General features: G+C 59.8%; 104 protein-coding genes and 5 pseudogenes (1 of these 109 only partly in view). 68 read left to right on the plus strand and 41 right to left on the minus strand.

Annotated features, from left to right (window positions below; genetic code table 11):
• On the plus strand, positions 1-285 hold the 3' portion of the coding sequence (locus QZH45_RS15220) for a LysR family transcriptional regulator (protein ID WP_024777306.1). It extends 570 nt beyond the left edge of the window; only the last 285 of its 855 coding nucleotides appear in the window; its start codon lies beyond the left edge, outside the window; the stop codon is at positions 283-285.
• An 18-nt stretch (positions 286-303) separates the two neighbouring features.
• Here QZH45_RS15220 and QZH45_RS15225 read toward each other — a convergent pair whose 3' ends face one another.
• Positions 304-1,059, minus strand: a complete 756-nt coding sequence (locus tag QZH45_RS15225; RefSeq protein ID WP_392397182.1) for a methyl-accepting chemotaxis protein — start codon at positions 1,057-1,059, stop codon at positions 304-306.
• 102 nt (positions 1,060-1,161) lie between these two features.
• Positions 1,162-2,355: pseudogene (locus QZH45_RS15230) on the minus strand (PDC sensor domain-containing protein); the annotation flags it as partial.
• Between the two features lie 361 nt (positions 2,356-2,716).
• Here QZH45_RS15230 and QZH45_RS15235 point away from each other — a divergent pair.
• The 4 genes from QZH45_RS15235 to QZH45_RS15250 all read left to right on the plus strand — a co-directional run bounded on the left by QZH45_RS15235 (position 2,717) and on the right by QZH45_RS15250 (position 8,447).
• Entirely contained in the window at positions 2,717-4,165 is a 1,449-nt protein-coding gene (locus tag QZH45_RS15235) for an APC family permease (RefSeq protein WP_024777304.1), read from the plus strand.
• Between the two features lie 88 nt (positions 4,166-4,253).
• Positions 4,254-5,675 (plus strand): aldehyde dehydrogenase family protein, encoded by a 1,422-nt coding sequence (locus QZH45_RS15240; RefSeq protein ID WP_024777303.1) that lies wholly within the window; start codon positions 4,254-4,256, stop codon positions 5,673-5,675.
• Between the two features lie 11 nt (positions 5,676-5,686).
• Complete coding sequence (locus QZH45_RS15245; RefSeq protein ID WP_024777302.1) at positions 5,687-7,036, plus strand: aminotransferase class III-fold pyridoxal phosphate-dependent enzyme; 1,350 nt, start codon at positions 5,687-5,689, stop codon at positions 7,034-7,036.
• Positions 7,037-7,121: 85 nt separating this feature from the next.
• On the plus strand, positions 7,122-8,447 hold the full coding sequence (locus QZH45_RS15250; protein ID WP_069018211.1) for a hypothetical protein: 1,326 nt from the start codon (positions 7,122-7,124) through the stop codon (positions 8,445-8,447).
• A 40-nt stretch (positions 8,448-8,487) separates the two neighbouring features.
• Here QZH45_RS15250 and QZH45_RS15255 read toward each other — a convergent pair whose 3' ends face one another.
• A complete protein-coding gene (locus QZH45_RS15255; RefSeq protein ID WP_024777300.1) occupies positions 8,488-9,246 on the minus strand; it encodes an IclR family transcriptional regulator in 759 nt (252 codons plus the stop codon).
• Between the two features lie 126 nt (positions 9,247-9,372).
• Here QZH45_RS15255 and QZH45_RS15260 point away from each other — a divergent pair, with 126 nt between their 5' ends.
• From QZH45_RS15260 to QZH45_RS15345, 18 genes are all read left to right on the plus strand, one after another.
• Positions 9,373-9,522, plus strand: coding sequence for a hypothetical protein (locus QZH45_RS15260; protein ID WP_155514795.1), 150 nt, complete (start codon positions 9,373-9,375; stop codon positions 9,520-9,522).
• Positions 9,519-11,060, plus strand: coding sequence for an acetolactate synthase large subunit (locus QZH45_RS15265; RefSeq protein ID WP_024777299.1), 1,542 nt, complete (start codon positions 9,519-9,521; stop codon positions 11,058-11,060). Before QZH45_RS15260 ends, QZH45_RS15265 begins: the two co-directional genes overlap by 4 nt.
• Positions 11,061-11,070: 10 nt before the next feature.
• Positions 11,071-12,561, plus strand: coding sequence for an aldehyde dehydrogenase family protein (locus tag QZH45_RS15270; protein ID WP_055135763.1), 1,491 nt, complete (start codon positions 11,071-11,073; stop codon positions 12,559-12,561).
• Between the two features lie 26 nt (positions 12,562-12,587).
• Entirely contained in the window at positions 12,588-13,382 is a 795-nt protein-coding gene (locus QZH45_RS15275; RefSeq protein WP_024777297.1) for an SDR family NAD(P)-dependent oxidoreductase, read from the plus strand.
• A gap of 12 nt (positions 13,383-13,394) precedes the next feature.
• Complete coding sequence (locus tag QZH45_RS15280; protein WP_024777296.1) at positions 13,395-14,435, plus strand: YCF48-related protein; 1,041 nt, start codon at positions 13,395-13,397, stop codon at positions 14,433-14,435.
• An 11-nt stretch (positions 14,436-14,446) separates the two neighbouring features.
• Positions 14,447-14,896, plus strand: a complete 450-nt coding sequence (locus QZH45_RS15285) for a VOC family protein (protein ID WP_024777295.1) — start codon at positions 14,447-14,449, stop codon at positions 14,894-14,896.
• A gap of 14 nt (positions 14,897-14,910) precedes the next feature.
• Entirely contained in the window at positions 14,911-15,513 is a 603-nt protein-coding gene (locus tag QZH45_RS15290; RefSeq protein WP_024777294.1) for an amino acid synthesis family protein, read from the plus strand.
• 27 nt (positions 15,514-15,540) lie between these two features.
• Positions 15,541-16,407 carry an alpha/beta fold hydrolase gene (locus QZH45_RS15295; protein WP_069018214.1) on the plus strand — a complete coding sequence of 289 codons (867 nt, stop codon included), beginning with the start codon at positions 15,541-15,543 and terminating at the stop codon, positions 16,405-16,407.
• Positions 16,407-18,014: a bifunctional 3-(3-hydroxy-phenyl)propionate/3-hydroxycinnamic acid hydroxylase gene (locus QZH45_RS15300; RefSeq protein ID WP_024777292.1), complete on the plus strand. Its 1,608-nt coding sequence runs from the start codon at positions 16,407-16,409 to the stop codon at positions 18,012-18,014. The genes QZH45_RS15295 and QZH45_RS15300 overlap by 1 nt, the downstream gene beginning before the upstream one ends.
• A complete protein-coding gene (locus QZH45_RS15305) occupies positions 18,011-18,790 on the plus strand; it encodes a 2-keto-4-pentenoate hydratase (RefSeq protein ID WP_053193901.1) in 780 nt (259 codons plus the stop codon). Before QZH45_RS15300 ends, QZH45_RS15305 begins: the two co-directional genes overlap by 4 nt.
• Before the next feature lie 79 nt (positions 18,791-18,869).
• Positions 18,870-19,805, plus strand: coding sequence for a helix-turn-helix domain-containing protein (locus QZH45_RS15310; protein WP_024777290.1), 936 nt, complete (start codon positions 18,870-18,872; stop codon positions 19,803-19,805).
• 284 nt (positions 19,806-20,089) lie between these two features.
• On the plus strand, positions 20,090-20,758 hold the full coding sequence (locus QZH45_RS15315; RefSeq protein ID WP_047703033.1) for a GntR family transcriptional regulator: 669 nt from the start codon (positions 20,090-20,092) through the stop codon (positions 20,756-20,758).
• A 75-nt stretch (positions 20,759-20,833) separates the two neighbouring features.
• Entirely contained in the window at positions 20,834-21,640 is an 807-nt protein-coding gene (locus QZH45_RS15320; RefSeq protein ID WP_055136129.1) for an ABC transporter substrate-binding protein, read from the plus strand.
• A gap of 11 nt (positions 21,641-21,651) precedes the next feature.
• Complete coding sequence (locus QZH45_RS15325; RefSeq protein WP_024777287.1) at positions 21,652-22,428, plus strand: amino acid ABC transporter permease; 777 nt, start codon at positions 21,652-21,654, stop codon at positions 22,426-22,428.
• Positions 22,429-22,430: 2 nt separating this feature from the next.
• Positions 22,431-23,210 (plus strand): amino acid ABC transporter ATP-binding protein, encoded by a 780-nt coding sequence (locus QZH45_RS15330; protein WP_053193906.1) that lies wholly within the window; start codon positions 22,431-22,433, stop codon positions 23,208-23,210.
• Between the two features lie 28 nt (positions 23,211-23,238).
• Positions 23,239-24,849 carry a gamma-glutamyltransferase family protein gene (locus tag QZH45_RS15335; protein ID WP_055136130.1) on the plus strand — a complete coding sequence of 537 codons (1,611 nt, stop codon included), beginning with the start codon at positions 23,239-23,241 and terminating at the stop codon, positions 24,847-24,849.
• Between the two features lie 136 nt (positions 24,850-24,985).
• Entirely contained in the window at positions 24,986-25,681 is a 696-nt protein-coding gene (locus tag QZH45_RS15340; protein ID WP_024777284.1) for a hypothetical protein, read from the plus strand.
• Entirely contained in the window at positions 25,678-26,586 is a 909-nt protein-coding gene (locus QZH45_RS15345; RefSeq protein WP_055136131.1) for a hypothetical protein, read from the plus strand. Before QZH45_RS15340 ends, QZH45_RS15345 begins: the two co-directional genes overlap by 4 nt.
• Positions 26,587-26,694: 108 nt before the next feature.
• Here QZH45_RS15345 and QZH45_RS15350 read toward each other — a convergent pair whose 3' ends face one another.
• The 3 genes from QZH45_RS15350 to QZH45_RS15360 all read right to left on the minus strand — a co-directional run bounded on the left by QZH45_RS15350 (position 26,695) and on the right by QZH45_RS15360 (position 30,239).
• Positions 26,695-27,258 (minus strand): cytochrome b, encoded by a 564-nt coding sequence (locus QZH45_RS15350; protein WP_055136132.1) that lies wholly within the window; start codon positions 27,256-27,258, stop codon positions 26,695-26,697.
• A gap of 106 nt (positions 27,259-27,364) precedes the next feature.
• Positions 27,365-28,819 (minus strand): aldehyde dehydrogenase family protein, encoded by a 1,455-nt coding sequence (locus tag QZH45_RS15355; protein ID WP_055136133.1) that lies wholly within the window; start codon positions 28,817-28,819, stop codon positions 27,365-27,367.
• Between the two features lie 43 nt (positions 28,820-28,862).
• The gene (locus QZH45_RS15360; RefSeq protein ID WP_053193917.1) at positions 28,863-30,239 is read right to left on the minus strand and encodes an aspartate aminotransferase family protein; all 1,377 of its coding nucleotides are present in this window, start codon (positions 30,237-30,239) and stop codon (positions 28,863-28,865) included.
• 206 nt (positions 30,240-30,445) lie between these two features.
• Between QZH45_RS15360 and QZH45_RS15365 the strand changes: the two genes are divergently transcribed.
• Together QZH45_RS15365 and QZH45_RS15370 are read left to right on the plus strand one after the other, a co-directional pair.
• Positions 30,446-31,408, plus strand: coding sequence for a helix-turn-helix domain-containing protein (locus QZH45_RS15365; RefSeq protein WP_024777279.1), 963 nt, complete (start codon positions 30,446-30,448; stop codon positions 31,406-31,408).
• Between the two features lie 327 nt (positions 31,409-31,735).
• The gene (locus tag QZH45_RS15370; protein ID WP_024777278.1) at positions 31,736-33,184 is read left to right on the plus strand and encodes an APC family permease; all 1,449 of its coding nucleotides are present in this window, start codon (positions 31,736-31,738) and stop codon (positions 33,182-33,184) included.
• Positions 33,185-33,188: 4 nt separating this feature from the next.
• On the opposite strand, the gene QZH45_RS15375 is transcribed toward QZH45_RS15370, so the two are convergent.
• Complete coding sequence (locus QZH45_RS15375) at positions 33,189-34,058, minus strand: LysR substrate-binding domain-containing protein (RefSeq protein ID WP_055134952.1); 870 nt, start codon at positions 34,056-34,058, stop codon at positions 33,189-33,191.
• A 112-nt stretch (positions 34,059-34,170) separates the two neighbouring features.
• Here QZH45_RS15375 and QZH45_RS15380 point away from each other — a divergent pair, with 112 nt between their 5' ends.
• Positions 34,171-34,785, plus strand: a complete 615-nt coding sequence (locus QZH45_RS15380; protein ID WP_055134953.1) for a DUF1989 domain-containing protein — start codon at positions 34,171-34,173, stop codon at positions 34,783-34,785.
• Positions 34,786-34,871: 86 nt separating this feature from the next.
• Positions 34,872-35,813, plus strand: a complete 942-nt coding sequence (locus tag QZH45_RS15385) for a LysR substrate-binding domain-containing protein (RefSeq protein WP_055134954.1) — start codon at positions 34,872-34,874, stop codon at positions 35,811-35,813.
• Here the strand turns inward: QZH45_RS15385 and QZH45_RS15390 are convergent.
• Together QZH45_RS15390 and QZH45_RS15395 are read right to left on the minus strand one after the other, a co-directional pair.
• Positions 35,803-37,158, minus strand: a complete 1,356-nt coding sequence (locus QZH45_RS15390) for an amidase family protein (RefSeq protein WP_081325341.1) — start codon at positions 37,156-37,158, stop codon at positions 35,803-35,805. The two genes, QZH45_RS15385 and QZH45_RS15390, sit on opposite strands and share 11 nt — an antisense overlap.
• Positions 37,159-37,196: 38 nt before the next feature.
• Complete coding sequence (locus tag QZH45_RS15395) at positions 37,197-37,865, minus strand: FMN-dependent NADH-azoreductase (protein WP_053193929.1); 669 nt, start codon at positions 37,863-37,865, stop codon at positions 37,197-37,199.
• 404 nt (positions 37,866-38,269) lie between these two features.
• On the opposite strand from QZH45_RS15395, the gene QZH45_RS15400 reads away from it, so the two are divergent.
• The 3 genes from QZH45_RS15400 to QZH45_RS15410 all read left to right on the plus strand — a co-directional run bounded on the left by QZH45_RS15400 (position 38,270) and on the right by QZH45_RS15410 (position 41,109).
• The gene (locus QZH45_RS15400; protein WP_231995031.1) at positions 38,270-39,628 is read left to right on the plus strand and encodes a purine-cytosine permease family protein; all 1,359 of its coding nucleotides are present in this window, start codon (positions 38,270-38,272) and stop codon (positions 39,626-39,628) included.
• Positions 39,629-39,667: 39 nt separating this feature from the next.
• A complete protein-coding gene (locus QZH45_RS15405; protein WP_053193933.1) occupies positions 39,668-40,219 on the plus strand; it encodes a VOC family protein in 552 nt (183 codons plus the stop codon).
• A gap of 95 nt (positions 40,220-40,314) precedes the next feature.
• Positions 40,315-41,109, plus strand: coding sequence for a creatininase (locus QZH45_RS15410; protein WP_055134955.1), 795 nt, complete (start codon positions 40,315-40,317; stop codon positions 41,107-41,109).
• On the opposite strand, the gene QZH45_RS15415 is transcribed toward QZH45_RS15410, so the two are convergent.
• Positions 41,098-42,042 (minus strand): LysR family transcriptional regulator, encoded by a 945-nt coding sequence (locus QZH45_RS15415; protein WP_055134956.1) that lies wholly within the window; start codon positions 42,040-42,042, stop codon positions 41,098-41,100. The two genes, QZH45_RS15410 and QZH45_RS15415, sit on opposite strands and share 12 nt — an antisense overlap.
• Positions 42,043-42,172: 130 nt before the next feature.
• Here QZH45_RS15415 and QZH45_RS15420 point away from each other — a divergent pair, with 130 nt between their 5' ends.
• From QZH45_RS15420 to QZH45_RS15445, 6 genes are all read left to right on the plus strand, one after another.
• Positions 42,173-43,498 (plus strand): MFS transporter, encoded by a 1,326-nt coding sequence (locus tag QZH45_RS15420; RefSeq protein WP_053193937.1) that lies wholly within the window; start codon positions 42,173-42,175, stop codon positions 43,496-43,498.
• A 51-nt stretch (positions 43,499-43,549) separates the two neighbouring features.
• Entirely contained in the window at positions 43,550-44,299 is a 750-nt protein-coding gene (locus QZH45_RS15425; protein ID WP_024777268.1) for a creatininase family protein, read from the plus strand.
• 87 nt (positions 44,300-44,386) lie between these two features.
• Entirely contained in the window at positions 44,387-45,829 is a 1,443-nt protein-coding gene (locus QZH45_RS15430; protein WP_055134957.1) for an aldehyde dehydrogenase family protein, read from the plus strand.
• Positions 45,830-46,042: 213 nt separating this feature from the next.
• Complete coding sequence (locus QZH45_RS15435) at positions 46,043-46,528, plus strand: LysR substrate-binding domain-containing protein (protein ID WP_081036468.1); 486 nt, start codon at positions 46,043-46,045, stop codon at positions 46,526-46,528.
• 215 nt (positions 46,529-46,743) lie between these two features.
• Entirely contained in the window at positions 46,744-47,304 is a 561-nt protein-coding gene (locus tag QZH45_RS15440) for a TetR/AcrR family transcriptional regulator (protein ID WP_024777266.1), read from the plus strand.
• A gap of 147 nt (positions 47,305-47,451) precedes the next feature.
• Complete coding sequence (locus tag QZH45_RS15445) at positions 47,452-47,928, plus strand: DUF1348 family protein (protein WP_024777265.1); 477 nt, start codon at positions 47,452-47,454, stop codon at positions 47,926-47,928.
• Between the two features lie 1,035 nt (positions 47,929-48,963).
• Here QZH45_RS15445 and QZH45_RS15450 read toward each other — a convergent pair.
• The 3 genes from QZH45_RS15450 to QZH45_RS15460 form a co-directional block, all read right to left on the minus strand.
• Complete coding sequence (locus QZH45_RS15450; RefSeq protein WP_024777264.1) at positions 48,964-49,218, minus strand: DUF2790 domain-containing protein; 255 nt, start codon at positions 49,216-49,218, stop codon at positions 48,964-48,966.
• A gap of 112 nt (positions 49,219-49,330) precedes the next feature.
• Entirely contained in the window at positions 49,331-49,801 is a 471-nt protein-coding gene (gene cynS / locus QZH45_RS15455) for a cyanase (RefSeq protein WP_024777263.1), read from the minus strand.
• A 40-nt stretch (positions 49,802-49,841) separates the two neighbouring features.
• The gene (locus QZH45_RS15460; protein WP_024777262.1) at positions 49,842-50,501 is read right to left on the minus strand and encodes a carbonic anhydrase; all 660 of its coding nucleotides are present in this window, start codon (positions 50,499-50,501) and stop codon (positions 49,842-49,844) included.
• Between the two features lie 108 nt (positions 50,502-50,609).
• On the opposite strand from QZH45_RS15460, the gene cynR reads away from it, so the two are divergent.
• A complete protein-coding gene (cynR, locus tag QZH45_RS15465) occupies positions 50,610-51,497 on the plus strand; it encodes a transcriptional regulator CynR (RefSeq protein WP_053193944.1) in 888 nt (295 codons plus the stop codon).
• Between the two features lie 226 nt (positions 51,498-51,723).
• Here the strand turns inward: cynR and QZH45_RS15470 are convergent, their stop codons facing one another.
• From QZH45_RS15470 to QZH45_RS15515, 10 genes and pseudogenes are all read right to left on the minus strand, one after another.
• Positions 51,724-51,894, minus strand: a complete 171-nt coding sequence (locus tag QZH45_RS15470) for a DUF1289 domain-containing protein (RefSeq protein WP_024777260.1) — start codon at positions 51,892-51,894, stop codon at positions 51,724-51,726.
• A 2-nt stretch (positions 51,895-51,896) separates the two neighbouring features.
• A complete protein-coding gene (locus QZH45_RS15475; protein WP_053193947.1) occupies positions 51,897-52,253 on the minus strand; it encodes a hypothetical protein in 357 nt (118 codons plus the stop codon).
• A 39-nt stretch (positions 52,254-52,292) separates the two neighbouring features.
• Positions 52,293-53,209, minus strand: a pseudogene (dmeF, locus tag QZH45_RS15480) (CDF family Co(II)/Ni(II) efflux transporter DmeF).
• A 20-nt stretch (positions 53,210-53,229) separates the two neighbouring features.
• Complete coding sequence (locus tag QZH45_RS15485; RefSeq protein ID WP_024777257.1) at positions 53,230-53,505, minus strand: metal/formaldehyde-sensitive transcriptional repressor; 276 nt, start codon at positions 53,503-53,505, stop codon at positions 53,230-53,232.
• Positions 53,506-53,816: 311 nt separating this feature from the next.
• Positions 53,817-54,031, minus strand: a pseudogene (locus QZH45_RS15490) (two-component sensor histidine kinase); the annotation flags it as partial.
• A gap of 47 nt (positions 54,032-54,078) precedes the next feature.
• The gene (locus QZH45_RS15495) at positions 54,079-54,723 is read right to left on the minus strand and encodes a tetratricopeptide repeat protein (RefSeq protein WP_024777256.1); all 645 of its coding nucleotides are present in this window, start codon (positions 54,721-54,723) and stop codon (positions 54,079-54,081) included.
• Complete coding sequence (locus QZH45_RS15500) at positions 54,720-55,529, minus strand: SDR family oxidoreductase (protein ID WP_055134958.1); 810 nt, start codon at positions 55,527-55,529, stop codon at positions 54,720-54,722. Before QZH45_RS15500 ends, QZH45_RS15495 begins: the two co-directional genes overlap by 4 nt.
• Positions 55,516-56,190 carry a TenA family transcriptional regulator gene (locus tag QZH45_RS15505; protein WP_055134959.1) on the minus strand — a complete coding sequence of 225 codons (675 nt, stop codon included), beginning with the start codon at positions 56,188-56,190 and terminating at the stop codon, positions 55,516-55,518. The genes QZH45_RS15500 and QZH45_RS15505 overlap by 14 nt, the downstream gene beginning before the upstream one ends.
• Positions 56,187-57,668 carry an AMP-binding protein gene (locus QZH45_RS15510; RefSeq protein ID WP_055136629.1) on the minus strand — a complete coding sequence of 494 codons (1,482 nt, stop codon included), beginning with the start codon at positions 57,666-57,668 and terminating at the stop codon, positions 56,187-56,189. Before QZH45_RS15510 ends, QZH45_RS15505 begins: the two co-directional genes overlap by 4 nt.
• Complete coding sequence (locus tag QZH45_RS15515) at positions 57,658-58,335, minus strand: thermostable hemolysin (RefSeq protein ID WP_053193954.1); 678 nt, start codon at positions 58,333-58,335, stop codon at positions 57,658-57,660. The genes QZH45_RS15510 and QZH45_RS15515 overlap by 11 nt, the downstream gene beginning before the upstream one ends.
• A gap of 207 nt (positions 58,336-58,542) precedes the next feature.
• Between QZH45_RS15515 and QZH45_RS15520 the strand changes: the two genes are divergently transcribed.
• The gene (locus QZH45_RS15520; protein ID WP_024777251.1) at positions 58,543-59,094 is read left to right on the plus strand and encodes a cytochrome b; all 552 of its coding nucleotides are present in this window, start codon (positions 58,543-58,545) and stop codon (positions 59,092-59,094) included.
• A gap of 135 nt (positions 59,095-59,229) precedes the next feature.
• Here QZH45_RS15520 and QZH45_RS15525 read toward each other — a convergent pair whose 3' ends face one another.
• A complete protein-coding gene (locus QZH45_RS15525; protein WP_024777250.1) occupies positions 59,230-60,120 on the minus strand; it encodes a LysR family transcriptional regulator in 891 nt (296 codons plus the stop codon).
• Positions 60,121-60,287: 167 nt separating this feature from the next.
• Here QZH45_RS15525 and QZH45_RS15530 point away from each other — a divergent pair, with 167 nt between their 5' ends.
• The 6 genes from QZH45_RS15530 (at position 60,288) to QZH45_RS15555 (ending at position 66,825) form a co-directional block, all read left to right on the plus strand.
• A complete protein-coding gene (locus QZH45_RS15530; RefSeq protein ID WP_055134961.1) occupies positions 60,288-61,370 on the plus strand; it encodes a 4-oxalomesaconate tautomerase in 1,083 nt (360 codons plus the stop codon).
• A gap of 40 nt (positions 61,371-61,410) precedes the next feature.
• On the plus strand, positions 61,411-62,736 hold the full coding sequence (locus QZH45_RS15535; RefSeq protein ID WP_024777248.1) for a dicarboxylate/amino acid:cation symporter: 1,326 nt from the start codon (positions 61,411-61,413) through the stop codon (positions 62,734-62,736).
• 141 nt (positions 62,737-62,877) lie between these two features.
• Complete coding sequence (locus QZH45_RS15540) at positions 62,878-64,182, plus strand: CitMHS family transporter (protein WP_055134962.1); 1,305 nt, start codon at positions 62,878-62,880, stop codon at positions 64,180-64,182.
• Between the two features lie 94 nt (positions 64,183-64,276).
• Positions 64,277-65,530 (plus strand): OprD family porin, encoded by a 1,254-nt coding sequence (locus QZH45_RS15545; protein WP_055134963.1) that lies wholly within the window; start codon positions 64,277-64,279, stop codon positions 65,528-65,530.
• Between the two features lie 100 nt (positions 65,531-65,630).
• A complete protein-coding gene (locus tag QZH45_RS15550; RefSeq protein WP_053193962.1) occupies positions 65,631-66,323 on the plus strand; it encodes a type 1 glutamine amidotransferase domain-containing protein in 693 nt (230 codons plus the stop codon).
• Positions 66,324-66,399: 76 nt separating this feature from the next.
• Positions 66,400-66,825 (plus strand): DUF1810 domain-containing protein, encoded by a 426-nt coding sequence (locus QZH45_RS15555; RefSeq protein WP_024777244.1) that lies wholly within the window; start codon positions 66,400-66,402, stop codon positions 66,823-66,825.
• A 3-nt stretch (positions 66,826-66,828) separates the two neighbouring features.
• Here the strand turns inward: QZH45_RS15555 and QZH45_RS15560 are convergent, their stop codons facing one another.
• The 3 genes from QZH45_RS15560 to QZH45_RS15570 all read right to left on the minus strand — a co-directional run bounded on the left by QZH45_RS15560 (position 66,829) and on the right by QZH45_RS15570 (position 70,843).
• A complete protein-coding gene (locus tag QZH45_RS15560; RefSeq protein ID WP_053193964.1) occupies positions 66,829-68,091 on the minus strand; it encodes a TIGR02270 family protein in 1,263 nt (420 codons plus the stop codon).
• 75 nt (positions 68,092-68,166) lie between these two features.
• Complete coding sequence (locus QZH45_RS15565) at positions 68,167-68,625, minus strand: DUF6484 domain-containing protein (RefSeq protein ID WP_053193966.1); 459 nt, start codon at positions 68,623-68,625, stop codon at positions 68,167-68,169.
• A 16-nt stretch (positions 68,626-68,641) separates the two neighbouring features.
• Positions 68,642-70,843 carry a type VI secretion system Vgr family protein gene (locus QZH45_RS15570; protein WP_055134965.1) on the minus strand — a complete coding sequence of 734 codons (2,202 nt, stop codon included), beginning with the start codon at positions 70,841-70,843 and terminating at the stop codon, positions 68,642-68,644.
• 363 nt (positions 70,844-71,206) lie between these two features.
• Here QZH45_RS15570 and QZH45_RS15575 point away from each other — a divergent pair, with 363 nt between their 5' ends.
• From QZH45_RS15575 to QZH45_RS15590, 4 genes are read left to right on the plus strand one after another with little or no spacing between them, the layout of a single operon-like run.
• Positions 71,207-72,301 (plus strand): DUF2169 family type VI secretion system accessory protein, encoded by a 1,095-nt coding sequence (locus tag QZH45_RS15575; protein WP_050593792.1) that lies wholly within the window; start codon positions 71,207-71,209, stop codon positions 72,299-72,301.
• Entirely contained in the window at positions 72,298-73,329 is a 1,032-nt protein-coding gene (locus QZH45_RS15580) for a hypothetical protein (protein ID WP_050593790.1), read from the plus strand. Before QZH45_RS15575 ends, QZH45_RS15580 begins: the two co-directional genes overlap by 4 nt.
• 1 nt (position 73,330) lies before the next feature.
• Positions 73,331-74,320 carry a PAAR-like domain-containing protein gene (locus tag QZH45_RS15585; RefSeq protein ID WP_024777238.1) on the plus strand — a complete coding sequence of 330 codons (990 nt, stop codon included), beginning with the start codon at positions 73,331-73,333 and terminating at the stop codon, positions 74,318-74,320.
• Positions 74,321-74,352: 32 nt separating this feature from the next.
• Positions 74,353-75,186, plus strand: a complete 834-nt coding sequence (locus QZH45_RS15590; protein ID WP_055134966.1) for a hypothetical protein — start codon at positions 74,353-74,355, stop codon at positions 75,184-75,186.
• Between the two features lie 52 nt (positions 75,187-75,238).
• Here QZH45_RS15590 and QZH45_RS15595 read toward each other — a convergent pair whose 3' ends face one another.
• From QZH45_RS15595 to QZH45_RS15615, 5 genes are all read right to left on the minus strand, one after another.
• Positions 75,239-76,177, minus strand: a complete 939-nt coding sequence (locus QZH45_RS15595; protein ID WP_152979001.1) for a hypothetical protein — start codon at positions 76,175-76,177, stop codon at positions 75,239-75,241.
• Positions 76,178-76,269: 92 nt separating this feature from the next.
• Complete coding sequence (locus tag QZH45_RS15600) at positions 76,270-77,514, minus strand: hypothetical protein (protein WP_024777235.1); 1,245 nt, start codon at positions 77,512-77,514, stop codon at positions 76,270-76,272.
• Between the two features lie 102 nt (positions 77,515-77,616).
• Entirely contained in the window at positions 77,617-78,057 is a 441-nt protein-coding gene (locus tag QZH45_RS15605; protein ID WP_080686198.1) for a cytochrome c, read from the minus strand.
• The gene (locus QZH45_RS15610; protein ID WP_024777234.1) at positions 78,002-78,292 is read right to left on the minus strand and encodes a hypothetical protein; all 291 of its coding nucleotides are present in this window, start codon (positions 78,290-78,292) and stop codon (positions 78,002-78,004) included. The genes QZH45_RS15605 and QZH45_RS15610 overlap by 56 nt, the downstream gene beginning before the upstream one ends.
• A 95-nt stretch (positions 78,293-78,387) precedes the next feature.
• Positions 78,388-79,491 carry a polyamine ABC transporter substrate-binding protein gene (locus QZH45_RS15615; protein ID WP_024777233.1) on the minus strand — a complete coding sequence of 368 codons (1,104 nt, stop codon included), beginning with the start codon at positions 79,489-79,491 and terminating at the stop codon, positions 78,388-78,390.
• A gap of 136 nt (positions 79,492-79,627) precedes the next feature.
• Between QZH45_RS15615 and QZH45_RS15620 the strand changes: the two genes are divergently transcribed.
• Positions 79,628-80,419 carry a helix-turn-helix transcriptional regulator gene (locus QZH45_RS15620; protein WP_024777232.1) on the plus strand — a complete coding sequence of 264 codons (792 nt, stop codon included), beginning with the start codon at positions 79,628-79,630 and terminating at the stop codon, positions 80,417-80,419.
• 37 nt (positions 80,420-80,456) lie between these two features.
• On the opposite strand, the gene QZH45_RS15625 is transcribed toward QZH45_RS15620, so the two are convergent.
• The 3 genes from QZH45_RS15625 to QZH45_RS15635 all read right to left on the minus strand — a co-directional run bounded on the left by QZH45_RS15625 (position 80,457) and on the right by QZH45_RS15635 (position 83,476).
• Positions 80,457-80,882 carry a potassium channel family protein gene (locus QZH45_RS15625; RefSeq protein WP_024777231.1) on the minus strand — a complete coding sequence of 142 codons (426 nt, stop codon included), beginning with the start codon at positions 80,880-80,882 and terminating at the stop codon, positions 80,457-80,459.
• Positions 80,883-80,903: 21 nt separating this feature from the next.
• The gene (gene ftsH, locus QZH45_RS15630; protein WP_069018220.1) at positions 80,904-82,739 is read right to left on the minus strand and encodes an ATP-dependent zinc metalloprotease FtsH; all 1,836 of its coding nucleotides are present in this window, start codon (positions 82,737-82,739) and stop codon (positions 80,904-80,906) included.
• Between the two features lie 89 nt (positions 82,740-82,828).
• The gene (locus QZH45_RS15635; protein ID WP_055134968.1) at positions 82,829-83,476 is read right to left on the minus strand and encodes a BON domain-containing protein; all 648 of its coding nucleotides are present in this window, start codon (positions 83,474-83,476) and stop codon (positions 82,829-82,831) included.
• Positions 83,477-83,737: 261 nt separating this feature from the next.
• Between QZH45_RS15635 and QZH45_RS15640 the strand changes: the two genes are divergently transcribed.
• The 3 genes from QZH45_RS15640 (at position 83,738) to QZH45_RS15650 (ending at position 87,152) form a co-directional block, all read left to right on the plus strand.
• Positions 83,738-84,655: a universal stress protein gene (locus tag QZH45_RS15640; RefSeq protein ID WP_053193981.1), complete on the plus strand. Its 918-nt coding sequence runs from the start codon at positions 83,738-83,740 to the stop codon at positions 84,653-84,655.
• Between the two features lie 235 nt (positions 84,656-84,890).
• Positions 84,891-85,427: a dienelactone hydrolase family protein gene (locus QZH45_RS15645; protein ID WP_050593787.1), complete on the plus strand. Its 537-nt coding sequence runs from the start codon at positions 84,891-84,893 to the stop codon at positions 85,425-85,427.
• 36 nt (positions 85,428-85,463) lie between these two features.
• Positions 85,464-87,152 (plus strand): HAD-IIB family hydrolase, encoded by a 1,689-nt coding sequence (locus QZH45_RS15650; RefSeq protein WP_053193983.1) that lies wholly within the window; start codon positions 85,464-85,466, stop codon positions 87,150-87,152.
• A gap of 21 nt (positions 87,153-87,173) precedes the next feature.
• Here the strand turns inward: QZH45_RS15650 and QZH45_RS15655 are convergent, their stop codons facing one another.
• Positions 87,174-87,743 (minus strand): GNAT family N-acetyltransferase, encoded by a 570-nt coding sequence (locus tag QZH45_RS15655; RefSeq protein WP_053193985.1) that lies wholly within the window; start codon positions 87,741-87,743, stop codon positions 87,174-87,176.
• Between the two features lie 247 nt (positions 87,744-87,990).
• Between QZH45_RS15655 and mgtA the strand changes: the two are divergent.
• Positions 87,991-91,571 (plus strand): annotated as a pseudogene (mgtA, locus tag QZH45_RS15660) (magnesium-translocating P-type ATPase).
• 9 nt (positions 91,572-91,580) lie between these two features.
• On the opposite strand, the gene QZH45_RS15665 reads toward mgtA, so the two are convergent.
• Positions 91,581-92,078: a BCAM0308 family protein gene (locus QZH45_RS15665; protein ID WP_024777223.1), complete on the minus strand. Its 498-nt coding sequence runs from the start codon at positions 92,076-92,078 to the stop codon at positions 91,581-91,583.
• Between the two features lie 251 nt (positions 92,079-92,329).
• On the opposite strand from QZH45_RS15665, the gene groL reads away from it, so the two are divergent.
• From groL to QZH45_RS15700, 7 genes and pseudogenes are all read left to right on the plus strand, one after another.
• Positions 92,330-93,949: a chaperonin GroEL gene (groL, locus tag QZH45_RS15670; protein WP_053193987.1), complete on the plus strand. Its 1,620-nt coding sequence runs from the start codon at positions 92,330-92,332 to the stop codon at positions 93,947-93,949.
• An 86-nt stretch (positions 93,950-94,035) separates the two neighbouring features.
• A complete protein-coding gene (locus tag QZH45_RS15675) occupies positions 94,036-94,596 on the plus strand; it encodes a nitroreductase family protein (protein ID WP_024777221.1) in 561 nt (186 codons plus the stop codon).
• A 162-nt stretch (positions 94,597-94,758) separates the two neighbouring features.
• Positions 94,759-95,451, plus strand: a complete 693-nt coding sequence (locus QZH45_RS15680) for a phosphoribosyltransferase (protein WP_053193989.1) — start codon at positions 94,759-94,761, stop codon at positions 95,449-95,451.
• A gap of 153 nt (positions 95,452-95,604) precedes the next feature.
• A complete protein-coding gene (locus tag QZH45_RS15685) occupies positions 95,605-96,282 on the plus strand; it encodes a c-type cytochrome (protein ID WP_231995030.1) in 678 nt (225 codons plus the stop codon).
• On the plus strand, positions 96,279-96,425 hold the full coding sequence (locus QZH45_RS15690; RefSeq protein ID WP_155514796.1) for a hypothetical protein: 147 nt from the start codon (positions 96,279-96,281) through the stop codon (positions 96,423-96,425). Before QZH45_RS15685 ends, QZH45_RS15690 begins: the two co-directional genes overlap by 4 nt.
• Positions 96,415-96,814 (plus strand): annotated as a pseudogene (locus QZH45_RS15695) (AMP-binding enzyme); the annotation flags it as partial. The gene QZH45_RS15690 and the pseudogene QZH45_RS15695, both read left to right, overlap by 11 nt.
• 15 nt (positions 96,815-96,829) lie before the next feature.
• Positions 96,830-98,020 carry an MFS transporter gene (locus QZH45_RS15700; protein ID WP_024777217.1) on the plus strand — a complete coding sequence of 397 codons (1,191 nt, stop codon included), beginning with the start codon at positions 96,830-96,832 and terminating at the stop codon, positions 98,018-98,020.
• Positions 98,021-98,090: 70 nt separating this feature from the next.
• Here the strand turns inward: QZH45_RS15700 and QZH45_RS15705 are convergent, their stop codons facing one another.
• Positions 98,091-99,071: a tyrosine-type recombinase/integrase gene (locus QZH45_RS15705; protein WP_024777216.1), complete on the minus strand. Its 981-nt coding sequence runs from the start codon at positions 99,069-99,071 to the stop codon at positions 98,091-98,093.
• Positions 99,072-99,268: 197 nt separating this feature from the next.
• Here QZH45_RS15705 and QZH45_RS15710 point away from each other — a divergent pair, with 197 nt between their 5' ends.
• Complete coding sequence (locus tag QZH45_RS15710) at positions 99,269-100,330, plus strand: DNA-binding protein (RefSeq protein ID WP_055134970.1); 1,062 nt, start codon at positions 99,269-99,271, stop codon at positions 100,328-100,330.
• A gap of 155 nt (positions 100,331-100,485) precedes the next feature.
• On the opposite strand, the gene QZH45_RS15715 is transcribed toward QZH45_RS15710, so the two are convergent.
• Positions 100,486-102,453, minus strand: a complete 1,968-nt coding sequence (locus QZH45_RS15715) for a BCCT family transporter (RefSeq protein WP_053193993.1) — start codon at positions 102,451-102,453, stop codon at positions 100,486-100,488.
• 397 nt (positions 102,454-102,850) lie between these two features.
• On the opposite strand from QZH45_RS15715, the gene QZH45_RS15720 reads away from it, so the two are divergent.
• Positions 102,851-103,177 carry a four-helix bundle copper-binding protein gene (locus QZH45_RS15720; RefSeq protein ID WP_080686197.1) on the plus strand — a complete coding sequence of 109 codons (327 nt, stop codon included), beginning with the start codon at positions 102,851-102,853 and terminating at the stop codon, positions 103,175-103,177.
• An 81-nt stretch (positions 103,178-103,258) separates the two neighbouring features.
• Here QZH45_RS15720 and QZH45_RS15725 read toward each other — a convergent pair whose 3' ends face one another.
• Positions 103,259-104,542, minus strand: a complete 1,284-nt coding sequence (locus QZH45_RS15725) for an OprD family porin (RefSeq protein WP_055134971.1) — start codon at positions 104,540-104,542, stop codon at positions 103,259-103,261.
• A 277-nt stretch (positions 104,543-104,819) separates the two neighbouring features.
• Between QZH45_RS15725 and QZH45_RS15730 the strand changes: the two genes are divergently transcribed.
• From QZH45_RS15730 to QZH45_RS15755, 6 genes are all read left to right on the plus strand, one after another.
• Positions 104,820-104,978 carry a hypothetical protein gene (locus QZH45_RS15730; RefSeq protein WP_167355714.1) on the plus strand — a complete coding sequence of 53 codons (159 nt, stop codon included), beginning with the start codon at positions 104,820-104,822 and terminating at the stop codon, positions 104,976-104,978.
• Between the two features lie 17 nt (positions 104,979-104,995).
• On the plus strand, positions 104,996-105,220 hold the full coding sequence (locus QZH45_RS15735; RefSeq protein WP_024777212.1) for a DUF2188 domain-containing protein: 225 nt from the start codon (positions 104,996-104,998) through the stop codon (positions 105,218-105,220).
• Positions 105,217-105,645 carry a DNA methylase gene (locus QZH45_RS15740; RefSeq protein ID WP_024777211.1) on the plus strand — a complete coding sequence of 143 codons (429 nt, stop codon included), beginning with the start codon at positions 105,217-105,219 and terminating at the stop codon, positions 105,643-105,645. The genes QZH45_RS15735 and QZH45_RS15740 overlap by 4 nt, the downstream gene beginning before the upstream one ends.
• A gap of 242 nt (positions 105,646-105,887) precedes the next feature.
• Entirely contained in the window at positions 105,888-106,790 is a 903-nt protein-coding gene (locus QZH45_RS15745) for a substrate-binding periplasmic protein (protein ID WP_199275575.1), read from the plus strand.
• 15 nt (positions 106,791-106,805) lie between these two features.
• The gene (locus QZH45_RS15750; RefSeq protein WP_055135060.1) at positions 106,806-109,856 is read left to right on the plus strand and encodes a hybrid sensor histidine kinase/response regulator; all 3,051 of its coding nucleotides are present in this window, start codon (positions 106,806-106,808) and stop codon (positions 109,854-109,856) included.
• Positions 109,853-112,444 carry an EAL domain-containing protein gene (locus tag QZH45_RS15755; protein ID WP_053193996.1) on the plus strand — a complete coding sequence of 864 codons (2,592 nt, stop codon included), beginning with the start codon at positions 109,853-109,855 and terminating at the stop codon, positions 112,442-112,444. Before QZH45_RS15750 ends, QZH45_RS15755 begins: the two co-directional genes overlap by 4 nt.
• 138 nt (positions 112,445-112,582) lie before the next feature.
• Here the strand turns inward: QZH45_RS15755 and dapA are convergent, their stop codons facing one another.
• On the minus strand, positions 112,583-113,458 hold the full coding sequence (gene dapA / locus QZH45_RS15760) for a 4-hydroxy-tetrahydrodipicolinate synthase (protein ID WP_053193998.1): 876 nt from the start codon (positions 113,456-113,458) through the stop codon (positions 112,583-112,585).
• Between the last annotated feature and the right edge of the window lie 266 nt (positions 113,459-113,724).

The following is a 113,724-nucleotide window of genomic DNA, read 5'->3' on the forward strand; positions in this document are numbered from 1 at the left end:
CAATGCCCTTACCGACAAGCCATGCTCGAATCGCTCAGGCACAGTGGACGCAAGGTGCGCATCGTGCTGGAGAGTCCCTCCAACCAGGCCGTCAAGGCGTGCGTCGAGGCCGGATTGGCAATCAGCCTGATCGATCGCGCCCGTGTGACGGAGAAGATGCAGATACTCGCCGGCCTGCCGGTCATCCCGGAGCATGAGGTGGTGTTCATGCGCTCGCGCATCGGCGAGACCGATGCAGCGGTGGATCTGCTGGGCCAGGCCATGGGGCAGCTGTTTCGGCTCTAGGGACTGTCGGTACGTCCCTCAGGTGCGGAAATGCCCGACCCGTTGCTGCTGATGGTTCGCCATCTCATAGAGCTGGAGGCTGGCTTGCGACGCGTCCTGCATCCGGCTGGTCAATGTTTCGCTGATCGTGCGGATGTCGCTGACGCGATGACTGATGTCTTCGACCACTGAGCTTTGTTCCAGGGCAGCGCTGGCGATCTGCTGGTTCATTTGTTCGATCACTTCCACGGCGTCGCTGATGTTCTGCAGCGCCACCTGGGTCTGTTCGACCTGAACCACGCTGCCCCTGGCCAGTTCACGGCTGAGTTGGGTGTTGTGCACCACCTCCTGGCTGAGCTGTTGCAGCGCTTCGATCACCCTGCGGATATGTTCGACCGAGTTCTGGGTGTTGCTGGCCAGGTGCCGGACTTCGTCGGCCACCACTGCGAAGCCGCGCCCCTGTTCACCGGCCCTGGCCGCTTCAATCGCAGCATTGAGGGCTAACAGGTTGGTCTGCTGGGCGATGGCGCAGATCACATCCAACACTTGGTTGATCTGCTGGCTGTTGTCGGCGAGGGTCTGCACCTGACCGAGGGTGGTTTCGAGGCTTTGATCAAGGGTGCCGATACTGCTGACAGCGTTGGCGAACAGGGCTCGTCCGGATCGGCTGGCACTTTCGGCGCGAGTGGCCGCATCGGCCGCTTGATGGGAATGACGGGCTACTTCTTGGGCGCTGGCGCTCATTTCATGCAGGGCGGTGGCGGCCAGTTCGACATCCCGGTACTGCCTGGACATGCCGGTGCTCACCTCCTGGGCCACTTGCGAGGAGGTGTCGGCAGTGTTGCGGGTGTCTCGAGAGGCTTGCTGGATATCGCGGATGATGGGTTGCAGTTTGGCGAGGAAGCGGTTGAACCCATTGGCCAGTTGGCCCAGCTCGTCGCTGCGGTGGTCGGGCAGGCGCCGGGTAAGGTCGCCATCGCCTTCGACAATGGCATTGAGCATGTCGGCGACGCTGAGCAGCGGTCGAGTCACGCCGTAGGCGGTCAGCCATATGAGTGACAATCCCAGCCCGCCGGCCAGCAGTCCCAGTCCGAGATTGACCCAGTTGGCGTATTGCTGCCTTTCATCCAACTGAGCCTGCATCTGCAAGGCCGGCGCCTGAACCAACGTCTCGGGAACGCGTATCTGCAACTGCCAGGGGGCGCTGTTGGCGACCGTCTGCACAGCCTGATGCACGTCGACCGAGGTCTCCGACACGCTGCCGCTGTGGCCGGCAGGCTGGCCCGACGGGGACAGAATGCTGATCTCGCTATGGCCTGGATACAGGTCATCGGCCAGGGTCGCGGCGAGCTTCTGCAGGGTATCGAGGCTGATGTCCATACCCACGACGCCAATGGCCTGGCCGTTGTCCATCAACGGGATCGAGATGCTGCTCATGAGAGTTTTCCGGCCCTCGACTTCAACCTCGTAGGGTTCCGTCATGCAGGTACGCCGCTCGGTCTGTGGGCAGAAGTACCAGGCGTTCCCCGGCTCGCTGCCTGGCGGCGCAGTGTTGGCAATGATCTGGGCTTCGCTGAGCACTTCCTGAACCAGTTGCCCAGGCTGGCTTTGCGACCAATACAAGGCAAAGCGTCCCCTTTCGTTCCCGGCCAGGTTCCGCTGGCCGGAGAAACCGGCATCGGCTCCGGCGAGCGCGTCAGGCAACAACACAACGTACAGCCCGAGGATCTTCTCGCGTTTGAGCAGAGCCCGGCGGGCGGCGCCGATCAGCGCCTGGCGCAGTTGGGTGGCGGTCAATCGCCCATCCAGGGTTTGGGCGCGTAGCTGCAGAACCTCTTGGGCGAATCCTTCCCCATACAGCGCTGTTTCGTTGAAAAAACGCTCCACCCGCTGGCCATGGGCGAGGGCTTGGGCCTGCAAGCGCTCCAGGGCTGACCGGCCCAGCAGAAGACTGCTCTGATGCTTCAACAACTTTGCGCTCTGTTGGTTCTGGTACAGGGACGCGCCGGTCAGCGCGCCGACGACGGCCAGGAGGGACAATCCACTCAAGAGTGTGATCCGCCACTGAATACTGAGACGCGCGAAGAACATGCCGGGACTTCCTGCTGGAGGCTTCAGATCGCACGCAGACAAAGCCTGGGGTGGCGTTGGAAGGCGCGTCCCACCTGATTGTTATTGTTGGGTACCCGGCACTTGGTTCAAGGCCGGCGAGGCCATCTTGCTGGACGCAATGTCCGCGCCGTTAGCCCGAATCGGCAGCAACTGCCGGGTACCGGACTTCAAGGCTGCCCCACTTTGGGGCGAGGCTCCCGATGCTGCCGATTTGGGATAGCGAACGGTTTTGGCGAGGGCATAGGATCGACCCCGGCAACACACAACAAGCCTGTGCGGAACGGTAAGTCTGGCGTGCACCGATCCTGCAACAGCGGCCTCATACAATAAGGTTAAAAAAATGAGCGTATCTTTTCCGATCAGCAGCTCCACGGAGTTGAAGCGAGGCGCCTTGGGTGTCGGCTTCATCATCTTCTTTGTGGTATCGGCGGCGAGCCCACTGAGTGTCATCGCGGGGGGCTTCCCCATCGGCATCATGCTGGGTAACGGTGCCGGTACGCCGGCGTTGTTGATCCTGGCCCTGCTGGTGTTACTGGCGTTCTCGGCGGGATACACCGCCATGTCCCGGCACATGACCAACGCCGGCGGTTTCTACGCCTTTACATCCCGCGGCCTGGGCGGTCTGGCCGGCGGCGCGGCGGGGGTATTGGCAATGTTCGCCTACAACATCCTTCAGGTCGGCCTGTACGGCATGTTCGGCGGAGTCGTCAGCGGCACGATGGCCAGCGTGTTCGGCCTGGAGCTGCCCTGGTGGGCTTATTCGCTGATGGCCATGGCGAGCGTGGCGATTCTTGGCTATCGCAAGATCGACCTCTCTGCGCGGGTGCTCTCGGTGGTGGTCATCGCCGAGTACCTGGCCATCCTGATCCTGGACTTCGCCATCCTCAAGACCGGCGGTGACAGTGGCATCAATTTCGATTCGTTCGACCGCAGCCACGTGTTCAGCGGCACGCCGTCCATTGGCCTGCTGTTCTGTTTCGCCGCCTTTATCGGCTTTGAGGCCACCACCATTTATGGCGAAGAAGCCCGGGATCCGCACCGCACCATTCCGATTGCCACCTATAGCTCGGTGCTGTTGATCGGCGGCTTCTATGCCTTGTCGGTTTGGGCCATGGTGGTGGGCGTGGGGGCGGACAAGATTGTCCCGACGTTGCAGGCATTGCAGGACCCGACCACGTTCATCTATGGCATGTCCGATCACTTTGTCGGCCCGTACCTGACCCAGGTCATCCGTATCCTGTTCATGGTCAGCATCTATGCCGGACTGCTGGCGTTCCACAATGCCGCGGCCCGTTATTTCTACGCCATTGGGCGTGACGGGCTGCTGCATCGCCAATTGGGCACGACCCACCGCGTCCACCAGAGCCCGCACATGGGCTCGGCGCTGCAAAGCCTGATTGCCGCCGTGGTGGTGCTGATTTTCGCCGCGCTGGATGCCGACCCGATCCTGCAACTGTTCGCCTGGTTCTCCAACCTGGCGACCCTGTGCGTGATCCTGCTGATGGCGCTGACCTCGGCCGCAGTGGTGGTGTATTTCCAACGTCACCCGGAACTGAAGCTCGGGGTCTGGCGCGGACGGATCCTGCCGGTTTTTTCCTGCCTGGCATTGCTGGTGGTCCTGGCGCTGGCGGTGATTCATTTCGACGTGCTGACCGGGGCCAGCGCGCTGCTGTCCTACGCCCTCTGCGCCATCATCCCCGTCGCGCTGATTGTCGGTGTAGGCCTGGCGATCCGGCTGCGCAGGATTTCCCCCGAGCGGTTCATGGCGTTGGGTAGCCACAAACTTTAGGGCCTCACGCGGCACTGTTCAATTCTCACGAAAAATACCGGTCCGCGCGGTACGGGACGGCCCGTCCGCGCGCGAAAGGGAGGTACTGATGCACGATTATCAAATGCTCATCAACGGGGTTGCGGTCAGCGGCGAACAGGGTAGCTTCGATGTCATCAACCCGGCCACCGGCAGCGCCTTTGCCCGCTGCCCCGCCGGCTCCCTGGCCCAGTTGGACCTGGCGGTCGATGCAGCCCAGGCGGCTTTCAGCGAGTGGCGCCACAGCACGCACGAAGACCGGCGGGAGCGCTTGCTGGGCATCGCCGCGGACATCGAAGCGCAAGCCGAGGCGTTGGCACGATTGATTGTCCAGGAGCAGGGCAAGCCGCTGGCTCTCGCGCTTTTCGAAGTCATGGGGGCGGTGGCCTGGACGCGCTACACCGCCGAACAGCAGATTCCGGTGGAGCGGGTGGAAGAAACCCCGACCCAGCGTATCGAGCTGCACCGCAAGCCGTTGGGGGTGGTGGCCTCGATCACGCCTTGGAACTGGCCGTTCATGATCGCCATCTGGCACATCATGCCGGCGCTGCGGGCCGGCAATTGCGTGATCAGCAAACCGTCCAGCCTCACCCCCTTGAGCACCCTGAGCCTGGTGCACCTTATCGCCCGGCATGTGCCCAAGGGCGTGATCAACGTCGTGACCGGAGAACAGGGTTTCGGCAGCGCGATCACCTCTCATGCCGGCATCCACAAGATCGTATTCACCGGCTCGACGGCCACCGGCCAGAGCGTGATGCGCGGCGCCGCGAGCAATCTCAAGCGCCTGACGCTGGAGCTGGGGGGTAATGACGCCGCCATCGTGTTGCCCGGCACCCCGGTGGAGGCCGTGGCCGAAGACATTTTCCAGGCCGCCTTCCTGAACATGGGCCAGACCTGTGCCGCCCTCAAGCGCCTGTACATCCACCAATCCCAATACGAGGCCTTTGCCGACGCGCTGGTGCGGATCGCTGCGCGCCAGGTGGTGGGTGACGGCCTGGAGCCCGGCGTCACTTTCGGGCCGGTGCAGAACCTTGAACAGCTGGAACTGGTCGAGGCGCTGGTCGCCGATGCCCGTGCCCATGGCGGCCGGGTGTTGTGCGGCGGTGCTCGGTTGGACCGGCCGGGGTTTTTCTATCCACCGACCCTGGTGGCCGATGTGACAGACGGGCATCGCCTGGTCGATGAAGAACAGTTCGGTCCGGTCCTGCCGCTGATTGCCTATCAGGATGTCGAGGATGTGCTGCGCCGCGCCAATGCCAGCGACATGGGCTTGGGAGGCTCGGTATGGGGTGGCAACGTCGAGCAGGCACAGGCCTTGGCCAGCCGCCTGGAAAGCGGCGTGGCCTGGGTCAACTGTCACGCGCAGATCCAACCGAATACGCCTTTTGGCGGCAGCAAGATGTCCGGGTTCGGTGTCGAGTTCGGTCTTGAAGGGTTGCTGGAGTTCACCGGCCAACAACTGCTGTTTGTACGCACCCGTGAAACTGAGTGAGGACTTGAATCATGTACGAGAAATACAAGACAGCGCAGAAGAAGTTCTGGCATCCGATGAGCTCCGCGGCACCGGCCCAGCGTTCGAAAACCCTGATCATCGCCAAGGGGGACGGCAACTACATCACCGATATCGACGGCCAGCGCATGCTCGACGGCGTCGGCGGCTTGTGGAACGTCAACGTGGGCCACAATCGAGCTTCGGTAAAGGCCGCCATTGCCGCGCAACTGGACGAACTGGCGTATTACCAGACGTTCGATGGCATCGCCCATCCGCGGGTGTTCGACCTGGCTGAGCGGCTGATCTCGATGTTTGCCCAGGAGAGCATGGCCAGGGTGCTGTTCAGTGCCGGTGGTTCGGACGCGGTGGAGACCGCATTGAAAATGGCCCGCCAGTACTGGATCGCCAGCGGCGAGCCGGGGCGTACCCGTTTCCTGTCATTGCGCAACGGTTACCACGGCGTGCACATGGGCGGCACTTCGGTGGGCGGTAACGGTGTGTATCACTACAACCACGGGCCATTGCTCGCGGGCTGCCATTTGCTCGACACGCCGTGGCTGTATCGCAACCCCTGGGATTGCCGCGATCCGGAAGAACTGACTGCCCACTGCATTCGTCAGTTGGAAGACCAGATCGCGCTGTTGGGCGGGCAAACCATCGCTGCGCTGATCGCCGAACCGGTGCAGGGGGCGGGCGGCGTCATCGTGCCGCCGGCGAACTACTGGAAGAGGCTGCGGGAAGTCTGCGATCGCCACGGCATTCTGTTGATCGCCGATGAAGTGGTGACGGGGTTCGGCCGCACGGGTTGCATGCTCGGCAGTCGGGGTTGGGGCGTCGCGCCGGACGTGTTGTGCCTGGCCAAGGGCATCACCGCCGGTTACATCCCGATGGGCGCCACGGTGTTCAACCAGCGGATCGCCGATGCCATTGAGAGCGGGCCGGGGTTCAGCAGTGTGATCATGCATGGCTACACCTATAGCGGGCACCCAACCGCGTGTGCCGCAGCCCTGGCAGTGCTGGATATTGTCGAGGCTGAGGATCTGCCGGGCAACGCCGGGAAAATCGGCGCTCAGTTGCTGGAGCACTTGCAACCGTTGGCGGAACGCTACGCGGTGGTCGGCGAGGTGCGCGGCAAGGGCCTGATGATCGCCCTGGACCTGGTAACGGACAAGGCCACCCGCGAGCCCCTCGATCCGGCGACCGGCCTTGCTACGCGGATTGCCGATGAAGCGCGCCGTGGCGGTGTGCTGGTGCGTCCGATCGGCAACAAGATCGTCTTGTCGCCGCCGCTGACCCTGACATCAGAAGAAGCCGGTTTGATCGTTCGGGCCCTCGATCACGGCCTGGCCACCTGCCGCTGACCTGCAAAGCCGGTGCAGTCATCTGCACCGGCTTCACGAATCGCCAAGACAGCCTTTGAAAGGCGCACCACAAGGAGCTTCAGCCATGCGGTATCCATCGCGTATTGAATTTTTCAGCAGCGGTCTCGCCTGCACGTTGGCGTTCTGCGCCATGGGCCAGGCCCAGGCCTATGAGCTGTACGCCGACGAAGACAGCCACCTCAACGCCGACCTGCTGGCGGTGTTCGGTCATTTCAACAGCCGCAAGAACTACGACGGCACACCGGGCGGGTCTACCTGGCGGGAAGGTTTCATCAAGTATGGCGTGAGTGGCGATCAGGCCCTGGCCGGCCGTGGCACCGCCTACGGCGCATTCAGCCTGGTCAGTTCCGCGACCTGGGGAGACGGTGACGCGGCGGGGAACAGCCTGGGCACCGAGCGGACCACGAAAATCGAAGACGCTTATCTGGGCTGGCGTTCCGCCGATCTGTTCCCGCTGTTGGGCCAGGACGGCGTCGACATCTCCGGCGGACGCCAGGTGGTCAAGTTGGGCAGGGGATTCTTGATCAACGACGACGGGCCGAACATGGGCAAGGGACCCGCCGATGGCCGCCTGAACCGCGGTGGCGCCTATTACCTGGCGGCTCGACACGCTTTCGACCAAACCGCCGTGGTGCGCCTGGGTGGGCAGGGCGGTGTGCATGGCAGTGTGGCGTGGCTCAAGTCCGACAACCGCGCCCAGGCCGAAACCGAACTGGCCGCCAGTACCCTGGACTACACCGCCAAGGCCGGAACGCTGGGGCTGACCTGGGTCCATGGCATTGACGTGAGTGACCGCTGGGCCAGTGATTTCCAGAAACAACGCATAGGTATGAACGTCTACAGCATTCGCGGTGAGGGTGACGCAGGCATCGAGAACGCCAGCCTGGCGTTTGAATATGCCTGGCAAGACAAGGACGCCGGTCCCGAGAAAGCCTGGTACGCCGAGGCCGGATATACCTTTGCCGACGTGACCTGGTCACCGAAACTGACATACCGCTATTCCCGCTACTCGCAGAAATGGGACTCGCTGTTTACCGGCCAGAGTACCGGCTACGGGACCTGGTTCCAGGGCGAAGTGGCCGGCAACTACGCCGGGCCATTCAACAGCAATACCGCCATCCACCACGTCGGCCTGAAGGCCGCCCCACTGGAGAACCTGACCCTCGGCGTGCTGTTCTTCGATTTCAACACGGTGCGCAAAAGCAATGCGCTGGACCTGGATGCGCGGGAGCTGGACCTCTATGCCGAGTGGGCCGTCAATCCGCACCTGATCGTCACCCCGCTCATAGGGCTCTACAAACCGGACCGGGACTCGACCACAGGCGGCAATCAAGCCACCGGCAACGGCACCAACGTGTACAGCCAGGTGAGTGTGGCCGTTCCGTTCTGAGGCACGGGCTGCGGCTGTCATGACGCCGCGGCGTCGCGGTCTAGCGCTGAAGGGGAGCGGGTGGATTCTGCATTTTTTCGGCAATGCGCCGGGTGGTCTCCATCACCATTTCAACCACGGTTTCCTGGCGCAGCAGCTTGAAGCTCTGGGTGCTGCCGACCGCGGAAAGGCTGCCCACCACCTCGTCGATCTCGGAATTGATGATCGGCGCGGCGATACCGGTCAGTCCCTGGTTGAGTTCGTCATGGGTCAGGCAGTAGCCATCCTTGCGGATCTTTTTCGCCGCCTTGGAAAAGCTGGCCCAGTCGTAGGGATTGTCCGGGTCGTTGGCCAAGTGCTCGTCGTACAGGCGTTGCAGGCGCCGGCTCTTCTGGAAGGCGATCAGGACCTTGGACTGCGCACCGCGAAAAAACGGCAGCGGCTGGCCGCGACCGAAGGCAAAGCGGTACGTGTCAGTGGGTTCGGCGATGTAGGTGTTGATGATGTGACCGTCGTAGAAAACGCTGGCGAACACTGCCAGGCCGGTTTCTTCGGACAGCTCGTGCATCAGCTCGCGGCCGGCCACAAGGATCGGATCGTACTGCCGCATCATCCAGTCCAGCTCGATGATCCGTGGACCCAGGCCATAGCTGCCGGCATCCACCCGACTCAGCAGGCCGGCGTCGCACAGGTCCTTGACGTAGCGGTACACGGTCGCCCGTGAGAGGCCCATGTGCTCGGCGATGGTGTCGGGGTCGATCTTCAACCGTTGCGGGCCGAACAGGTCCAGGACACTCAACATTTTACTCAGACTGCTCATTTGGCTCCTAAAGGGGAAGGGCGCGTGGCTGGCCGTTTGGTGAGCACTATAGGTAGACGCGCCTGGGATGGAAAGCCTGCTCACCGGCTGATGCAAGCGCTGCCACGTTACTCCAGAGCTTGAGAAATGCAAGCGGATTTGCAGGTTGTGATGCGCTATAAACTCACGCTAATCTCAAAATACGAGCTTTATGCAAATAAAATACTTGTTTTGTTGGTTTTGATGTGTGATAAATCTCAGCCATTGCAAACGCTCGAACAAGAGGGCTGGAAATGAATGGCGCGCAATTGATAGTGAAGGCGGCGGTGGCAAGCGGTATCGAGTACTGCTTCGCCAACCCCGGAACGACCGAAATCCCCCTGGTGGCCGCCATGGCCAGCGCCCCGGCCCTCAAGCCGGTCCTGTCCTTGTTCGAAGGTGTGTGCACCGGCGCCGCGGACGGTTACGGCCGGATTGCCGGCAAGCCGGCGATGACCCTGACGCACCTGGGGCCTGGTTTCGCCAACGGCATTGCCAACCTGCACAACGCCCGTCGCGCCAACACGCCGATTGTCAACGTCATCGGCGATCACGCCTCCTGGCACGTCAACTACGATCCGCCGCTGGCCAGCGATATCCAGGCATTGGCCGGGAGCGTCTCCGGCTGGGTGCGTACCTCGCGCACGGCATCGGGTATCGGCGAGGATCTCCAGGAGGCCGTGCGGTCCGCCTGGCAAGCCAAGGGCCAGATCGCCAGCCTGATCCTGCCGATGGACCTGCAAGCCAACGAAGTGGCGCGGGAAACGGCCTTCAGCACCTTGCACGCGCCGGTTCGGCGGTTTGCCGGTGACCGGATCGAAGCCATCGCCCAGGCACTGCGCAATGGTCAGCGGCTGGTGTTTATCGTGGGTGACCAGGGCCTGTCGGTTGCCGGCCTTGAAGCCGCGGGACGCCTGGCGCGATTGCCCGGCGTGCACCTGTTCGCCGAAACCTTCCCGCGCTTGAGCTATCGCGGCGGTGGTCTGCCGGACCTGGATCGCTTGCCCTATTTCCCCGAAGTGGCCATCGGCGTCCTGGACCAATACGACGCGGTGGTGTGTGCCGGCATTCCAGAGCCGATCAGTTACTTCGGCTACGAAGGTATTCCTTCTCGCCTGGCGGAACGTGATCGCCTGCTTTACCTGGCCGACGTCGGGGACGACGTGGCCGGTGCACTCACCGCACTGGCCGATGCACTGGAAGCACCGGCCTTCGTGCCGACGCCGATGGGTGTCGAGTTGCCGCCCGCCACCGACGAGTTGACCCCGCAGTCGATAGGGCAGGTGTTGGCCGCTTCGTTGCCGGATGACTGCATTGTCTCGGTGGAGGGTGGCACTTGCGGCTACCCGTTCTTCACCGCGTCGGCCCGTGCCGCACGGCATCGGGTGCTGACCAATACCGGGGGCGCCATCGGCCAGGGCATTCCGGTGGGGTTCGGTGCTGCGCTGGCCGAGCGAGGCAATCGGGTGTTCTGCCTGCAATCGGACGGCAGTGCCCAGTACACCATCCAGACCCTGTGGAGCATCGCCCGGGAACAGCTGCCGGTGGTGATTCTGATCGCCGCCAACCATCGCTACGCAATTTTGCAGAACGAGTTGCGCCGGTTTGGCATGACCGATTTCGGTCCCGAAGCCCTGAGCCTGACCGTGCTGGACCGTCCACGCATCGATTGGAAGGCCCTGGCCAAGGGCTACGGCCTGGCGGCGAGCACGGTGCACACCAATGCCGAATTGCAACGCGCCTTGGCCAATGCGGCCGTCGATGGCGGTCCTTGCCTGATTGAAATGGCGCTGTGAAGGAGGGGATATGAGCCAGATCCAATTGTTACCTGCCGTCGAGAAATTCCTTGCGCAACCCGGCCGCTTGTTCATTGGCGGCACCTGGCAGGACGCCGCCAGCGGTCGCCGGTTTGCCGTGGAAAACCCGGCCAGCGAAAGCAGCGTGGCTGAAGTGGCGGAAGGCGGTGAACGCGATGTCGACGCGGCCGTCGCAGCGGCCCGCGCAGCTTTCACCGGGCCGTGGGCGCAGCATTCGCCGGCCCAGCGTGGCCTGTTGTTGTTCCGCCTGGCGGAATTGCTGGATCAGCACCGCGAAGAACTGGCCCAGTTGATCACGCTGGAGAACGGCAAGCCGATTGCCAATGCCCGCGGTGAAGCGGCCAGCGCCGCCAACATCATTCGTTATTTTGCCGGCTGGCCGACCAAGATCGAGGGCAGCACGCACCCGGTGTCTCCCGCCAGCGGCGCGCCGATGCTCAATTACACCGTGCGTGAGCCCGTGGGCGTCTGCGCGCTGATCGTGCCGTGGAATTTCCCGCTGACCATGTGCGTGTGGAAGCTCGGCCCGGTGCTGGCGACCGGTTGCGTCGCGGTGCTCAAGCCGGCCGAACAGACGCCCCTGGTTGCGATTCGCCTGGTGCAGTTGATCGAGGCCGCCGGCTTCCCGGCCGGGGTGGTCAACCTGATCACCGGCCTGGGCGCCCATACCGGCGCGCCGCTGGCCGGGCACCCGGACGTGGACAAGATCGCCTTTACCGGTTCGACCCAGGTCGGTCGGCTGATCGCTCAAGCGGCCACCGGCAACATGAAAAAGGTGTCCCTGGAACTCGGCGGAAAGTCGCCCAACATCATCTTGCCCGACGCCGATATCGTGCGCGCCGCCAAGGGCGCCGCCGATGGCATCTTCTACAACCAGGGCCAGGTCTGCACCGCCGGCTCGCGTCTGTATGTGCACGCCAGCGTCCTCGACCAGGTACTGGAAGAGCTCCAGCGCCACGCAGCCGCCCATGTGTTGGGCCCTGGGCTGGATCCGGCCAGCAGCATGGGGCCGCTGGTGTCGGCCCGCCAACTGGGCTCGGTCCGTGGCTATCTGCAGCGGGGCCAGGAAGAAGGCGCCGAGCTGATCTGCGGCGGCGACCGGCCGGCCCACCTGGAGCGCGGCCATTTCATTCAGCCCAGCGTGTTCCTTGACCGCGCCGAGCGGGCCTGCGTCGCCCGCGAGGAAATCTTCGGCCCGGTGCTGACTGTCATGAGCTGGACCGAGGTCGATGAGCTGGTCCTGCGGGCCAACGACTCGCCCTACGGCCTGGCGGCCGGTCTCTGGACCCGGGACTTGCGCTCCGCGCACCGCATAGCCGCGCAGCTGAAGGCCGGTTCGGTGTGGATCAACTGCTGGAACGTCGTCGACCCGGCCTCGCCATTCGGTGGCTACAAACAGTCCGGATGGGGACGGGAAATGAGCAAGAACGTGATCGACGCCTACACCGAAACCAAAAGTGTTTTCGTCGATCTCGCCTGAGCCGAACAATCACAAGAGGAACTGCTATGGATCTGGAATTACAAGGCCGCGTGGCCATCGTCACCGGCGGTGGCATGGGCATCGGCAAGGAAGTCGCACGCTTTCTGTCCCAGGAAGGTTGCAAGGTGGTGATCTGCGCGCGGCGCATGGAGTATCTCGAACAGGCCGCTGAAGAAATCACCGCAGAGACCGGCAACGAAGTGCTGCCGCTGTTCTGTGACACCAACCAGATGTCGGCCGTGTCCGACATGGTGCACGCCGCCCACAAGCACTTCGGCCGCATCGACATCCTGGTCAACGGTGCCGCGGCGCCGTCCGGCGTGGTGCGCAATGACATCGAGCACGCGGGCGACGATGAACTGCTCTCGGACCTCAACACCAAGGTCATCGGCTATTTCCGGTGTGCCAAGGCCGTGACCCCGCACATGAAGGCGGGCGGCTTCGGTCGCATCATCAACATCGGCGGCCTGACCGGTCGCGGCAGCAAGGTCCTCTCGGGGATGCGCAACCTGGCCATTGCCCACATGACCAAGACGCTCTCCGACCAGCTCGGCCCAGCCGGCATCACCGTCAACCTTATCCACCCCGGCGTGGTGGACACCCCGCACATCCAGGAGCTGTACGAACGCGAAGGGATCAAGCAGGGCAAGACACCGGGGCAGGTCGAGCAGGGCTACATCGACGCGACGCCGATCCGACGCACCCTCGCGCCCATCGAAATGGGATGGCTGATCGGCTTCCTGGCATCGCCCAAGGCCGGCGCGGTGACGGGCGAATCCATCGGCATCGATGGCGGCCTGACACGTGGCATCTTCATTTGAGGAGCAGCAGCAATGAGTAACGGAACCCTTTTGGTCGCCACCGTCGGGCAGGCGGTGATCCGCAGTGCCGACGACGGCCGCACCTGGCACCGCCTGGGCCTGGGGCAGGACCTTGAGTTCGATGCAATCACCCGATCCCTGAGTGTCCACCCTGGCACGCCTGAAGTGATCTATGCCGGCACCGACGTCGGCCTGTGCGTCAGCCACGACACCGGAGGTCACTGGCAGCAGGTGGACTCGCCGTTCAACGGCCAGACCGTGTGGAAGGTGGCCGTGGATCCGGCGGATGCCCAGCGCATCTTCGTCGGTACGGGCGCTCCTTCCCGAGCCGTGCTCTGGCGCACCCTCGACGGTGGCCGGAGCTGGGACCGTGCCCCGGTGGAAATTCCGGAGTTCTGCGAGGGTGTCAGTCGACCACGCTTGCTGGCTTTCGCCTATGACCCCACGGATCGCAACCAGCTCTGGTTCGGCCTGGAAGAGGGTGGCCTGTTCCACAGCCACGATGGCGGAGACAGTTGGACCCGCGTCGACGACCGACTGCTGTGGGACTTCAACTCGGATGTCCACAACATCCTGGTGCTGCCCAACCATGGCCAGAAAGTCATCGTGGTGGTGTGCGTCAACGCGGTCTACCGCAGCCTCGATGAAGGACAGACCTGGACCGGGATCATTGCCCGCGAAACTTTCGGCTTGTACTACGTGCGGGCCATGAACGCACCGTTGGGCAGCGAGAACACGCTCTACCTGAGCATTTCCGACGGCACGCCCGGCACCACCAGCAAAGTGCTCGTCTCCCGCGATGCGGCGGTCAGTTGGGAGGTGTTGCCACTGCCGCAGCAACCCAATTCGTGCGTCTGGGCGATTGCCTGCAACCCGGCTGATCCGCGCCAGATCGTCGCCGGCACCAAGTACGGGCACCTGTTCACTTCCGAGAACGGCGGTGACGGCTGGCAGAAGCAGTGGCGTGAGTTCAGTGAGATCGCTGATGTGCTCTGGACGCCGGCGGTGGCGCAGATCAAGTCCGGGCACCAATCCATCATCAAGAAGAACTGAGGTATCGCGCGATGAAAGTCGAGGTCGTTCGTACTCACCTGTCGCTGTTCGTTCGCGACCCGGAAACGTCGGCACGCTGGTACGCCGATGTGCTGGGCATGCACGAAAGTGCCCGGGGGGAGAGCTGGATCATGATGGCGTTCGGTGCCAAGCACCACGACATCGCGTTACTCCGCGCCGAGCCGGGGGCCCATCAGGGTGGCCTGGGATTGCAGCACTACGGGCTGGAAATCGCAGGTGACTTGACTACGCTGCGCCAGCTGTACGGCATGTTGCTCAGCAAGGGGATCGAAGTGGTGAAAATCACCGATCACGAAATCGGCAATGGCGTGTACTTCAACGACCCCGACGGCAACCGCATGGAATTCTTCCTCGAGACTGAACATGACGATGAGCGCGGCAAGGCCCGTTTCAGGGCCGCCGGAGCACCCAGTCGCAAGTTTGATCTCGATCCACTTTGAAAGAGCACCGAGCCATGAAAACCGCGAATTTTGCTACTTACCACATCCGTAAATGGTACAGCTTCGTCGAAGAAACCCTGGCCAACGAAAGTGGCCAACTGGCCGATGGCGAGCCCTTGTTCAAATATGCCATTGGCGCCGTGATCGCCAATCCCTATGCCGGGCGCTTCAGCGAAAGCCTGGCCGAGTTGATCGAGCCGTCGCCCTTGCTGGGCCAGGAGTTCGGTCGGCGCATCCAGGCACTGGCGGGCGAGCACGAGATCGTCAGCTATGGCAAGGCGTGCCTGGTCGGCAGCCAGGGCGAGTATGAGCATGGCAATGCGCTGTTGACCAATCCGGCGGCGGATCCGATTCGTGTCGCCCTGGGCGGCGGCAAGTCCTGGGTACCGTCCACCGGCAAGCGTGGCGGCCCTGGCGTGACCATCGACGTGCCGCTGGCTCACAAGGATGCGCTGTACGTGCGTTCGCACTACGACAGCATTTCGCTTTCATTTGGCGACGGCCCCTCTGCTGACGAACTGGTCATCATCTGGGCGTTCGCCACCCGTGGGCGTTTGCACGCGCGTCTGGGCGGCCTGCAAGCCGCGGACGTCAAGGGCAACGACGGCTTGTATTAAGGGGCGTTGATCGTGGGAACCGAACGAATGTCCGCAAACAGCCATTTCTTCAGCAATCGGACGGGGATGCGCCTGCACTATCTGTCCTGGGGCAGCCCGTCAGGCATCCCGGTGGTGCTGCTCCATGGGCTGCGATCCTACGCCCAGACCTGGCAATCCCTGGCCGATGCCTTGGGTGCGCCCTATTGTTGCTATGCCCTGGACCAGCGTGGCCGAGGGCACAGCGACTGGGCGCCCGCCGACACCTACCGGACCGAGGCCTATGTCAGCGATCTGGAAGACCTGGTTGCGCACCTGGGGTTGCAGCGATTCGTCCTGCTGGGCCACTCCCTCGGGGGTACCAATGCGCTGGAGTATGCACGGCTCAATCCCGGGCGGCTCCAGGCGCTGGTGATCGAGGATATCGGGCCCGGTTCCTCCATCAGCGGCGATGGCGCCGAGCGCATTCGCCGGGAAATGAGCGAAACGCCCCTGTGTTTTCCTGACTGGGAAAGTGCCGCTCAATTCTGGCTGCAGGCGCGTCCGGGGTTGTCCCAGCAGGCGCTGGCGTCCAGGTTGACGTATTCCATGAAGGAAACCCTCAAAGGCATCGAATGGCGTCACGACCAGCAAGGCATTGCCCTGGCACGCCTGAGTATCACGCCGACCGACCTGTGGCCGGCGGTGCGGGCGCTGGATTGCCCGACGCTGTTCATCCGTGGCGGGCGTTCCGACTTTCTTCCGGCGGCAACCCTGGAAGCCATGAAGACCGCCAATCCGCTGGTGCACACCACGGAAGTCGCCGATGCCAGTCACTACGTCCATGATGACCAGGGGAAAACCTTCAACCGTGTCGTCAGGGATTACTTGCACGGCCAGCACCTACAACCACAACAACGAAGCGGTGAAGCGTGATGAAGCAGGACAAAACCCAGGTGGTCATCGTGGGCGGTGGCCCGAACGGGATCACCGCCGCGCATTACATGGGCCTGTACGGTATCGATTGCGTCGTCCTCGAACTGGCGGACGGGATCCTGCCGTACCCCCGCGCGGTGGGCATGGATGATGAAGCGTTGCGGGTGTTGCAGGGCATCGACATCGCTGAGCTGGCCAGCCGGGACATGATCTGCAACGTGCCCCTGCGTTACTACAACGCCCGCGGCGTGTGCTTTGCCGAAGTCAAACCGAGCACCGCCCACTATGGCTGGCCGATGCGCAATATTTTCATGCAGCAGTTGCTGGAAGGGACGTTACGCGAACAACTGGGCCGGCATCCTGGTGTCGAGCTGCGCCAGGGGCATGAGATGCTCGACCTGGAGCAGGACGGGCAAGGGGTGACGTTGCAGGTGCGCGACGCCCAGGGCGAGTTGTACCAGTTGCAGGCGCAATACGTGATTGGCGCCGATGGCGGCCGTTCCAGCGTGCGCAAGAAGCTCGGCATCGAGCTGCTGGGCCTGACCCATCCGCGCAAATGGGTGGTGGTCGACACGGCCAACGATACCCTGGATGCACCCTATACGGCCTTGCACGCCGATCCTCAACGGCCCTTCGTCTGCATCTACCTGCCGTACCAGCAGCGCCGCTGGGAGTTCATGCTGCTGGAGGGCGAAGATGAAAACACGATGTGCGAGGAAGCGACCATCCGTGGCTTGATCCGCGGGCACATCGGCAATGCCGCGGATGAACTGGAGATCATCCGCATACGCGCCTACACCCATAACTCCCGGGTCGCGGCGCGGTTTGTCGAAGGGCGCGTGGCCTTGGTGGGCGATGCGGCGCACATTTCCCCGCCGTGGGCCGGGCAGGGGCTCAATTCGGGTCTGCGGGACGTGGTGAACATCGCCTGGAAAATCGCCGCCATCATCCAGGGGCGTGCGTCGGCATCGATACTTGCCAGTTACGACCAGGAGCGACGTGGGCACGCCACCGACCTCATTGCCTTGGCCGATAACATGGGCGCCGTATTGGGGCTGACCAATCCGCTGATGGCGGGTGTGCGGGACTGGCTGTTCCAGGCCGTCAACAGTGTCGACAATCTGCGCTCGCACCTGCTGGAGTTCAAGTTCAAACCCAAGGCGACCATTACCAAAGGCCTGGTGCATCACGAACGGGCGGAGCTGCACGAGGATGACCTGGTGGGGCAGTTGTTCATCCAGCCGACCGTCGAAGATGAGCAAGGCCAGCGTCGGCGCTTGGACGAGGTGCTGGGAACTTCATATGCCGTGCTGGGTTATCGGGTCAATCCGAACGAGCCGCTCAGCGAAGAGACCCGTGCCTACTGGGCGCGCTGGAACACCCGCTTCATTCAGGTCAACCGTTCCCGAAGCGGCAAGGGGCGTAACCAGCCGTTGTCCGCGAGCCAGGCGATCTGCGTCGAAGACGTCGATAACCGCTTGGGAGAGTGGTTTGCCAAGGTGCGGGACTGCGTCGTGGTGGTGCGGCCAGACCGTTTCGTTGCCGCGATTACCACGCCCGAGAGGCTGGAAGGCGTACTGCGCAAACTCGCGGAGCAGCTGTCATGAAGCCATGGGATGAACTGCCGGGCCAGCTTCATCAGGCGACGTTGACGGCGCGGGCGCTACCGCCATTGGCCCCCCAGGCCTTTGACTTGTCGACCGGCTACGTCCTGCAGCGCGAGGCGTTGCGCCAGCGTCAGGCCCGAGGCGAGCAGTTGAGCGGATGGAAGGTGGCCTTCGCCGGGGGCGCGGCGCAGAAGCGGATGGGTATCGAAGAACCGGTGCTGGGTGCGCTGACCGACGCCATGGCCGTCGAGCCCGGCGGTTCGGTAGACCTGGCGAGCCTGATCCAGCCCAAGCTGGAGATCGAAATGGCATGCTTCCTGGGACGGACCCTGGCGCCGGGTGAGCACAGTGACGAGGCGATCCTGGCGTGCGTGTCCGCAGTCGCCCCGGCCTTCGAGATCGCCGATTGTCGATGGCAGGGCTGGAGCTTCGGCGTCGGGGCGTTCCTGGCCGACAACGCGGCGGCGGGGCGGTATTGCGTGGGCCCGCGTATTGAACTCGAGCCGGGCCAGTTACCCCACGTGAGCTATTGCCTGGAACGGGATGGGGTGGACTGCGGTAACGGTGACACCCAAGCGCGGGAGGATACGCCACAGGTCAATCTCTGTTGGCTGATCCGGCGATTGCTGGCGGATGGGCAGCGCCTCGAGGCGGGGCAGGTCGTATTGTCGGGGGCGTTGCTGCCGCCCATGGACATCCAGCCCGCGCAATACCGTTTGCACATGCTTGGCACGGAACTGGCTATGGCTTTCCGGGCGGGCGCTGGCGCTCCGTAAACCCTGCCGCTGTCATGGACGATCGAGCACCTTACGCACGGTCGGTCAATCAAAGACCGACCCTCGAGGAACACTGATCATGCTCGCCGAAGTCCGTACCTTCAATGATCCTCAACAGCATGCCGGCTCGATCCTGGGCTGGCAGCAGGTCTATGACCAGCTCGGGCGCGGATGCCTGTCCAGCGAGCTGCAGCAGATTTGCGCCGAGCGTTTCCAGATCTTCCAGGAAGTGCTGGATAAGCGTGTGGTGCAGCGCGGCTGCGCGCCAAAGGGACGCCTGTGCATTGCCATGTCCCTGGGCAGCGCGCCGGTGGTCCAGGGGCATCAGGTCGATGCTCACAACGTCGTGCTGCTGCGCGACGGAGAAGACTTTGTCCTGCACGCCCCGGAAGGGACGCGGTTCTTCGCGATCAACGTCGACATGGTGCGTTTCGCCAAGCTGGCGGCCTATGAGCTGCCGGACGAGCAGCTCAAGCGCTTGAAAAACGTGTCCCAGGTCAGCGTGGATGAGACGGTTCTGCTGCGTGTGCAGCAGAGGATTCATCCGCTGTTTCGCCGACTCCTGGAGCAGCCGGACGCGATCACTCCGGCCTCGGAAAAAGTTCTGGAGGACGTCCTCCTCGATGCCTTCCTCGATCTGTTCAGCCATGCCTCGGACGAAGTCCGGGGACGGCGCGGTAATTTTGCCGTCAGCGCCTATCTGGTCAAGCGCTGCCAGGAGCTGGTAGGGGACAGCGATACATCCCTGAGCATCCTCGATCTTTGCGAGCAACTACGGGTCAGTCGCAGGACCCTGCAGAACAGTTTTCAGGCCGTGACCGGTATGCGTCCGGTCGAGTACCTGCGCAACCTGCGGCTCAATGCCGTGCGGCGTCGCTTGATCACTACCCAGGCAACCGCGCAGAACGTTGGCGAGATCGCCGTGGCCATGGGCTTCTTTCACCTGAGCCACTTCGCGACGCATTACCGGGAGTTGTTCGGCGAGTCACCCTCGGAAACCCCCAGGGTCAGATAATGCTGTTCACTTAAGAAAAGCGATGAACCGCATTACAGGAGCCAGAGGTGGATAACCTGGCAATGTTACCGGGCTACCTCTTTGCACATTAATGGGCGTCCCTGAGCCAATAAGTAGCACACCAGCACGGCCTCGCCGTGATTGCTGAGTACCTAACCAGCCTGTCTGGCTATTCCCAATCCCTTTAAATCAATCACTTGTGCGTGAGCCGGATGTCTTGGCACGCATCCTGCTATTTTTTGAATCCATGGATAATTGGATACAAAAATACAAGGGGTGCGGCCATGCAATTTGCTCCGTCTTACACTGAACGTCCCCCGGTGACCGCCGAGGAAGAGGCTTACAACTTTTTGCTGGAGGCCATCTGCGGTGGCCGGTTCCATAAGGGGGATCGGCTGATCGCCGAGGACATCGCCAGTGAAATCGGCATGAGCCGGATGCCGGTGCGCGAGGCGTTCCGGCGCCTGGATGCCCAGGGCCTGGTCACGCTCCGACCCAATCGCGGAGCCGTCGTCAGCGGCCTGGACATCGACGAACTGCAAGAAGTGTTCGAGATGCGCAGCGCCCTCGAAGGGCTGGCGATCCGGGTCGCAGTGGGGCGCATTGGCGACCGCCAGTTGGCTGCCCTGGAACGTCTGCTGGACGAGATGGACGACTACCGCGACGAAAGCGCCGAATGGGTCAGCCGTCATCGGGCCTTTCATGAATACCTGTGCAGCCTCAGCGGTCGCCCCCGGCTGCTGAAGCAGATCAGTGCCCTTTATTCCCTGGTGGAGGCGCCCATGCGCCTGTGGTTGCAGCACGTGGAGAAACCCATGAGCGCGCGCCAGGAGCACGTGGTGATCCTCGACGCGATCCGCGCCGGTGATGCCGACAAGGCCGAGGCGGTGGTGCGCGCGCACATCGAAGGCACCATTCCTGAATTGATCGAGTTCCTGCAAGCGAAAAAATAAACAGAGCAGGCATGAGCCTGCCCGTGTTTTGACTTTGAGTACTGCCCGTTACCCACTGAACTGGAGTGTCTGGTCATGCATAAGCCTCGCGTGTTGATAGCCGCAATATCCTTGGGATTCTGTGCACAGTGGGCGTCCGCCGCCCCCGTGGTGCCGGAGCGCTTGATCAAGGCCGACAAACTCGTCTATTGCTCGGGCATGGACTCGCCGCCGCTGGTGTCTTTTGATGAGGCACAGAAACCCAAGGGACTGACCGTCGACCTGGGCCTGGAAATCGCCAGGCGACTGGACAACAAGAAGGTGGAATGGCGGGTCGTGCCGTTTTCCGGGTTGCTCCCCGCGTTGCTGGCCAAACAGTGCGACATGATCGTCGACCAGCTGTTCGACAAGCCCGAACGCCGCGAGGTGATCGATATCGTCAACTACATGTACTCCAGCCAAGCGGTGGTGGTGCCCAAGGGCAATCCCAAAGCCATCAAGACGCTCCCGGACCTTTCCGCGCGCAAGGTGGCGGTGCTCAACGGCTCCACCATCAAGACCCTGCTCGATGCCGAGAATGAGAAGCTGACCAAGGCCGGAAAACCGGCGATGAAGCTGGTGGTCTATAACACCGACACCGATGCGTTCCAGGCGCTGCGCATCAGTCAGGTCGATGCCTATGGCACCACCGTGGAAACCGCCGGTTATTACGCCGCCATGGCCCCCGACTTGTTCGAGGAAGGGGTGCCGGCCTTCAGTCGGATTCTCACCGGCATCGGCATCCGCAAGGACGATCCGCAACTGAGCGTCGCGGTGCAGCAGGTGATCAGCGACATGCGCGGCGACGGCAGCTACAGCCAGTTGCTCAACAAATGGCATGTCGCCGGTGACTCTCTCGATTGAGGTAAGCGTTGATGAATTTCAATTGGGATGTGTTCTGGCAGTATTTGCTGCAGCCCAGTGGGGTCTATCTCACCGGGCTCTGGCTGACTTGCCTGATCAGCGTGCTGGCGATGTTGCTGGGCTGCGCCCTGGGTCTGGCGGCGGCGCTCTTGCGGCTGTCGAAGAACCCGTTGCTGCACCTGCCGGTGCGCTTTTACGTGTGGCTGATGCGCGGCACGCCGCTGCTGGTGCAAATTGTCTTTCTCTACACCGCACTGGCCGCCGGCGGGATCTTCCGCTTCGAGGACATCGATCTGTTCGGCTTGGTGATACCCGGCAATATCCAGGCGGCGATCATCGCCCTGGGCCTGAACGAAGGCGCCTACATGGCCGAGATCATTCGCGCCGGCATCGGCGCGGTCGACAAGGGCCAGTACGAGGCCGGGCGGTCCCTGGGCATGACCTTCGCCAGGCTGATGCGCCGCATCATTCTGCCCCAGGCGTTCCGGGTCATCGTGCCGCCGCTGGGCAACGAGTTCAACGTGATGCTCAAGAACACCACCCTGGTCAGCGTGATCGGCGTTCAGGAATTGCTGCTCAGCACCCAAATGGTGACGTCGGCGACGTTCCGAGTGTTCGAGCTGTACCTGGTGGTGGCGATCTACTTCCTGCTGCTGACCACCCTCTGGGGCTTCTTCCAGCGCTGGCTGGAGGCCCGCTTCGGTCAGTCGGACCGTCCGTCTTCGCCGCCGCCAGCCGCTACGCGGATGTTCGGCCGCAGCACCTTGAAACTGCTGAGGGAACGTTAACCATGGCGCACAAAAGTGAAGAGCTGATCATCGAGGCGCTGGATGTCCACAAATCCTTCGGTGATCTGCAGATCCTCAAGGGTATTTCCCTGCAGGTACGCCGTGGCGAAGTGGTGGTGCTGATCGGCGCCTCCGGATCCGGCAAGACCACCTTCATCCGCTGCATCAATCTGCTGGAGGACATTCAGGGCGGGCGCATCCGCGTCAATGGCCAGGCCATGGGCTACCGGGAACGGGCCGACGGCAGCCTGGTGCGCGATTCGGAGCGCAACATCGCTCGCCAGCGCCGGGACATCGGCATGGTGTTCCAACGCTTCAACCTGTTCCCCCACATGACCGCCCTGGAGAACATCATCGAGGCGCCGATCCAGGTCCTCGGGATACCGCGCGCCACCGCGTTGGAACAGGCCCGCAGCCTGCTGGCGCGGGTCGGCCTGGCGGACAAGGCCAGCCATTACCCCTCCATGCTCTCTGGCGGACAGCAACAGCGCGTGGCGATAGCCCGGGCGTTGGCGATGAAGCCCCAGGCCATGCTATTCGACGAGCCCACCAGTGCCCTCGACCCGGAAACCGTGGGCGAGGTGCTGCAGGTGATGAAGGAACTGGCGGAAGAGGGCATGACCATGGTGGTGGTGACCCACGAAATGGGCTTTGCCCGGGAGGTGGCCGACCGTGTGGTGGTCCTGGACCAGGGCGAGCTCATCGAGCAAGGTCCGCCGGAGCAGATTTTCAGCCACCCCAGCCATCCGCGTACCCAGGCCTTTCTCAGTCGCGTGCTCTGACTCATTTTGTCTGTGAAGAGATTCTGCCATGTTGAAATTTTCTGCTCACGAGTACCCGTATCCGTCGCAACGCCAGAGCGTCTTTGCCCGTCGCGGCATGGTCGCCGCCTCTCAACCCCTGGCCGCACAGGCAGGTATCGAAATCATGCAAAAGGGCGGCAACGCCATTGACGCCGCCATTGCCACGGCGGCGGCGCTGACAGTGGTGGAGCCCACCGGCTGCGGCATCGGCGGTGATGCCTTTGCCTTGGTCTGGTGCAAGGGCCAGTTGCACGGCCTTAACGGCAACGGGCATGCGCCGGCGTCTCTGAGCGTCGAAGCGGTGCAGGCGGCGGGCCATGAATGCATGCCGCTCTATGGCTGGACGCCGGTGACGGTGCCCGGTTGCCCATCGGCCTGGGCCGAATTGTCGCAACGCTTCGGCAAGCTGCCCTTTGCCGATCTGTTGCAACCGGCGATCAGCCTGGCGCGGGGTGGCTTTGCGGTGTCGCCGGTGGTTGCCCATCAATGGCAGATCGCCGTGAAGGAGTTCACCCCCCATCGCGACCCGGTGCTGGAGGCGTGGTTCGATACCTTCCTGATCGAAGGGCGCGCGCCGCGGGCAGGAGAGATCTTCCGCAACCCCGCCCAGGCCCGCACCCTCGAAGAACTCGCCGCCACCCGTTGCGAAAGTCTCTATCGCGGTGCCCTGGCCGAGCGCCTGGATAGCCATTCCCGCGCCACCGGCGGCTACCTGCGCAGTACCGACCTCAAGGATTATCGCGCCCAATGGGTGGAGCCGATCCACGTCAGTTACCGAGGCATCGATGTCTGGGAAATCCCGCCGAGCGGGCAGGGCCTGGTGGCCTTGATGGCGCTGAACATACTCGAAGGCTTCAGCTTCGATCACCGCGACAGCCAGCAGACCTGGCACCGCCAACTGGAAGCGATGAAGCTGGCCTACAGTGACGGCCTGCACTACATTACCGATCCACGGCACATGCGCGTGGCGGTGGCCGACCTGCTGAGTGACGCATACAGTGCCCGGCGCCGTGAACAGATCGGCGAGCAGGCATTGCCGCCCGCGCCCGGCGATCCCCACGCCAGTGGCACGGTGTACCTGGCGACCGCCGACGAAGAAGGCAACATGGTTTCGTTCATCCAGAGCAACTACCACGGCTTTGGCTCCGGTGTGGTATTGCCCCACAGTGGGATTGCCCTGCAGAACCGCGGGCAGGAATTCAGCCTTGACCCGACACACGCCAACTGCCTTGCGCCGGGCAAGAAGACCTTCCACACCATCATCCCCGGCTTCCTCACCCAGAACGGTCAGGCCCTTGGTCCTTTCGGCGTCATGGGCGGCTACATGCAGCCCCAGGGACACGTGCAGATGGTCATGAACCTGGTGGACTTCGACCTGAATCCCCAGGCGGCCCTGGACGCGCCGCGCTGGCAATGGCTGGGCGGGATGAAGGTCGGCATCGAGCACGGCGCCTCACCGGACCTGGTCAATGCTCTGGCGCGTCGCGGTCATGAGGTGCAGGTCAGCAGCGACCTGACCGACTACGGGCGCGGGCAGATCATCCTCCGCGATCCGGTCAGTGGTGTGCTGTGCGGAGGGACCGAGCCCCGGGCAGATTCGCATATTGCGGTTTGGTAATGCGGTAGGCTTCTGCCGCGGGAAAGCCTTTCGCATCGGTCGTGTGGTTGAAAAAAAATGTATCACTGTGCCACTATTGTTCTGGCCATTGCTGCCGACACAGGCAGCATCGTTTTTAATCATAGGGACTTGATGCATGTCTTTTCGTACACTCCGCACTCTTGCGGCACTGTCGCTGTTCGCCTGCTTGACACTGACCGGCTGCGCCCACGTTCAACCCCCGGTACCGCTGGATAATCAATTCTGGGATGCCAAAGAGCCAACGATCGGTGTGGCAATTACCGTGGTGCCGGAACCGGTGTTGGCGCTGACCGGCAATCAAGGCATTCTGGATTTTGCAATCAACAAAGGTGTCAACAGCAAGCTCAGCGATAATGTCGAAAAATGGCAAGTGCGCGACCTCAACACCTTGCCCGATGCCATTGTTGCCAAGTTGCAGGCCAAGGGTTTCAAAGCCAAGCGAATCAATGAGCCAGTGGACCTGAAGATATATAAGGAAGTCAGTTTCCGCGAAGGTTACATGGCCCGCGACCTGACCCCAATCAAGGCGGCCTATGGTGTTGATCGTCTGTTGTTGGTGAACATCCTCGGCACGGGCGCCACTCGTAGCTACTACAGTGTCGTGCCGACCAGCGTGCCCATGGCCCAAGTGGGCGGGCAAGGGATGGTGGTCGATCTGGCCGACAACAAATTGCTCTGGTTCAAACCCTTCGCTGTCGTGCAAGCCGCTCAGGGCGAGTGGGACGAGCCGACCTACACCAATCTGACCAATGCCTTCTACCAGGCCATGGACACCAGCCGTCAGCAAATGATCACCCCATTCGAACAATGAGGTGCTCGCTGATAGCGTTCAGTGCGCTGACATTGCTGACGCTGGCCGGCTGTGCACAGAAACCGGCACCGGAAACCGGTTTCAAGTCGCAAGAGGCAGTAGCCTACGTCCAGACCCATGGGGTCAAAGTAGATGTGCAACTGCCTCAAGCATTTGTAGGGGCCAGTACCGTAGTGGATGCCGCGGCCGCGCAGAATGCCGCGACGGCGAGTTATACCCTGGTTGCGAGTTCTGGTAACTCTGCCGGGGTCGCCGGTTTGCTGGTCGCCAGCCTGATCAATACTCAGATGGGCAGCGGCAGCTTGCAACGTGACGCGGAAAATACCGCCGCCAAGGAGTCACGACCGCTCGCCGACTTGTTGGCCGGGGTGCCATTGCAGGAGCGTTTGCAACAACGCTTTCAGCAAGCGTCGGCGGCGGCCGGTATCAAGCAGGGAGCAGGGCAGGTCAGCGCACGTCTGTTGATCGAGCCTAAACTGATACTCACACCGGATCGCGGCAGTTTCGTACTGGTCAATCAGGTGCAAGTCCAGGATATTGCCGGTTCGGCGCTGTATCGCATGCGCATTGAAGTTACCAGCCAGCCGATTCGACGCTGCGGCAAACAATGCGTGGATGACGGCACCCTGGAGCTTTCTCAAGTCACGACTGTACTCGACGAATGCATCGATGAGTCGATGCGCGTGCTTGCCACTGACATGATGCTGCCGACACCGCCACAGGCTGCCCAGGAAACCTTGCGCTATGTTCTGGATGGACAACGGGTAGTCGAGCGTGGCTATCAGTTGGCGAGTCATGGACACTATCGGCGTTATCGCAACCTTTACGGTGCGGTGAAATCCATTCCGGTGCCCTTCGAGGATGCGTTGACGCAGGAACAGTTGCGGGCGGCTTATGAACGCTAGCTAAACCCCTCCCTGTCGAACTGTCGGCGGGTCATGCCATCAGGGGGTTGCTTCAGAGGGGGCAGCATGAAGCGGGCGTAGACGTCTTGCGCCCACGCCCTCGTGCAGTCAAAGCATGCGACGCAGAACGTCTTTTTGCGGATCCCGGTCGAGGAAACGATGCTTGAGAGCGCCGGCGATGTGCAGCAGTATCAGGACGAGCAGGGAATAGGCGAGTACTTTGTGCAGCCACTGGAACACGACGAACCAATCATCATTTTTCGGGAGCAGCTCCGGGAGGTTGACCCCGAAGAAGAACACCCCGTCACTCATCGTGTAGGTGCTCGACATGGAGTAACCCATCAACGGCACGATCACCAGCAGCCCATACATGACCCGTTGCACCAGGTTTGACATCACCTGTTCAGGCCCGGTCAGCGTGTGCAGCGGCTTCGGCAACCTGGGCGTCATGTAGCGCAGGGCGATCTGGACCAGCACCACCATGAATGTCAACACCCCGAAGGATTTGTGCCAGGGGTAATAGAGCTCGTACTTGCTTGCCACTTCATCATTCATCCCGGTCATGTGCCAGCCTGCCCAGAGGAGGCCGGCTACGAGCACGGCGCGTACCCAGTGCAGAAGCAGCAGGGACGTCGGATACCGATCAATTATCTCTTGATTTGTGGTGTTCATCGCAGTCGCCTCATCAATCGTCAAAGACATCGGGAATGCACTTTGAACCACCACCCTCGGCACCTTGCAGGGTTTGGAGGGTGGTTCGCTCAGTGCAATATTGTTCTCAGGCCGGTAGCAGTACGGTAATGACCTTCTCCTCGGTGTAGGCCAGTGCGCCGCTGAACCCTCCTTCACGGCCAATGCCGCTGTCCTTGACGCCGCCCCAGGGCAGGTTGGCGTCCAGCGGGCTCCAGCAGTTGATGCCTACGGCACCGGCCTTCACCGCAGCGGCCACGCGATGCGCTCGCACCAGGTCGCTCGTCCACACCGTGGCGGCGAGACCATAGCTGGAATCGTTGGCCAGCGCGACAGCCTCATCTTCGGTGTCGAAGACGATCACCGTGCCGACCGGGCCGAAGATCTCGTCCCGGGCGATCGCCATGTCATTGCGGGCATTGGCGAAAATCGTCGGCCGCACGAACCAACCTTGCTCAGGGTTCGATACACCACCGGCCAGCAGCGTAGCGCCTTGATCGATGCCCAGTTGGATGTAGCGGTTGACCCGATCGAACTGCGCTTTCTTGGCCACCGGTCCCATCTGCACGTCGGGCTGCCGGGGGTCACCCACCTTGACGGCACACGCGGCATTGGCAAGCGCGGCGGCGAAACGCTCTGCGAGGCTGCGCTGGACCAGGATGCGCGAACCGGCGGCACAGACCTGGCCCTGGTTGGCGAACAGGCCGAGGGTACAACCAAACAGCGCATCGTCGAAGGAGGCGTCATCGAAGACAATCTGCGGGCTCTTGCCGCCCAGCTCCAGTGCCACGCGCTTGAACAGTACACCGGCAGTGCGCTGGATCTCGCGTCCGGCCTCGGGGCTGCCGGTGAAGCTGATCTTGGCGACATCCGGGTGCTCGCACAGGGCACGGCCGACTTCATTGCCGTAACCGGTGACCACGTTGATCACACCGTCGGGAAAGCCCGCTTCCTGGGCCAGGGCCGCCAGGTGCAGGGCTGACTGCGGCGTTTCTTCCGACGGTTTGATCACCACGGTGCAACCTGCCGCCAACAACGCGGCGAGTTTCCAGACCGTGATCATCAGCGGTGAATTCCAAGGCACGATGGCCCCGACCACGCCCACCGGTTCGCGTACCGTGTACGAGAGGGTCTTGGTGCCAAAGTAGCCACCGGAAGGGATGGTGCGACCTTCGAACTGGTTGGCCCAGCCGGCGGCGGCACGCAAGTTGGCGAGCACGTTGGGAATGTCCAGGCGACGCGGCTCGATCGGCGAGCGCCCGATGGCGTCGGCGTCCATGTCGGCGAGCAAGCCGGTGTCGCGTTCCACCAGGTCCGCCAGCTTCAGCAGCAGCCGGCTGCGCTGGGCTCCGTCGAGCTGGCTCCAGGCGCCACCTTCAAGCTGCTTGCGCGCCGCTGCCACGGCGCGGTTCACGTCCTCGGCCGTACCGCGCGCGGCGCTGCCGTAGACCTGTTCCGTCACGGGGTTGATGAGGTTCGTTCGACGGCCGTCGGAGGCCTCGAAGGAGCCGCCTTCGATGAAGTGATTCAGATGCTGTGTCATGTTTGGATCCATGAATGTTGTGCAGTGGTCAGGTAGACCCGTTTCATGCCTTGAGCGAGGCCAGGGCGTCGCCGAAGATGTCCAGCGCCTTGAAGAACAGCGAGCGCGAGATCGTCAGCGAAGGCATGACACGCATCACGTTGCTGTAGCGACCGCAGGGGATCATCAGCACGCCGTGGTTCAGCAGGTAGCCCATGAGTTGGCCGATCCTGGCGCCTTCCAGCGGTGCCTTGGTGGCCGGGTCTTCAACCAGTTCGATGCCGATCATCAGGCCGCGGCCGCGCACCTCACCCACGAACGGGCTGTTGAAGCCACGGATACGTTCCTGCGCTTCCAGCCCCAGGGTGTGCGCACGGTTGAGCAGATCGAGCTCTGGATCCTGCAGGATGCTGATGTTGGTCAACGCCACGGCGGCGGACAACGAGTTGGCAGCGAAGGTGTTGGGCACCGAGCCGTCAGGAATCGCAGCGGCCAGGTCCGAGCGCATGATCAGGCCCGCCATGGGCAGGTCGCTGCCGATGCCTTTGCCGAACGTGAGCATGTCGGGTTTGACGCCCGAGTGTTCAACTGCCCACATCTTGCCTGTCCGCCCGGCGCCGGATTGCACTTCATCGACGATCAGCAGCGCGCCGCTGCGGTCGCAGGCCTTGCGCAAGAGCTGCAGGAACTCAGGCGAGGGAGGCACGTAGCCGCCTTCGCCCTGTACGGGCTCGACGATCACGGCGGCGACGTCATCGGCGGCGGTGTAGGGAGTGTTCAGCAAGTAGTCCACGTAATCGCCGGCGATCTGCTCGGCGCTTTTGTGGGTGGTATCGAACGGGAAACGGTAGGCATAAGGGTAGGGCGCGTGAATGACACCGCCCATCATGGCGCCGTAGCCCTTGCGGTAGGCCGTACCTGTCGTCAGCGCGCCTGATGCGTTCCACACGCCATGGTAGCCTCCATGGAAGGCGATGATCTGGTGCCGGCCGGTGATGCGCTTGGCGAACTTGACCGCGGCCTCCAATGCATCGCTGCCGCTTTGGGTAAAGAATGTGGTGCAATCGCCGCGCAAGCCATCGGGCGCGATCTCGGATATCTTGGCTGCCAGCTCGGTGCGTCGGGTGCTGTTGACTTCCAGGGCGTGCATCAACACTTCGGACTGTTCGCGGATGGCCTGTACCACTTTCGGGTGGCAGCGGCCCACGCTGCTGACGCCCACGCCGGCGGACAGGTCGATGTAGGTGTTGCCGTCCGGATCCTTGAAGGTCGCGCCGAACGCCCGGTCCATGGCCACCGGCATGCGTCCGCCGCCGCGGGCCATGGACTCGGTACGCGCCGACAACGCCAGGGCTTCGCGGGTCATGGGACCGGGGAGGGTGCTGGAAATAATCCGCGGGGCATCCGCGAAGTGGAGGGATTCAAGTTTGGCTTCACTCATGACGGTCTCTCTGGATGTCGATTGGAGTGTGCCGATCATCTCCAGCGCGCCTCCCCAAGCGGTAGCCCGAATCGGCACATGGGTGAATTGCGCCGAAGGTGGCGAGTGATATTCTGCTATGGAATTTTTAGAAATCCCTTTAATGTGCGAATATCGGTCAAGAAGGCAGGATAAGAACAATAATATTTGAGAGGCTTTCGCGTATTATGAGAAATGTTCACATAAACCACTTTCGCGACGTCCACCTCCATGCCGCTACCGTCCAGGAGTGGAGTCAGGACTACAACCAGCTCACCGCCGGTTCGGCCGAAAGTACGCTCATGCAGCTGACCACTGCCCATTGCCACGTCTTTCGCGAGCAGATCAACCAGCGTGTCGTGCAGCACGGCGTGGCTCCTCGAGGCAAAATGTGTTTCGCGGTGCCGATCAACGTCCCGGGCGCGATTCGGATGCAAGGGCGCGACGTGGACGACAGCAGCCTGTTCTTTCTTCACGGCGGTGAGGAGTTCATGTTCCATATGCCGATGGGCATGGAGCTGCTTTCAATCACCTTCGAGCGAGAGTTGTTCGAGCAGGCGCTGGCGCAAACGGCCTCGGCGAAGGACATCAGCCAGCTGCTGCGTCAACCGGTGATCAGGGTTTCCACGCCGCACTTCGCGCAGGCGCGTCGGCGGTTGCTGGCGATATTCTCCCAGGCTCTGGTGAACGAAGAGCTCGACAATGTGTGGGAACAGGAGCTGGAACAGGCGATGCTCGGCGAGATGCTGCAGCTCATGACCGATCCGGCCTGCGACAAATACCAACGCACCACGAGCTCCACCCGTAGCTTCATTGTCGAGAAATGCCACCGTCTGACCACTGCCGAAATGAACAACGTGCCCAGCGTGGATGAGTTGTGCCAGCGCCTGCAGGTGAGTCGGCGTACCGTGCAGAACAGCTTCCGTGCGGTGGCCGAGACGACGCCGCTGAACTATCTGCGCTCGGTCCGGCTGAACGGTGTGCGCCGCACCTTGATGTCCACCCAGGCGTCGCATCTGTCGATTGGCGATGCCGCTGCCCAGTGGGGCTTTTATCACCTGAGCCACTTCGCGGCGGAGTACCAGGAACTGTTCGCGGAGCTGCCGTCCCATACCCAGCGCGCAGCCATTCCCGAGTGCGCCCTGGCCTGAGTGCGCACTCAAGTCGCGAAGCAACCCCTGTGGCGAGGGGATTTATCCCCGCTGGGCTGCGAAGCAGCCCCAAAACCTGCTTTGTGGAGCATCAGCCAACTATAACCAGCCTTAAGGGGGCTGCTACGCAGCCCAGCGGGGATAAATCCCCTCGCCACGGTTTTTGTGGGAAGGGCTGTCTGATGACCGATTTGGGTTACTGGGACGTTGATGGGCAGGCATAGGATCGAACCCGGCGTGCAACAAGAACAATAAGCCATTCGGTGCCGGTGAACGGATGACTGCATCGATCCCACAGCGACTGCCTCATACAATAAGGTCAAGCACATGAGTGTATCTCTCCCGGTCAACAGCTCCACGGAGCTCAAGCGTGGTGCCTTGGGTGTCGGCTTCATCATTTTCTTCGTGGTGTCGGCGGCGAGCCCGCTGAGTGTCATCGCCGGTGGCTTCCCCATTGGCATCATGCTGGGTAACGGCGCCGGTACACCGGCGTTGCTGATCCTGGCCTTGCTGGTGTTGTTGATGTTCTCGGTGGGCTACACCACCATGTCCCGGCACGTCACCAATGCCGGTGGTTTCTACGCGTTCACCTCCCGTGGCCTGGGTGGCCTGGCGGGTGGTGCGGCAGGGGTGTTGGCGATGTTTGCCTACAACATCCTTCAGGTGGGGTTGTACGGCATGTTCGGCGGCGTGGTCAGCGGCACCATGGCCAGCGTGTTTGGCCTGGAACTGCCCTGGTGGGCTTATTCGTTGATGGCAATGGCCAGCGTCGCGATCCTGGGGTATCGCAAGATCGATCTCTCGGCCCGGGTGCTGTCGGTCATCGTGATTGCCGAGTACCTGGCGATCCTGAGCCTGGACTTCGCCATCCTCAGCACGGGCGGCGACAGTGGCGTCAATCTCGACGCGTTCGATCGCAGCCACGTGTTCAGCGGCACGCCGTCGATCGGCCTGCTGTTCTGCTTCGCCGCGTTCATCGGTTTCGAGGCCACGACCATCTATGGCGAAGAAGCCAGGAACCCGCAACGGACGATTCCGATTGCCACCTACTGCTCGGTACTGCTGATCGGCGGGTTTTATGCGCTGTCGGTCTGGTCGATGGTGGTGGGGGTGGGCGCGGACAAGATCGTGCCGATGCTGCAGGCCCTGCAGGATCCCACGACCTTTATCTACGGCATGTCCGATCACTTTGTCGGCCCGCACCTGACCCAGATTATCCGGGTGCTGTTCATGGTCAGTATCTATGCCGGGTTGCTTGCCTTTCATAACGCCGCCGCCCGTTACTTCTACGCCATCGGACGCGACGGGCTGTTGCCGCGCCAACTGGGAACGACTCATCGGGTCCACCAGAGTCCCCATATGGGCTCTGTCTTGCAGAGCTTGATTTCTGCGGTGGTGGTGCTGATTTTCGCCGCCATGGATGCCGATCCGATCCTGCAGTTGTTTGCCTGGCTGTCCAACCTGGCCACGCTGTGCGTGATCTTGCTGATGGCGCTCACGTCCGCCGCGGTATTTGCCTTTTCCCGCAGCCACCCCGAGCTGAGGCTCGGACTCTGGCGTGGGGGGATCTTTCCCGCGCTATCCTGCCTGGTCCTGTTGGCGGTCCTGATCATCGCGGTGCTGCATTTCGATGTGCTGACAGGCGCCAGCCAGACCTTGTCCTATGGCCTCTGCGCGATTATTCCCGCAGCTTTGCTGGCTGGAGTGTTCCTGGCGGCTCGACTGCGCAAGAGCGCCCCGGAGCGGTATCTGGCATTGGGGAGCCACAAGCTCTAGGAGGTCACAGGTGCTGCTTCAGGAAGCGTATAAACTCAAGGGCCAGTTGCGAAGGTTCTTCCTGGGTAGGCAGCAGCAAGGCAATCTCGTACTTGATGGCGGGCTTGAAGGGTTTCAGGACCAGGTCGCGGGCGAAGGGACGGCTGACCACCGGATCGACCATACCGACGCCCATTCCGGAGCGGACCAGTTCGCATGCTGTCGCAAAGAACTCTGTCTCGGCCACCACGTTCCAGGATGACCCGTACGCCGAAAACGCCATTGCCAGTTGCTGGTAGAGGGGGTCGCCCTTGAACAGCGAAACGAACGGCACGCCATCCAGCTCCGCCGGGGTAATCATGTCCAATGCTGCCAGCGGGTGATCGGCAGGCATCATGCACTGGCATTCATAGGCAATCACCTCCATGCGGGACGTCGGATAGTCGAGCGGCAGCTCGGCAATGGCCAGGTCGAATTGCTGCGTCGTGATCAACTCACGAACGGACTGGGAGTTGCGGGTGATGACCTTGAGCTCCAGGCCCGGGCGCTCCCTGGCGAATTCGGCCATCAGGCGTGGCAGCAAACTGATCGAGATGCTGGCGTAGGCGGCGATCGCCAGATGACCGCGCTTGCCCGTGCGGATTTCCTTGGCGATGCGTTGGGTTTTCTCCACGGCCTCCAGCGCCCGTTCCGCCTCGATGAAGAACAGCCGGGCTTCAGGGGTAGGTTGCAGGCGACCGCCCTTGCGCACGAACAGTTTGAGGCCAGTTTCATGTTCCAGGTTGGCGATGGTGCTGCTGATCGCCGGCTGGGAAATATTCAAGAGCTCCGCAGCGCGGGTCATCGTGCCGTGAATCATCAAGGTTCTGAAGCACTCGAGCTGACGGATTCGCATGGGTTGACCTATAGATCCAACTTATACTGAAGCCACTTTATATTATTGGTTTGAGGTTTTCTTCCGTGTTTTCCTTGATAGCAGGCCCATCAGCGCAGAGGAAAACCGCGACATGAACACGATGACTTCGATGCCCCCCGGTGAGCGGCTTCTCCTGCCAGCGCGGCAGGGTGTAGCGCTACGGTTGAAGCAGGGGCAGACCCTCCAGGTGGTCAACACCCATGGTAAACAGGTGGTGGACACCTGGGCCTTCAACCCGGGCGACCTGCAGGAAGCCATGTCGATGGAGCACAGTCGTCCCTTCTGGTTGAAACTCAACCCACGGGAAGGCGACAGCTTGCTGACCAACAAGCGTCGCAGGATCCTGACGCTGGTCGAGGACACGACGCCGGGCATCCACGACACCCTGGTCGCCGCCTGTGACCCGACCCGCTATGTTCAACTGGGCGTCGTCGGCCATCACGCCAGCTGCAACGAAAACCTCTTCCTGGCCCTGGAGGCCATCGGTCTGTTGGCGCCTGATACGCCGAGCCCCTTGAACCTCTTCATGAACGTCCCGGTGCACGAAGATGGACGCATCGAGTTTGCCGAGCCTGTCAGCAAGCCAGGACAATATGTCTGCCTCAAAGCGGAAATGGACGCTATTGTGGTGCTGTCCGCCTGCCCTCAGGACGTGACGGCGGTAAACGGCATGCGGCCCCAGGACGTCCATTACCGCATCCTCTGACGGATCGCCAACCTGCTGGCACCTGTTGCTCGCCAGCAGGATACTGAATACGTCGCAAGCACCCCGTCGGGTGCCCGGAGAAAACCATGCGCAAAATCCCCCCTCTGAATTCCGTGCGCGCGTTTGAGGCGGTCGCACGGCACCAGAGTTTTTCTGCCGCGGCGAACGAGCTCTCGGTGACGGTCGCCGCGGTCAGCCATCAAGTGCGCCAATTGGAAGAAGGCTTGGGGCAAAAGCTCCTGGAAAGAGGCCGAATGGTGACCCTCACGCCTGCCGGGAAGGCGATCTATCCGTTGCTGCGCGAGGGCTTCGACCAGATTGCCCAGGCGTTTGCCTTGTTGGGCGGGGCAAAGGAGGGCGATGCCATCCACGTGTCCACCACACGGGCCTTCGCCGAACGTTGGCTCATGCCGCGTCTGGCGAAGTTCAACGAGATTTATCCGAACATCGTGGTGTCCATCCACGCCTCGGAAAAAGTCGTGGATTTGCGTGCTGAGACCGTCGACCTGGCGATCCGATATGGACCGGTCGATGCCGAAGTGCGCGGGCCGGTGTTGTTCGAAGACCGGTTCATCGCGGTCGCGGACAAGCGCATTTGCCCACTGGAACACAACGCAACGATCAACGATTTCCCTAATCGACCGCTGCTGGCGTTCAAATGGAAGAACCAGGCACTCGAAGCCCCCTCGTGGTCGGCCTGGCTGGCCGGGGTCAAACGCGATACCTCGGGTGATTTGCGAATCTCCTGGTACAGCGAGGAAACCCTGGCGCTGCATGCGCTGGAGCGGGGCCTGGGGCCCTTGCTGTGCAGCGATGTGCTGATTGATGATGAGTTGCGTTCGGGGCGGATCCGGCGGCTAGAAGGACCGACCTTGGCGGGCTTCACCTATCACCTGATTGAAAACAGCCATGGCCACCCACGACGTAGCCTGGCGCTGTTCAGGGAATGGCTCCTGGACGAGGCCAGGTCATTCAGGGGCAATGCCCTCAATGACCTGGCGGGACATCAACGGTTACTCACCACCTGAGGCCATCCGCGAGCATGGCCGACTCTATGGCCAGGCATGCGCTGAGCAGTGGGTCATCGCGACCCCGGGTCGTCGAGAACAGCACTGAAGTGGCAAGCCCGAGGCTGTCCTGGCCGGATGGGAGGGCGACCCCCGGCATGTCCAGCAGGCTGCCGATCATAGTGAGTGACAAGGTCTCCAGATTGACCGCCGCGAACAGCGCGTCGTCCTGCTCCAGGGGCGCCATGGGCGGGGCGACATGCTTGACCGTCGGCATCACCAGCAAGGCGCCGTCGAGCTCATCCTCGATGGCCGCCATCAGTGCTTCACGTGACTGTCGGATCCTGGCCTCGGTGGCCGAGTCGATGTCCTTGGCCGCACGCAGGCGCGCGCACACGCGTCTGTCCATCCGGACGCCTTGCGGGCTTTCCACGATCGGGCCCAGTAGACGCCAGGCTTCTATCGCGCCCAACCAGACCGAACGGGCAATCAGTTCACGGGTTTGGGCAACGGCGGCAACCGTTCGATACTCAACCTGGGTCCCGGCGGCGCGCAGCCGTTCCATCGTGGCGACAAGGTTCTGCCGTACCGCTGGTTGCAGCGCCGGGTCGGACAACACACCTTCGTCGACTACAAGGCGCAGGTCCGAAAGCCTCGCAGCCGGGCAGCCCCCGTCGTTGATCCCGCGCATCGCCCTGTCCAGCGCGGCGCAGTCAGCCACGCTGTGGGCGAAGGCGCCCAGGCTGTCGAGCGTGACAGCGAGGGGGTGAACGCCTTGCTGGCTGTATCGGCCTGTCGAGGCCTTGTAGCCGACCACACCATTGAACGCCGCCGGGACGCGAATCGAGCCGGCGGTGTCCGTGCCAATGGCGCTGGTGACGATGCCCCGTTGAACCGCGATGGCCGAACCGGAGGAGGAGCCGCCGGGCACGCGGGTTTCATCGACCACGACAGCTGAGGCCGGTGTCCCGAAATGCGGGTTCAGGCCCAGGCCGGAATAAGCGAACTCCGCGAGGTTGGTTTTCCCCAGCGGGATCATGCCCTGCGCGGTGAGGGCGGCGATGACTGCCGCATCCTCGACGGCGATCTCAGCGTCGACCCGCGTGATGGAGCCGGCCGTCGTCCGGCTGCCGGCAACGTCCAGCAGGTCTTTGACCGCGTAGGGAATGCCGTCGAAAGCGCTCAACGGGGTGCCTTGTTGCCAGCGCCGGGTCGACGCGCGGGCGGCGTCGAGGGCGCGTTGCTCCAGCAGGGAGATGAACACCGGCTGCGCTTCTTTCGCCGCGGCCAATGCGCAGGCGACCAACTCATCGGGTGTCGTCAGGCCTTGCCTCAATCGCTCGGCGGTTTGCAACATGGTGATCATGTGTTCTCCCTTGTCGAATAGGCGACGGTGCTGGACGCTCAAGCCAGCGACACCTGGTGTTGTCTTTGCTCGATCATCTGCCGGACCAGCACCGGAACGGCGTCGAAGGCATTGGCGATGGAGGCTTCATGGCGAGCGTCGGCAAACTCCTGGTAGTCGATGGAAATCACATGGGTTTCATTCACGCCCAGGTAGTGCGCGCACGTCTGGATGTGCGTGTCCAGGTGGTTCATGTTCTCGCGAACGCCACCCGGGCCAAACCCGAATTCGCCTCGGGACGACAGGATGACCAGTTTCTTGCCGCTCATGATCGGTTCCAGTGGGTAGTCGCCACGCTCCAGGTCGAAGGTGAAGGTTTTGCCGATTCGGATCACCTTGTCAAACCAGGACTTGAGCGCGGCGGGCATCCCGTAGTTGTACATCGGGGTGCCGATGACGATGACGTCGGCGCGGTCGAGCTCATCGATCAGTTCGTCCGAGAGGCGGATTTGCTCACGTTTTTGCGGCGTCATCTGCTCTTCGGGGGTGAAGACCGCGGCAATCCAGGCTTCGGTCACGAAAGGAGGTGGGTTGCGGCCGATGTCACGGGTGATGACCTGGGTGTTGGCATCGCGCTCACGCCACGCCTCGACAAAGGCCTGGGACAGTTTACGGCTCAGTGAGCGGTCGGATCGTGCGCTGGCGTCAATGTGAAGAAGGGTGGTCATGTCATGTTTCCTGTTAATACCGAGGTGGAAATACCTCAGTGACGGAGACAAGTTGGCCATGGGGTTCAGTTGTTCGACTATTGATATTTATTTGAACGACATCAAATAAAACTCAACAAGTGAATATTCTTGCTCGGACTGTTTTGAAAAGACGTTATTTTCAGCCCTGAAAGGCTAGTTTCATGCCTGGAAGTCTTGCGCGCTTAAGGAAAACTCAAGACGGCAAGTTTTCTAAAGGACGCTTTAGTTATCGTCAATTACTTAAATTTGCGGACCTCGCTTTAATGAATCCGGGCGATACAGGTGGTCGCCGGTCAGCGAGGAAAATAATAATGTCAACGCGTCGCGAATCTGAAAACAGCTTAATCAACGAGGCTAACTATGATGCACTCGGTGTCGAGCCCGTGCCCGATAGTCATCGCACTTCTACACCCCTGGACCAGTTCTGGATCTGGGCAGGGGCGAACGTGGCTCCGATCAACTGGGTATTGGGTGCCATCGGTATCCAGCTGGGCCTGAGCCTGATCGAAACCCTGCTGGTCATCGTGGTCGGCAACCTGTTGGGCGCCGCCTTGTTCGGCGGCATCTGCATCATGGGACACCGCACGGGAGTGCCGCAGATGGTGCTGTCCCGGCTGGCGTTTGGCCGACGCGGTGCCTACCTCCCGACCCTCATGCAAGTGCTGATGCCGATGGGCTGGGTGGCGACCAACACATGGATCGTGCTGGACCTTGCGGTGGCCGCCCTGGAACGAATCGGCATCAGTGGTGGCATGGAGCTCAAGTACGGCATTGCCCTGGTCGTCATGATCGTGCAGGTCGGGATCGCCGCCTGGGGTTTCAACGCAATCAAGTGCTTCGAGCGCTACACGATGCCGGTGATCCTGCTGATCATGGTGGTAATGACCGGTCTGGCCTTCACACACGTGGATATCCAGTGGCAGCGTTCGACCGTCGAGGGCATCGGCAAGCTCTCGGCCATGAGCAGTCTCATGACGGCGATCGGGATCGGTTGGGGCATTTCGTGGCTGGTATACGCTTCGGACTACACCCGCTTCACCCAGCGCAAACTGTCCGATGGGCAGGTGTTCCGCTCGACGTTCCTCGGCATGTTCCTGCCCACCGTATGGCTGGCTTTCCTCGGCGCGGCGATTGCCTCCGCGGGTGCCGGCTCGGACCCGGCACAATTGATCATTGCGGTCTTCGGCACCATGGCGTTGCCGGTCCTCCTGGTGCTGCTTCATGGTCCGGTGGCCACCAACATCGTGGTCATCTACTCGGCAGCGCTGGCCACCTTGTCCCTGGACCTGCGCGTCCCACGCTGGGTGGTTTCAACGGTCTCGGGCCTGGTGGCGCTGTTCATCCTCTATCTGTTCCTGCAATCCGGCGAGTTTGTCCACGCCTTTGAAAACCTGATGGTGTTTTTCGTGGTGTGGATCAGTCCGTGGGCGGGTATCACCCTGGTCGATTTTTTCCTGATTCGCCGGGGCCAGGTCGATTTGAAGTCGCTCTACTGCCATCACTCGGAAAGCAACTGCACCGATGTGAACTGGAGAGGGGTATTTGCACTGGCGGTCGGGGTGTTGGCGGCCTGGTTATTCCAGGTAGGCACCATTCAATCGCTGCAAGGTCCTCTTGCGATGGCATTGGGTGGAATTGATTTGTCCTGGTTGGCCGGGTTTGGCGTGGGCGGCGGTATTTATTACGTATTGCACCGTTCGCGCCCCACCGAAGTTATTCGCTCGTCAGTGATGGCCAAGTAAGCGCTGTGCAACGATTCATCATTAAAGAGGTTATTGCAAATGTCTCATCTTGAACAAACCAATGTGCTGGCTGCGCTGAGCGGCGGCGCCGAGATCGATGCGTTCCTGGGCAACGTCGTGGAGATCGCGATCGTGACCCGGGACCACAAACGCACCATGGACGGCTTGCTCAAGCTGGGGATTGGTCCATGGCGGGTGTACACCTTCAGCCCGGAGAACACCCAGAACCAGACGTACCACGGTGAACCGGCCGATTTTGTGCTGAAAGTCTGCTTCGCCCAATCCGGAAACATGGTCTGGGAGCTGATGGAGCCGGTGTCCGGGCCGACGATTTTCGCCGACTTCCTGGAAAAACACGGCGAAGGGATCCAGCACGTTGCCTATGACTGCAACAACATTCCGTTCGAGGAACGTATCGCTGAATTGCAGCGGCGCGGTTTCAAATGCGTGCAGTCCGGCTCCTGGATGGGTGTGAATCATTTCGCGTTCTTCGGCACCGAGGCCGACACCACCACGGTCTTCGAAACCTACGCCTTTCCTGACGATTGGGATTATCCGGAGCCGGAGTCCTGGTATCCGCCACGGGCATAAGCCCGCACGGCATCACCAGGTTTCGCCTGGGCGCCACTAGGTACAGAGCCTAGCGTCCAGGCTTGGCCGCTTTGCAACGACACAGGAGTAGAACCATGAACCCTGTCCGGATGGATAACATCAGTTGGGTGGACTATGAGCGCCGAGTGCGATCAGGCGCAGTGGTCTTGCTGCCTATCGGCGCCACAGAGCAGCACGGGCCCCATCTGCCCTTGGGTACTGACGCCTTGCTCGCCAGTGCAATCAGTGAAGACGTGGCACGGGAGATCGACGGTGTGGTCGCCCCGGCCTTGTCCTACGGCTATAAATCCCAGCCCAAGTGTGGAGGCGGGCAGCACTTCTGCGGCACCACCAGCGTGGATGGCGCGACGCTGATCGCCATGGTCCGCGATGCCGTGCGTGAGTTTCATCGCCATGGCGTGAAGCGCCTGGTCCTGGTGATCGGTCACTATGAAAACCAATGGTTCGTGACCGAAGGTATCGAGCTGGCGATGCGCGATATCGGCCCGGAGGCCGGACTGGAGGTCATGCGCCTGGAGCACTGGGAGTTCGTGAAGTCACAGACCCTCGACAAGGTCTTTCCGAACGGCTTTCCTGGCATCGCATTAGAGCACGCAGCAGTCATCGAGACGTCGATGATGCTGCATTACCACCCGGAGCTGGTGTGCCTGGACCAAATCCCCGATCACGGCCCGGCCGAGTTCCCGGTCTACGACATGTACCCGACCCGAACCGAATGGGTGCCGGCCAGCGGCGTGCTGTCATCCGCGCTGGGGTCGAGCGCAGAGAAGGGGCAGTTGCTGGTGGCGGATGTCATCAGCGGTATCGTCCAGGCGGTGCGGTCGGAGTTCAGGCTCGCCGGGGCCGAGTCGCAGGTTTCAAACGACTGAACCGGGTTCTTGTGCAGGGTTGCCGGACGCAAACATCGGCAACCGCTGCAACATCCAGTTCAGCAATTCTTGGGCAGGGGCCGCCAGCGCCCGTCCGGACTTCACCAGCAGTTTCGCCTCCACCCCTTGGAACAGTGGATGATCGACGGCCACCACCGCGAGGCTGCCTTGCGCAATCTCCCGATAGGCCGCCACTTCGCCCAATAGCGAGGCAAACTCGCCGCTGGCGACAAGGCGCTTGAGGGCGGCCAAGGAGTTGCTGACCAGCGCCGGACGGATCTCGATTTTCTCGGCGTACTCGAGCATCTTCAGCGCGTGGCCTATACCGAAGGTCGGCGGCGTCAGCACCAGTGGGCAGTCGAGCAAGTCAGCGACGGTTGCCATTGTCCCTTTCAAGGCCAGCGGATGGTCCGGGCGAACCAGCAGCATGACGGGCTGCCGGGACGTCGCGCGGTAATCGATGTGAACGTGGGGAGGCGGGTTGTAGGCCAGGCCGATGTGTGCGCGATTTTCCGCGATTTCGTTCAGGACATCGTCCACGGGCAGTATGTCCAGCCTGACGTCGAGCTTGGGATACTGTTTACAGAACGGTGCGAGCACGTGGTCCACCAGGGTATCGACGTAACCTTCGCTGATGACCACCCGCACGTGTCCCTGTTGCAGCCCCTTGATGGCCTGGAGCTGATCTTCGAGCTTCTCTTGATGTGATCGATAGCCGCGCCAGAACTCCAGCAGGTGCGCGGCTGCCTCGGTGGGCTGGACCCCACGGGCCTGGCGCTCGAACAGCCTGGCGCCCAATTCCTCTTCCAGCAACTTGATCTGACGGGTGATCACCGAGGGGGAGGTGTTGATGCTGTCCGCTGCGCCACGGATCGATCCGTGGGTCAGCACTTCATGAAAATACCGCAAGCGTTGCTGGTTGATCTCGCGCATGGCTGGTGTCCTTTCGAATCTGCGTTGCCCATAGAGCAACGTTACACGAACATAGTTGCTCTTGCTGCTATTGAGGCCGTCGGCGCAACATCTTCGACACATCAGAGCAACAAGAAAATTGGAGACGCCCATGTCGACCATCGTGAATCCGGTACCTAGCGCAGCCCTTTCAACCTTGTACCGCAAGCTCAATTGGCGCCTGTTGCCACTCCTGTTCGTTTGCTACGTTTTCGCCTACCTGGACCGCATCAATGTCGGCTTCGCCAAGTTGCAGATGCAAAACGACCTCGGGCTGTCCGACGCCGCTTATGGTGTCGGGGCAGGGGTGTTCTTCCTGGGCTATGTGCTGTTCGAACTGCCCAGCAACCTGATGCTGCCCCGGGTGGGGGCGCGAAAGACCTTCAGTCGCATCCTGGTGTTATGGGGCATCACCTCGGCCTGCATGCTGTTCGTGCGCAACGTGCCGATGTTCTACGCCATGCGCTTTCTGCTAGGAGTCTTCGAAGCCGGTTTCGCCCCGGGGATGATCTATTACCTGTCCTGCTGGTACGGCCCCAAGCGCATGGCCCGGGCCATCGCGATCGTATTCATCGCCGGCCCCGCTGGCGGCATTATCGGGGGGCCGCTTTCGGCCTGGTTGATTACCACGTTCGAAGGCGTGGGAGGGCTTGCCGGGTGGCAATGGATGTTCCTGATCGAAGGCTTGCCCTGCGTCCTGCTCGGTGTGTTTGCCTATTTCTACCTGTGCAACCACCCGGCCGAGGCTCGTTGGCTGAGCAGCGAGGAAAAGCAACTGCTGCAGCGTGAGCTGGGAACTGCCCCAGGCGGTGCGCATTCGTTCCGGGCGGTGTTGCGCGATCGCCGGATCTACCTCCTGGCGAGCGCTTACTTCTGCATCATCTTCTCGATCTACGCCATGAGCTTCTGGCTGCCGGCAATCCTCAAGGCCCAAGGCGTCCACGACATGATGCAGCTGGGCTGGTTCGCCGCCATCCCCTACGTGGCAGCGGGCGCTGGCATGTACTGGATCGGACGTCGCTCCGACCGCTTCGGCGAGCGTCGCTACCACTGTGCGGTCCCGGCGGCCGTCGGGGCGGTACTGATACTTCTGTATCCTTCTGCCGATGGGAACCTGATGCTATCAATGGTTCTGCTGACGCTGGCGATCGCCATGATGTTCATGGCCTACACGGTCTTGTGGGCGATGCCCTCCGAGTTGATCAAAGGCGAAGCGGCGGCGGGTGGCATCGCCCTGATCAACACCATCGGCCTGTGCGGCGGTTTCTGGGGGCCAGCGGTGATCGGTTGGGCGAAGACATCAACGGCGAGCATGAACCCTGGCATCGTCGCGGTCGGTTGCGTGTTTCTCTGCGCCGCGCTGGTGATCATCGCGAGCAAGCCGCTGGCGCGTCGCGACCGGGTCTTGAATCCCGTGCAGATTGAACAGGCGCTTTGAACTTCACATCCATCGTGTTCCGCAAGGAACCTTTCCAAAGAGAGAACGCAGATGCTTTTACATCTATCCACCTGGGCCGAAATCGAAACATTCCTCCAACGCAGCCGTACCGTGGTCATCCCGATCGGCTCCAACGAGCAGCACGGGCCTACCGGCTTGCTGGGGACGGACTGGATGTGCCCCGAAATCATCGCCCATCAGGCGCAGCAGGCCGCAGACATTCTGATTGCCCCGACCTTCAACATCGGCATGGCGCAGCATCACCTCGGGTTCCCGGGAACGATCTCGCTCAGGCCTTCGACGTTCATCGCCGCCATCGGTGACTGGGTACGTTCGCTGGCTGCCCACGGGTTTGAAAAGATACTGTTCCTCAACGGCCACGGCGGCAATATCGCCTCCATTGAAGCGGCGTTCTCGGAGCTCTACGCCGAGGCGAGTTTTGCCCGGCGTCCGGCGGGTTTCGCCTTGAAGCTCTGCAATTGGTGGGACCTGGAAGGGGTCAATGAGCTGGCGCGGGAGCAGTTCCCCACCGGTCACGGTGTCCATGCGACGCCGTCGGAAATCGCCGTGACCCAGTGGGCCTATCCCCACGCCATCAAATCGGCGGATTACTCGCCACAGATCGCCAACTGGGGCCCGATCCGGGAGGCGGCCGATTTCCGCGCCCGTCATCCAGATGGCCGCATGGGGTCAGACCCGGCGCAAGCTTCTGCGGAGAAAGGCCGGCAACTGGTGATGCTGGCTGCACAGGGTCTGGTGCAAGAGGTGCAAGCCTTCAGCCGCGAGTCCATGCCGGGTTGAACCGCAGCGCTGCCATTGCGCACGCCTGGGCATCCCGGGCGTTGGCGCTTCATCTCGTAAAAACCGCAATCAATCAGGTACGCCGCGATGTGGAAAATCGATCACAGTTACATCGATGGAGCCTTCGTTCCTGTCCATGGAAATGAAACGGTGGTATGCATCAACCCGGCGACCGAGGCGGTCATCGGAACGGTCACCTTGGCTGATCGCGATGACGCCCGCCGCGCCATCGCTGCGGCGGCCCGTGCGCAAGCCGCGATGAATCGTACCTCCAAGGCTGAGCGTATCGAGATGCTCGAACGCTTGCAGGCCGCCGTGCTGGCGAGCACGAACGAGATCCGCGATACCGCCATCGAGGAGTACGGCGCGCCGCTCGCCCGTGCCCAATGGGTCAGTGGTTATGCTTCGCAGTCATTCGCCAACGCGGCGCAGGTATTGAAGGACTACGAACTGGTTCGCTCGATTGGCGACGCCACCGTGGTGATGGAACCAGTCGGCGTATCGGCACTGATCGCCCCCTGGAACAGCACCGCCGGAACGATCTGCAGCAAACTGGCATCGGCCATCGCCGCCGGTTGTGCGTCGGTCATCAAGCCGAGCGAGTTGAGTCCCTTGCAGACCGACGTGCTTGCCCGCGCATTGCATGGCGCCGGTTTGCCGAAAGGCATTTTCAACATTTTGCTGGGACGCGGCAGTGACGTCGGTGATGAAATCAGCACCAACCCACAGGTCGCCAAGATTTCATTCACCGGGTCCACCGCCACCGGAAAGCTGATCGCTCGTGCCGGTATCGAGACCATGAAACGCGTAAACCTGTCGCTCACCGGGAAGTCGGCCTCTATCGTCCTGGATGACGCCGACCTCGACACGGCCATTCCCCTTGCCTTGAACGCGGCGTTCATGAACAACGGCCAGGCCTGCGTCGCTGGCACGCGCCTGCTCGTACCGCGCACGCAGGCCAAAGAAGTCATTGAACGGGTGAAAAGCCTGGTCGAGGCGATGGTCGTCGGCCATCCGCAGGACCCGTCCACCGTCATTGGACCGCTGGTCAACCAGGCCCAGTTCGACCGCGTGCAGGGCTACATCCGCCGCGGACAGGCGCAAGGTGCAACGCTGGTCATTGGCGGTGAGGGCAGGCCGGCTGGTTTTGACCAAGGCTATTTCGTCAGGCCCACCGTATTTGCCGACGTCAGCAATGACATGGATATTGCACAAGAGGAGATTTTCGGCCCGGTGCTGTCGATCATCGCTTATGACTCGCAAGAGCAGGCGATCGACATCGCCAATGCCAGCCTCTACGGCCTGCAGGCCTACGTGTTTTCCCGAAAATCGGACCGCGCCCGAAGCCTGGCGAGCCGGCTGCAGGCGGGCTCGGTGCTGATCAACAGAATCACACCGGAGCTGCTGGCCCCGTTTGGCGGGGTCAAGCAGTCTGGGGTTGGGCGGGAGTTTGGGGTGTTTGGTTTGGAAGGGTTTTTGGAGGCGAAGAGTATTGTGTTGGGGGAGTGCGGAGTTTGTGGAGCAGGGTGAGCCGATAGCAGCTGCCTCCGGAACGCACGGGGGAACGAGCGATCAGATCAACGCCGGATAGTCGGTATACCTATCAGCGTACCGTACGTGCTCAATGCCGGGAGCAATTTTTATGCGGAGTCTGCCGATCAGATCGAAGTGTTGCTGCGAGTTGCGATGAGGTGAGCAACGACTCGACCCAGATCGCGGGTCGCGTCAGAGTGGCCGCCTCCCATGGATTTCTTCAACTGGTTCCCGGCACAGGTTATCGCTCAGCTCGTAGCTGAGCGCCCGCGAGCAAACCTTGAGTTCGAGTTGAATGACGCCCGAGTGGATCTACTGGGCGAGGACATTGACGTCGCGTTGCGCGGAGGTGATCGGGATCCTTCACTGTTCGCGCGCAAGCTCGGCACGGGTTGCCAGACCCTGGTAGCGAGTCCGGGTAACCTGGCGGCACATGGCGTACCGCCACAGCCAGGCGATTTGAGTTCCCATCACTGCGTCACCTCGCCGTCGCACGGTGGGGCGGCGCACTACCTGGCGGTTGGGAGGCGTCGACAATCAATCGGTAACCGTGGAAGTGGCTGGACCCTTTCAGGCCTATACCTCCTCTGCTTAGCTCGAAGGAGCACTGGCCAGAATGGGCATAGTGCTGCTGCCCCGCCGCACTCCGTGCACCCCATCGACGATGGGGGGCACTGTTCGATATCTGGGGATTGAGATCGATGACGCCCTGAGATGGCGGAACAGATTGAGGTTTGACCATGCACAGCGACGTTCGAAGTCAGGCCGTCGAGTGATGATCCGTGTCTGCTCAGTTAACCATATTGGGTGGCTCGGTCCATCCCAGAAAGTTGACCAGCTTAGCCGCTCAAAAAAAATTCCAAGCGAGGCTTGACCGAGGAGAACGATCGTTCTACATTGAGTCCGTGGAGATGAAAATGACAGATACCCGAGAAAAGATTCTAATGACCGCTGAGAAACTTATTTATCAGAACGGCATTCATGCGACAGGCATGGATCTTCTGGTGAAGACCTCAGGTGTCGCTCGCAAAAGTATTTATCGCTATTTTGCGACCAAAGATGAAGTGGCCGCTGCTGCACTGAATGCTCGTGATGTACGTTGGATGCAATGGTTCAGAACGGAATGCGACAGAGCGGATACTCCGCAAGAGCGTATTCTCAATATATTCACGGTGCTCAAGGGATGGTTTGAGTCAGACGGATTTCGAGGCTGCGCTTTCATTAATACAGCCGGAGAAGTTGGGGACCCCGATGATCCTATTCGCCATATCGCCAAACTGCATAAGCAGAAGTTACTCGATTACACACTCGAGCTGACCGAGCAGTTGAATACGGAGCACCCGGTCGTCTTGGCGAGACAACTGCTCATATTAATCGAAGGCGCAATCACCATGGCGCGCGTGATGGGCGATTACAGTGCCGTCGATGACGCAAAAGAAGTTGCACGGTTGCTCTCGTATCCGTTCGCATAGCTAGATTGTTGAGATACTGATGTAAATCGCGATTATCGTGACGCGTTGATGTTGTGATGATGATCGCTGAAAGAAAGTTGTACCGCTTTGCTGAGTTCCGAAAACGTTAAATAAACCGATACATCCAATTGTCCTGGAGGCACTACCATGTCCAATGCACAAACTCGTCCGCCACTTCCTCCGTTCACTCGTGAAACGGCGATTGAGAAAGTCCGACTCGCTGAAGATGGCTGGAACAGCCGCGATCCCGAAAAAGTATCGCTTGCCTATACACTGGATACCAAATGGCGCAACCGAGCGGAATTTGCTACCAATCGCGAAGAAGCCAAAGGTTTCCTTACACGCAAATGGAAAAAAGAGCTTGATTATCGCCTGATCAAAGAGCTCTGGGCGTTTACCGACAACCGCATCGCTGTACGTTACGCATACGAGTGGCATGATGATTCAGGTAACTGGTTCCGCTCTTACGGTAACGAAAACTGGGAATTCGAAGCGGATGGCCTGATGCACCGTCGCTTCGCCTGCGTGAACGACATGCCCATCAAGGAGAGCGAACGCAAGTTCCATTGGCCACTGGGACGCCGCCCAGATGACCATCCAAGCCTGTCTGACCTCGGTCTGTAAATATCTCAACCGACCTGATCCTTTCGTTGAAAAGGCTCAGGTCGGTTTTTGAGTCTAACGTTATAAATAGTTTCTTCATCAAAAATCCTCTAACCCGTAACCGCCCGCAATCCCTCCAAAGTTTTATCCTCCAATTCTTTGCCGGTCCTATCCAGCTCTTCCGCCTGCCAACGATCCTCACCGCCTGTTTCGCGAAAGGTCTAGCGGTCGCAGCTTTCCAGCCATGAGTCTATTACTGAAGGCCTCTAACAATACCTGCTCCACCAGATCCACCCATGAGGCTGCAAAGGCTTCGTAAGGGTTCTGAGGGCAGCCGGCTAAAGCAGGCATCAGTACCGGCGGGACAGACGATAGGTGCGCAATTTTCAGGCACTACCGTTCAGGGAACTAGAGTTACCTGCACTTTTACTTACGCGATTCTCAACGTGATGCTCCATGACTGACCTGGATTGTGCGAATCAAGTCCAGTCGGCGCGGTGCTGTGCTGTGGTCCTGTTCTTAACGACGGCAACTGATCTCCCGTCGTAATGCACGAGGTGGTAGCAAGTTGTTCCTCAGATCCATGTGCAGCCAAGTGGGGCGCGCTGATGACTGCTGCACTTACAGACTGAACGCAATCCTTCTCGCTCAAGCGACAGCGCTCGTGATCGTACGGCGTCCCTGCCTGAAGACACGACAAGGTGCGCTGGCCCGAATAGAGGATTCAAGGTAAGGGTTCGGCTTCTGACTTTGCGTTTAAGCCGGCGTGAAAGTGACAGAAGTGCCACGTCGGCCGATTTCCTCTCGCTACTCCGTTTCTAGCAAGCGGGAACTCGCGGTGAGCTGGAATTTGGCAGTCAGCCGTCGGCGGTTCTTGGTAGTGGATACGGCCTGAGTAAACGCACTTGCGTGCTATTACTGCCGAGTAGAGGCGGGAAGCGCGCTGTATGGGCGCAAGTAACGAAGGGTTATTTTTTCAAAGGACAGGGGACCGCGGTGTCTGAGCCCCCGTCCCTGGCGCCGAGCGATCGAGCGCCAGAGCGGACGGGAGAGGAGTCAATTGGTACAGCCGGTACCTATGACGTGGTACTCCATGATGTGCCGGTCGCCCTTGGAGTCGTCATAAGTCATCTGCACCGGCACTACATCACAGACACTTGGTATCTGAGTAATCGACACAATGTGAGCGATGTCCAGGTGTTGAGAGTAGCGATAGGGCTCGACCGTAATATGCGCAGTCTGAGTATCTTGCTCATCGGCCATAGCGACAGAGCCAATGCAGGCTAGGAGTAAAACGAGTAACAGTTTCATAGCGATTACCTGTGTTGAGGGCGTGAGAAGGCCAAAGCACTTAAGCGGTGCTCAGTCGTACTAAAGGGTTGGGGTGTAGCCCGGTCGCCGTCTGACGCCGGGCTGACTTGCATCAGAAGGGTTTGGTAGGCAGGTACTTGCCGTCCAGCGTGATCACAGCGCGATGGCCGCCCTCCGGATCTTCGACCTTCTTGATGTCCAGCTTGAAGTTGATGGCGCTGATGATGCCGTCGCCGAACTTTTCGTGGACCAGAGCTTTGAGGGTGGTGCCGTATACCGACATCATCTCGTAGAAACGGTAGATGGTCGGGTCGGACGGTACGCCGTCAAAAAAACTGCCGCGAACTGGCATCGATTGCAGCAAAGCGACTTGATCAGCATCAAGGTCGAGTTTCTTGCCCACGACATGGGCGGCGCTGGAAGGCAGCGGATGCTGGCCGAGCAGGGCGGCAGTGACGAAGGCTTCGGACAGGCCGGTACCGTCAACGATCTCGGCGAAAGACAGGTCCTTGCGAGCCTTGGCCAAAATGATGGTTTCGGTCAGTTCTTGGCGCGCGGTGCGGGTGGCTTGAGTCTGGATCATGGCGAATCTCCTAGGTTAGTAAGGGGTACAGGTACGGGTTTCAGGCAACGTGCCTGGCTTGCTGGGAAACGGCGTGGATTTCGGGGTTCTCTGCGAGGGACACGAAGGTCCCGGTACTGCCATCGAAGGCGTCGATACGCCCGCTCTCGATGTCATAGATCCAACCATGCAGGGTGACGCGGCCTTCTTCGAGAGCCAGGCGAACGGATGGATGTGTCTGGAGGTTGGCCAGTTGCGCGATGACGTTTTCACGCACCATGGACGTAACTTTGCTCGGTAGATCCGGGTGGTTGCGGGCTTCGTTAACCACCTTGGCCGAGTCGGCGTAACGGAGCCATCCGGCAACGGCAGGCATGTGATCCAGGCACTTGCACGTGGCTATGGCGGTCATCGCGCCGCAGTCGGAGTGGCCGCAGATCACGATGTCTGCGACCTGGAGAGCGGCGACCGCATATTCAACAGAGGCCGAAACGCCACCCGGCTCCGGGCCATACGACGGCACGATGTTGCCGGCATTGCGGATTACAAACAGATCGCCTGGCTCGCGCTGGGTGACGAGTTCAGGCACCAATCGGCTATCTGAGCAAGAGATGAACAACGCTCTTGGGCTCTGCTGATTAGCCAAGTCCTTGAACAGTTTGACCCGCTCAGGGAAGGCGTTTTTTTGGAATTTCAGAAAACCGTCGATGATCGCTTTCATGGTTGCTGTCTCAATGTCTGGGTGTGAGACAAAGATTAAGCGGCGCATTACATAAGGTAAAAGTCTGATTTATTATGATGTGAATCAGATTATCTTATGGGTTGAATCATGCTTGCTCGCCACATTCAATACTTCCTTGCGGTTGCGGAACATCTCAGCTTCACGAAGGCCGCAGCGGCGCTCCATGTGTCTCAGCCCGCCCTTTCGCAGCAGGTGAAACAGTTGGAAGAAAGTCTTGGAGCCCAGTTGTTCGACCGCTCAGGACGCACAACTCGTTTGACTGACGCGGGAAACGTCTATCTTCTGTATGCACGCCGTGCTTATCAGGAATTGCGAGATGCTAAAAGCGCCATCCACGATGTGAGCGATCTCACCCGCGGTTCATTGCGCCTGGCCGTGACGCCGACGTTCACGACTTATCTGGTCGGGCCGGTGATCGAAGCATTTCACTCGCGGTATCCCAAGATCACTCTCAACCTGAAGGAGATTTCCCAAGAGCGCATTGAGGAGCTGCTTTTGGCAGGAGAATTGGACGCGGGGATTGCGTTCGATGAAATAAGTACACCGAATATTGATGCCATCCCTTTGCTGAACGAAACCCTCGCTTTAGTGGTGAGTCGCAGGCACCGCCTGGCCGAGGTGCGGTCCATTGGATTGCAGGGTCTGAATGCCGAATCTCTGATTCTGCTCAGCCCAGAGTTTGCAACCCGCGAACAAATCGACCGCTACTGCCGCAAACACGCGATTCGTCCTCATGTGCAGATGGAGGCTAATGCCCTCGGCGCAGTGATCGAAATTGTTCGCAGAACTAATCTATCGACTTTATTGCCAGCCAGAATCGCGTTGAACCATGATGATCTGGTGGCCATCACACTGGAGCCCGAGCGCTTGCAGCGCACCGCCGTCCTTATGCGGCGCAAAGATGCCTTTCAGAGCGCAGCGATGCGAGCTTTCATCGAGGTGGCTAAAGAGGTATCCAATCAACTAAATGTGTAATAGCTGCGGCCGTCGATCCGGAAGGGGCTAAGCCGAGCCTGTGCCCTGTCAATAACAGGCTTGTTAGAAAAAACAGACTGCCCCTTTTTAAGAAATTCTGCTGTCCGCGCGAAGATATGTTCGCGTGCTACGATTGCAGTGACAGCTTCTGGCTGGCTACAGCCGGTCGTGGAAGGCAGAAATAGACCCAAAGCGTCCATCCAGGACAAGCGACTATCCCTGCGCGTTACTTCAGCCCTCTCAAGCGCATATTCGCCCGTTGCACCGCGGCCATTTTTTCAGGCCGCTTCATGCGTTTCCACTTTTTAATGTCCTCCTTGCTCCGCCCACAACTCACACACAGATCCCCCTTCAGCAGGCATATCGAGATGCAGGGATTTTCGATTTCCTTGGCCATCGTCAATCCCCTCTAGCCAGACGCTTTTGCCAATCGCCGCTATGAGTGCGCTGGCATTCTTCTTCGGAGTCAAGGCGGACATTGCGATCTGACAAGTTCAGATCGATGCCGGCCTCATTCAACGCGATGGCTGTCAGCTCAAAGATGCGAGCCTTCGCGTCAACCTGGGCCAGCTGTCTGTCAGCGAGGGTTTCGAACACCCAGGTCACCCTCAGGCTTCTCGCTAACGCGTTCAGGTCCGCCGTGTGGGTGAGCCAGGTAAAGCCCTGGATCTCACCCTTTGCTGTTTCGCACGCTTCGGTCAGCGTGGTTATCAACCGGCGTTCGATCCGCGCCAGTTCACGTTGCCCTGGAGGCATCGCAAGTTCCTTTGGAGTTAATGGAGGGCAGGCCCTGAATCAGACCGGTCGAAACTCGACCGTAAGATGGCTGACTTCGTGAACCGGTTTGAGACGCTCACGAATGCTGTCGGTGTTCGCAGTGGCTTCACCGAGGACGCTGACGATGGCCGCATGGGCTTGCGGTCCAACCCGCCAGACGTGCAAGTCCGTGATGGAGGCGTCCCCCGGCTTTTCGACCAGCTCGCGGATTTCCTCGGCAATATGTGCGTCTGTCTGATCCAGCAATACACCTGCGGTGCCCCCATCAAGGTCCATGCCCAACGCGCGATAACGATGGCGCCGACGATGCCCATGACCGGGTCCAGCCATACCCAGCCCAGATACCGACCGGCGAGTAGCGCAGCGATGGCCAGAACCGAAGTCAGCGCGTCGGCGATGACATGGGCATAGGCCGATTTCAGGTTGTTGTCGTTTGCATGGTGAGCATGGCCATGGCCATGATGGTGGTCGTGGTCGTGGTCGTGCCCGTGCCCCAGCAGCAGCGCACTGACGATGTTGACGATCAAGCCAGCTATCGCGATGAGTGTAGCGGTGCCGAACTGGACTTCCGTTGGCTGCAAGAGGCGCATGACGGATTCAGCGCCAATGCCCAAGGAAACCATACCGAGAATCAGCGCCGAAGCGAACCCTCCCAGGTCTCCAACCTTTCCGGTACCGAAACTGTAACGCTGGCTGGAGGCGTGGCGTTTTGCGTATCCGTACGCGGCCGCCGCGATGCCCAATGCGCCGGCATGAGTTGCCATGTGAAAGCCATCGGCCAGTAATGCCATCGAGCCCGTGATATACCCAGCGGTGATCTCGCCCACCATCATCACAACGGTCAGTACTACCACCCAAAGCGTGCGCCTGGCATTCTCGTCGTGCGCCGAGCCAAGGAACAGGTGATCGTGTGCGTAGGGAGTGTTGTTACTCATGAGAGTGTACCTGGATGCGTTCACTTGGAATAACGGCGAATGGCTTCAAGCAGCTCTTCGACGCCCTGGTTGCGCTCTTCTTCGCTGAGCGCAGGGTTCGCGACATGCTCCCGCGCGTGATCCTCGATGATTTCTTCCATCAAGCCGTTGATGGCGCCGCGGGTAGCGGCAACCAGATGCAGTGTTTTGGCACAGTCGAGATCCGATACCAACGCCCGTTCAATGGCCTGGATCTGTCCCGCGATACGTTTTACGCGCTTGAGAAGATCGTCTTTGTTTGCTGCGACATGACTCATTGGATACCCCCTATCCTGATCATGTGCATGATAGGTATACCCCCTATGCCTATGCAAGGGGGGCGGACAAAGGGGATCATCTACGGCCTGTCGTGGGAAAGTGTCGTTGAATATGAGGGAACGCATGACGGTTTGGAGCGGCCGCTTTCCGTCAAAGAGCGGGCTTCGCCAGGATCTGTATGGCACTCAAATCGGGGAGCGGGTCACTAGGCTCTATACGAAAAACCTGGTTGCCTGGCAAGCACCAGGTCTTCAGCCTGCGGAGCGCATTTGGCTTCTCCAGCGATGCCTTTGACTCCCCAAAACAATCACAGCGGCTCCAGGGAGCCGCTGTGCCGTGCACGCAACGTCGAGGCCATGTTCGCCAGCGGCTTTTGACCCCGGCCGATAGCGAGCCAGACCATCGCCACGGGCAGCAGATTACCGATCACGTCCGCCATAGCGTATGGAATGCGATCCGATGGATCAGCTCCGTGTGCATGTCGTCCCGTTCGCCGCCCCGGATACGCAAGCCGTTCCGCTTGTCCGAGGTTGCCTCATCTTCGATCGGTAACGAGCGCGCTCGGACTTCTGTCAATCGAGTTTCTTGTCCACCTCCACCAGCAACGCGGCGATTTCTTTACGTCGCCCGGCGTCCGCGCTTTCCCGGCCGGGCCGGGGCGCGGCTTGCAGGGCTTTTTGCAGTGCTGCCTTGGCTTGCGCGTAGTGTTTCTGACGGTAGAGGTGATCGCCCCAGAAGTACAGGCTGTCGATGCCATCAGGGTTGAGTTGCAGCGCTTGCTTGAGCAATTGCTCGGCCTTGTCGCTGTCACCGAATCCGATCGGCCAGCCCGGCACCCGGTCATACAGCGCGGCCAGGCTGGTGTAGGCCGAGCCTTGCAAGGCTTTGGGGTCCAGGGTCAGGGATTTCTCAAGGTCAGCCTTGGCGTCCTTGGCCTTGCCCAAGGCTCCGAGTCCACCCTCGGCACCGGCCCAACTGCTGGTGACAATGCCTTTCCAGATCCATGCTTCGGCGACGGCTGGACGCTCCGTGGTGAAGTTCGTGGCTTGCGACGCCAGTTGTTCGAACGCGTCGGCGCGTTGTTTTTCCGGCGTTTCATATTGGATGTGCGCCCAGCTCTGCTGGATGCTGCTGAGGCGTTGCTGATCGGCGGCGTCCAGGGCCCAGACACTTTGGCTGAGGGTGCCCAGCAACAGACATGCGAAAAGTTTCTTCATGGTTTTGGCGGCTCGTTTTCGGTTTTTTCACTGAGGCGACGGATCAACGGCAGCTGTTTGCGCAGGCCGCGATCCACCAGGTTCGGCAAGAGGCTGTTGAGGCGCACGAAAAAGCGCTCCGGCCAGCCCAGGTAGAGGTCGCGACGGTCGCCGGCAATCGCGTGGACCACCGCCGACGCCACGGCTTGCGGATCATCGACATTGGCCTTGAGCGCGCTGTTCAGTGCTTGCGCGGCGGCGCTGTTCATCGAAGTGCGGGTGGCGCGGGGCGCGACGTACAGTACGCTGACCCGGGTGTCCGCCAGTTCCCGGCGCAAGGCTTCGGAAAACCCGCGCAGGGCAAACTTGGTGGCGCAGTAACTGGCGTAACCGGGGTATCCGATCGAGCCATAGGTCGAGCCAACGTTGACGACCATGGCGTTGTCGGCCTGTTTGAGCAGCGGTAGCAGCAGTTTGGTCAGGCAGATCGGCGCGCTGATGTTCACCGCCAGCATCGCACTGATGTCGCTGTCGTCGAGCTGTTCAAGCATGGCGAAGTGATTGACCCCGGCCGCGTTGATCAGCAGGTTGATTCCGCCAATGCCCTCGGCAGCGGCCAGCACCTTGCGCCGGTCACTGAGGAAGGTCAGGTCGGCGGCGACGTGACACAAGGTATCAGGGTATCGGCTGAGCAGTGGCGCCAATGCCTCGTGATGGCGTGCTACGGCCAGCACTCGGGCTCCGGCGGCGCACAAGACGCCTGCAATGGCCAGGCCGATGCCACCACTGGCACCGGTCAATACGACACGTGCATCACGCAACTGCATATTGAGCCTCCGGATCGCGGGGCAATCCACGGAACATATCGGTATAGAGTCGATAGACGACTTTCGAAGCGTGGATCACCGCCGCTTGGTCTTCCTTGTCCTCAAGTTTGTTCATCAGTGCGCGATAGGTCTGCATGTGTTCGATATCCAGCGAACCGTGAGAACTGAGATAGCTGAACGCGGTTTCCGGCAATGCCAAACGCTCGCGAATGCTGCCCGCTGCGTGAGTGGCCAAAGCAATGCTAGTGCCTTCCAGCACGTTGACCATTCCGAACAGGCCAACCGGATTGCCCCGGGCGATCAGGTCGTAGAGGAAACTGATCATCAGCTCGATAGGCAGGGACGGCTGCGCGTCTCGCACCGCATCGCGATCCCCGCCGCACGCGGCGATGTCGTTGAGCACCCACTGTTCGTGGCCATATTCATCCTCTATGTACTCGCACACTGCTTTGCGCAGCCATTCCAGGCGCATCGGCAGGCGTGCGCCACAGGCCATCATCAGCGGGACGGTGTGGCGCACGTGGTAGTAGGCTTGGGCGAGGAAGGCCCGATAACTTTCCAGACTGACCTTGCCTTGCAGGGCATCCAGGATGATCGGCAGGTTGAACAGCTCATGGCGTTCCTGTTGCGTGGCTTCTTGCAGGGTGTCGAAAAAACTCATGATGCGGATTCCTCGGATGCGACAGATCCAGTCAAGGTGTGGCGGTATAACTCGATGATGGCGTCCCGACGCGGGCGGCCATTGGAGGTCAGCAGGCCATTGGCGGCGCTGAAGGGCTGCGGCAGACGCGTCCAGTGATGCACTTGGGCGTAATCGGGCAAGGCTTCGTTGGCTTCGGCAACGGCCGCGGCCACTTCGGCGTCGGTGCAGTCCGGACGATGCGGCCAGAGTAGGGCGTGGTTGTGCGCAAGCGCTTCGCCGTAGACGAAGGCCTGGGCGATGTGGCGGCGCTGGGTCAGCTCCGACTCGACCCATTCCGGGTTGACGTTGCGCCCGTAACTGGTGACGAACTGATGCTTCTTGCGGCCCTTGAGATAAAGAAAACCTTCCTGGTCGAACTCGCCCAGATCGCCGCTCGGCCACCACTCATCGCCGTACGCCGGCTCGCCGAGATAGCCGAGCAGGGTCGAGCCCTTGATCAACACTTCGCCGTCCTCGGCCAGGCGTACTTCGACATGGGGCAGTGGTTGGCCGACGCTGCCCGGCCGGTGCGCACCGGGACGGTTGAGGCATACCACCGACGCGCATTCGGATAAGCCATAGCCTTCGTAGACCGGTATGCCGACCTGCTGGGCACGGTGCAGCAAATCCTCCGAAACCCGCGCTCCACCGACGGCGGCGAAACGCAATGTTTGCGTATCGAAAGCTTTCTGTTCTGCGGCGTTGGTCAACAGCAACAGCAATTGTGGCACCAGGATCAGGCTCTCGGGCTTGCGCCCGGCCAGATAACCGAGCAAGCGCGACACATCGACGCCACTGGCGCCCTGGATGCCCAGGCTTTTCTGGCTCGGCAGACTCAGCGTGACACCGGCGTACAGCGCCGCGTAACAGCCGAGGTTCTCCAGCAGGATCGCCAGCGGCAGCAGCGCCATGTGGTGTTGCGGATGGGTAGACTTGCTCGCCTGATCCAGTTCCCGCGCCACCCGCAGCAAGCTGTCGGCGCTCAGGCATACGCCTTTCGGGGTGCCGGTGGTGCCGGAAGTGAAGGTCAGTTTGGCGGTGCGGGCGGGCATTCGGTGGGGGCCGTTGAAGCGTCGGCACCAGAACTCGCCGCGTTTTTCATAACCGGCGTCGCGCAATTCGGCTTCCAGCGCCGGCTCGGCGATCACCCGTTCGGCCTGGCTTTGTTCCAGGCAATGGATGCGTTGCGTCGGGCTGAAGAATGGTGGCAGCGTCACGCAGGTCAGACCTTCGAACAGCACAGCCAGATCCCACAGCATCGCCTCGACGCCATTATCCAGCGCCAGAGCGATCACCTGTACCTGTTCGTCGCGCAGGCGCTCCTGGCGATACATTACCTCGGCATACAGCGTGGCGTAGTCGAGCTTCAGCGTGTCGCCCCACAGGGCGACGGTACTGTCATTGCGTCGGGCATGATCGCGCAGGGTTTCCTGGAAACGGTGCAACTCAAGCGACATGGCAGGCTCCTTCAATCGAGGTCGGCAAACCCAGTCGGGTAAAGAGGCCGATGTTGCACAGATGGATGAAGCCGGCGCGGATGTTGCCTACGTGCACCCAGGGTTTGCTTTCGTAATAACTGCCCCAGTGTTGGCGCTCATCACCCAGGCGCTGCGGGTCGGCAGCGCACAATGTCACCGGCTTCAGGCCGAGACGATGGAAGCTGTTGACCAATCCGATGTTGCCAGTGAACGTCACCCATTCCAGACCGCCCATGGCGAGCAGATAAGTGATGGCGATGATGCTCATGCGCGCGCTGCCCGTGTCGCTGGCGGCGAGGTTGCCGACTTCGACAATGCCTGCCCGGTCCACTGGGCGATCAGCTGCGGTGCTGATCAGCGGTTCGATCGGTTCATCCAGGTAACGCTCCAGAAACAGTGGCTCCAGATGTGCCCGACGCACCCCGGCCACCGCGCACAACTCGCCGTTGCCGTTATGCACCCCGAACAGCTCGGGCATGAAGTGTCGGATGTCTGCGCCATGGGCCTGGCGAAAACGGTGTTGGATGAATGCTTCGAACGTCTCTCGTAGCGGGTCGTCGGGCAAGGCGCCGGTTAACGTCATCTGCAGGGCATCGGCTTGCCCAAAGCGCAGGGGAAGGGGGATGTTCCAGTCAAGATCGGGCATGGGCAGAACGCCTCCCTTAATGGTTTGAACGGAGTATGGGAGGCCTTTCTTAACGAAGTCTGAAGGTGAAATTAAGTTAACGACCGATCTGTCTTCAGACTGTCTTAAGGATGGGCTGGCAGGGTGGCGCCATCGGTTCGCTGGGCAACCGGATCGAGACTGTCGAACGATTCGACCGTCACGAAGGACAATCACGAGGCGCTTCTTATGACCCGCGACAAAGGCATACCCCGTTATGGAAAACTCTCAATCACCCTGCACTGGCTGATGCTCGCGCTGTTTGTCGGCGTGTACGCGTGTATCGAAATCAAAGGCTTCCTGCCCAAGGGCAGCGAAGCGCGTGGCCTGCTGTTGGGCTTTCACGGTCTCTTCGGCCTGAGCATCTTTGCTTTGGTATGGGTGCGACTGCTCGGACGCCTTTCGCCACGTCCACCAATCACCCCGCCGCCCCCTGCATGGCAAACCGGCACATCCCACCTGATGCACTTGGCGCTGTATGTGCTAATGATCGCCACGCCGGTACTGGCCTGGTTGATGCTGGCCGCTGGAGGCAAACCGTTCCCCTATTTCGGCTTCCATTTGCCAGCCCCGGTGGCGATTGACCCTGATCTAGCAAAGCGCTTGAAGTATTGGCATGAACTGTTGGGCAGCACCGGCTACTGGCTGATCGGTTTGCATGCGGCGGCGGGACTGTTTCATCACTATTGGGTAAGAGACAACACGCTGACTCGGATGTTGATTGAGCGAGATCATTCCTGAGGCGCAAGTCACGCTCGTCTCGGCACTCGGAAGGTACTGAATTCGTTGACGAGCGCACCGTTGCGGCGCTGCCGGGTGAGGGTGAACGGCCCAAAGCGCGCTGAGCTTGAGGACTGTCCCGGCCTCGGGGCGGTCTTACTGCGGCCACTGCTCAAGCAGGATAGAGACAAATTTCTCGGCGGCGGGGGACAGGGAAGCACCTCGTCGATAGACCAGGCCCAGTGACCGGTTGACCACCGGTTCGATCAGCGGCACGCTGACCAGTGTCGGATGGTCCCCGGCGGGCATCGCCAGGCTGGGCATTGCCGACACACCCAAGCCAGCCTCCACCAGCCCCAGTGACGTGGACAGGTGTTGCACCTCGTAGAACCACTGCGGACGCCAGCTCAGGCCCGACAAGGCATGATCGAGCAGCATGCGATTGCCGCTCAGGCGACCCACCCCGATCAAGCGATAGTCACTGAGTTCCGACCAGGTGACGGCGCTACGTCCAGCCAACTCATGATCGCGGCGGCAAGCCAGGACAAAGGGTTCGTTGACCAGAGGCACGAATTCGATATCCGGATGCTGGCCGCTCATCATGTTGATGCCAAAGTCGGCTTCGCCGCGCAGTACCGCCTCGAGTCCTTCGTTGGCACTGAGATCGAGAAGGCGGATGCGGATTTTCGGATAGCGCTCGTTGTACAAACGGATCACCGACGGCAGGAAATAGAACGCTGCGGTGGGAATGCACGCCAGGGTCACCCGGCCTATCTGCCGCTCGGCCAGCTCGCGAATGTTGAGGATCGAATCGTCGAAGTCATCCAGCAAGCGCCGCGCCTTGGGCAGGAAGTCACGTCCGACGCTGGTCAGGCTGACCTTGCGCGTCGTGCGATCGAGCAAGGCGGTGCCCAAACCTTCCTCCAGTTTCTTCATGCGCCGGCTCAGGGCCGGCTGAGAAAGGTGCAGGGCGTCGGCAGCCTCGTGGAAGCTGCCTAGTTCGGCGATTTTGACGAAAGATCGTATGTCCTGAAGCTCATATTCCATGCCAGATCCCATAAGCAAAGAGATGCGTCGTGCCAATCATCCTACGGTTATTCATTCGTAAAACGCAATAAAACCTCCGATCTTTGCATTGGAAACACTTTTCAAAGCCTGCCACTCTTGCCTCCAGAACATCAATTATCCAGATTGATTAACAAGAGTTAGTGTTCATGCAACGAATTCCTTGTGTGCTCATGCGCGGCGGTACCTCCAAAGGCCCGGTTTTTCTCGCTTGGGACCTACCGGCCGCCATCGTTGAACGTGACGAGCTGCTGCTCGACCTGATGGGATCTGGCCATGAGCTGGAGATCGACGGCATCGGCGGCGGCAGCCCGCAAACCAGTAAGGTGGCGATTGTCAGCCCATCATTGCACCCTGATGCGGATGTCGATTACTTGTTTGTCCAGGTCATGGTCTCCCAGCGTCGGGTCGATACCGCGCCCAACTGCGGCAATATGCTCTGTGCCGTCGGCCCGTTCGCCATCGAGCAGGGACTGGTCAAGGCGGGCGGCGACCGTACCCAGGTGCGTATCCGCAATCTCAATACTGGTACCTTCGTCGTTTCCGAGGTGCAAACCCCGGGCGGCAAGGTCAGCTATGAGGGTGACACCGCCATCGACGGCGTACCGGGCGCTGCCGCGCCGGTGCAACTGACATTCCTGGATGCGGCGGGCAGCAAGACCGGCAAACTCTTTCCCACCGGCCAGCCGCAGGACGTCATCGACGGCATAGCGGTGACTTGCATCGACATGGCCATGCCCATGGTGATCGTCGAAGCGAGTCAGCTCGGCAAGCGTGGCGACGAAAGCCCCGCCGAACTGGATGCCGATAAAGCCTTCCTGCACCGCCTGGAATCCTTGCGACTCAAAGCCGGCTTGGCCATGGGCCTGGGCGACGTCAGCGACAAGGTGATTCCCAAGCCGGTGCTGGTGTCGCCGGCCAAGTCTGGCGGAACGCTGCAGGTGCGCTACTTCATGCCGCACAACTGTCATCGCGCGCTGGCGATTACCGGGTCCATCGGCCTCGCCACCGCGTGTGTGACCGAAGGCAGCGTGGCCGCCCGATTGATCGGCGGCGTCAGCGAGCCACGCTTGCAGCGGGTCCGCATCGAGCACCCAAGCGGTGGTATCGACGTGGTGTTGTCCTATGCCGGGGATAAGGGAGAGACCATCCGCGCCTCGGTGGTGCGTACCGCGCGCCGACTGTTTTCAGGTTTCGTCTACGCCAAGGGTTCCCAACGACTGGCCGGTTAGCCAGGCTGTCGTTGTCGTTTGCATCAGAACAATTCCAAAAATGGGTGATGCCATGAAAGTTGTTAAATCGCTCTACTTCCAGATCATCTGCGCCGTGCTGTTGGGTGTAATGGTCGGGCACTTCTGGTCGCAACAGGCGATTGCCTTGAAACCGCTGGGCGACGCCTTCATCAAGCTGATCAAGATGATGATCGCGCCAGTGGTGTTCTGCACTATCGTCACCGGCATCGCCGGCATGAGCGACAAGCGCTCGCTGGGGCGCTTGTTGAGCAAGACGATGCTGTTGTTCCTGGGCTTGACCGTGGTCAGCCTGATCATCGGCCTCGTGGCGGTCTATGTGTTCAAACCCGGAGCCGGGATGAACATCGATCCGACCCGGTTGAACACCCAGGGCCTGGCGCAGTACGCCGACTCCGCGGCGAGGCTGGGGGTGGTCGACTTTTTCATGCACATCATTCCCGACACCTTCATCGGCGCCTTCAATAAAGGCGAGGTACTGCCGGTATTGTTCATCGCAGTGCTCTGCGGTTTCGCCCTGTCTTCATTGGGGGAGCGGGGCAAACCGGTACTGGACGTGCTGGAATCGGTTTCGCACATGGTGTTCAAGATCTTTTCCTACCTGATGCGCTTCGCCCCGATTGGCGCGTTCGGCGCCCTGGCATTCACGGTCGGGCAGTACGGCATCACTTCGCTGGGCAGCCTGGCCAAGCTGATCATGACCTTGTACATCGCCTGTGCCTTCTTCGTTTTCGTGGTCTTGGGCGGTATCTGCCGTGCCCATGGCTTCAGCCTATGGAAGCTGCTGCGTTACCTGCGCGAAGAGTTTCTGGTGGTGCTGGGCACCTCTTCGACCGAGCCGGTCATGCCGCGTATGCTGGAGAAACTCCAGGCCCTGGGTTGCAAGAAGGGAGTAGTGGGGCTGGTGCTGCCGACCGGTTACTCGTTCAACCTGGACGGTACCGCGATCTACCTGTCGCTGGCGGCGATCTTCATTGCGCAGGCCTGCAACATCGACCTGACGCTGACCCAGACCTTCACCATGCTGGCAATCATGCTGCTGTCTTCCAAGGGCGCGGCCGGGGTGACCGGCAGCGGGTTCGTCGCGCTGGCCTCGACCCTGACGGTCATCCACGACATTCCCCTGGCCGGCCTGGCCCTGTTGATCGGCATCGACCGCTTCATGTCGGAAGCCCGGGCACTGACGAGTCTGGCAAGCAACGCGGTGGCGACCGTGGTGATCGCCCTCTCGGAGGATGCCTGCGACCGCCAAGTGCTGTTGCAGACCCTGGATGGCAAGCCTTCCCCGTCAGTGGCTCAGGCTACGGATGACGCCTGGGACGACGCCAAGGCCGCGAAACACCTCTAGCCGGTCACGGCAAACTCGAGATATCACGGCGCTGCATCATTCATGACCTCTGCCAGGCACACTGAACGTGTCGCCTGGCAGGTTGGAAGGCGTGCGCCTGGGTGTTGGTAAAGCTACTAATAACAACAAGAGAACTGACCTATGCTCGCTTTACTTGGCTTGGCCATGGTGGTGGTCTTCACCTTCCTGATAATGACCAAACGCCTGTCGCCGATCGTGGCCCTGACGATCGTGCCAATTATCTTTGCGGTGATCGGCGGGTTCGGCGGCACCACCGGCAAAATGATGCTGGACGGCTTGAAGATGGTCGCGCCCTCGGCAGCCTTGCTACTGTTCGCGATCCTGTTTTTTGGCCTGATGATCGACACGGGCCTGTTCGATCCGCTGATCCGCAAGATCCTCAAGCGGGTCAATGGCGACCCGATGAAAATCGCCGTCGGCACGGCCCTGCTGTCGTTGGTGGTGGCGTTGGACGGTGATGGCACGACGACTTACATGATCACCTGCGCCGCCATGCTGCCGTTGTACAAGCGCATCGGCATGAACCCGATGATCCTGGCGACCGTGGCGATGCTCTCCCTGAGCATCATGAGCGGCATGACCCCCTGGGGCGGCCCGGCGACCCGTGCGATCGCCGCACTGGGCCTGGATGCCGGCGAATATTTCGTGCCCTTGCTGCCGACCATGATCGGCGGTGCGCTGTGGGTGGTGTTCACGGCGTTCCTGCTGGGCCGTGCCGAGCGCAAGCGCATTGGCAACGTCCAACTGCAAAGCGGCGGGGGGGACTGCTATATCAAGGCAATCATCGAGGACACCCCGCACAAGCGTCCGAAACTGGCCTACGTCAATCTGCTCCTGGTGATCGCGGTCATGGCTGCCCTGGTGATGGGGCTCATGCACTCGGCGATCCTGTTCCTGATCGGTTTCGTCCTGGCACTGATGATCAACTATCCGCAACTGGACATTCAGAAGGAGCGCATTCTTGCCCACTCGGGCAACGCCATGACCGTGGTCCTGCTGGTTTTCGCGGCCGGTATTTTCGCCGGTATTTTCTCCGGGACAAAAATGGTCGACGCACTGGCGCAGACCCTGGTCGATTGGATTCCACCCTCGTGGGGACATCTGTTCCCGCTGGTGGTAGCGATCACCAGCATGCCGCTGACCTTTGTGCTGTCCAACGATGCCTACTACTTCGGCGTCGTGCCCATCCTGGCCAACGCCGCTGGCGCGTATGGGATCGATCCGGTGGAAATCGCCCGCGCATCCATTCTCGGTCAGTCGGTGCACCTGATGAGTCCGCTGGTGGCTTCGACCCTGTTGTTGGTGGGCATGGTTGATCGCGACCTTGGCGACTTCCAGAAGGCGACCGTCAAGTGGGCGGTGCTCACGTCCCTGGTGATTACCGCGCTGGCCTTGCTGACGGGTGCGTTGACCCTGTTCTCCTGATCAACCCGATACTTTCGCTTTGCGCCTGACACGCCTCGCCGCCGAGGGGTGCGCTGGCCTGCACGCAAAATAACGACAACGAGAAAACCTGGATATGAACACTTTTCTGACCCGTGGGGCTGTATTTTCAATGCTCGGCCTGTTGCCGCTGGCCACGGCCAGCGCCGAAGGTTTCATCGACGACAGCAAGCTCAAGCTGCAATTGCGCAACGTCTACATCAACGAGAATTTTCGCGACGAGCATGGGATGAGCGCAGGAGCGGCGAGATCCGCAAAGAGCGAACGCACCGAATGGGCTCAAGGCTTCCTGTTGGATTACCAGTCGGGTTTTACCCCCGGCACCGTTGGCTTTGGCGTCGATGCCCTGGGGCTGCTCGGGGTCAAGCTCGACTCCGGGCGCGGCCGCAGTGGCACTGGCCTGTTGCCCGTCCATGACGATGGTCGTGCCGCCGATGAGTTTGCCAGCGCGGGGATGACCGCCAAGGCCAGGGTAGCCAAGACCACGCTCAAGTACGGGACCTTGTTGCCCAAGACACCGGTGCTGATCTACAACGATGCACGAGTGTTGCCCCAAACCTACCAGGGCATGCAGATCAGCAGCACAGACGTCGACAATCTCGCCCTGACCGGCGGCCATCTTGAGCGTTTCAAACTGCGGGATTCCAGCGACAGCATGCCGATCGTGCCTGACGGCTACCGTGGGGATCAGTCAGGCGATTTCAACTACGCCGGTGCCGATTACAAGCTGGGGAAAAATACCCGACTGAGCTACTTCTATGGCGAGCTTGAGAACTTCTACCGACAGAATTTCGCCGGCATCCAGCACGACCTGCCGCTGGGCAGCGGGGTACTGACTGGCGACCTGCGTTACTTCAACAGTGTCGATTCCGGTTCGGCCTACGGCGGCAAGATCGACAACGACATGCTCAGCGGTCTGCTTTCCTACGCCGTTGTCGGCCATACATTCAGTGCCGGCTACCAGACGCTCAGCGGCGAGGCCGGTCTGCCGTACATCAGCGGCGCCACGGTCTATTCCTTCAGCAATGTCGGGATTGGCAAGTTCATCGAGGAAGACGAGAAGACCTGGATGCTCGGCTATGGCTACGATTTTGCCCGCCTCGGCGTACCTGGCCTCACGTTTTCCAGTCGCTACCTGAGCGGCAACGACGGCAAGTCCGACAGCGCGGTGAAGGAATGGGAGCGTGATGCCGAAATCGCGTATGTCGTGCAGCAAGGCACCTTCAAGGGGCTGGGGGTGAAGCTGCGTAACTACGTCTATCGCTCGGATTTCTCACGGGGGCGTGACAGCAACCGCATCTATTTCACCTACGATGTCGCGCTTTGGTAGGACGCTGGCCGAACCGGCTTGAACGTCTGCCCCAATGTGGCCTCTGAGAGTAATGCAGGGCGAGCACACTTCGCCCGTTTACCTCGGAGGCTGGATGCACATGAACATTCTGATGGTTCTTACCTCTCACGATCAGTTGGGCGACACCGGCAAGAAGACCGGTTTCTGGCTGGAAGAATTCGCCGCGCCTTACTACGTGTTTGTCGACGCCAAGGCTTCGGTCACGCTCGCGTCTCCCAAAGGCGGGCAGCCACCTCTGGACCCCAAGAGCAACGAAGCAGATGCTCAAACCGATGCGACCCGTCGTTTTGGTGCGGATACCCAGGCCCAGATGGCATTGGCCAACACCGTGCCGCTGGGCGAGATCGACCCCTATGACTTCGACGCGGTGTTTTATCCAGGAGGCCATGGACCTCTCTGGGATCTGGCCGAGGACACCGACTCCAGGGTCCTTATCGAAGCCTTCTACGGGGCGAATAAACCCATCGCCGCCGTCTGTCACGCGCCCGGGGTGTTCAAGAACGTCAACGCACCGGATGGGCAGCCGATTGTGAACGGTAAAAAGGTGACCGGTTTCACCAACTCCGAAGAGGAGGCGGTAGGGCTGACGCAAGTGGTGCCGTTCCTGGTGGAAGACATGCTCAAGGCCAAGGGCGGCGAGTATTCCAAGGCTGCGGACTGGGCCAGTTATGTGGTCGAGGATGGGCACTTGATCACCGGCCAGAATCCCGCGTCCTCTGAAGCTGCCGCCCATGCGCTGCTCAAGCGCCTTAAGCAGGAGCAATCGGCCTGACTCATAGGTTGTTCGCTTAAAGAAACGGACACTGTCGGCCGCGATGGATGCGGCCGGCCGCGGAGGAAAACGGCTCATGCACGACACTTACAATCTGTCCCGTTTTGTCGAAGCCCAGCGCCCGGTGTTCAGCAGCGTCATGGACGAGCTGCGGGCAGGCCGGAAAACGAGCCACTGGATGTGGTTCATCTTTCCGCAGTTGGAGGGGCTCGGACGTTCAGGGATGGCGGCCCGGTTCGCCATCTCCGGTCTGGCCGAAGCCCGCGCGTATCTGCAGCACGCGGTGCTCGGCCCTCGGCTGGAGGCGTGTGTCACCACTGTCCTGCAACACCACGACATGAGCGCCCGGCAGATATTCGGCTCGCCCGACGATCTGAAGTTTCGCTCCTGCCTTACGCTGTTCATGACGGCACAGCCCGAGTCTGCGCTGTACCCACAGGCGCTCGATCAGTTTTATTCGGGTGAGCCCGATAGCAGAACGCTTCTGCTGCTGGAAGGCTGATCATCAATGCCCGAACGCCGCGGTCATGCCGAGCAACCGCTTTTGCCGCCAGATCGGCGCGCTGGTGGGAAAAAGCACCTCGTTTGGTCGAAAGCGGGCGAGGCCGCAGGCGGCAGCGATGCGCTGGCGTTGTTGGCCGCAAATCAGTACCTGTTGAAATGAGCGTTCGCTGTGCGCCAGTCCCAGTAGGTAGCGAGTGCCCACCTGAAACTGACCGCCGTTGGCTTGCCACCAGGCTTCGATCGGGCGCGGATCGGGCCAGGGCAGGTTCTCATCGGGGTCCATGGCGACGTCCGGGTCTGCGGGGTTGTCGTTCGGGCCTGCATTGAAATCGGGCAGGTCCTGCAATTCAAGATCAAGTAGCGCCAGGTCGGCGCCGGTGATCATGCTGAAGGCTTCGCCGGCGACGCGGGCGTAAGGCAGGTTGCTCATCTGCTGGATCAGCCAGGGTACGCAGACCGGATCACCCAACAATCCAAGAGCCTGGATGCCAATCCGTAGGTCCCTGGGGTCCTGTACCAACTGGCGTATCCAGGCGATGCTGGGCTCGAGTTCTTGCCACACCAATAATGCGCAGAGGGCGCGATACTGGAATTGACCCGGTCGCTCGGCGAATTGGCGCAGAGGCTCAAGGGCTGGCTGATCGCCCATCTGGACTGCGGCCCAATTGGCCCAGAAGCGCGTGGCGGCCTCAGGGTGCCTGCAGTGGGCGCGGATGCTGGGTAGCAACTCGCGCCGGCGCAGCTCGCCGGCGGTACGAGCGGCACGGGCCAGCACGCTTGGATCGGTGTCGCAAAGTCCGTCAAGCAGGGCTGGACCAGGGTCGTGCCGATGCATGCCGCAGGCCGCCAGGCCCAGGCGGCGGAACATGGCTTCAGGGGCGGCGAGCATGCGATCGATCCAGGGCGATAGCTGCTCCCAGTCGAGCCAGCCCAAGGCCATCAGATAACCGCGTTCCGTTTCTGCAGCACTTCGCAGGTGTTCACTCAGCTGTGATAACACTTTTCCGTTGGCCGACTCGAAGGCCAGCACCACGCAGGCAAACATCTCGCCAATGGCATGGGGGCCAAGTTGGCTCAGCAGCGTTTCCAGGCCGTTACGGGCTGCAATACGCAACCCGTCGAGGTGAGCGTCAAGGCGGTTATCGAGTATGCCGAGGTGTTCGATGTCGTAGTGAGGCGCGTGCAGGGCGTCGTCCCGCAGATTGGCGAGGAAGCTGGCGTCTTCGGCATGCTGTTCGATCACCAGGGACAGCGAGTTGTTCATGGGAAGTTCATGTGTTGTGCAGGCATATCAACCGCTCCCACTGTTTGCCATTGAGTTTGAGAGGATGCTTGCCTTCTAGTTGATCTGCACCGAACCGCCCTTGATGCGGTTGACCCCGCTGGAGCGGCTGGAGAGGTAGGCGCCGCTGATGATCACTTTGCCCGCGCGGGTCAGGGTGATGCTGGCCTTGCCGCAGCGCAGGACGATTTCCCGTTCGGCGGTGAACTCCAGGCGTTCGCCATCCAGGTGGGCGAGCGCTGGCGATGCAGGCTCCTCCAGGCGCTGGATGCGGCCGATCACCAGGGGCCGTGCCGGGTCGCCCGCCTCGAACATCAGCGCGACCTGGACGCCGATATCTTCACGGGTCAGTGGGGTGGTGGTGCGGGCGGCGAGGCCGGTTTCACCGGGGCAGCCGGGAAAAGCCACCACCGGGGCGTCCACCCTGGGCACGTCCAGCAATACGCCAATCACCACGCCATCCACGCGCATCGGCGCGGAAGTGGGGGCTACGGGAAGCTGGTATTCAACGGTCATAGCGGCCACTCCATGGCTAGTTCTGCAGGATCTTCTGGCCCTTGACGACGACGTTCCTGTTGGCCTTGATATTGATGGCGCCGGAGCCGTCGAGGGTGATGTTCTTGCCGCTGATCATGATGGTGCCGTCCTTCTTCATGGTGATGCTGGCCGCCCCCGTGGTCAGCGTGATCGAGTCGCCGGCGGTGACGGAGAAATGCTTGCCAACCTCCAGGCTGTCGTTCTGCTTGATGTCGGTGCTGCGGTTCTGGGCGACATCACGGGATTCGTTCTGGCCGATCCGGGTGTTGTGGTTGCCGTTGATATCGGTGCTCTGGTTGCCGCTGATCTCGATGCCTTCATTGCCTTTGACCGACTCATCACGGTTACCGGAAATGCCGATCGTCTCGTTACCGCCGACGTCTTCGCTGCGGTTGCCGACGATGGTGATGGCCTCGTTGGCGCCGACTTTTTCCGTGCGGTCCGCACCGATGGTGATGGTCTCGTTGCTGCCGACTTTCTCGGTGCGATTGACGCCGATGGTGATCTTTTCGTTGTTGCCCACTTTCTCGGTACGGTCCACGCCGATGGTGATGGTCTCGTTGTTGTCCACCGTTTCCGTGCGGTCATGTTTGACGTGCACGGTTTCATCGTTGTCGATGGTCTTGCTGCGGTCATGACCGACCCAGTGGGTTTCGTCGTTCTCGACCTCGATGTCCTGGTTCTTCTCGGCATGGATGAACAGCTGCTCCGCGCCTTTCTTGTCCTCCATGCGGATTTCGTTGAAGTTGGCCGGCGACCCGCCCTTGCTTGAACGGCTTTTCACCCCGCTCTGGGTGGCATTGGCGGGCAGCCCATAGGGCACGGTCTGTTCGGCGTTGTAGACGCGGCCGGTGATGATCGGCCGATCGGGGTCGCCTTCCAGGAAGCTGACGATGACTTCCTGGCCGATCCGTGGGATCTGCACCGAACCCCAATTCTTGCCGGCCCAGGCCTGGGACACTCGAATCCAACAGGAGCTGTTTTCGTTGGATTGGTCGTGACGGTCCCAGTGGAAATGCACTTTGACCCGGCCATACTGGTCGGTCCATATTTCCTCGCCACCGGGGCCCACCACCACGGCGGTCTGCGGCCCGCGGACAATGGGCATGGGTGTCAGCGGAAGAGGGCGGAAGGCCTGATGAGCGTCCATGCAGTCCAGCTCGCTGACGAACTGTTCGGCCAGATCCGACTGCCCGCTTTCATAAGGATCCTGGCGGATCTGATAGCGTGCGACCACCACCAGGTATTCGCGATTCTGGTCTGCCCGGTCGTAACCCGTCAGCGTGAACAAATGACCGGAGCCCAGCCCACGAGCGAGACCGCGCAACTGCACCCGTTCAAACTGGCTGTGAATGGCTTCGATGCGGGTACGCGCGTAGTGCTCGCCGTCATTGCTCTGCAGGTATTCCCCGGGGTAGTCGTAGAGCGGGTAGTCACCGTTGCTGTGGTCGCGCATGACACTGGAGCGCACCTCAAGGCTGGCGCGAGGGCGTTGGAAGTCATAGTCGTTCAGCGCCAGGGAACCGGGTTGGACTTCCCGTGCCAGTTGCCAATCGTAGAAATGGTCCCGCTCGCGCATCTGTCGATCAGGCGGATAGAAGGGGACGCAGGCGTAGTCCGGCACCGTGGTATGGGCACCATAGGCATCGGCCAGCACCAGTACATGGCGTGCCTTTTCATGCCGGAAGTAATAGTAGATGCCTTCCTGTTCCATCAAGCGGCTGACGAAATCGAAGCTGTTTTCGCGGTACTGCACGCAGTACTCCCACTCGCGATAACTGCCGCTCAGGCTGTCTTCGAAGTCGGAGAAACCGAGGTCACGGAATACCTGCTTGATAATGTCCGGGACTGTCTTGTTCTGGAAAATCCGGCAGTCCGACGTGCGTGTTAGCAACCAGAACCACGGCCGCAGTGTGACCCGGTAACCGGCGAACTGGCCGTGGCCGGTCAATTGACGGCAACTGCAGACAATCCCGTGGAAGTAGCGTTGACCGCCGTCGTACAGTTCCAGGGTCAAGCCCATCGGCTTGCCCAGCAACTGATCGAAGGTGATCGCCCGGTCTTCGGAGGTCAGATCCAGTTCATAGTGAAAACAGCGACCTAATTCTTCACTGCCTTCCATGCCTTGCAGCAGCAGGACGTCACCACCGAGGGGGCTGTCGACCTGCACCAGGCGGTTGTTTTGCGTGATTGGCATCAACGGCGTCCTCTGGCTCGGGTTCGGACGTCAGTGGGCCGTCTTGACTGCATATCGCTGTCTATCTACCACAGGATGATCTCCCTATCGGTCTGTTCGGCGCTCAGTTCCACCCGTCTTCTACGGGCCGAGGGTGTCGTGCGCTTTAGCCTCGTTCAGCAAGCGTAGACGGGAATGGCGGTGTTGTTACTCGCCTCTTGGTCAAAGAGTCGAGCCAAGCGCCGAGCCAGCGGCATGCTATCGTTGCAGTACAACAACGCAGGTGTGCCAAGGAAAGGGAGGTGTGGGCTCGTAGCGCCACGGCATAGGGTGTTCATGCCCTTCAGGACTGTTGCCAGGCTATGTGCACGAGCCACCAGCACTATGCAGATCACCAGCAACACCACCCCGTTTCTCGCCGAACGCTTTGTTTCAACAGATAAAAGCGGACAGAAGCACTGCGTTGTGGTCGTCAGGGCGACCTTTGACGTTATCGATCAGGGCCGCTGCGTGCCTGCATCGGAGCAGGTCCCCTTTGTCTATTGCGACCAGCATCACGGCGATCCCGGTACGACATCGGTCCGTTTCGAGACCGACTTCGCACCGGTGAAACCCCGCGTCGATGTGCTGGTCCATGCCTTGGCCGTTTCTCCGAAGGGTGAGCCAGTAAGCCGATTACAAGTCGGCTTCGCGGGTGCGGGTATCCATAAGCATGCAGTGGTGAGTGGCGATCGTGTCTGGACGCTCGGGGCTACTGGCATCATCGCGTCGCCGCCGTCGTCCTTCACCTCGATGCCGCTTTCCTGGGATCGTGCTTTTGGTGGCAGCGATCAATCCCATTACGACGAGACGAAACGTGGCAGCGATCTTCGTAATCCCTCCGGTGTTGGTTTCCATCTGAATGACCGAGACGACAACATCCTCAACACGATGTTGCCGAACGTGGAGCGCCACGACGATCTGATGGGGGCATGGACGGATAAGCCGCAACCCATTGGTTTTGCACCCGTCGGCCGGGGCTGGCACCCGCGTATTGGCTTCGCAGGGACATACGACCGACACTGGTTCGAGACACGCCGGCCCTTTCTGCCGGAAAACTTTGACGTTCGTTATTTCCAGGCGGCGCCGCTCGATCAGCAGCTGGATCGTCTGGACGCTGGCACACGTTTCACCTGTGCCAATATGAGTTCGGGCGGGGCGTTTGTCGCTCAGACGCCGGCCTTTGAGATCCCGATCACCTTCCGCTTCGAAAGTCGCCAGGTACAGGCGCTCATCAACGCCGACACCGTTATCCTCGAGCCCGGTTGTGCGAGGCTTACGTTACTCGGCAGAACATCGGTGCCGCTGCCTCGCAAACTGGCGCAACTGCGAGAAATACAGGTCGGCAAGCGCCGTTATACAGACCTGCACGGTAAACCGCATTTCGCCAACCTGGCAGACTTGGTCACCTCATCTGGACATGGGCAGGCGAAGACATGATGCAGCCCGTCTACCTGTCTTGCCTGGGATTGGTCTGCGCTGTCGGTCTGTCTCCCGCGGCCGCTGCTGCAGCAATGCGTGCAGGGATAAGCGGCTTCGATGAATTGCCATGGGTCGAAGATGGCTTGGAGCCGATCATTGGGGCCAGAGTGCCAACGGTAGCGGAGGATCTCCACGGACGTGCACGGCTCGTAGAAATGCTGGTTCAGGTCCTGGAGCATAGCCGTGCCGCATTGGCGGGCCGCGCGGATCCAGGTGAGTTGCCGCTTCTTCTCTGCACCTCCGAGCCGCAAAGGCCTGGCTCGCGCATTGACGGCATCGTGACGGAAGTCGAGGCGCGATCAGGATGGCTGCTGCAGCGTAAAGGCGCTGCCCATGTAGCCCTTGGACATGTAGCAAGCATCGAGGCGTTGAGTCTGGCAGAGCGGGCCATGGACCAGGCCGACCGTGACGCCTGCCTGATCGTAGCGGTCGATTCCCTCACGGATCCTCGCTGCTTGCTCTGGTTGGAGCAGAGCGGTCGGCTCAAGAACACGCTACGCTCAGACGGCGTGATACCGGGGGAAGGCGCGGCGGTGCTACTCGTCAGTCGAAAGCCAATGAATGCGGCGCCCTTGGTCGTTCGTGGCGTGGGTACTGGAAACGATGCCGCCACAGTGTTCAATGACGAGCCACAACTGGGACTGGGAATGACAACGGCTGTCGCAGCGGCCATTGCACAAGCCGGCGTTGCCATGCACGACATCGCTTGGCGTTTGAGCGATGTGTCGGGCGAAGCCTATGGGTTCGAGGACCTGGCCCTGGTCCAGTCTCGCCTGATGCAGCAAACCCGCCCGACCCAGGATCTATGGCATCCGGCGAGTTATGTTGGTGACTGTGGAGCAGCGCTGGGCGCGATACAAATCGCTTGGATTGAACAAGCGTTTGCGCGTGGCTATGCCCCCGGTCCGATTGCGCTGGTACACAGCTCATCAGCGAACGGTGCACGCGCAGCCGCCGTAATCAGTGGCACAGTGAGGGAGCGCTGACATGTCGCACGAGGTCTATGCCAACAGCAATGAGATTGCCGGAAAAGCCGGCATGGGCAAAGTGATCGCCTCGTTTCCCGATGTCTGCCTTTCGCCCCCAGGGCCACCTGCCGGGCCGATTCCGGTTCCTTATCCAGATACTTCCTTCTCGTCGGCGCTTAAACAGGGCTCCAGGACGGTCATGCTGCAACGCAAGCCGGCAGCGTTGTCACAACAGTCCTATTACCAGCCATCCATGCTCGGCGACGAAGCGGCAACCCGGGCCTGGGGAATGTCGGTGATCACGCACCAGATTACGGGCAAGACCTATTTCCAGGCCTGGTCGATGGACGTCCAGATTGAGGGCAAGTATGTCTGCCGACACTGCGACATCACCACCAGCAATCACGCCAGCGCACCTGGCGTGGGAGCTCCCAATCCGAATCTTGAAGCAGTGGGTTGGGGCGAACTGGAGGATGAAAGCCCTTACAAATGCGCGTGTTGCAACGGGCCTCGTCATTCCGCCGGCAAGCCGATGACGATGGACGATTGGTACATGAAAGATTCTGCCGGTAATGTGGCCCCCCATGCGGCTACATACACCACCTTGATGAACGACGTGAGCAATCGCAAGACGGCAACGCCTCCTTGCACCTGCAACAGCCGGCTCGTTCCGTCTGCGCCCTGCAACGTATTCAGGCGACCCGTGACGCCAGCGGAGCGGCAGGCGAACAAAAGTGCCTGGAACAGCCTGCGTGACACGTACCAAGGGGTCTTCAATGTACCGAGCGAAGCACAAGTGATTGCAAATCTGACGCCGAAGCTGGGTCGCGCACCGGTGCAGGCCGAGATTCAAGACGAGCGGCAAGTCAATCACTTGGTTCCCAAGGCTGCGGCCGGCGGCTGTCCCGTCGGTGAAGGTAATCTTGAGAAAAACGGCGACTTGTGTCCTGTATGTCGGAATCTGGACAAGCGCTTTGGTACGCTGCAGTCATTGGCTTCAAAAGCCTGAACCAGCGCAAGCGACGACTGTGAGGAGTGACAATGGAGTGGAGTCGTTATGGCAACCCCGAAATGGTCGACTGGGAAGGGCGGGGGTATTTTGCCTACCCTGATGCAGTGACCATGCCTCCCAAAAGGGAAGTCGGGCAGCTGCCGCAGGAGGATGACTACTTTCAGTGGTTGGAAGCCCTGAGGCGGGCAAAGCATGGCGATTTCAGCCTACTGCCAGGGCTCGTCGAGTTGAGCGGCGGCGACACCCATCCGGTAAACCGACGCCTATGCGCGGAGCTGCTAGGCGATGCCGGACCGACTTCTACCGTCGACACTCTCGCAGCACGACTGGCATCCGAAGACGTGGGCCTGGAGCTCACACTGGCCTGGGGCGCAGTGCTCACGCGGCGCGGGAAGCTGGCCGATATGCCCATTGTTCTCGCTGCATTCGAACGGGTCGCGACCATCAGCGACGCCGAGATCCTGCCCGTGCATCTCTCGGGTTGCCTGGAGACGGGATACGAACTTTGCGACCACCAGGACTATGACTCACTGGACAGCTATCGCAACGCGGTGCTGAACAAATGCGCCGAACTGGCAGGTAGATTCGGTACGGACCAAGTCTGTGTCGACGGCGGTGAACCGCTGAGCGTGATTGGCTTGGCCCAGCGGATTCTACGGCGCCTGCGGGAACCTTGCTTCCCATTCGAACTGCGACGGCACTTCGAATGTGCGACCGGCATCGACTGCTCTTCCTTTTATCATGATCGGGTGTTCAGACCGATGCAGGCGTCAGCACTTCTGGAAGCCTTTCTCGAGGACTCCCATGCCAGTGAGTTTGAAAGTGGCGTCCGTTATTTCTTCGGGCATCGCATTCCAGATTAGGGAAACGATTCGCTTCGTTTGTGCAAATGCGCGCTTGCCAAGTAAGACTCTGTCAAAGTTTTACAGGGGCGGGCTTGGGGGCGGCTTTGATCACCGTGCCCGGTTGGAGTACCGAATTACAGTATTCGATAATCGTAGTTCTCGCAGCGAGCATCGAGTCTACGACCGTAGCTTCGGTAGCGAAGCGGGTCATCGTGTTAAAGCACACGTAGGCCTCGTCCGTTTGCTCGAAGATTTTGAGCGCAATCTCTTTTACCGCATCGGTACTGTTCGTCATCGGGCTTCCGGCAGCGTTCACAGTAGTCTCAGCTTTAGCAACACTTGATCCCGACGTCAGCAAATTGGAGCCAGCTGCTATCAATTTGTTAAGTTCTGCCATTTCAACCGCCAGTGCCGCCAACTTCTGTGTCTGCTCAGCCGTGGCCGGTGTGGCCGCAGTGATCTGACTCTCGATGTCTGCTTTCTCAGCCTGGGCTTCCTTCAGACGTTTCGTCGCAGCATCAATGCTGCCAGTGATCGAGGCCGTGCCGGTTTGCGTAAGGCTGACTACGGGGACCTGCCGTACCCCGGAGAGTTGTTCGATGGCCAAAAGCGCCACGGTGTAACGCTGATTTCGAGTCAGCAGCATCTGGTACTCCACATCGCTAATGGCGCCATTCATGCGCGCCTCGCAAAGCCGGAACATCTGATCGCGCAGGACCTGAATTGTCTGCGTGCGCATACCAACGAACGTCGCAGCCTCCTGCTGAGCTGCGCTGATCTGCGCAGGGGTTTTTCCGACTTTCGCGGCTAGCTCGCCAGCATAGCTAGCCATCGCATCAGGGCTTGGCTCGGCACACACCACCCTGTTGGCGCCTACGACATTGGTCAGAATGGCTCGCTGCTTGATATCGATTAGTGCGCTGTCGTCTCCACTGAACGAATGATTGCGGTAAACGCTATTGAGATTTCCACATCCTTGGATCGCCAGGAGAGTACTAACCAGGGCCAAGCAGCAACCTCTATTCATGGAGCGGCTTCCTTGTCGAAGGGGTAATCCTGAGCAGCGTAGCTGAAGGATGGCGCTATGCCATATGTTTAGCCTCATAAGGAGCGTTTCCCTATGCAAGGGGATTGGTCAACGACACCGGCAGAGTGCTTTCTAAAAATGGTTTCGCGAAGATGCTTCTCCACAGACTCCCAGGGGGTCTTTGTATCCACGGCGCTTAGCATCCAAGCTCCAACAGCTACAGGATCATTGGCATACACGTGATTCCCATCCCGGGCATAGGTCAAAAGCCAGCCCGGATATTTGTCGTTGAAGCTATGCTCGTCACCACCATGCTTGTCCTTAGCCTGCACCCGATAGTTGTAGGCTTGAGTGAGGACGGCGTAATGACTACCGTCGACAACCTCCTCCTTACGGCAGGTGTGAGCAGGGGAGAATGAGTCCTGGAAAATATGAAATATGCTGCCGAGCGCCACATCAGGTGTGCGCTTGTTTCGATCATCGATGGGAACGCCAGAGCGAGCAAAGAGCGTCCGAATTTTTACGTTTTTTTGCTTAACGCATTGATTTAGAGCTATCGAGGGGAGTCCCAAGCTGGCTTCGATTTGAGGTGTGAGAGGTGCGTCGAATGGCGTATCGCCCGTCGCCACGTCATAAGCGAACTTGATCCACACGAGAGTCAGCCTTGTGGTTTCTTCTAATCGCGCCTCTTCACTGGCATCCTTGGGCATTTGGCTAGACATGAAGTGGAGGTATTGGAGGTTTCCATAGTGAGAGTTCCAGCCAAGATGATTTTTCCCCTCAACCTCACAATCTTCGCGGCCCCCAGCGTATTTTTTAGATTCGGGTTTGAACTGGCCATTTAGATTCCACAGTCCATTTCTGAAGTCTTTGCTTTCACCCCACGTGTACATCAAAGGATCATCGTTCCACCAACTGCCATAGATGATTGCAAAGGTGTTGTGAGGAGTCCTGCTTGGTGACTTAGCCCACACTGGGTCATTCATGTATTCAAAAATGAGCCGTTTGGGCTTGGAACTGTCAGTCTGTCTCTTGCGGACCAGGAATCCTTCAAAGTCGGCGCCGCGGTACTCGTCAATGGCGAAATTGGTCATATGCTCATGGACGGTCCCTTTTGAATATTTGCCATTGGCATACTCCTCTATCAGGTCTGTTTTCTTGCAAAGATTCCAGTCCCTGGTCGGCGCTTGATCAAGGTAATAAGTGTTGTAGACCAGCACCCTCAGGCAGGGGTTAATTTCAAACCCCCAGGTTGCAGGCGAGGAAAGGGCGCACTCCCCGGCAACGAAAAGAGCGGCAATCAGCTTGGCTTGTTTCATGGCGCCCCTGCTTTGATGGTATTTTAATATCATGCTAGGAGACGGTAGCTAAAATACAAGCCGTTTTGCCCGAAACTCATTGGGGAGGGGGGCCTGGCGAGATCAGCGACTTTTTGAAATCACGCCACTCATGTATTGATTCAAATCCCGCAGGTCTTGAACGCTCCAAGCGTGGGGCGGCAGCTTTACACCATTCTCTCGCAGGGTCTTTGGAATCAGGTTTCCATTGGGACGAAGGATGATCGATGAGACGACTACGCCGGGATAATCATTGAGTCGTTTCTTGAAAGCGGCGCTGGTCAGGTCAGGGGTAGGAGGATTGCTTTTGTTAGCCAAGGGGCCTGTGCCTTTGATGTCAGACCCGTGGCACATGGCGCATCTCTGGAGGTAGAGATTTTTACCGTTAGCGTTGTCCGCCAAGGATAGGGGTGTTTGAGTGAGTGATAAGCACCCTATAAAAAGCGACAAGCCCAGGTGGTTGCCGATTTTACGGGGGAGGGTCGCTATGCTGCCGGCCTGTACCGGAATCACGATCCATGGCATGACGAACGTCCTTTTCAGCCGGGGCAAATTCGGGAAACTCCACCAGCAATGCCTTGTTCCCGCCGATGATGAGTTTTTTCACTACCTGAGAGATGTTCACACGCACCACTCCGGTCGAGATAGAGTACATCGCCCAGGCTTGTTCGGGAGTGCAATGAATGATTTGTTCTTCAATCTCGTTATAGGCTTTGCGCTCGTCCGAGTTCAAGCAGGCTTGGTAATCACCTTGGCACATGATCTTGTTCCTTCCTAAGACCTCTATGACAGTCCCCCTGTAGTGAGGACTGTCCTTCCCTATGTGGTTTTAATTACGCCAGGCAAACCAGTGGTTTAAATGCCGCTCTTCACTTTGGTCCAGACGCGAGTGCGAATTCGTTCCAAGGCCAGGGGCAACGGCTCTAGAGGGACAAGTGAAGCAACTGTTTTCTTGTCTGGATAAATCCAGGGATTGTCACGTAACTGTTGCTCGACAAACTCAGTGGCGTCTCCGTTGGCGTTGGGATACAGCGTGTGATTTGAAGTCTTTGCGATGATTTCTGGGCGTAGCATGTAGTTGATAAACGCCATGCCTTCCTTCGGATGGGGAGCGTCTTTCAATAAGACCAGATTTTCCGACCAGACCAGTGCTCCCTCGCGAGGGAGGCTGTAGGCGATCTTGCGCCCGGTTTGGTTTTTCTCGTTGATGGCCTGGGCAGCCAGAGCACCATTGGCCCATCCCACTACCGCACAGATATTGCCGTCGGCGAGGTCAGCGTCAATTCGGGATGAATCGAAATAGAGCACGTAAGGACGGATTTTCAACAGCAGCGCCTGGGCCTTCTTGTAGTCATCCGGATTCTTGCTGTTGCTCGGCAGCCCCAGATAATGCAAAGCAATCGAAATGATTTCGCTGGGTGAATCGAGCATCGCCACGCCACAGGACTTCAGTTTACTGATGTTCTCTTCTTTGAATATCAGGTCCCAGCTGTCGACTGGAGCATCATCGCCCAGTGCGGCCTTGACTTTATCGACGTCATAGCCGATGCCAGTGGTGCCCCAAAGATAGGGTACGGCGTAACGATTGCCAGGATCATTGACGGCAAGTTGAGACAAGATGTCCGAATCGACATGGGATAAATTGCCCAGCTGTTTGCGATCCAGCGGCTGGAGCACCCCGGCCTTGATCAGACTTGGCAAGACATTGGATGTGGCGACAACCACGTCATATCCCGTGCGGCCAGCCATCACCTTGCTCTGCATGATTTCGGCACTGTCGAATGCATCCATATGGAAGCGGATGCCGGTTTCCTGTTCGAACTCCTTCGGGGTCTGCGGGGCGATAAACCCAAACCAGTTGTACAGATTCATGCCGGGTTCCACAGCCCCCACCGAGCTGCTTATCCCGATACAAAGAAGCGAGGCTGAAAATATGCTGCGCAGGCGCGACTTGCTCATACAGCTATCCTTGTCAAGAGGAGGGCCCTCATGACCCTCGTAACTCGGTAGCGAATATACCGGGCATTGACGAAGAGTAAATACCTACGAATACTTACCCGCGCCCGACGAATCTCTAACCCAAAAGGGGTAGAAAATGCCTCTCGACCTCCATAGCCTGGCTTGGCATCGATCGATTGGACAATTGATCATGCGACTGAACCGTCCAGAATTCTGGAGCTCACTTGTTCGTTTGTTGAATGAATACGTGCAGGTCGATAACTGGGTTGTACTGATTTTTAGCAATCACCAAGTGCAAGTTGTCAGCCTTCCTGAAGTGGCCGATACAGAAGAAGTCGATGCGTTTATCCATCGCTATGTGAAGGGTCTTTACATGTTGGATCCGTTCTACATAGCAGATCGAGAGAACCCTCAAAGCGGCTTCTTTCATATGCTCGATGTCGCACCTGAGCACTTTCTCGAGACAGAGTATTACCATCAATATTTTGAACAGTATATTTCGGTGGATGAGGCGCAATACAACGTCAGACTCGATGCTGAAAGAACCTTGTGCGTTTCTTTTGGAAGTCATATCCGCTTCAGTCAGGAGCAGATAACCACGCTTGATCTTATCAAGCCCTGGGTGACGGCACTCATGCATCAGCGCATGAATTTCGAGGTTGACGTCGCGAAGGATTTTACCGCGCCAGCCCCATGGCCGGAGACAATGTCCCCACTCGGCACGCCGTTGACGACGCGGGAGAATGATGTGCTCAAATTATTGCTGAGCGGTTTTTCCAATAAGGAAGTCGCGGGTAAGCTTTCCCTGTCAGCCGAAACGATAAAAGTGCACCGTCGCAATATCTACTCGAAATTGAATATCAAGTCACAGTCCGAGTTGTTTGCTCGCTTCTTTACGTCGAAGCAGGATGCTCTTACGTCGAGTTGAACCTGCGGACTGCTCCAAAGGTGGCTCTTACAAGGCGCTACCTTTTCTTCCAGTACTTCTGCATTTCGAGAAACAGAAAGGACGCCGTCCAGGTGATCAGCACCAGACCGGTCAGCGCTTGTAGGCCGGTCAGGTACTTGAGGTCGCCCACGGGGGTGATGTCGCCGAAACCGATGGTGGTATAGGTCGTGAAGGAAAAGTACACGCAGTCCATGAACGAGCCATTGAACTGGCCGGAGAGGTTGCCCCACTCGCCATCACGAGTCATCAGGTAATACGTCAGGGCGAAGCACCAGACTTCGATCGCGTGAGCCAGCAGAGCACCCAAAACTCCGATGACCATCCTGAAGCGGCTCCAGACCTTCAGCCGTGGCAGCCAATCGTTCAGACGCAACAGGCATTCGTAATGAATGACCACCGCGATGGTCACCACCAGCATGTTGATCAGCGTGACGGTCAGCATGGTGAGCCTCGGCAGGTTTTTTCAGGGCGCTGCCAAAATCGCGGCAACCGCAACCGGTGCAAGTGGCAACAGCGCGGGGAAGTCCTCTGGGGTCAGGCTTTCCTTTTCCATCAACAGTCGCGCGCCGGCCTCCAGGTCGGCGCGATGCGCCTGGAGCAAGGTCTTGGCCCGTGCGTAGGCTTCGTCGAGCAGGGCACGTATACACAAGTCGACCTCCCGGGCGGTCTGTTCCGAATAATCTTTCTGCCCCGGGGCCTGCATTTGCTCGCCCAGGTAGCTCAGGCTTTGTCGCTCCAGCACCGACTGTCCCAGCTCGGCGCTCATGCCGAAGCGGGTGATCAGCTGCCGGGCGATATCAGTCGCGCGGGCCAGGTCGTCGGCTGCCCCGGTGGAGATCTGGCCATAGATCAGAGACTCGGCGGCGCGGCCGGCCATCAACACGGCGATGCGGTCCTTGAGCATCTGGCAACTGATCAGGAAGTGGTCTTCCGTCGGACGCTGCAGGGTGTACCCCAGGGAGCCAATGGCACGCGGTACGATGGAGACCTTATGTACCGGGTCCATGGCCGGCAGGTGAGTTGCCGCCAGGGCGTGCCCCATCTCGTGGTACGCCACCACCTGGCGTTCTTCGGGGCGCAGCACGCTGCTCTTGCGTTCGAGGCCGGCGACCAAGCGTTCCACGGCTGCGGTGAAATCGTCCAGGCTGACCGTGTCGGCACCACGGCGGGTCGCGACAATCGCCGCTTCGTTGACCAGGTTCGCCAGGTCTGCGCCGGTGAAACCGGTGGTGATCTCGGCAATGCGTGCGCTGTCGAGAGTCGGCTCCACGGTGATTTTTTGCAGGTGCACGCTGAGAATCGCCTGCCGGCCCTTACGATCCGGACGATCGATCAACACCTGACGGTCGATCCGGCCAGCGCGCAGCAGTGCCGGGTCGAGAATTTCCGGGCGGTTGGTGGCGGCCAGCAGCACCACGCCCTCGCGTGGGTCGAAGCCGTCCAGTTCCGCCAGAAGCTGGTTGAGGGTCTGTTCCTTCTCGTCATTGCCACCCAATACGCCAACGCCGCGCATCTTGCCCAGAGCATCCAGTTCATCGATGAAAATGATGCAAGGCGCGGCCTCGCGGGCCTGTTCGAACAGATCATGGACTCGCGCAGCGCCGACGCCGACGAACATTTCGACGAATTCCGAGCCAGAGATCGAGAAGAACGGTACCCCGGCTTCGCCTGCGATGGCTTTGGCCACCAGGGTCTTGCCGGTGCCCGGCGGTCCGACCAGTAATGTGCCTTTGGGAATGTGCGCCCCCAGCCGTGCGTACTTGGCCTTGTCCTTGAGGAACGAGACGATCTCCACCAGCTCGGCCTTGGCTTCATCGATGCCGGCGACATCGGCGAAGGTGATGCCGGTGTCCCGTTGAACAAATACCTTGGCCCGGGACTTGCCGATGTTCATCAGCCCGCCCAGGCCCTGCTTTTGCGCGACGCCGCGGAACAGGAAGTGCCAGGCCACCATGATCAGGATGAAGGGCAACAGCCAGCCCAGCAGGCCGCTCAAAAAGCCATTGTCATTGACGCCGGTGAAGCTGGCACCCGACTGCGCCAGGTTCGTGGCCAACGCGGGATCGACCCGTACTGTCGAGAACAGCGTGTGACCGTCGATCGGCACTTGCAGCTTGCCCCTGATCTGGTCTTTCTCGACCAGCAGGTCGCTGACTTTCTGTTCGTTCAACAGTTGCAGAAACTGGCTATAGGGGATGGTTTGCACTACCCGATGTTCCGCCCACAGAAACTGTGCAGCTGCGAACACGACAAACGCGGTCAGAAAGTAAGACAGGTTCCATTGATGGTTCTTTTTCATGACCTTGACTCACAAGAAGGTGCGCACCGCGAGTGCAGTCTCTGAATGCCCCCGGTTCGCCGGCCGATGTCCTGGGGCATGCCTCACTTTCAGGCCAGCAGCAGGTGATCTTCCACCCGCATGACTCCCGGCACCGACCAGGCGGCCCGCTCTATGAGTTTGCGCTGACGCCACAGGTGGACCTTGCCGTCGAGCCTGACCACATCACCGTCGACTTTGATGTGTATATCCCTGGCGTCCACTTCGGCACTGCGTTTGAGCGCTTCTTCAATCCGTTTGTGGATATCGACGATGTCCACCCGCGGGCTCAGGGTCAGCCGATTATTGACTCCAAGCACGCCGGACAGCTTGCGTACCATCTTCTCCACGGTTTCCTTCTGGTACTGCCAGTCGACTTCTCCTTCAAGTGTGATCCAACCGTTCTGAACGATGACTTTAACGGCGTTGGGCGGGACGTCGGCGCTCCAGCTGATGATTTTCAGGGCGCGGTTGGCGATGGTGTCGTCCGCTGTGCCAGCACCTTTGTGCAGTCTGACTTCGATTTCCTCGGCCACGGCGCGAACGCCTTTGACCGCTTTTACCGCGCGCTCGGCGCTGATTTTCTGATCGTAGCTACCGACATGTCCGGTCAGTGTGACAACGCCGTTTTCCACCGCGACACCGATGTTGGCTGCATCGATCTGGGGCAGGAATTCAAGTTCTTCCAAAATGGCCTTACGCAAGCTCAAGTCGCTCATGATGGTGTCCTCAGTCGAATTCGTGGCTCATGACGGGCCGTGAGTGGCCAGTGAATGGTTTCTACACCCGAGCCACGGAAAATCATTGAGGTATATCAACAAGGCCCGAGTGATTCGGTCATTGGGTTGGAGCATGCCATTAGTTGACAAAAATCAGAGCGTACGCAGGGCAGCGCCAGATACTTGAACGACGGTTTTCAGTCGTAAAGCAGGGAAGTCGCGTTGTATTCAGGGGCGCATGCACCCAGGTCGAGGTCTCTAATGTTGTCACTCAAACGTATTTTGTTGATTGCGCCTTCAGAGATGATACGCACCCCTGCCTTTGACCGGGGCCAGGCACTGGCCAGTGCCACTGGTGCGCTGTTGCATATTGTGGCGTTTGACTACGTCACCCCGCTCGCATTGGCCGGGCTGCTCGACCATGAGGCGATGGCCCAGGCCAGGGAAGGCTATCTACAGATCCATCGCCACTGGCTGGAGCAGCAAGTTCGCTTTCAACGGCGCGCGGGGCTGGAGATCAGCTATGAAGTGGTGTGGGCAAAACCCAGCCCGGCGCATGTGCTGGCGTATGTGAACGACTTTAACGCCGACCTGGTGGTCAAGGACGTTCAGCATGTTTCGGCCCTTGACCGGACCTTCCATCAACCCCTGGATTGGCTGCTTTTACGCGATTGTCCGGCCTGTCTGCACCTGGTCACCGACGCCCAACATGCAAAGCCGTTGAAAGTACTCGCCGCCGTGGACCTGTCGCATCTGGAAGAACTGACCTACGGCCTGAATGAGCGCGTGCTTGAATTGGCGTCGACATTGGCACAGGCGTGCGACGCGCAATTGCATCTGCTGAATGTCAGCAACTGGTCGGTGATGGGCGATCCCCCAATGAGTGTGCCGACCCTGAGCCTGGAGAGTAATTTGAGCGATGCGGTCCATGACGCCCAGGCTGAAGCCTTCGACGCTCTCGCCGAGCGCTACGGCATCGAGCAGGCGCGCCAGCATGTATTGACCGGCATTCCTCACAAAGTGATCAGCCTGTTCGCCCGGCACAATGGGTTTGACGTGGTTGTGCTGGGCACGGCCTATTGCGACAGGCTCGACCGGATGATTGGCAACACCGCAGAGAGCGTGCTGAACCGCACCTCATGCAGTTTGATGATGGTCAAACCCCTTGCCCTGGCTTGACTGAAACCGCTGACCCCATGGCATCTCGGGGAGACAACCCAGGGGCGTGACATTTATTTGGGGTAGCGGGTACGGGCACCGGCAGTAGATACCTGCTGGAGGCAATCGAGCCGTCTGCAAACTGATTACCCCGCATTGGGTGCCGCAGCAATTGGCGCACGGGGTTTTCGATGTCGCGCGTACTTGATTTTTATCAATCGCTGCCTGCGGAAAAACGAGCAACGTGCCAAGCAGTATGGCTGGTGATTTGCGGTTGCCCAAAGGTGCGGAATGCCTGGTCATCCTGGTCCATGGCAGTGGGGGCGGTCATTCGAACCCTCGCAACCAGTTCATTGCCGACTATCTGTCGCGCCATGGGATGGGCACGCTGGTGGTTGACCTGCTGACCAGAACAGAGCAGCGCTGGGATAACCTGACGTTGGTCGCCGCCGCTCACAGCGGCAGTGTGCGGGCGGTGGTCAGTCGGGGAGGGCGCACCGATCTTGCCGCCGAGGCATTGTCCCGGGTCAGTGCGCCGACCTTGCAGGTGGTGGGTTCGGAAGATCCGATGACACTGCGCCTGAATGTGCGGACCGGCCAGACGCTGCACTGCATGCAACGTCTGGAGGTGGTCAACGGTGCCACGCATCTTTTCAAAGAACCCGGCGCGCTTGCCGACGTCGCAAGACTGACCGCGGATTGGTTCGAAATGTACTTGCACAAAGTGCCTTTGCCCACCGGGCCACTGCACAGAATGAACGGCAAGACCTCAACCTCATCGAGTATCGGTTGACGGGGCCTGCACCACCGAACCCGTCATGGAGCAATCATGCATTTCCTAGCCTTGGCGGTGGACTATGACGGCACTATTGCCGAGAGCGGCAATGTTCCGGAGCAAGTCTGCACAGCGCTGGCCACCCTCAGGGACAGTGGTCGCAAGCTGTTGCTGATTACCGGCAGGGAGCTGCAAGCGCTCAAGCATCATTTTGACCGTTTGGATCTGTTCGACCTGGTGGTCGCGGAAAACGGAGCGCTCCTGTATGACCCGCGCACCGATACAGAGGAGCTCATCGCCGATTCGGCCTCGACTGAACTGGTACAGCGCCTGCGCGAAAAAGGCGTTTCGCCCTTATCGGTCGGCAGGTCTGTCATCGCCACCTGGCATCCGTTCGAGGGCGCGGTGATCACCTCGATACGCGAACTCGGCCTAGAGCTGCAGATGACCTTCAACAAAGATGCGGTCATGGTCTTGCCGTCGGGGGTTAACAAGGCCTCGGGCCTGAGCGCGGCGTTGCTGAGACTGGGGATCTGTGAATTGAACGTGGTCGGTGTGGGCGATGCTGAAAATGACCATGCGTTTCTGGCGATCTGCGGCTGTTCGGCGGCGGTGAACAACGCCATTGAGTCGATCAAGGCCCAGGCGGATATCTGCCTGCGCAATGATCACGGGCAAGGTGTCTGCGAATTGATCGACATGCTCCTGGAAAAGGACGCGGCGCTGGTTCCGGTCGAGCGTATAGGCATGGAACTGGGGCAGACCGCCGATGCACGCAAGGTCTGGCTGGCGCCGGAGTCGGTGATGCTGGTCATCGGCAATTCCGGCTCCGGCAAGTCGAGCTATGTGACCTGGCTGACCGAGCGCATGGTTGAGGCGCGCCAGGGATTTTGCATCATTGATCCCGAAGGCGATTACCTGTCCCTGGACGGTGCGGTAACCGTGGGTGGCCTGACCGTTCCGCCGACCACCGAAGAGTCATTGCATCACCTGTTGCTGGCACGGCTCAACGTCGTGGTGAGCACCTTGGCCCTGGACCCGCCGGCCCGGGTGCAACTGTTCGGCGAGTTGCTGCCTTTTATCCAGCAGCTACGCAGCACCTCGGGCCGGCCCTACTGGCTGGTGGTGGACGAGGCTCATTACATGTTGCCCCACTGTGCCGCCTGGCCCGCGGGGTTTCTGGCCAATATGGGAGCGGTCATCGTGGCCCTGGATTTCGATCAGGTCTGCCCGTCCTTGTTGGAGGCGGTTGATGTACTGGTGACGTTGGGCAGTACCGCCCGGGAGCTGGTCCAACGTTATGCCCAACACACGCAGCGCAGCAGCCCGGAGTTTGCGCCGCGCACCTCAGCGCCTGAATACTGCTTTCTCTGGGAGCTGCGCAAAGGTAATGAAGTGGTGCAGATGACCCCGCAGCAACCCCAGCAGAAACATCATCGCCACAGCGGCAAATATGCGGTGGGGGATGTGGGGGACTGGCATGCGTTCTACTTTCCAAGCCTTGACCAACGCGCATCGAACCTGGCTGAGTTTTTATCTTCGCTGGCGCGCCTGGACGATGGCGCCTTCTGCCAACACCGCGAGGCCGGAGATTTTTCCAACTGGTTTCGCGAGGTGATCCGCGACGACGTGCTGGCCAACGAAACCCATCTGCTGGAAACCGACGCCTCGGTGGCGTCCCAGGATGCCTTGGCTCGGATCGCGCGCCTGGTACAAGCGCGCTACCACCTGGAACACCGATGAAAAGTCGGGCAACTTACCCGATTAGAGCTCCAGTTCGTGAACAATGCGATCAAAGTCCCGGTCCAGGTAAGTCGAGGTAAAGCCAAATTGTTTGTACAACCCATGTACCGGGTAATCAGTCGACAGGTTCGTCGAGCACATTTTGCGATACCCCTTGCGCTTGGCTGCATCTATCAGATGCCCGAGCAATAAACGGCCCAGGCCCTTGCGTAGCCAGGGTTCGGCAACGGCGACAGCGCAACCGCAGTGTTCGGGATTATCCTCGGCACGCCTGTAGTGGCTGACGCCGATGACCTGCAACTCGCCCTCATGGTGGATCAGTGCCAGGTAACCTCGGCTGAACATCTCGGACTCACTCAGCAGTGTATCGATGGCGTGCCCATCGACATGGTGCACCGCCCCCAGAAAGCGCAAGCGCAACGACAGAGGAGACAGACGCTGGAAAAAAAGCAGCAGGCGCGCATGATCATCGGTCGACAGCGGACGAATGAGCACATGGGTTCCGTCGTTCAGTTTCTCCAGCCAGTGCTCTGCGGGCGATGCTTTATCCATCTCGGCAATGAGAGCAGCAGTGTGTTGATTAGCTAGCATGGTGGACTCCAGCGCACAGTGAGGTCGAACAACGACCGGGACCACATTGAGGGTTTGGCGGCGCAAACGTATTGATCAAAGTCAGAAAGCGCGCTGCGGACCCGCAAAGCCCGTCGCGTGACATTCAGCGGCACATGCTCCACCCGCACATCCGAGCCACTGCCGTTCGCGGTTTGACCTGGATCAAACGCAGCCATCCGTACCGCGCCAGAATCAGGCACTCTGCTGATTCGTTCAGGGGCACGGCATGCCTGTCAGATCGCCCACTTCAGGTGTCATTGATTCGCCTGTGTTTGAAGAAGAGCCCCCCTATAGCCGCTCCGCGCTGTGGCTAACCTGGCTGCTGGGGGCCGCGATGTTTGCAGCCGTGGTCGGCGTGGCCCTGCGATTCACCGACGTCGAATCGTTCACACGCCTGCTGGCCCGGGCAGAGCCGTTATGGCTGGTCACCGCGCTGGCTCTGCAGGGGTTGACGTATATCGCCCAAGGCCAGGTCTTTCGGGTCGTGCTCAAGGCCGGGGCGCAATCGCTTTCACTCTGGGACGCGGGCAGACTCAGTGTGATGAAGCTGTTTGTCGATCAAGCGCTACCGTCCTCGGGTATCAGCGGAGCCTTCGCGGTCGTGGCCTCCTTCGTCCGCCTCGGGTTCGCAAAACCGGTGGTACTGGCAAGCCTGGTGCTGGACTTGTCCGGGTATTTTCTGGCGTATGCAGTGTCAGTCGGCGTGGCATTGCCGGTGGTGATCCTTCAGGGCCATGCCACACCGACGGTCATGACGGCGTGCCTGCTCTTCGTCAGCGTGAGTCTGCTGCTGGCAGTCGTCATGCCTCGACTGACGGGCAACCCGCGCCTGGTGGCGCATCTTCCGGGGCAGCGCTTCTCGATTGTCGCCAGAGTCGTGTCATTGCTCACGGGCGCGGACAAAGACCTGGCTCGCAGCCCGGCTCTGCTCTGGCGCATTACCCTCCTGGAGCTGATGATCATTGTGCTGGATAGCGCGACATTGTGGGTTCTGGTCCGGGCGCTGGGTGTCTCGGCACCGCCGTTGGGGTTGTTTGCCGGCTTTATGCTGGCCAGTGTGCTGCGCAGTATCGGCATCGTGCCCGGTGGGCTCGGTGCCTTCGAAGCAGCGGCGGTGGTGACATTGCATTGGATCGGGGTGAACGTTGCAGTGGCACTTTCCGCCACTTTGTTGTTTCGCGGGTTGACCTTCTGGTTACCGATGCTGCCCGGCCTTTGGCTGGCCCATCGCGAATGGCGCTCCACCGCCAGGCAACCGGAGCGCTTGGCTACCACCGATTACTGGAGCCCGGCGCTTAACCAGGTGTTCTGCAACGTCCACAGCAGTCCGCAAGGGTTGAGCCAGGCCGAGGCCCGTGCGCGCATGCGTAGCGCGCCGGCCCGGCCCAAGGACCGCCCGCGCGGTCTGGCCAGGCTGGTGCTGGAGCAAATGCGCACGCCCCTGGTGCTGATCCTGATTGTGGGCGCGCTGGTGGCCGTGTCGGTGGGGGACTGGCTGGATGCGGCGATTGTCGGCTGCATTGTGCTCATCAGCGCGGTACTCAGCGCCTGGTATGAAAATCGCGCGAGCACGGCGGTGGAGCAATTGCGCAGCAAGATCGCACTGCGCGCCACGGTACGTCGCGACGGCAAGCCCCTGGATATTGCCGCCAGCGAGGTGGTGCCGGGGGATATCCTGTTGCTCAGCGCCGGCAGCCTGATCGCGGCCGATGGCCGGATTCTGCAGGCCCTCGATTGCTTCATCGGCGAGGGTCTGCTTACTGGCGAAACCTTCCCGGTAGAGAAATTACCGGGCGTTTGCACACCTGAGGCCACCCTCGGCCAACGGCACAACTGTGTATTCATGGGCACCTCGGTGCGCAGCGGGACCGCCGAGGTGCTGGTCACCCGCTACGCCTCGGACAGTGAAATCGGGCGCATTGCCAAGACCCTGACGCTGCGCCCGCCCGAGACCGAGTTCGAGCGCGGCCTGCGACGCTTTGGCGGGTTGCTGCTGCGGGTGATGCTGGTGATCACGATTGTGGGTTCGGCATCAATATCCTGTTGCATCGTCCCGCCCTCGATACCTTGTTGTTTGCCATCGCGCTGTCCATCGGGCTGTCGCCGGAGCTGCTGCCGGCGATCCTGAGCATCACCCTGGCCAAAGGTGCGCAACGCATGGCGGGCAAAGGCGTGATCGTGCGTCATCTCAATGCCATCGAAAACCTGGGGGCGATGGACATCCTGTGTACCGACAAGACCGGTACGCTGACCCGGGGTGTCGTCGTGCTGGACGGCGCCATGGACGTAGAGGGCAATGGCGATGCCACTGTCCTGCAGCTGGCGGTATTCAATGCCAGTCTGCAGACCGGCATGCGCAACGCGATGGATGATGCGATCACCCTGGCTGGCAAAACCCTGGCACCCTGTCCCGGGGCGAACAAACGCGATGAAGTACCGTATGACTTCGTCCGCAAGCGCTTGAGCGTGGTGGTCGCGAATGCACCGGAGGCCGTGAGGCTGATGGTGACCAAAGGGGCGCTGGACAACGTGCTTGAGGTCTGCACCCATGTGCGCCGTGGTGAACAATTGTTGGCGCTGACCGCGACCGAGCGGGCCGCGATCACGCAGCGTTTCGCCGACTGGAGCGAGCAGGGGTTCAGGGTTCTGGGCCTGGCCACGCGTGTCTTGCCGGACCTTCCGCACTATGGTCGGGACGAAGAAAAAGACATGACCTTTCGCGGTTTTCTCCTGTTCTTCGATCCGCCGGAGCCGGGTGTCAAAGACACCCTTGCCAGCCTTGACCGCCTCGGCGTGCAGGTGAAGATCATCAGCGGCGACAGCCATCTGGTCGCCCGGCATGTCGGCCAGGCCGTGGGCCTGCCGGTGGAGCGGATCATCACCGGCGCCGAGCTCAGCGCCATGAAAGATGAGGCATTGATGCACTTGGCGCCGCTGACGACGCTTTTCACCGAGGTCGACCCCAACCAGAAAGAACGCATCATCCGCGCCCTGCAAAAGACCGGGCATGTCGTTGGTTATATGGGGGACGGCATCAATGATGCTCCGGCGCTGCAGGTGGCCGATATCGGTATTTCCGTGGATAACGCCGCCGATGTGGCCAAGCAGGCCGCCGACTTCGTACTGCTGGAGCACAACCTCGACGTGTTGCGCGAAGGCATCGAGGAGGGCCGGCATACGTTTGCCAATACCCTGAAGTACATTTCCATCGTCTCCAGTGCCAATTTCGGCAACATGATCAGCATGGCTCTCGCGTCCCTGGTCTTGCCCTTCCTGCCGATGCTGGCCAAGCAGATCCTGCTCAACAACTTCCTCTCTGACATCCCCTCCATGGGTATCGCCAGCGACAACGTCGACCGCGAATGGGAAAACACCCCTCATCGCTGGAACATCAGTGACATCCGCAGCTTCATGGTGGTGTTCGGACTGGTCAGCTCACTGTTCGATGTATTGACCTTCGCGGCGCTGTACCTGTTGGCGGAAAAGGGTCCCGAAGTCTTTCGCAGTGGCTGGTTCGTCGAGTCGCTGTTGACCCAACTATTGACGATTTTCATCGTGCGCACCTACCGCCCGTTCTACCAGAGCCGGCCGGCGACGCTGTTGCTGTCGAGTGCCGCTGCCATCGGTGCGTTGGCCGTCGGGCTGCCTTACAGCCCGAAAGCGCCGTGGTTTGGCCTGGTACCCTTGCCCTTGCCGATCCTGCTGACGGTGCTGGAAATCAGCGGGGTGTACATGGCGGCGGCTGAAGGAGTGAAGCGGCTCTTCTACCGCCACCAACGTTTGAGCCGCGCTCGCGGTATGCCATAGGGTCGGGTGTCATTCGTCACGAGTCCAGGTGATGTGTACGCCGTACTCAGTATCGCCGTAACGGTACTGAGCCTTTCCCTTGAACGCGCCTTCCAGGGCATGCCCCAGGCGATTCGCGAGATGGATGCCGGTGGTGGTCACCGTCAAATCCTGCGCAACGGGCGACAAGTGGATGATGCGCTCGAGCGCATGCTCCGCCATTTCTTGTTTTTCGGTGTTCTCGATCAGGTGGATGATTTCATCATGGTGCTTCTGCATGAAGCTCCCCGTTAGCGTAAGGGTGCCGGCCGGGGCATTATCCGCGATGCGACGGCAGGCAGGGCAGGTCACGCTTTGCGCGTTATGCACTACAGCGCTCTCGGGTTGGATCCAGGTCCAGTTCCCGGCCTGGTACACCGCGTTGCACTGCGGGCACACGGCTGAACCTTCAACACGCTGCAAGCAATAGGGATCATGGGGCGGTGTTTTGAACAGTTTGTTTTTCTGGCTCTGCTGATATTTGTCCATGCTGGTTCTCCTGGCGCGTCGAAAGGGGAAAACCCACGTATTGAGGCACGCGTGGATTTCACACTCTGATTGGGACGCGGTTTGCCGCCGGGCGGATTGATTTTTGTCAACTCTCGGAGCGCCGGGCGACAGTCGGTAAACCAACGCGACAAGCCTCGTCATGGGTATGGCTTTGTTGATAAAAGTCAACATGGGCACCGCCTCTTCAGAGAAGCATGCAGATTCCGTCGAACCGAAAGGAGAGCACTCTGGTGGCCCACAGCAAAATCGAGTTTCGCGCGGCCGCGCGCGAGCGAGTCCTCAGTGGTGCCACACAGTTGGCGGATGCGGTGTGCGTGACACTGGGGCCGAAATCCAAATCGGTGTTGATGCAGAATAAATGGGGCAACCCCACGGTCTGCAACGACGGCGTCACCATCGCCAAGCGCATTGATCTGCAGGACCCCGAACAAAACCTCGGTGCGCAAATGCTACGCCAGGCCGCGGAACGTACCGGTGATGCGGTAGGCGACGGCACCAGCACCGCAACGATACTGGCTCACGCCATCCTGGCCGATGGCATCCGCAACGTGGTCGCCGGCGCCAGTGCCATCGATCTCAAGCGCGGCCTGGACCGTGGCCTGTTGTTGGTGCTGGAATCGCTCGCGGCGCAGTCCCGCACGGTCAGCACGCCCAAGGAAAAGGCCCAGGTCGCGACGCTGTCGGCGCACAACGATCCAGTTGTCGGGCAACTGGTGGCGGATGCCCTGGAGAAGGTCGGGGTCGAGGGCGTGGTCAGCGTCGAAGAGTCCAAGACCACCGAAACGGTGGTCGAGGTCATGGAAGGGATGCGCTTTGACCGGGGTTATGTCTCGCCCTACTTCGTCACCGACACCGAAAAGATGCAGGTCGAACTCGAAGACGCTTGCCTGCTGCTCTGCGACCACAAGATCGGCGGACTCAAAGACTTGATTCCTTTACTGGAGCAGGTCGCCAAAAACGGTCAACCCCTGGTGTTGATCGCAGACGATATCGAAGGGGAAGCGTTGACCACCCTGGTCGTCAACCATATCCGCGGCGTGCTTAAAGCCGTGGCGATCAAGGCCCCAGGCTTTGGCGACCGACGCAAGGACATGCTGCAGGACATGGCAGTGTTGACGGGGGGCACAGTGATTTCCAGCGATCTGGGGATCTCCCTCGAACAGGTCGAACTGCAGCAGTTGGGCCGAGCCCATCGGGTGGTGGTTTCAAAGGACAGCACTTCGCTGATAGGCGGCGCCGGTACTCGCGAAGCCATCGACGCACGCCTGCAGCAGATTCGCGCGCAAATGGCGGCTACCACCAGCGACTATGACCGTGAAAAGCTGCAGGAGCGGGTGGCCAGGTTGTCCGGCGGCGTTGCGGTGATACGGGTGGGCGCGCCGTCCGAAGCCGAAATGAAGGCGCGCAAGGACGCCTTGGATGATGCGATCTCGGCGACCCGTGCGGCGATTGCCGAGGGGATTGTCCCGGGAGGAGGGCTGACGCTGCTCAAAGCCGTGACGTCGATTGCCGCCGAGGAAGCCCGTCATGAGGGGGATGTCCGTACCGGCCTGCAGATACTGCGCCGGGCATTGGAAGCGCCGGCCCGGCGTATCGCGGAAAACTCGGCGGTAGATGCCGGCGTTGTCGTGGCGCGCATGCTGGCGGAGCCTGGAAACATCGGTTTCGACGCGGCTGCAAACACGTACGTCGATATGTACGAAGCCGGCATTATTGATCCGACCAAAGTCGTGCGGATTGCCCTGGAGAATGCGGTTTCAGTGGCCAGTATCCTGCTACTGACCGAGGCGACCATCACCGATATTCCAGAAAAAGAACCGCCAGCCCAGCCGTCGTTTCCCGAGGGTTGAGCGGCAGGTCACGCCTTGCTTCGATATGAATCACCCGACCGTCCGCTCGGGTGGACGCCGTGATGAAACACTGGAGGCACGTACGCATGAACCTGACCCAGGCAATTTCCGGACGGCGCTCGACACGTGATTACACGTCTGAGCCGGTCGATGAGAAACTCATCTGTCGCTTGATCGAAGCCGCCGTCCAGGCGCCCAGCGCGATGAACCAACAGCCGTGGACGTTCACGGTGATTCGCGATCAGGCGTTGCTGGAGCGGGTTTCCCGCGAGGCCAAGGCCTGGATGCTCGCCACCATGCCGGCAGGCAACCACTCCAGCCACTTTCAGGCGTTGCTCGGCCAGGACAGTTTTCAGATCTTTTACCACGCGCCGGTACTGGTGCTGATCTCGGGTAACGCGCCCGGTCAATGGATGGTCGAAGACTGTGCCCTGGCTGCCGAGAACCTGATGCTAGCGGCGTATGCCGAGGGGCTCGGAACGTGCTGGATCGGTTTCGCCCAGGGCTTCCTGAATACGCCGCAGGGCAAGCATGCGCTGGGACTTGCGTCCGAGTGGACGCCCGTGGCTCCGATTATCGTGGGGCATCCCAAGTCGGCACCTGTGGCCATCGCGCACAAGCCCCCCGAGATCCACTGGATAGGCTGATTACCAACGCAAAAAGCAATAGCGCGCCTGCGTGCGCAAACCGGCCGCGCCGCGCCGCAAGCGGAGGACAACATCATGAACATGGACGCACTGAAACAGCGAGGCGCACGCACAGGCCCGGTGTAATCAAACCAAAGGCGTCAGCGCCTGACGAGGTGACCCATGACTCATAACCCTTCTCTGCAAACCCTCTGGCAGGATCGGTCGGCGGCCGGTCAAAGCCTGGTGGAGCCGTTGCTTAAATACGCACGGCGCCCCGACGTCATCATCCTGGCCTTGCCCCGTGGCGGTGTCCCGGTGGCGTATGAGGTGGCTAACGCCTTGCAGGTGCGGCTGGACCTCCTCGTGGTGCGCAAGCTCGGCGTTCCGTCCCAGCCGGAATTCGCCATGGGCGCCATCGCCAGTGGCGGGATACACATCCGCAATGAAGAGATGCTGCGGGCGCATTCGATAGATCAAGACAGTTATGACGCCGTGGTCGCACGGGAAACCCGCGAGCTATTGCGCCGCGAGCAGGTGTACCGGGGGACGCGGCCGCCGGTGCTACTCAAAGGTCAGGTGGTCATCCTGATCGATGATGGCCTGGCCACGGGGGCCTCGATGATCGCCGCCATCCACGCGGTGCAGCTGCAGGCCCCGGCGCGTATTGTCGTGGCGGTGCCGGTGGCGCCGCCAGATACGGTGGAAACCCTGCGCTGCATCGTCAATGAAGTGATCTGCCCGCTGATCCCTGGGCGGATGATGTCCGTCGGTTACTGGTACTCGAATTTCCCCCAGACCAGTGATGAAGAAGTCATTGAGCTACTGCAACGGGCCTGGCAGCGCGGATCGACGCAAGGGCGCCCGCCGCAGTAGTAACATCGGCCGCCGCCACCTGGCCACGGTCGGTGCTACCGATCGACATAGCCGGCGTCCGGCCAGTCGGCGTCTCAGCACTACCTGGGCATCGGTGAAGCGATCGAAATTGAGGTTTATCAATAAAGCCTGCTCCGCCTTGAGCGAAGGTGTTTGTACACTGAACTCGGGCTGTCGACGCTGATCATGGAGGTATGTGGTATGACGCGCTCTATCTCCCTGACGCTTGCCCTTTGCATGGCGACGCTCGTGGGCTGTACCGGCACAACGGATCGGCCCCCGGAAAAAACCGCGACAGCGCCCGCGCTGGTTCTGGTCGATGACGTGTGTTCCCTGTGTCATGGGCTGACCGGGGAGTCGGTTTCACCGATGTTTCCCAAGCTGGCCGGGCAGCAGAACGACTACCTCAAGGTGCAGTTGATCGATTTCAAAGGCCATGCACGCATGGACAAGGCCGCGACCCAGTACATGTGGGGCTTTACCCATTTGACAGAGTCGCAGATAGCCGGGTTGGCGGACTACTTTTCCAGGCAGCGCCCCATGCAAGCAGAAGCCGAAACGCCTGACTCAAGAGGGGAGTTGATCTTTCGCCACGGCGTACCTGAGTCAAATATCGCCCCGTGCAGCACCTGTCATGGTGCCGAAGGTCAGGGTCTCGGCCAGACGCCGCGGGTGGCGGGCCAGCACGCGGCCTACATGGTTCGCCAGATCAAGTTGCTCCAACAGGCCGACCTTCAGGAGCGGCGTGATCCAGGCAATCAGATCGCGCATGCACTGTCTGATGGCGACGCGCAGTCTGTCGCGCTTTACATGGCAAGGCTGGGGCGATGAGGCTGAAGGCTGCAGCGTCTCGGGCACCGCTGTCGACCCCGACCACAAGTTCACGCGCAATGAGCAACGATGACATTGCCGGGATTTTTGACGACATCGCCGACCTGCTGGAGATCGATGAGGCCATCGACGCACGCCGGTGACTTGGCGATCATGGATGAGTAGGGTTATCTGAGGATCATCGGGCGCAAACAAAGACATGATCATTCGGGGTGGCGAGAACATCTATCCACGCGAAATCGAGTAATTCTTCTTCACCCATCCTTCGGTGGCAGACGTGCAGGTGATCGGCGTGCCGGACGAAGTTTATGGAGAGGAGATCGTAGCTTGGGTAAGGTTGCATGAGGGGCACCAGGCAAACGCCGACGATCTTCGCGAATACTGCCAAGGCTGTATTGCTCATTTCGAGACGCCACGCCACTTCAAGTTCGTTGACGACTTTCCCATGACCGTCAGCGGTAAGGTGCAGAAATTCCGTATGCGTGAAATCAGCGTAGAGGAACTGGGGACGTCAAGTTGCTTTCACCCATGAGTGCAGAAAGACCATATGAGTAGCGAAAGTCCACACACCAATGTTGAGCGTCTTCGTATTCCGCGCACGATCTGGGCCTTGGGCTTTGTCAGCCTGTTCATGGATATATCGTCTGAGCTTGTACACAGCTTGGTGCCCGTGTTTTTGGTCACCACGCTAGGTGCGAGCGCATTGACTGTCGGGATAATCGAGGGGATTGCCGAGTCGACCGCCATGCTCGTCAAGATATTCTCTGGCGCCATCAGCGATTTCATTGGCAGGCGCAAAGGACTCCTGTTGCTTGGGTATGGTTTGGCGGCCCTGACCAAGCCGCTTTTTCCTTTGGCTCACTCGGTTGAAGTAATTTTCACTGCACGCTTTCTGGATCGAGTCGGAAAAGGTATCCGAGGTGCGCCGCGAGATGCCCTTGTGGCAGATGTTTCGCCACCCGAGATCCGCGGGGCCTGCTTTGGGTTACGCCAATCGATGGATACCGTAGGGGCCGTTCTCGGCCCCGCTCTGGCGATCTCGCTGATGCTGTGGCTCGCAGATATACAGCTTGTACTGTGGGTTGCGGTGATTCCCGCAGCTATAGCGGTGGCTCTCATTGTCACTGGAGTAAAAGAGCCCGCTAGCGCCTCTCGAGAACACAAGTTTCGGTCTCCAATACATTGGCGAGTTCTTCACGACTTCTCCGCTGGGTATTGGTGGGTGGTTGTCGTTGGCGGGGTGTTTACGCTCGCCCGGTTCAGCGAAGCGTTTCTGGTGTTACGGGCACAACAACTGGGCTTGTCAGTGACTTGGGTTCCGCTGGTGATGGTAGTAATGGCGCTTTTCTATGCGTTGTCCGCTTACCCTGCCGGTTGGCTATCTGATCGTATCAGTCGCACGAAACTGCTCTGTGTGGGTATGGGGCTACTTGTCTTGGCGGATCTGATTCTTGCTCAGTGCGGTTCTGTCATCACGATGCTGCTGGGTGTTGTGTTATGGGGAGGGCATATGGGATTCAGCCAAGGGATTCTTGCCTCGCTGGTGGCCGATAAAGCGCCCGGAAAACTCAAAGGTACGGCCTTCGGCATTTTCAATCTGGTTAGCGGTGTATGCATGCTGATCGCCAGCATTCTTGCGGGCTGGCTATGGCAAAGCATTGGATCAGACAGCACGTTCCTCATGGGAGCATTGCTTGCCACAATCGCTCTAGTCTTGCTTTTATTCAAGAAGCAATAGCATCTTGGTCGGGGAACGCTTTGACGCGTTGTTCACGGTCTCAAAGAGTGTTTGAAGTCCCCCGGACAGGTCAGTGATCTGGGTGAACACCGGAAATCCTCTTGTTCTCCAGGACGGGGGCTTGTTGGGCGGTGCGCAAAGCAATTCCGCCGAAGGATACGCTGGCATCCACATAGCGCAACGCCGACTTCATGTCCTTCCAGCCCACATATTCCATCAATCCCTTGATGTCCCAGCCGTTCGCAGACGCCCAAGTCGCAAAGCCGCGCCGCATCGAGTGACTGCTGTATAGCTCCGCTGGTAGTCCGGCTTCTTTGAAAATACGGCGCAGTACGGGGATAAGACTATGGGGCTGCATGGGTTTGCCTGACAGGTTGCCCCAGCGATCAATCCGCTGGAACACCGGACCTTTCGCGATCCCGGCCACCGTTATCCAGCTGATATAAGCCTCTACGGGGCAAAGCATGACCAGCGCTGGCGTATGGAAGGAAGTGCCCTCATGCTGACGATCCCCCTTGGTGTAGGGCAGGAAAAAGGTAATGCCTTCGCCGCTTACGGCTTTCGTATTCTCCACCGTGAGCCTTGCCAGCTCATCGCCCCGAAAGCCACGCCAGAATCCGATCAAGATAATCGCCACCGAGCGACGATGACGCACCAGCGACTTGTAGTCTCCGCGTTCAAGCGCAGCTGCAGCTTGCCCTTCAAGCCAGGTGACCGCCTGCTCCAGATGTTTCAGCAGCAGCGGGGCGGCCTGTCTGACCTGTGCCGGATGCACGACCCTGATGCCTTTGATCATTTGACGAACGTCAGGCGTCTTGGTCGGATCTGGGAAGCCCTGAGTGATGTGCCACTGCGCCAGGGCTGCCAGACGCTGCTTCAGCGTGTTGATGGAGAGCTTGTCGGCGTACTCCGCCAAGTACCGAACCACACCTGTGCCGGTCGTGGGTAGATACCCGCCCCACGTGACCTCGAAGTGCTCGATCGCCGCCCGGTAGCTTTTCCGCGTGTTCTCCCGGGTGCCGGCGCTGAGGTACCGATCTGCCTTTTCCATCGTCTGCCGCCTTCAAAATCGGAGCGTTTCTGCCTGCATACGCCGCGGGGGAGGTGCTCCGGACGCAGCGACGGTTCAAGAAGCCATAAAGCACTATTATGGACTTCTAGATAAGCGCGATAAAAGGGTGTAATGTTCGCTTAATTCATTATGTATTTACATGACATGTAATACGGTACGTAATCGTAGGAGGCCCCATGGCTCGAGGCGGAATCAACAAAGCTGTAGTGCAGAAAGCACGTCAGGCGCTGCTGGCCAGGGGCGCCAACCCCAGCATCGACGCCGTGCGCGTAGAGCTCGGTAACACGGGCTCCAAGACAACGATTTCGCGCTACTTGAAGGAGCTTGAACCCTCCAACTCAGAGCCTGCGACCTCACGTGAACGCATGGGCGAAGCGCTCAGCGGCATGGTGCAGACGCTGCTGGATCAGCTGATGGAGGAGGGCCAGGAAGTCATCTCCCAGGCGACCGCGGCTTTTGAGCAGCAGCGGACTGCGCTGGAAGACCAGCTCGTCGAGCTCAGATCGGAGTTGGCGACCACTCAACGTCATTTGGCCACCCAGCAGGCCGCGACAGAGACGCAGAGCGCTGAGCTTGCGACCAGCCAGTCCTCGCTTCAGGCTGAGTTGATGCGCAACGCACGCCTCAGTCAGCGCTGCACCGACCTGGAGTCTCTGGTTGCAGAAAAGGACAAGCACATCCAATCCCTGGAGGAAAAGCATGTGCAGGCCCGTGGGGCACTCGAGCACTATCGAGCGGCGGTGAAGGAACAGCGAGATCAGGATCAACGCAAGCACGAGTCTCAACTGCATGAGATGCAGGTTGAACAGCGCAAGCTGCGAGAGACCATCGCCGTAAAACAGGACGATCTGACGCGACTCAATCGCGACAATGAACGCCTGCTTGGTGACGCCAGGCAGCAAACCAAAGCCCTGCATACTCAGGAAGCCTTGGTTCAGTCTCTCAACATTCAAATTGACGCACTGCGCCAGGGTGAGGCCAGGACCGCTGGGGTGACTGAGCACCTCATCGAGCAGATCTCGGCTTTGCGTGAAGAGGCAAAGGCGCTCCACAAGGCCGCCACTGTAGCTGATCTGCGTGAGCAGGAAGCCATGGCGCTGCTGGCGTCGCTTCAGAAAGAGAATGAGCAACTTCGGCAGGCTGAGACAGATGAGTCAAGGGTAGAAGAGGAGGGCGCTGACTCCTCCGGGGCAGAGGATAAAGCGCCCGCCAAACCTACGAAACGACCTAGGAGATGATAAATGGAGCAGATCGCAGGAAAACCGCACAGCCGTGACGAAGGCACGTCAGCTTGGAAATTCGCTCATCAGCGTCTATCCCAACTGCTCACGGACAGGGGTGAGCCGTTTGGCCCACTGACTCCGATCATGAAGCTGGATGCGGCCCGAAACAGTCAACCTGTTAGATGGAGGTAGTGCATGTGACGCTCGTACTGGTCGAGAATGTCGCCGATCACTTCCTCACGTGACCACCCCATAATGTCAGTGTCTTGGCCACCCTCGCGTAAATGCACTTCAGCTCTGAAATACTTTCGTTCCTCATCTTCGGTGTCGCCCATCACAAAGCTCGGCATGGCATAGGGATGAGGACGCACCTCGTAAACGAACTTTGGATTCTCCGCGCTCCCGACACGTAGTCGAACACCTCCGTCTTCTCCATCTTCGACATCGCATGTGTAACCTTGCTTGCGCCATTCTTCCACCACGGACATGCAAGCGGGTTTGGCTGTCTCGGTGATGAAGCGTAGAACATGAGCGCGACGTGGGAACATGGCCATTGTTCTAAGCCGGCGCTGCCATCCGCCTGTGCTACGAGCGGTCGCAGATGATATCGATTGATAGCGAAGCCCGCGCTTGGTCGCGTCAAGTTTCAATGCCTTCAGCAACCCTCGTATACTGCATAGCAGCGCGATAGTGAAGGGGAGCGCACTGGCAATGGTTGCCGTTTGTAGCGCCTTCAATCCGTCAGCCAACAACAATGCGATAGCTACCAGCCCCATGCTGGAGGCCCAGAATACTCGTTGCCACACCGGGGTCACAGGTGATCCCCCCGAGGCGAGCATATCTACCACCATCGCACCGGAGTCCGCAGAAGTTACAAAGAAGACCACCACCATGATGATGGCGACCAGCGAAATGACACTCGAAAACGGGAAGTGCTGAAGAAAGGCAAACAATGCCAGCGAGGTGTCCTTGTCAATAGCGGCACTCAGGTCAGTCACCCCCTCGGTCAGAATCATATGAATAGCAGTGTTGCCAAACACGGTCATCCATAGCAGCGTGAATGCAGTGGGCACCAGCAGGACGCCCATCACAAATTCACGAATCGTTCGACCGCGGGAAATTCGGGCTATGAAAAGACCTACGAATGGAGACCACGCCAGCCACCATCCCCAGTAGAAAAGTGTCCAGCCACCAATCCAATCCGTTGGCTGATAGGCATACAAGTTCAAGGTTCGGCTGACTATCTCGGTCAGGTATCCACCCGTGTTCTGTACAAAGGTCTGCAGGATAAATACGGTCGGCCCGAGCACAATCACCATCAAAAGCAGTAACACAGCTAACGACAGGTTCAGTTCCGAAAGCCGTCGTACGCCTTTGTCCAGGCCGGTTACCACCGAGATGGTGGCGAGCGCAGTGGTTGCGAAGATCAAGATGATCTGCACTGTCGTATTGATGGGCACATCGAACAGGGCATTGAGTCCGGTATTGATCTGAGAGACACCGAATCCTAGGGATGTCGCTACGCCTAACACTGTGCCGATGATCGCGAAGATGTCGACTGCATGACCAATAGGACCAAAAATTCGGTTGCCAATCAGTGGATATAAGGCCGATCTCAATGTCAGCGGAAGACCATGCCTGTAGCTGAAGTAAGCCAGGATTAACGCGACGATGGCATAGATCGCCCACGCGTGCAGACCCCAATGGAAGAACGTGATCTTCATTGCTTCCCGCGCGGCTTCAACCGTGTTGCCGTCCCCCACGGGCGGGTTGAGAAAGTGCATGACGGGTTCGGCAACGCCAAAGAACATTAAACCGATTCCCATGCCCGCCGAGAACAGCATCGCGAACCAGGTTGTGCTGCTGTAATCCGGTGTGCTGTGGTCTGGTCCTAGCTTGATGTCTCCGTACCGGCTGATTCCAAGGAACACTACAGTGCCCAGGATGATCGCGACGGCAAGGATGTAGAACCAACTGACGTTCGTGATGATCCAGCTCTGGACGTGCCCGAATACGATCTGGGCGTGACTGTGAAAGACACTTGCGTATAACACCAGCAGAAGCAGAATGACGCCTGAGGTGTAAAAAACCGGCGGATTAAGCGTCGGCTTCCGAGGTGGCTCGACCTGGTCTGGCATGGACATCTCCTTCGGTGCGAGCCCAGGACAGCAACAGCCCGGGGCATGAATCGTGTGACACAAGATTGTGCATTGTTTAAAGCGCTGCCTTTGAAGAGAGTAGCGCTCATGATGTATCGATTTACTCGGCCTCTTCGCCGCTAACGTTCAGGCCCGAGAACAAGCCTAACGGATTCGACCGCCAGCAACGCATTTCGTCCCAAACATGGGGGCGGCAGACATCTTGAACTCGCTCGACGTACCTGGAATCAGCCTTGCCGGCCAAACCTTGAGTGTGAAAGTTCACGCATCCGAGCCCGTTCAAGGCTCAGATAACCAAATTCAAGAAACCTTCGTGTTCTGTCTCAAGTCGAACGTCTGACGAGGAAAAACTCCTAAACCTGACGGGAGAATTCAGATGACCAAGACTTACGAAGATTGCGTTTCCGAGTGCTTACGCTGCGCTTTAGCATGTGAAACGTGCGCATCATCTTGCTTGCAAGAGCAAAACGTTCAAATGATGGCTAATTGCATCAAGCTGGACCGAGACTGCGCGGATATGTGCGTACTCGCGGCAAGACTTATGGCACGCAACAGCGACCTTGCTACCGGCATCTGCCGTCTATGCGCTCAGGCCTGTCGAGCATGCGCCAACGAGTGTGGCAAGCACGAAGCGGAGCACTGTCAAAAATGTGCGCAGGCCTGCCGGACATGCGCTGAAGCTTGTGAGGCGATGGCCGCATAACAGGTCGTGAATCGGGCTCGGAGGAGGGTAGTGATGTCTCCGGGGGTGGAGGATATCCAAGCCCCCCGTGAAGTTAATCGGTTAAAAGCGTCCCAATCCAAGGGGATACTCGATCACCACGTAAATCCGGTCGATGTCATCCCCGCCCTGGGCGCTGTTGGCCCGATGAGTCACCTGGGACACCTGCAGGGACAAATCCTTGGCCCGCCCCGATTGCACGGTGTAGTGCAGATCGATATCCCGCTCCCAGTGGCGACCGCCATCCCCTTGTTGCGGGATGAATTGGCCGGTAGCCGGGTCAAATGGGTTGTAGGCGCCACCTAGAGGGGCATGGGAGCCGTCGATGCCGCGGCCGGTAACGTAGCGGGTCATGAATTTTAATCCCGGGATACCAAAAGCTCCCAGGTCGAGGTCGTAGCGGGCCTGCCACGAGCGTTTGCCAGCGCCGTTGAAGTCAGCGTATTTGATGGAGTTGGCGAGGTAGATCGAGTCGCCGCCCACAAAGTCGAAGGGCGTGTCGCCATGGATTTTCTGATAGGCCAGGGTGAATCCCTGAGCGCCGAGGGTGTATTTGCCAGACAGGCTATAGGCGGTGTTATCAATCGCGCCAGCCTCGGCGTCGCCGTAATCCTGGGTATGGTAAAGGTTTGCGTCCAGAAAGAATCCCGATTGTTTCAGATGCAGGTTGGCGTAGTACTGACGCCAGGTGTCGGTCAGTTCGGAAGCATACAGAGCGCCGCCCAACGGCTGGTCTTCGAACAATTGGGCACCGAGCAAGCTGATGCTGCCGGTATCGGTGCCCACTCCATAACCAGTGAAATCCCCTCTGCTGGTCGAGGCGTCCTGATTCTTGAAAGCGGTGAAACGCCCGGCCTGCAAATGCACGTCGTCGAATTCCAGGCTGTCGAGCAGAAACCCCGTGGCGTATTCCGGTTGCAGGCGTTTGTCGGCAGTGTCGAACACCGGGGTTTCCACGGTCATCTCACCGTAGGCCAAGGTGGTTCTAGAGGCGCGCAGTTTCAACGCACCACCGGCACTGGAGAAATCGCTCTCACTTCGGCCATCCGAATCCAGCGGCAGCAAACCTGTTCCGGAATGCCCCTTGCCACCATCCAGTTTCACACCGAGAAAACCATGGGCGTCGACACCAAACCCAACGGTGCCAGGGGTAAAGCCGGAGGCAAATGAGGCGATGAAGCCTTGAGCCCACTCCTGCTTATAGTTTTTGTTCGCCGGGGAGGGGGATCGGTAGTCATTCTGCAGGAAGAAATTGCGGCTCAGCACATCCAGGGTTGAGCCGTCCATAAAGCCTTGCGCCGATGGCTCGGCAGCCAGGGCTGTGCCGCAGGTGCCAATCAGCAACATGGATAACCAGAACCTGGATCGTGGCCATTGTTGGGCGCGAGCTTTACTGCTGCAAAGGCTCTGGGTGTTCAGTGCTTGGTTTGCGGTATGCATGCTGTAGCCAGTTCGGTGACGAGGGCCTGATTATTGGCCGCGGGGCTCTGGCTGGTGAGTTAAACGTTGTTAATTCTGAGTGGGTACGACTCGTCGGGCTAAAGCTGGCGCAAGCTCGTATAGCATTGAACGCCTCGCAGTGCCTGTCCTCCAAGCACTATCAGAAAGAAGAAGGAGAACCAGCATGCAGCCTGAGACTGAAGGACTTGAAGAGCAGGGCCCTAGCGGCGTGCCTTACATCAACGATCCGGAAAAGCCCACTTCACCGCCCTTGAACGATGCCGACGCCACGGATGAGGATGAGGCGGAGGAAGATATTCAGGACGAAGCAGAATCCATTTGAATGTGAGGAGCAAGGCAATGGACAACTACCACCTGAGCCCGTCTGCGGATGGCTGGGAACTTAAGAAAGCCGGCGCAGAACGTGCTTCCAAAAAAGCTGCCACAAAGCAGGAGCTGATGAACTCTCTGGCAGATTTCTTTGATGGCAAGACCGCCTCGGTGAAGATTCACAAAGCCGACGGCTCCATTGAGGAAGAACGCACCTATCCGCGTTCCGCTGACCCCAGGCGAACCAAGGGGTGACCCCCATTTCCGCTGCCGACCTGGGTATCGAGATCGACGCCCCGGGCGGCCACGGAGTGTTTCGGTGGCTGCTCGCCAGTTTTCTGATCGGTAAAAGGATTCGGTCCTCTGTCGCCGTCGAGGCGTACCGGAACCTGGTTGATCGATATGGCCTGGATACGCCTGCAAAGCTCGCCCGATGCTCCCGTCGAGACCTTGTCAGGCTCCTCGGGCAAGCGGGCTACGCACGCTACGATGAGTCCACGGCGCGGCGACTGCACGAGCTGGGTGTAGGCCTGGATACCGAACTGGAATCTCGGATGAACGCTTTGCAGAGCGGTTCAATGGAAGCTGCGGAGTTTGAGCGATGGTTGCTCAGCTTTAACGGCATCGGGCCGAAGACGTTGGAGATCTTCAAGCGCGGAGTTGCTCTAGGAGACAAATGACGCGTGTTGTCGCATGACTTTCCCTACCCAGTTGATTGGCCTGGAGCTTGTCCTCGGCCACCACCAGCCGGTAGCGGTGTGCCTCGTCGAACACATGGAGCCTCCAAGTACGTAAACGGCAGGACTGGCAAAATGCCACGCGCGTTGCTATTTTTTGACGTATCGACGGTTAGACTTACTACCGGACATTCGCGGACGTCGCTGTATCTGCCCAGTTCGCTGCGGAAAAGGAAACCCGGAGTATGTACATCCCATCGGTTACGCGAAGCCCGGCGCCGCGCTTTGCATCTCTTCTAAAGTTTTTAATTGTCGTTGCCATTGCGCTGAATCTGTTTGCTCGTCCCGCGCAAGCCGAAGACCGGGAAACGACATTTCGTTATTTCCCTTCCGGGCCCATCTATGAGTATCGCTGGAAGCTCCTGGAGCTGGCGCTTTCGCATACACAGGCGACCGATGGCCGCACCCATCTCGTTCCCTATGGGCAGGAGGCCAGTCAGAATCGTGGCATGGAGTTGCTTCAGACGGGGCAGATCGATGTCATCGCACTGGGAACCAACACCGAACGCGAATCCCTTATGCTGCCGATCAAGATCGATATCTTGCGTGGTCTTATCGGTTACCGCCTCCTCTTGATTCGTGCTGCCGATCAACCTCGCATCGCGCGGATGGACGAACAAGCGTTTCGCGAGCAATTGACATTCGGCCTTAATAGTCAATGGGCCGATGTACCCATCATGCAAGCCAGTGGTTTTACGGTGGTCACTTCGAGCAACTATGAAAATCTTTTTGGCATGCTTGCAGCTAAACGCTTCGACGCGTTCCCGCGTGGATTGAATGAAGCGGCTCGTGAGCTTGAGGAGCACAAGGATCAATACCCTCAGCTCGTCATTGAAAACAGCAAGGCGTTGTTCTTCCCTTATCCGGTGTACTTTTGGGTCAACAAGAGCGACACCGCGCTGGCCCGACGCATCGAACATGGACTCAATCTGTCGTTGGCGGACGGGTCCTTCCGCAAACTGTTTGAAACTTACCACGCAAAGGAGATAAGCGCGCTTGCCAAGGAACATCGGAGGGTCATCCGTCTTGCCAATCCCGTCCTGCCTGCCGGGACGCCTGAACCGGATACCCTCTGGTGGTGGAAATAAATGCAAGTAGGACGGATGTTTGCCGCTCAGACGCTTTTCAGGCGACTGCTTTACACCATGTTCCCGTGGTATCTCTTGATTGCTCTGGGTATGACTGGGGCGCAGTTGAGCATTCAATATTTCAGCGTCAGCAGGGATATCACGGATGACCTGGTCTCCCTAAGCAGAACCATCAGCCCCAGCTTCACCAAGGCCGTATGGGAACTGGACAAGGCTGAGCTCATGAGTATTGTCACAGCCGTGCGTCAGAACGCTATCGTCAGCGGCGTCCAGGTGGTCTCTGCCGGGGGGGAGGTCCTGGCGGTCTCCGGGCATGTGCCAAGCGGGAGGAGGGAAGGGCGGACGCTCTTTCCCGCCAGGTTCCGCCAAGCCGAATTACCGCTTACGTCGCCTGGGCAGGCGGGCGAGCATAATGTGATCGGTGTTCTCAAGATGTATTCAGATCGCAGTGTGCTATGGGATCGGACCAAGTACGCCTGCCTGTTCATTCTGCTAAATTCGATCGTCATTACCTCGGCACTCTGGCTGATCATTCTCTGGGCCATTCGTTATCGACTGTCCAATGCCGTCACCCGGGTCTCCCACGCTGTAGCGAACTGGCGTTTCAGGCCGGACAATGCGCCCGTGGAGAAAATCCAGTATCCCTACCGCGACGAGCTCGGAGAGTTGGTAAACGCCTTTAACGAGAGCCGCAGTCGACTCTTCGATTCGCTGCAAGCGCTTAACCAGCTCAATCACAATCTTGAGGGCATTGTTGCCGAGCGAACTGAAGAACTGCTTCTTGCCAAGGAGGAAGCGGAGCGGCTGACGCAGGTCAAGAGCGATTTCCTGGCTAACATGAGCCACGAGATCCGCACCCCCATGAACGCCATTCTCGGCATGCTCTATCTGGTCCTGAAAAAGGATCTGCCGCCGGCCTTGCGTAGCCAACTGGGCAAGGTACAAACGGCCGCCCATTCACTGCTGGGTGTGATCAACGACATTCTTGATTTTTCCAAAGTTGAGGCGGGCAAACTTAAACTCGAACAGATCGAGTTCGGGTTGGATTCCGTGTTGGAGCAATTGACGGATGCCATCGCCTTCCAGGCCGAAGAAAAAGGTATCGAGTTTCTTATTCGTCATGACCCCACCATTCCCACGCGGTTGTTGGGCGACCCATTGCGCCTGGGCCAGATCCTCCTCAACTTGTGCGGGAACGCTATAAAATTCACGGAAAAAGGCGAGGTGGAGTTAGCACTCCACAGCTTGGGCATTCGGGACGACATCCTGCATATGCAGATTAGCGTGCGCGACACGGGCATTGGCATGAGCCCTGAAACACAGCGTCATCTCTTTGAAAAATTTACCCAAGGCGACTCATCCACGACGCGGCGATTCGGTGGAACCGGCCTTGGGCTGGCCATCAGCAAGAGCCTGGCCGAACTGATGGGAGGGCGTATCTGGATTGAAGACTCGCAATCAGGCAAAGGCAGCACGATCAGTTTCACCGTGCAGTTGCCCGTCGCGCGGCAAGCACAGATACACCAACGACAACTGGTCGAGCAGAGCGGACCGTTGCTCAAGGGCATCCGCGTCTTGCTGGTGGATGACAATGCGGTCTCTCGTGAAATCCTGGCCGAGATGTTGCGTTTCTTCCAATTGGAAGTTGTCACCGTTGCCAGCGGCCCGGCCGCCCTCACCGAACTGCAGGCCCCAGCCGCTGAGCCCTATGATCTGGTCCTGATGGACTGGCGTATGCCCGGCATGAATGGCGACGAAACCACCCAGCGCATTCACCGTGATATTCGTTTGCCCCGTCTTCCCAAGGTCATCATGATCACCGCTTATGGTCGCGAAGATGTCTTGCGCCTGGCCGAGCAGGCCGGGGTGGACGGGTTCTTGATCAAACCAGTCTCACCTTCAGTGCTGCTTGACTCGATTCTTTCAGTCCTTGGACGTGGCCGCGTTCTCGGAATGGATGCTCAGGGCAGACCTACAACGCTCCAGCCCCCGAATAACAATCAGTTGGCGGGGGGCCACATACTGGTCGTTGAGGACAACGATATAAACCGGGAATTCGCCGCCGAGTTGTTGCACTGCGAAGGCATGGTCGTGGATGAGGCCGTGAACGGTCAGGAAGCGCTCGACAAGGTCCAAGGTCATGATTATGACGCGGTGTTGATGGACATCCAGATGCCCGTGATGGATGGCCTGGAGTCAACCAGGCGTATTCGGGCATTGGCTGATATGCCTGGCGGAGAACGCTTTGGTGCACTACCGATTATTGCCATGACCGCGCTGGCGATGGCGCAAGATACCCAGGCCAGTCACGATGCGGGAATGAACGACCACATTACCAAGCCAATTGCACCCGATAGGCTGATGACCGTACTCTGCAAGTGGATACAATCGCCCGGCCGGCGTAGCGATCAGCCTGCGGTGCTCGATGTTGTGAAATCGCCGGCAAGTAGCCTGCCTGCCGATCTGCAGACAATGGTCCATATCAACGCTCAGGACGGTTTACGCCGTATTGGCGGCAAGGCTGATGGCTATCGAAAACAGCTGCGGCGGTTTCGCCTGCATTACGCTGACGCGGTCCTCAAGATCCGCTGTTTTGTTGCAAGTGGCGACAAGCAAGGTGCAGAGACATTCTGTCATTCACTCAGGGGCGTTACCGGAAATATCGGGGCCCAGCGCCTGTATGACATCGTTAAAACCATCGACGATCAACTCAAGCAGAACAGCTTCCCTGATGATCGCGTCCTGGAGGAGGCTGAAGGTCTCCTCCAGCTCGTGCTCTGTGAGATCGATGGGATTGCCGAGATTGATTACCCGTCCCAGTCGAGTGTCGAAACACCCTTATCACCATCATTGCTCGACGCGTTGCTGAACCAGCTCGTACAGGCCCTGGAATCGGACCTTGGTGCGGCAGAACCTATACTCGCTCAGTTGCTCAAGGGGACGCGCGGAACCCGGATCGAGCAAGAAATATCCGCTATTGCCGCCTTGATCGATGATTTCGAAATAGACGCCGCACTTACTCGATTACAGCACCTGAATGGGGTCGCCCCGGATACGTCTTCATGAACGAACTTGCTCCTAACAACAAACGTGCCCGCATTCTGATCGTCGATGATATCCACGAAAATCTGCATGCCTTGATGGGGATGCTGCGCGACGATTTTTCTCTGTGTGCGGCTACCAACGGTGAAAAGGCGCTTGAGCTGGCCAACCGCCAACCGCAGCCAGACCTGATCCTGCTGGACATCAAGATGCCGGACATGGACGGTTACTCCGTTCTTTCCGCACTCAAGCTTGACCCGTGCACCACGAATATCCCGGTGATTTTTGTGACCGCCCTGGCTGATGCCATGGATGAGGCGCGAGGCCTGGCGATGGGTGTCGCCGATTACATCACCAAACCGTTCAGCCCTGATCTGCTCAAGGCGCGCATCCACAATCAACTTGAGCTCAGGCGCCTTCGCCAGAACCCCATCCGTTTCGATATAGCCGGACCGGCAGACCCAGCCAACCGCCCCTCGCTGTTGGTTGTCGATGACATCCCGGAAAACATCCATGAGCTACTCGAGGCGCTCAAGGATGACTACCGCATCATGGTTGCACGCACTGGCGCCCAGGCGCTGGACGCCATTCAGGGCACCGTGCCCCCAGACCTTGTCCTCCTTGATATCGTGATGCCTAGCATGGACGGCTATGAAGTCTGCAGGCGCATCAAGGCAACGCCGACAGGCAGCCGAATCCCCATCATTTTTGTCACGGTCATAAATGCTGCATCAGAGAAAGTCAAAGGCTTCGAGATCGGAGCTGCCGACTACATCACCAAACCTTTCGATATCGACGAAGTGCGCGCGCGTATTCGCACCCATTTGGAGTTGGCCAGGCTGCATCGTTTCCTGGAGGATCTGGTGGCGCAGCGCAGTGCGTTACTGCAATTAACTGAAGACAAATATCGCATTCTTGCCCATCGCGACCCTCTGACCGGCTTGCCGAACCGCGTACTGTTCGCGGAATTGCTGGATCACGCGATTCTGCAGGCCGAGCGTGAGCAGTCCCAGTTTTCCTTGCTCAACATAGACCTGGATAACTTCGCGACGATCAACGAAAGCCTCGGCCACAAGTCGGGTGATCAACTGCTGACCCAGGTCGCACAGAGGTTGCGAAGCCTACTGCCCGAAAACGATAGCATTGCACGCATTGCCGGGGATGAATTCAACATTATTCTGGAGCATGTCGATGTTCCAGTGGACCTGATGTCCCAGCGCATCATCAATGCGTTGGCAGAGCCATTCGTACTAGGCAAGCAGAATGTCTACATGGGGGCCAGCATCGGAATTACGCTCTATCCCGACGATGGGACTGACTCCGAGACCCTTCTGAGCAATGTCGACGCCGCACTTCATCGAGCCAAAGAGCAGGGGCGGGGAGTGCTGTGCTTTTTCTCGCCAGAGATGACCCACCGCGCCAAGCGGCGTTTAAAACTCGAAGCAGAGTTGCGCAATGCCCTTGAGCAAGGAGAGCTGCGGGTTTACTACCAGCCCCAAGTTGATCTGGATACCGGTAATATTGGCGGTCTTGAGGCCCTGGTCCGCTGGCAACATCCCGAGCGCGGGATGATCTCTCCAGGCGAATTCATTCCCCTTGCAGAGGAAAGTGGCCTGGTTATACAACTCGGCGATTGGGTGTTGCACGAGGTCTGCCGCCAAATCAAAAACTGGTCAGAGGCAGGCATTGCGCCGTGTCAAACAGCGGTGAACATCTCTGCTGTTCAGTTAAGCGCGGGGAATCTGGTGAAGTCGGTCAAAAACGCCCTGGCGCAAACCGGCATCGAGCCCAGTCAGCTTGAACTGGAAATCACCGAAAGTTATGTAATGGTGGACCGCGATCAGTCATTCAAGTCCCTGAGCGAACTCAAGGCGCTGGGTGTTCGACTGTCGATTGATGATTTCGGAACGGGTTACTCCTCGCTGGGATATCTGCAGCAACTGGAAGTGCACAGGCTCAAGATCGATCTCTCCTTTGTCCGCGATATGACGACTAACGCGGGCAATGCCTCTATCGTCAAGGCCATTATCGCGCTGGGGCACAGTCTCGGCCTTGAAGTGGTGGCCGAAGGCGTCGAACATCCCGGTCAAGCGCGGTACCTGCGATCTATGCACTGCGATCTGATCCAGGGTTACCTGATCAGCCATCCCATGCCCGTCGAAGACACGGAACGCTTTCTCTCTTCCTACCAGCCACTGCATGTCGTACTTGAAAATGAAACATCATCGACGTTGTTGCTGGTGGACGACGACCTGGGCGTTTTGTCCTCGCTCAAGCGCCTGCTGCGCCACGAGAACTACCTTATCCTCACTGCAACGAGTGCCCAGGAAGCCCTCAAGCTTCTGGCTGAACATCAGGTTGGCGTCATCATCGTTGACCAACACATGCCGGGCATGAATGGCACGGAGTTACTCGCTCGTATTCGAACCATGCACCCCCATACCGTTCGAATGGTCCTGTCAGGCTCCGCCGCCGTCGATAACGTGACCGAGGCAATCAACCGCGGTGAGATCTACCGTTTTCTGACTAAACCCTGGCATGAAGCAGAGTTGCTCGAGACTGTGCGCGAGTCTTTTCGCCAGTACCGAACGTTGAGCGGGGTAAAGTCGTAGGAGTGGGGTGTCCTGGGTGATCTAAAGTAAAGGAACGGCGACCCCGCCTTGCCTGATTACGCCGGCTGTCACTTATACGACGTTTAGGGTGTGGTGGTTCTTGGGCTTAGCACCACACCCATGAGATCGCCGCCCGACCTATGCGCTTTGACAGGTCAAACCTGAAAGCACAGATCTGAGTCGATCCATCGTTGTTGAGGAGCAAGTTTGCATGGGCTCACGAAGCTCGTTGCTGATCAAGCCGTGGACGCTCAGAGCTGCTTTGATGACAGCCGGGTTGGGCTCAGCGAACGCCATCTTTATCCAAGGCAGGAGGCGGTAAAATGTAGCCCGGGCGCACATGACATCGCCTCTATCCATCTCCTGCATCATCTGGACATACAGATTTGGACGAATGTGTGCCGAGGCCGAAATTGCGCCGGCTCCGCCCAGGGCGAGGTTTGTGAAGATCTGGATATCCTCGCCGGTCAGAATCTCTGCATTGCCGTCCTCGATCAGGGCCATGGTGGTTTCGACATCACCACCGCAGTCCTTGACCGCTGCGATTTTGGGGTGACGCACGATCCTTCTCAGCGTCTCTCGTTCGATCCTCACGCCTGTTCGATAGGGGATGTCGTAGAGGACCACCGGGACAGATGAGGCATCAGCGACTGTTTGGAAAAATGACTCGATGCCTTGCTGCGAAGGCCGAATGTAGTAGGGTGCTGGAACCAGAACGCCGGTGATGTCACGGCTCTGGATCTTTTGTTGGAATGCCAGGGCTTCCTGCAGGTTGTTGGCCGACAGCCCCATGATCACCTGGTCAGGTCGAGCAATCTGTAGAACTGCATCCAGTACCTCGAGCTGTTCATCCTTGTTCATCGCTGCGGCTTCACCAGTGGTGCCGCATACGACCAGCCCCCTAACGCCTCCAGAAAGGAGCGTTTTCACCAAACCTTCGAGCGCGTCGAAGTCGACGTGTCCCGAATGAAAGGGCGTGGCCAGTGCAACCCAGATACCGCGAAAATTAGACATGCATTACTCCTCAGGCAGACCGATTAGTCGACGTCAGAGGAGGGGATGGGAATCAAGCGGGGAGGAGGCCTGGCGCTATCTGTCCTGTCAGCTCATCTGACGGGACAGCGCCCCGGTCAAATGAGCGGCTGTTTCTTGGATTTCTTGGCAACGGACACGCATGCGCATGCCTGGGCGCAGTGGCCCTCGGCAGACAGCATGTGGTCAGTGGTGAGAATCATGGTTGATCCGTTGCGAAGAGGAACTGCTCGATAGTGCACAGGGAA

It is taken from the genome of Pseudomonas corrugata, assembly GCF_050920615.1.
Classification (GTDB): Bacteria; Pseudomonadota; Gammaproteobacteria; order Pseudomonadales; family Pseudomonadaceae; genus Aquipseudomonas; species Aquipseudomonas corrugata.

Coding starts and splice junctions, on each gene's coding strand:
- QZH45_RS15225 (WP_392397182.1), bottom strand. CDS start 1,059: ATGTCCAGGCAGTACCGGGATGTCGAACTGGCCGCCACCGCCCTGCAT.
- QZH45_RS15235 (WP_024777304.1), top strand. CDS start 2,717: ATGAGCGTATCTTTTCCGATCAGCAGCTCCACGGAGTTGAAGCGAGGC.
- QZH45_RS15240 (WP_024777303.1), top strand. CDS start 4,254: ATGCACGATTATCAAATGCTCATCAACGGGGTTGCGGTCAGCGGCGAA.
- QZH45_RS15245 (WP_024777302.1), top strand. CDS start 5,687: ATGTACGAGAAATACAAGACAGCGCAGAAGAAGTTCTGGCATCCGATG.
- QZH45_RS15250 (WP_069018211.1), top strand. CDS start 7,122: ATGCGGTATCCATCGCGTATTGAATTTTTCAGCAGCGGTCTCGCCTGC.
- QZH45_RS15255 (WP_024777300.1), bottom strand. CDS start 9,246: ATGAGCAGTCTGAGTAAAATGTTGAGTGTCCTGGACCTGTTCGGCCCG.
- QZH45_RS15260 (WP_155514795.1), top strand. CDS start 9,373: ATGCAAGCGGATTTGCAGGTTGTGATGCGCTATAAACTCACGCTAATC.
- QZH45_RS15265 (WP_024777299.1), top strand. CDS start 9,519: ATGAATGGCGCGCAATTGATAGTGAAGGCGGCGGTGGCAAGCGGTATC.
- QZH45_RS15270 (WP_055135763.1), top strand. CDS start 11,071: ATGAGCCAGATCCAATTGTTACCTGCCGTCGAGAAATTCCTTGCGCAA.
- QZH45_RS15275 (WP_024777297.1), top strand. CDS start 12,588: ATGGATCTGGAATTACAAGGCCGCGTGGCCATCGTCACCGGCGGTGGC.
- QZH45_RS15280 (WP_024777296.1), top strand. CDS start 13,395: ATGAGTAACGGAACCCTTTTGGTCGCCACCGTCGGGCAGGCGGTGATC.
- QZH45_RS15285 (WP_024777295.1), top strand. CDS start 14,447: ATGAAAGTCGAGGTCGTTCGTACTCACCTGTCGCTGTTCGTTCGCGAC.
- QZH45_RS15290 (WP_024777294.1), top strand. CDS start 14,911: ATGAAAACCGCGAATTTTGCTACTTACCACATCCGTAAATGGTACAGC.
- QZH45_RS15295 (WP_069018214.1), top strand. CDS start 15,541: ATGTCCGCAAACAGCCATTTCTTCAGCAATCGGACGGGGATGCGCCTG.
- QZH45_RS15300 (WP_024777292.1), top strand. CDS start 16,407: ATGAAGCAGGACAAAACCCAGGTGGTCATCGTGGGCGGTGGCCCGAAC.
- QZH45_RS15305 (WP_053193901.1), top strand. CDS start 18,011: ATGAAGCCATGGGATGAACTGCCGGGCCAGCTTCATCAGGCGACGTTG.
- QZH45_RS15310 (WP_024777290.1), top strand. CDS start 18,870: ATGCTCGCCGAAGTCCGTACCTTCAATGATCCTCAACAGCATGCCGGC.
- QZH45_RS15315 (WP_047703033.1), top strand. CDS start 20,090: ATGCAATTTGCTCCGTCTTACACTGAACGTCCCCCGGTGACCGCCGAG.
- QZH45_RS15320 (WP_055136129.1), top strand. CDS start 20,834: ATGCATAAGCCTCGCGTGTTGATAGCCGCAATATCCTTGGGATTCTGT.
- QZH45_RS15325 (WP_024777287.1), top strand. CDS start 21,652: ATGAATTTCAATTGGGATGTGTTCTGGCAGTATTTGCTGCAGCCCAGT.
- QZH45_RS15330 (WP_053193906.1), top strand. CDS start 22,431: ATGGCGCACAAAAGTGAAGAGCTGATCATCGAGGCGCTGGATGTCCAC.
- QZH45_RS15335 (WP_055136130.1), top strand. CDS start 23,239: ATGTTGAAATTTTCTGCTCACGAGTACCCGTATCCGTCGCAACGCCAG.
- QZH45_RS15340 (WP_024777284.1), top strand. CDS start 24,986: ATGTCTTTTCGTACACTCCGCACTCTTGCGGCACTGTCGCTGTTCGCC.
- QZH45_RS15345 (WP_055136131.1), top strand. CDS start 25,678: ATGAGGTGCTCGCTGATAGCGTTCAGTGCGCTGACATTGCTGACGCTG.
- QZH45_RS15350 (WP_055136132.1), bottom strand. CDS start 27,258: ATGAACACCACAAATCAAGAGATAATTGATCGGTATCCGACGTCCCTG.
- QZH45_RS15355 (WP_055136133.1), bottom strand. CDS start 28,819: ATGACACAGCATCTGAATCACTTCATCGAAGGCGGCTCCTTCGAGGCC.
- QZH45_RS15360 (WP_053193917.1), bottom strand. CDS start 30,239: ATGAGTGAAGCCAAACTTGAATCCCTCCACTTCGCGGATGCCCCGCGG.
- QZH45_RS15365 (WP_024777279.1), top strand. CDS start 30,446: ATGAGAAATGTTCACATAAACCACTTTCGCGACGTCCACCTCCATGCC.
- QZH45_RS15370 (WP_024777278.1), top strand. CDS start 31,736: ATGAGTGTATCTCTCCCGGTCAACAGCTCCACGGAGCTCAAGCGTGGT.
- QZH45_RS15375 (WP_055134952.1), bottom strand. CDS start 34,058: ATGCGAATCCGTCAGCTCGAGTGCTTCAGAACCTTGATGATTCACGGC.
- QZH45_RS15380 (WP_055134953.1), top strand. CDS start 34,171: ATGAACACGATGACTTCGATGCCCCCCGGTGAGCGGCTTCTCCTGCCA.
- QZH45_RS15385 (WP_055134954.1), top strand. CDS start 34,872: ATGCGCAAAATCCCCCCTCTGAATTCCGTGCGCGCGTTTGAGGCGGTC.
- QZH45_RS15390 (WP_081325341.1), bottom strand. CDS start 37,158: ATGATCACCATGTTGCAAACCGCCGAGCGATTGAGGCAAGGCCTGACG.
- QZH45_RS15395 (WP_053193929.1), bottom strand. CDS start 37,865: ATGACCACCCTTCTTCACATTGACGCCAGCGCACGATCCGACCGCTCA.
- QZH45_RS15405 (WP_053193933.1), top strand. CDS start 39,668: ATGTCTCATCTTGAACAAACCAATGTGCTGGCTGCGCTGAGCGGCGGC.
- QZH45_RS15410 (WP_055134955.1), top strand. CDS start 40,315: ATGAACCCTGTCCGGATGGATAACATCAGTTGGGTGGACTATGAGCGC.
- QZH45_RS15415 (WP_055134956.1), bottom strand. CDS start 42,042: ATGCGCGAGATCAACCAGCAACGCTTGCGGTATTTTCATGAAGTGCTG.
- QZH45_RS15420 (WP_053193937.1), top strand. CDS start 42,173: ATGTCGACCATCGTGAATCCGGTACCTAGCGCAGCCCTTTCAACCTTG.
- QZH45_RS15425 (WP_024777268.1), top strand. CDS start 43,550: ATGCTTTTACATCTATCCACCTGGGCCGAAATCGAAACATTCCTCCAA.
- QZH45_RS15430 (WP_055134957.1), top strand. CDS start 44,387: ATGTGGAAAATCGATCACAGTTACATCGATGGAGCCTTCGTTCCTGTC.
- QZH45_RS15435 (WP_081036468.1), top strand. CDS start 46,043: ATGGATTTCTTCAACTGGTTCCCGGCACAGGTTATCGCTCAGCTCGTA.
- QZH45_RS15440 (WP_024777266.1), top strand. CDS start 46,744: ATGAAAATGACAGATACCCGAGAAAAGATTCTAATGACCGCTGAGAAA.
- QZH45_RS15445 (WP_024777265.1), top strand. CDS start 47,452: ATGTCCAATGCACAAACTCGTCCGCCACTTCCTCCGTTCACTCGTGAA.
- QZH45_RS15450 (WP_024777264.1), bottom strand. CDS start 49,218: ATGAAACTGTTACTCGTTTTACTCCTAGCCTGCATTGGCTCTGTCGCT.
- cynS (WP_024777263.1), bottom strand. CDS start 49,801: ATGATCCAGACTCAAGCCACCCGCACCGCGCGCCAAGAACTGACCGAA.
- QZH45_RS15460 (WP_024777262.1), bottom strand. CDS start 50,501: ATGAAAGCGATCATCGACGGTTTTCTGAAATTCCAAAAAAACGCCTTC.
- cynR (WP_053193944.1), top strand. CDS start 50,610: ATGCTTGCTCGCCACATTCAATACTTCCTTGCGGTTGCGGAACATCTC.
- QZH45_RS15470 (WP_024777260.1), bottom strand. CDS start 51,894: ATGGCCAAGGAAATCGAAAATCCCTGCATCTCGATATGCCTGCTGAAG.
- QZH45_RS15475 (WP_053193947.1), bottom strand. CDS start 52,253: ATGCCTCCAGGGCAACGTGAACTGGCGCGGATCGAACGCCGGTTGATA.
- QZH45_RS15485 (WP_024777257.1), bottom strand. CDS start 53,505: ATGAGTCATGTCGCAGCAAACAAAGACGATCTTCTCAAGCGCGTAAAA.
- QZH45_RS15495 (WP_024777256.1), bottom strand. CDS start 54,723: ATGAAGAAACTTTTCGCATGTCTGTTGCTGGGCACCCTCAGCCAAAGT.
- QZH45_RS15500 (WP_055134958.1), bottom strand. CDS start 55,529: ATGCAGTTGCGTGATGCACGTGTCGTATTGACCGGTGCCAGTGGTGGC.
- QZH45_RS15505 (WP_055134959.1), bottom strand. CDS start 56,190: ATGAGTTTTTTCGACACCCTGCAAGAAGCCACGCAACAGGAACGCCAT.
- QZH45_RS15510 (WP_055136629.1), bottom strand. CDS start 57,668: ATGTCGCTTGAGTTGCACCGTTTCCAGGAAACCCTGCGCGATCATGCC.
- QZH45_RS15515 (WP_053193954.1), bottom strand. CDS start 58,335: ATGCCCGATCTTGACTGGAACATCCCCCTTCCCCTGCGCTTTGGGCAA.
- QZH45_RS15520 (WP_024777251.1), top strand. CDS start 58,543: ATGACCCGCGACAAAGGCATACCCCGTTATGGAAAACTCTCAATCACC.
- QZH45_RS15525 (WP_024777250.1), bottom strand. CDS start 60,120: ATGGAATATGAGCTTCAGGACATACGATCTTTCGTCAAAATCGCCGAA.
- QZH45_RS15530 (WP_055134961.1), top strand. CDS start 60,288: ATGCAACGAATTCCTTGTGTGCTCATGCGCGGCGGTACCTCCAAAGGC.
- QZH45_RS15535 (WP_024777248.1), top strand. CDS start 61,411: ATGGGTGATGCCATGAAAGTTGTTAAATCGCTCTACTTCCAGATCATC.
- QZH45_RS15540 (WP_055134962.1), top strand. CDS start 62,878: ATGCTCGCTTTACTTGGCTTGGCCATGGTGGTGGTCTTCACCTTCCTG.
- QZH45_RS15545 (WP_055134963.1), top strand. CDS start 64,277: ATGAACACTTTTCTGACCCGTGGGGCTGTATTTTCAATGCTCGGCCTG.
- QZH45_RS15550 (WP_053193962.1), top strand. CDS start 65,631: ATGAACATTCTGATGGTTCTTACCTCTCACGATCAGTTGGGCGACACC.
- QZH45_RS15555 (WP_024777244.1), top strand. CDS start 66,400: ATGCACGACACTTACAATCTGTCCCGTTTTGTCGAAGCCCAGCGCCCG.
- QZH45_RS15560 (WP_053193964.1), bottom strand. CDS start 68,091: ATGAACAACTCGCTGTCCCTGGTGATCGAACAGCATGCCGAAGACGCC.
- QZH45_RS15565 (WP_053193966.1), bottom strand. CDS start 68,625: ATGACCGTTGAATACCAGCTTCCCGTAGCCCCCACTTCCGCGCCGATG.
- QZH45_RS15570 (WP_055134965.1), bottom strand. CDS start 70,843: ATGCCAATCACGCAAAACAACCGCCTGGTGCAGGTCGACAGCCCCCTC.
- QZH45_RS15575 (WP_050593792.1), top strand. CDS start 71,207: ATGCAGATCACCAGCAACACCACCCCGTTTCTCGCCGAACGCTTTGTT.
- QZH45_RS15580 (WP_050593790.1), top strand. CDS start 72,298: ATGATGCAGCCCGTCTACCTGTCTTGCCTGGGATTGGTCTGCGCTGTC.
- QZH45_RS15585 (WP_024777238.1), top strand. CDS start 73,331: ATGTCGCACGAGGTCTATGCCAACAGCAATGAGATTGCCGGAAAAGCC.
- QZH45_RS15590 (WP_055134966.1), top strand. CDS start 74,353: ATGGAGTGGAGTCGTTATGGCAACCCCGAAATGGTCGACTGGGAAGGG.
- QZH45_RS15600 (WP_024777235.1), bottom strand. CDS start 77,514: ATGAAACAAGCCAAGCTGATTGCCGCTCTTTTCGTTGCCGGGGAGTGC.
- QZH45_RS15605 (WP_080686198.1), bottom strand. CDS start 78,057: ATGCCATGGATCGTGATTCCGGTACAGGCCGGCAGCATAGCGACCCTC.
- QZH45_RS15610 (WP_024777234.1), bottom strand. CDS start 78,292: ATGTGCCAAGGTGATTACCAAGCCTGCTTGAACTCGGACGAGCGCAAA.
- QZH45_RS15615 (WP_024777233.1), bottom strand. CDS start 79,491: ATGAGCAAGTCGCGCCTGCGCAGCATATTTTCAGCCTCGCTTCTTTGT.
- QZH45_RS15620 (WP_024777232.1), top strand. CDS start 79,628: ATGCCTCTCGACCTCCATAGCCTGGCTTGGCATCGATCGATTGGACAA.
- QZH45_RS15625 (WP_024777231.1), bottom strand. CDS start 80,882: ATGCTGACCGTCACGCTGATCAACATGCTGGTGGTGACCATCGCGGTG.
- ftsH (WP_069018220.1), bottom strand. CDS start 82,739: ATGAAAAAGAACCATCAATGGAACCTGTCTTACTTTCTGACCGCGTTT.
- QZH45_RS15635 (WP_055134968.1), bottom strand. CDS start 83,476: ATGAGCGACTTGAGCTTGCGTAAGGCCATTTTGGAAGAACTTGAATTC.
- QZH45_RS15640 (WP_053193981.1), top strand. CDS start 83,738: ATGTTGTCACTCAAACGTATTTTGTTGATTGCGCCTTCAGAGATGATA.
- QZH45_RS15645 (WP_050593787.1), top strand. CDS start 84,891: ATGGCTGGTGATTTGCGGTTGCCCAAAGGTGCGGAATGCCTGGTCATC.
- QZH45_RS15650 (WP_053193983.1), top strand. CDS start 85,464: ATGCATTTCCTAGCCTTGGCGGTGGACTATGACGGCACTATTGCCGAG.
- QZH45_RS15655 (WP_053193985.1), bottom strand. CDS start 87,743: ATGCTAGCTAATCAACACACTGCTGCTCTCATTGCCGAGATGGATAAA.
- QZH45_RS15665 (WP_024777223.1), bottom strand. CDS start 92,078: ATGGACAAATATCAGCAGAGCCAGAAAAACAAACTGTTCAAAACACCG.
- QZH45_RS15675 (WP_024777221.1), top strand. CDS start 94,036: ATGAACCTGACCCAGGCAATTTCCGGACGGCGCTCGACACGTGATTAC.
- QZH45_RS15680 (WP_053193989.1), top strand. CDS start 94,759: ATGACTCATAACCCTTCTCTGCAAACCCTCTGGCAGGATCGGTCGGCG.
- QZH45_RS15690 (WP_155514796.1), top strand. CDS start 96,279: ATGAGGCTGAAGGCTGCAGCGTCTCGGGCACCGCTGTCGACCCCGACC.
- QZH45_RS15700 (WP_024777217.1), top strand. CDS start 96,830: ATGAGTAGCGAAAGTCCACACACCAATGTTGAGCGTCTTCGTATTCCG.
- QZH45_RS15705 (WP_024777216.1), bottom strand. CDS start 99,071: ATGGAAAAGGCAGATCGGTACCTCAGCGCCGGCACCCGGGAGAACACG.
- QZH45_RS15710 (WP_055134970.1), top strand. CDS start 99,269: ATGGCTCGAGGCGGAATCAACAAAGCTGTAGTGCAGAAAGCACGTCAG.
- QZH45_RS15715 (WP_053193993.1), bottom strand. CDS start 102,453: ATGCCAGACCAGGTCGAGCCACCTCGGAAGCCGACGCTTAATCCGCCG.
- QZH45_RS15720 (WP_080686197.1), top strand. CDS start 102,851: ATGACCAAGACTTACGAAGATTGCGTTTCCGAGTGCTTACGCTGCGCT.
- QZH45_RS15725 (WP_055134971.1), bottom strand. CDS start 104,542: ATGTTGCTGATTGGCACCTGCGGCACAGCCCTGGCTGCCGAGCCATCG.
- QZH45_RS15730 (WP_167355714.1), top strand. CDS start 104,820: ATGCAGCCTGAGACTGAAGGACTTGAAGAGCAGGGCCCTAGCGGCGTG.
- QZH45_RS15735 (WP_024777212.1), top strand. CDS start 104,996: ATGGACAACTACCACCTGAGCCCGTCTGCGGATGGCTGGGAACTTAAG.
- QZH45_RS15745 (WP_199275575.1), top strand. CDS start 105,888: ATGTACATCCCATCGGTTACGCGAAGCCCGGCGCCGCGCTTTGCATCT.
- QZH45_RS15750 (WP_055135060.1), top strand. CDS start 106,806: ATGTTTGCCGCTCAGACGCTTTTCAGGCGACTGCTTTACACCATGTTC.
- QZH45_RS15755 (WP_053193996.1), top strand. CDS start 109,853: ATGAACGAACTTGCTCCTAACAACAAACGTGCCCGCATTCTGATCGTC.
- dapA (WP_053193998.1), bottom strand. CDS start 113,458: ATGTCTAATTTTCGCGGTATCTGGGTTGCACTGGCCACGCCCTTTCAT.